Here is a 114,643-nt window from a genome sequence, read left to right on the forward strand (position 1 = left end):
ATGGTTCGTGAGCAGACCCGGCGGTTCGCGGTCGCGTGCCTGGCCGCCGCTGTGGTGGTCCTGGTCGACCAGGCGACGAAGGCGGCCGCACTGGGAGGGTTGAGTCAGGAGGAGCGGATCCCGCTGCTGGGGGATCTGCTCGGGCTGCAGCTCGCGTTCAACCCCGGCGCGATCCTCTCCCTCGGAGCCGGGGTCACCGGGCTGCTCACTCTCCTCGGGGTCGGTGCCGTGGTGCTGCTGGTCGTCGCCGCCGCGCGGGCGCGGACCGGATGGTGGGCGATGGGGATCGGCCTGATCCTCGGGGGCGCGATCGGGAACCTGATCGACCGGCTGTTCTCCCCCCCTGGGTTCGGGGTCGGGCACGTCACCGACTTCCTCGCCTACGGGAACCTGTTCATCGGCAACCTCGCCGACGTCGCCCTCGGTGCCGGCGTCATCGTCCTCGGCCTGAGCCTGTGGACCCGACACCGCCGCTCCCGCGTCAGCGCGGACAGCGCGGCGCCTGCGACGGGCTCCGTGGTGAGCGGGTCATGATGGCGAAGCAGCGGACCCCGTCCGTATACCAGCGCAACGCGTTCGCGCCGGGGCTGCTCGCGGCGGCGGTGTTGTTCCTCGCGCCGGTACTGATGGGCGGGGACTGGTTCACCGTTGTGCTGTTCGTCGCCGCGATCTTCGCGGTCATCGTGGGGTGGTTCGCGATCCAGGCGCGGCAGTGGTGGTGGTTGCCTGTGTTCGTCGTGATCGCCGTGATTTGGAACCCGGTGTTCCCGTTCCCGTTCACCGGCCCGGTGTGGACTGCGGCGCAGCCGGTCGCCGCGGTCGTGTTCCTGGTCGCCGGCGCCCTGATCAAGGTCAAGCGCGCATGATCCGCCGCCCCGTCCTTGCCGCCATGACGCTGGTCGCGGCGCTGCTGCTGGCCGGGTGCACGTCCAGCGACTCGCTCGCGCAGCAGTACCGGGACGGAAGCGAGAAGGGCTACATCGCCGGTGACTTCCAGATCGTCGAGATCCCGGATGCCGACCGCGGGGAGCCGGTGGTGTTCGAGGGCGTCACCGAGACCGGGGAGACGGTGTCCAGTGACGACTACCGCGGCGGGGTGCTGGTGGTGAACTTCTGGTACGCCGCGTGCGGGCCGTGCATCGTCGAAGCCCCGATGCTCGAGGAGGTCTGGCAGGAGTATCAGGACCAGAGCGTCGCGTTCCTCGGGGTGAACACCTACGACCAGCCAGCCACCGCACTGTCGTTCGCCCGTGACAACAACGTCACCTACCCGAGCGTGATCGACGTGAACGACGGACGGGTCAAGCTCGCGTTCGCGCAGGTCACTCCGATCCAGGCCACCCCCACCACCTTGGTCATCGACCAGGAGGGGCGGGTCGCGGCGCGGATCATCGGGCAGTTGGCCAGCGCGTCGATCCTGTCCACCCTGGTCGCCGACACCCTCGCCGAGGACAGCTCATGAATCCGGGAGCGGTGATCGTCGACGGCGCCCTGTGGGTCGCGATCCCGGTCGCGATCCTCGCCGGGCTGGTGTCGTTCGTGTCCCCGTGCGTGCTGCCGCTGGTGCCTGGCTACCTCGGCTACCTCGGCAGCACCACCACGACGACCGCGGCCCCCACGCTGGACGGGGGGCGCACGGTGACGGCGGAGCGCGCGCGGCTGCTGCTGGGCGTGACATTGTTCATCGCCGGGTTCACCGTGGTGTTCGTCGCCGTCACGATCCTCGGCGGCACCTTCGGGTACCTGCTGCTGCAATACGCCAATGTGCTCACTCGCGTCTTCGGGGTCGTCATCATCGCCCTCGGCCTGGTGTTCCTCGGCTTCTTCGGCATCGCCCAGCGCACCCTCCGCCCTCGCGCCCAGGGTAGGACCGGGCTGATCGGGGCGCCGCTTCTCGGGTTCGCGCTCGGCGTCGGCTGGACCCCCTGTATCGGCCCGACGCTCGCAGCGATCATCTCCATGTCGTGGAACCTCGGTGACCCCGCCCGCGCGGGCCTGCTCGGGCTCGCGTACTCGCTGGGCCTGGGCATCCCGTTCCTGATCCTCGCGGCCGGATGGGGGTGGGCGTCCCGATCGGTGACGTTCCTGCGCCGCCACATCCGCGCCCTGAACATCATCGGCGGGGCCATGCTCATCGCCCTCGGCCTGCTGATGGTGACCGGGCTGTGGACGGCACTGATGTCGCAGCTGCAACAGGTGGTGATCAATGTCCCCCTCCCGCTCTGACACCGGCATCGACGTCACCGCCGACCCGCTACGCCCCGGCGACCACGCCGACAGCGAATCCGCGACGGAGATCACCCAGCCGGCGCTGGGCATCACCGGGTGGTTGCGGTGGGCATGGCGGCAGCTGACCAGCATGCGCACCGCATTGGTCCTGCTGCTGTTCCTCGCGATCGCCGCCGTCCCCGGGTCCCTGTTCCCGCAGCGCAGCGCCGACCCCAACGGTGTCATCCAGTGGGAGCGGGACAACCCTGACGTGTTCCCCCTCGCCGATGCGGTCGGCCTGTTCGACGTGTACCTGTCGCCGTGGTTCTCCGCGATCTATCTGCTGCTGTTCACCTCCCTGATCGGCTGCGTGATCCCGCGCGCCAAGCACCACTACAAGGCGCTCCGCTCCCGCCCCCCTCGCACCCCGGCCCGGCTGTCGCGGCTCTCGGAGTACCGGGAACTGACCTTGCCGAGAGAGGAAGGGAGGACCGACCCGGCCGCGCACGCGATCGACGTCGCGGCAGAGCAGCTGCGCAAGGCCGGATACCGGGTGGAGCGATACGACGCCCGCGGAGCCGCGTCGGTGTCGGCCGAGCGCGGCTACCTGCGCGAGACCGGCAACCTGATCTTCCACGTCGCCCTCGTCGGCGTGCTGGTCTCGGTCGCGATCGGCGGGTCGTTCGCGTATACCGGGCAGCGGGTGGTGGTGGAGGGCACCACGTTCGTGAACGCGCTCAGCGACTACTCCTCGTTCAACCCCGGCCGTTTCGTCGACGGCACGGGCCTTGCCCCCTACTCGCTCACCCTCGACGACTTCCAGGTCTCCTACCGGCTGCCCGGCACCCCCGGCGCAGGCCAGGCCGGAGACTTCTCCGCCGACATCACCATCCGCCAACCCGGGCAGGACGATCGGGCGCAGAGCGTGATCGTGAACTACCCGATCACCGTCGACGGCGATCGCATCTACCTGCTCGGCAACGGCTACGCCCCCACCCTCACGATCCGCGACGCCGCCGGCGAGGTGGTGTACAGCGAGTCGCAGCCGTTCCTGCCGCAGGACTCCAACATGACCTCGCTGGGCATCATCAAGATCCCGGACGGGCTGCCCGAACAGGTCGGGCTGGTCGGGTTCTTCTACCCCACCCAGGGGGTGTTGCCCTCCGGCGCGTTCACCTCCGTCTACCCGGACGTGGTCAATCCGGTGCTGACTCTCAACGTGTTCAGCGGGGATCTCGGCATCGACGACGGCACTCCGAGGTCGGTGTACACGCTCGAGGTCGACGGGCTCACCCAGCACACCGGCGGCGACACCGCCGCCGACTCCCTTGAGCTCACCCCCGGCGCCACCGTCGACCTGCCGAACGGGTGGGGCACGATCACCTGGGAGGAGGTCACGGCGGAGGAGCCGGTGAAGCGGTTCGCGTCGCTGCAGATCCAACGCGACCCCAGCAGCGGCTGGGTGCTCGCGTTCTCCGTGCTCGCCACCCTCGGCCTGTTCGCCGGCCTGTTCGTGCCCCGCCGCCGGCTCTGGGTGAAAGCCCGCACCACCCCGGATGGTGTGCACGTCGAGTACGCGGGACTGGCCCGCGGCGAAGACCCCGCTTTGGCGCGCGCCGTCGACGAGTTCGCGACCCGCCACGCGCACGCCCTCGGCGTAGACCAGCCTGCGAAGGACACACCGTGACGACCGTGTGGATCCCGGACGCCCCGCCGACCCTCGGCGGGTTCCTCACCCCGGCCCCGCTTCCGGCTCCGGTGCTACCGCTCCTCGCGGGACTCCTCGCGGTCGCCTACCTGGCCGGTGCGATCCGGATGTGGGTCCGCGGCCGCGGCTGGCCGGTGTGGCGGACGGTCAGCTTCCTGCTCGGCTGCGTCGCCCTCGCCGCGGTCACCGGCCTGGCGGTGGAGAACTTCGGGTACGCCCTGTTCTCGGTGTTCATGTTCCAGCAGCTCACCCTGATGATGGCGATCCCGCCGCTGCTGGTCCTCGGCTCTCCCGGCACCCTGCTGCTGCGCGCCACCCCGCACCACGGCCCAGGTCTCCTGGTGCTCCGCGCCGCGCACGCCGGGCTACGCAGTCGCACCGCACGGTGGCTGCTCAGCCCGTGGCTGGCGGTGCCGCTATACCTGGCCGCGTTTTACGGTCTGTACCTGGCGAACTTCGCCGATCCGATCCTGTCCACCGTCACCGGCCATACCCTCCTCGAGGTCGGGTTCCTGGTCGCCGGGATGCTGTTCACCATCCCGATCCTGTCGTCGGACCCGCTGCCGGTGCGGATGAGCCACGGCGGCCGCGCCCTGGACGTGTTCGCCGAGGCCGCCGTGCACGCCTTCTTCGGCGTCTTCCTGATGATGGCCACCACTACCCTCATCGACGGGTTCGCCGGCCCGACGAGCGCGCTGGGCATCGACCCGATCGAAGACCAGCGCCTCGCCGGCGGGCTGGCCTGGTCCTACGGCGAGGCCCCCACCTTGCTGATGCTCATCTACGTCATGCACCGCTGGTTCCGCAACGACACCGCCCAAGCGGTCGCCGCCGACCGTCGCGCCGACGCACACGGCGACCCTGAGCTCGACGCGTACAACGACTACCTCACCCGACTCCACCAGAAAGACACCTGACCGATGCGCACGCCTTTGCCGACACCCGCCCCGGCCGCCGCACCGGAGCAGGAGACGCCGCGCCGCACCGTGGCGGCATGGTCGCTGCCGGTGTGGGCGGCGGTGCTGGCATCCGCGGCCGCCGGCCTGCTGCTGGATCTCGCCTCCGCACCGGTGGGGTGGTGGCCGTTGACGTTCGTGAGTGTCACGGTCGCCCTGGTGGCCCTGATCGGCCGCAGCATCGGCGGGGCGCTGCTGGTCGGCACTGTGTTCGGCGCCGTGTTCTACACGACCCATCTGGTGTGGGTGGGGGAGTTCCTCGGCCCGGTGCCGTGGCTTGCCCTCGCCGGGCTGGAAGCGGTCCTGTTCGGCGCGGGCGCGGTGCCGATCGCGCTCGCCTACCGGTGGACCGCCCGCTATCCGGCCCGCGGCCTCGTGCAGCTGCTCGCGGTACCGCCGCTGATCGGGGTTCTGTGGACGGCCCGTGAGGTGGTGATGGGTGCGTGGCCGTACTCCGGGTTCCCGTGGGCGCGCCTCGGGATGACCCAGGTGGGCGGCCCGCTCGCGGAGGCTGTGTCGTGGACGAGCGTGACCGGCCTGTCCCTGCTGATCGTCATTCTGTGCGCCTCTGTGGTGCAGTGGATCCGCGCCGGCGGCATCCGCTTCATGCTCGGGTTGCACCCTGCTGTGAGCGTCGCCGCTCTCCTGGTGATAGCGCCGCAGTTCCCCACCGCGCCGGCCGGGGAGTTCCGCGTGGGATGGGTGCAGGGCAACGGCCCCACCGGGTACTTCGACGACAAGGTGCCCGGCGACGTCCTGGCCGCGCAGACCGCCGCCACGGTGCCGCTGTACGGGCAGCCGATGGATCTGCTGGCCTGGCCGGAGGGCGGCGTCGACGCCGACCCGCTCAGTGATCCCGCCGCCGCCGAGGCGTTGGACCGGGTCGTGCGCTCGGCCGGGGCGCCGTTGCTGATGAACGCCGCCACCACCCGCGGCGACGATGTCTTCAACACGTCCCTGCTGTGGACCGCGGATCCCACGGGCCGGCAGTGGCACGACAAGGTCAACCCGGTCCCGTTCGGCGAGTACGTGCCGGACCGGTGGTTCTACGAGCTGATCGTCCCCGACCTGGTGGGCTTGATCCAACGCGAATACACCCCCGGCAGCAACCCGCCGCTCGTGCAGGTCGGCGACGTCGGGGTGGGGTTGGCGATCTGCTTCGACGTGATCTACGACGCCGTGATCTGGGACGGTGCCCGCGCCGGCGCAGAGGTGTTCGTGTTCCAGACCAACAACGCCGACTTCCGCGGCACCGACGAGAACCTGCAGCAGCTCGCGTTCGCCCGGATGCGCGCCATCGAAACCGGCCGCGCGGTCGTCAACGTCTCCACGGTGGGCACCAGCCAGGTCATCACCCCGGACGGCACCACCGTCGACAGCATCGGCGTCGACACCGTTGACGCGTCGATCACCACCGTCCCGCTGCGCACCGGACTCACCCCGGCGGTGATCCTCGGTCCCTGGCTCACCGCTCTCATCGTCCTCGCTGCCGCCGGCGCTCTCACCGCGGCGGGGTTCTCCCACCGTGCCCGCACGCGTGCGGCCGCCGCAGATCGTTCGACTGATCCGGGGAGGCACCCATGAACACGCCACGGATGAGGCCTGCCGGAGGTCGACTGGCCTGGTCGCTGCGAACGCTGGCGACGGGCAGCGATCTCACCCTTCCTGGTGACCTGACGGCGGAGGAGTGTGGGTGCGCGCCCACGCCCGCGGAGAGCCGCGCATTCCGGGCCGGGGTGAGCCGGCGCACTCTGCTGACGGCGGGAACATTGAGCGCGGCCGTGGACTCGCTGGCCTGGCTGGAAGCGAACGCGGGCTGACCGATGTGCACGGATCTACCGCGCCACCCCGCTCGCGGGCACCCCCTGACCGCAACGACGAAGAGGACGACCCTGCCATGACCGGAACCGACGCGCTCTCCCTCGACGGCATCTCACTGCTGCTGGTGTGGACGGCGATCGCCACCTACCTGCTCGCGTTCATCGCGTACACCATCGACCTGGCCGGGCGCTCCGTCCCCGCCAGCGTCCCGCAGCGGGAGCCGGTCCTGGCCGGCGCTACCGCACGGGCGGGCCAGCAGACGGACAACGCCCAGAGTGGGTCGGTGGACAGTGTTCGCACGCCGCCCGCGCAGCGTCAACGGCTGCTGTGGGCGCGGATCGGGACGTCGCTGACGGTCCTCGCGTTCCTGTTCCACCTGGCCGGCACCATCCTGCGCGGCATCGCCGCGGAGCGGGTGCCGTGGGCGAACATGTACGAGTTCGCGCTGACCGGCACGGTCTTGATCGTGGCCGTCTACCTGCTGGTGCTGCGCCGCTACGACCTCCGCTTCCTCGGTGCGTTCCTGATCGGCATGGTGGTGCTGCTGCTGGGTGGCGCGACGGTCTCGTTCTACGTCGAGGTCGTTCCGCTGATGGATCCGCTCAAGAGCGTGTGGCTGGTCATCCACGTCTTCGTCGCGTCCCTGGCCACCGCCCTGTTCGCGATCGCCTGCGGCATCTCCATCACCCAGCTCCTGCAGGCCCGCCGGGAGCGCCGCACCCGAGCATCCTCGGACACTGCCCGCGCCGACGGTCTTGGGTTTCTGCGCACTCTGCCCGCCGCCGACGTGCTCGAGTCCCTCGCGTACCGGTTCGCGATCGTGGGGTTCGTGTTCTGGACGTTCACCCTGATCGCCGGCGCGATCTGGGCCAACGACTCCTGGGGTCGCTACTGGGGCTTCGATGTCAAGGAGGTGTGGACGTTCGTGATCTGGGTGCTCTACGCCGGCTACATCCACGCCCGCGCGACCCGCGGCTGGCGCGGCACCCGCTCCGCCTGGCTGTCCATCATCGGGTTCGTCGCGGTGCTGTTCAACTTCACGATCGTGAACATGTTCTTCCAGGGCCTCCACTCCTACTCCGGGCTCACATGACCCCGCACCCCTGCCCCGCCCTCTTGCCCGAGCCGAAAGCACGCACATGACCCCGATACTCTCGATTCCCGCCACCACGGGTGCGGATGCCACTGAACGCGGACAGCGGTCACTCCGACCGCGACAGGAATGACTCCTCGCGTCTTGCGGGTCGCAGGGCCTGCGATCCTCGGCGGGGTCGCACTCATCGCCTTGGTCGGGGCGTTGTGGTTCGGTGGGGGTGCTGCGCAGATCCCACTCGGCGACGCCGGCCCTGTTGTGCGCTGGGGGCTTCCGGTCACGAAACTGGTCGTGAATCTCGCCGCCGCGGGCATGGTCGGTGTGCTCGTGACCGCCTTGTTCACGCTGCGGGCCGGTGAGCGCGAGTTCGACGTCGCCCTCGATACCGCGTCGATCTCTGCAGCCCTGTTCACCGTGGCCGCGGGCGCGACCGGGTTCCTCACGCTTCTCAGCGTGTTCAACCCGGCCATCGACGCAGGCCCCCAGTTCGGTGCCCAGCTCGGCCGGTTCCTCGTCGAGCTCGAGGTCGGCAGGACATGGCTGATCACGACGGTCGCCGGCGCCGCCCTCACCGTCCTGACATTCGCCGTGCGGTCCTGGGTCGGGACGCTTCTGGTCGCCCTGGTGGCGGTGGCCTCGCTCGTGCCGATGGGCACGCAGGGGCACTCCGGCGATGACGCCTTCCACCACGAGGCGATGATGGCGCTCATCCTGCACATCATCGGCGCCGCGGTGTGGCTCGGCGGGCTCCTGCTGCTCATCGCCGTCCGTCCAGCCCTCGACCGTCGCCGCATCCCCGATCTCGTCGCCCGCTACTCGAGCATCGCTCTGGCCGCGTTCGTGCTCGTCGCCGTGTCCGGCACGGTGCGCGCCGCCATCGGCCTGCAGGAGTGGTCCGATCTGCTCTCGCCCTATGGCGCGATCTTGGGCATCAAGGTCGTCGCGCTCGTCGGCCTCGGCCTCTTCGGGGCGTGGTACCGCACCCGCCTGATCGGCAGGATGCGCAGCTCCGACGCGGCATCCCGCCCTTTCTGGATGCTCATCGCGTTCGAGCTGGCACTGATGGGTGTGGCCAGCGGCGCCGCCGCAGCGCTGGCCCGCACTCCGCCACCGAACCCGGCCCCGCTTCCCGAGATCCCCTCGCCGGCAGAACGCCTCACCGGTGCCCCGCTGCCCCCGGAGCTCACGATCGAACGGTGGGTCACCGCGTGGAACGTGGACATGTTGTGGGCGGTGCTCGCCGGGTTCGCGATCTTCTTCTATCTCGCCGGGGTGTGGCGGCTGCGCCGGCGCGGCGACGCGTGGCCTGTGTATCGCACGATCATGTGGGTCGCCGGCATGGTGCTGCTGGTCTGGGTCACCGGCGGCGTCGTCAACGTCTACCAGGACTACCTGTTCAGCATGCACATGGTGGGGCACATGCTGCTCACGATGGCGATCCCGGTGCTGCTGGTCGCCGGCGCCCCGGTGACCCTCGCCGCCCGGGCGATCCGCAAACGCGACGACGGCACCCGCGGCGGGCGGGAGTGGATCCTGTGGGCGGTGCATTCGCCCGTCGCCCGCATCCTGACGAACCCGTTCGTCGCGGCCGCCCTGTTCATCGGCTCACTGTGGGTGTTCTATTACACCGACCTGTTCCGCTGGTCGCTGTACGACCACCTCGGCCACCAGTGGATGATCGCGCACTTCCTCATCACCGGCTACCTGTTCGCGCTCTCCCTGATCGGCATCGACCCGGTGCCGTGGCGGCTTCCCTACGCCGGCAGGCTGCTGCTGCTCATCGGTGTGATGGCGATGCACGCGTTCTTCGGCATCGCCATCATGATGCAGTCGGGGCTGATGGTCGCCGACTGGTTCGGGTCGATGGGTCGCACCTGGGGTGTCACACCGCTCGAGGATCAGTACACCGGCGGCGGTATCGCGTGGTCGATCGGTGAGATCCCCACCCTGATCCTCGCGATCACGGTCGCGATTCAGTGGAGTCGCAGCGACGACCGCGAGACCAAGCGGCGAGACCGGCACGCCGACCGCACCGGCGAAGCCGAGCTCGAGGCCTACAACGCACGCCTCACCGAGCTCGCCGACCGCGATGCTCGCAGCCGCAGATAGGGCGCACTACGTGACGACGAAAGAGGAGCTCGCCGACCGCTACGGTCGGGGACCGCGGCCCATCCGCCGCCGCGTGTTCTGGGTCACCGTCGCGACGGCGGCAATCCTGTCTGTCGCCGGGCTTTCGTGGCTGACTGTCTCGAACTCGCTCGACGACGTCGGATTCGACGAGACCGGATACGAGCTGGTCGATGCGCGCACCGTGACCGTATCCTTCCAAGCCACGCCACCCGCTGGGACGTCGTTCGCATGCGCGGTGCAGGCATTGGATGAGGACTTCGGCATCGTCGGTTGGCGGGTCATCGAGTACCCCGCGTCCGAGGAGATCACACGAGCACTCGTGGAGACCATCCCGACCGTCGCGCAGGCAACGACCGGCACCGTGCAATCCTGCTGGGCCACATAGCCGCGCAAGGGAGGCCGTCGCCTGCGCCGGCTGAGTCTCTCAAGCGGTGGGCCTGTCTTCGTGGTCGATGCCGTGGTGCTCTTTGCCGCGCTCGAAGTTGAGCAGGCGGAGTGCGTTGCCGACGACGATCAGGGTGGAGCCTTCGTGGATGAGTACGACCGCGCCGATGTTCAGGCCGAGGAAGGTGGCGAGGATGAGGAACGCGACGATCGCGAGGCTGGCGATGAGGTTCTGCCGGATGATGCGGCTGGTGGCGCGGCTGAGCCGCACGGCGAACGGGACGCGGCCGAGGTCGTCGCTCATCAGCGCGATGTCGCTGGTTTCCAACGCGACGGTGGAGCCGGCGGCGCCCATCGCGATGCCGACGTCGGCGCGGGCCATCGCGGGGGCGTCGTTGACGCCGTCGCCGACCATCGCGATCGGTCGGTGGGTTTCGGCGAGGCGGGTGATCTGAGCGACTTTGTCCTCGGGGAGCAGTTCGCCGATCGCGGTGTCGACGCCGACTTCCCGGCCGACCGCGTCGGCGACGCGCTGGTTGTCGCCGGAGATCATCACGAGCTGCCCCACGTTCGCGCCCCGGAGCGCGCTGAGCACCTGGGCGGACTCCGCGCGGGACGCATCCATCACGCCGACGATGCCGAGGAACCGGTCGCCACGGCGGATGATCATCAGCGTCTGCCCGGAGTCCCGCGCCTGCGTGTACGCGTCGGCGAGCGTGCCGGTCAGCGCGAGTTGCTGCTCGTCGAACATGCGCAGGTTGCCGACGTCGACCCGCTCGCCGTCGATCGTCGCCGTGACGCCACGCCCGACGACCGCGTTCAGGTCTGTCGCGGTGAGGCGCTCGGCCTGGGGGACGCGGGGCTCGAGGTCGCGGACGATCGCCTCGGCCAGCGGGTGATCGCTGAGCGCTTCGACAGCGACCAGAGTGCGGATCAGCTCGGACTCGGGCACGTCGGCGGCGGGGGTGACGGACGTCACCCGGGGGGCACCCCAGGTCAGGGTGCCGGTCTTGTCGAACGCCATCGCCTTGACCCGCCCGAGCGTCTCGAGCGGGGCGCCGCCCTTGACGAGCACCCCGGCACGCGCAGCACGGGCGACCCCTGCCAGCACCGCGGCCGGGGTTGCGATCGCGAGCGCGCAGGGGCTGGCGGCGACGAGCACGGTCATGGCGAGGTAGAACGCGTCGGGGAACGGTTGCGCGAACGCGAGCCAGGAGATCAGGAGGGTGACGGCGACCCCGAGGATCACGGCGGGCACGTACCAACGCTGGAACCGGTCGATGAACTGCTGTGTGGGGGAGGCGGCCTGGTCGGCGGAGCGGACGAGCTCGACGACCTTGCTGAGCGTCGAGTCCGCGGAGGTCGCGGTGACCTCGACCTCGAGCACGCCGGACCCGTTCACGGTGCCGGCGAACACACGGTTGGCGGCGGGCAGGGTGTCGACGGTGCGCATCGCCCGCTCCGGGTCGGCCACCGGCTCCTTCTCCACCGGAATCGACTCCCCGGTGACCGCGGACTGATCCACCGCGGACACCCCGGAGATCACGAACCCGTCTGAGGGAATGCGGGAGTTCGGGCGGATGACGACGATGTCCCCGACGACGATCTCCTCCACCGGCACCTCCACCGGCTCGTCCCCGCCGCGGCGCACCAGGGCGCTGCGGGGAGCGAGCTCGGCCAGGGACTCGATGGACTTGCTGGCACGGCTGAGGGCGTATTCCTCGAGCGCGTGGCCGAGGCTGAACAGGAACAGCAGCACCGCCCCTTCCGCCCACCGGCCGATGAGGGCGGCGCCGATCGCGGCCACCAGCATGAGGAAGTCGACCTCGAACTTCCCTCGCATCGTCGAGGCGATCGCGGTGCGGAACGTGAAGAACCCACCGAAGAAGTAGGTGGCGAGGAAGAACACCAACGGCCACCCGACCATCGGCAGCCCCAACGCGAACTCGGCGATCATCCCGCCGGCGTAGGTCACGCCCGCGGCGATCGCGAACCACAGCTCCCACCGGGCCGAACCGTGGGAATGGTCGTGCGTCTCCGCAGCGGGCGCGGTAGTCGTCGGGGAAGAAGCAGTCATGCGACCAGGATACATCACAAGATCATGATATATTGTAGTTGTGAATGATTATCGTGATCGGAGGGCACAATGGTGAGCATGGCCGGTACTGAGACGCGTCGGGAAGCAGGCACCCTGTCCGTAGCGGATGCTGAGCGTCTCGCCGAGATCATGCAGGCACTGGCGTCACCTGTGCGGCTGCGCATTCTGAGCGCGCTGAGTGTTCAGCCGAGCACCGTGACCGACCTCAGCGAACAGCTGCACATCGGACAGACGACCACATCGAACCATTTGCGGCTGCTGCGGCATCTGAGCCTGGTCCTTGGCACGCGCGACGGCCGGCACATCCACTACTCGCTCTTCGACGACCACGTCTCCGAACTGCTCGAGGAGGCCATCGGGCACCTCGAGCATCTGCCCGGCGGAGGATGACGCCTGCCGGAGCTCCCCGATTGACGAGAGTATTCCCGTTCACGTCGGGGGGCGCTGCTGCGGCCGGGGAGAGCGCGTCGCTGCCGGTTCGGACACGCTGCATGGTGTGTAGCCGATCGCCGCGACAGCCATGAGCTCTTGTAAGAATCCGCCACTACTCGCGGAATCCTGAACCCGAAACCCCAGCCAACTACCGTGGAATCGCGGCATTCCTCGCCATCTCGAGCGGGAACCTACAGGTAGGTGGGTGTAGGGATTTTCTTGACCTGCCATCTCTCGGATGAGATGTCCACGCGGCGTCTCTAGTGCGCACATGAGCATCGCAGGTGATCGAACTTGCGGAGGAGCGGCTTGTCGCCGCATGGATGCCCGCTGTTTTCTCTCGTCTGGGAACCACCCACCCGGCGATCTACAGTGATTGCAGGTTCCGCGCCGAAATGACATGTTTCCTCCCGGCTAGAGCGCCCGCGTATGCGTCACAGCACCCGCAGCTCGAGCGAACCACTGGGTAGTGTTGCGGGCATGTACTCTCGTTGCGCCACATTCGCGCTCGTCGGTGCGCTCGCTGTCGGCTTGGTCGGGTGTGCCCCGGAAGCCGAGCCGGACTGGGCGGCGGCGGAGGCCGCTGCGCAGGAATTCGAGGGCGTCGCCTCGAGTCAAGAGGGCTTCCTCGGCTCCGGCAGCTTCCGGGTGGAAGGTGATGAATCACAGGCATCAGGCGAGAGCGGTGTCGTGTTGTCCTACCCTGACGATGCGCGCGTCGACGGTGCCACTACCGCCTGCTTCGGCGACGGAACGGCGCGGGTCGGTTTCACCGTGCGGGTGGGATCGTCATGGATCGGCGTGACGTCCGTCGAGATCGAGTGTGATGGTGCGGAGCAGGTGATCCGCTTCGACGAGACCTTCGACGCGGTCAATGCCGTGACGATCGACGGTGCTCGGACCCAGGGCGCCGGCGGAGTACTCGTAGCCGTCGTGTCGGGGATGGGATCGCCGGGGACGGTCACCCCGTAGGTCATCGACGTGACTCGTGGTGGCCCGTGAACGATATGGTGCGCGTCGATGCGTGAGTTCTTCGGTGGCGTCGGGATGCTGGGGCGCGGGTTCGCGTATTGGCGCCGCCGCCCGAGCCTCATGCTGCTCGGTCTGGTCCCGGCCGTCATCGTCGCGCTCGTGCTGCTCGGCGGACTGATCGCCCTCGCGAGCGTTCTCCCTCGCCTCACCGAGGTGCTGACTCCGTTCGCCGACGGCTGGCCCACACTCTGGGCGACCGTCATCCGCATCACCGTCGGCACGGCGACAGTCGGCGCCGCTCTCGTGCTCGTCGCGATCTCGTTCACCGCGCTCACCCTGTTCGTCGGTGAGCCGTTCTACGCGCGGATCTGGCGCGCTGTCGAATCCGATGGTGGAACCGGCGCCATCAACGCGCCCTACGGATTCTGGCGCTCACTGGGCGACGCCGTCTCCCTCATCGCGCGCGGCGCGGTCATCGCCCTGCTCGCGCTCGTCCTGGGCTTCCTTCCCCTCGTCGGGGGCCTCGTCAGCACCGTCGTCGGCGTCACGCTCACCGGCTGGATCGTCGCCGACGAACTCACCTCGCGCGCTTTCACGGCGCGTGGACTCACCGGACCCGAACGCCGCGCACTCCGTCGCGCTCACCGCGCGCGTGTGCTCGGCTTCGGCATCGCCACCCAGCTGTGCTTCCTCGTTCCGCTCGGCGCCGTCGTCGCCATGCCCGCGGCCGTCGCGGGCTCAACCCTCCTCGCCCGCTCCCTCCTCGACGACGCGCCGCAGCCGACGGGCCTGACGACGGCACCACACGCTCAGAACGCGGCGGGGTCGGTGGAATCGTAGGGCGTCGCGAGCAGTCGCGCCCAGGGCCGCGCGGTGCGGGCCTCATCCACGGGCGGGGCGTTGTTCCGGTATCTTCGCCGCGTCGGCGAGATGAACTCGAGCACTCCGGCCCCGAGCTGCACCACCTGCCACGGCGAAGCATGCTTCAGGCGGTGATGCCTCTTGCACAGGATCGCGAGGTTCCCGGCGCACGTCGGCCCGCCCTCGGAGAACGGGATCGTGTGATCGGCCTCGCTCCGGCGCGCGAGCCGCCGGCATCCCGGCCAACGGCACTGCCGATCCCGCGCATCGAGCAGTCGCCGCAGCTTCTTGCTGGGGCGATACGTATCCAGCCGCAGCGGCTCCTCCGTGACCGGATGCACCATCACGCGCTCCCAGCAGGGCGCGGATGCCGCGAGCGTGCGCGCCGTGTCCGCGTCGATCGGTCCGCAGCCGGCGAGGATCGCGGGCTGGTCATCGATTCCGGCGAGCGTGAGGATCGGGATCGTGACCTGCACGGTCGCCCGGATCGCACCGAGCGCCCCCTCCTCGCCGTGCGCGGCGGGGGCTCCGCACAGCAGCATGTCGAGCATGATGTCGGCGCGCCGCTGATCGAGCGTGCGCTCATCTGCCGGCTCGCCATCGCCATCCGCATCCGCGTCGGCATCAGCGCTCACCGCATCCTCGGCGCCGTCCTCGACATCGTCCGCGTCGACGGCGACGGGGCCCTCCCCGTCGAGCGCGCGCGCCATGTCGGTCAGCCGCTCGAACGCCGCCTGGATGAGCGCATCCGGACCGTCGAGCAGCAGGCGGGACAGTCCGTCCTCGAGCCCGTAGGTCTTCACCTGCCGCTGCGCGAGAGCGGCGCGCTGACGCTCTTCGACCATCTCCGGCTGCAGCCGCGCGGCGATGACTCGCGCCGACTCGCGCAGCTCGGGCGCCGTCGCCGTCTCGGCCAGCGGCAGCACCAGCTCTTCGTACTGTCCGCGGTGCGCGTCATCCAGCGGCATGCCGCCGTCGATGATCGCGGACGCATGCCGCTCATCGATCCGCCCTTCCCGCAGCGCCTCCAGCGTCGCCGGATACGTGCGGACGAGCGCGTCACCGTCGCCGAGCCACGAGGCGATCGTGCGCTCGCCGACGCGCAGGGCGCACGCGAGCTCCGCGATGACCTCGCGCAGCGGGATCGAGTCGCCGAACTCCCGGTTGCCCTTCGCCGCCCGGCGCTGCGCGACGCGCAGCGCGACCAGCTGCAACGCCTCGGCGAAGAGCTCCGCGCGCTGGGCCTGCAGACGCGCCATGTCGATGCGGTTCTGCTCAGCGCGGCTCACGAGGGCCGACAGCTCCGCCCAGTGGGGATCGATGCAGTGGGGATCGATGCCGCGCGGATCCATCCCGCCCGACGCGGACGCGTCGCGGAACTCGACGGGTCCCGAGGGGTCGGGCTGCGGTTCCATGGGGTACTCCAGACGTCGTTCGACAACGTCCGGAGGCTTTGGCCGGCTCACCCACAGCAGCCGCATGAATGGCGCAACTGCCACTTTCAGAATAGAAGACAGTGACGAAAAAGGCAAGCCTAGATAAAAAGGTTCTTAAGAAATCTCAGCGATGCGCAGTACGAGCTTTCCGGTGTTCTCACCGCGGAACAGGCGCAGGAAAGTCGCGCCGAAATCGGCGACCGAGCCGTCGACGACCGTCTCTCGCGAGACCAGCGACCCCTCGGCCGCCATCGCCGCCAGAGAGGCGATCGCCGCGGCATCCTTCTCGGGATAGTCGAACACCAGGAATCCCTGCATCCGCGCGCGGTTGACCAGCAGACTCATGTAGCGGCGCGGCCCGGGAGGAGGCGTCGTGGCGTTGTACGACGCGATCGCGCCGCACAGGATCACCCGCGCACCGCGGCGCAGGTTCGCCAGCGCCGCGTCGAGGATCTCGCCTCCGACATTGTCGAAGTAGATGTCGATGCCGTCGGGCGCGACCTCGCGCAACCGCCGGAGCACGTCCTCGCTCTTGTAGTCGATCGCCGCGTCGAATCCGATCTCGCGCAGCCATGCGCACTTCTCCGGGCCACCCGCGATGCCGATCACCGTGGCGCCCGCCGCGTGCGCGATCTGTCCCGCCACGCTTCCCACCGCGCCGGCCGCCGCGGAGATGACGACGGTGTCTCCCGCGGCCAGCTCGCCGACCTCGTGCAGTCCGTGGAACGCGGTCAGTCCGGTCATGCCGAGGGCGCCGAGCCAGGTCGCCGGGCCCGCGATCGACGTGTCGATGACGCGGACGCCGGTGCCGTCGCTGACGGCGCGCTCGGTGACACCGAACGTCCCGGTGACGGCGGCACCCACGGGAAAGTCCGGATGCCGCGACTGAGACACCGTGCCCGTGCCCTGCGCGCGCATCACGGCACCCAGTCGCACGGGAGGCAGATAGGACGGCACATCGTCGAGCCAGCCCCGCATCGCGGGGTCGAGCGAGATGTGGTCGATCTCGACCAGGAACTCACCCTCGCCCGGCTCGGGGAGCTCGTCTGTCGTCACCTCCCACGTGTCGTCGTCGGGAAGTCCTGTCGGACGCTGGACGAGACGCACCTGCCGGGTCGTGACCATGTCGCCAATCTACGGCGGGCGGCAGGGCTCCTCAGCGGACGCGGTGCGGAGTAGGGTCGCCGCCATGCGCAAGGTCACGTACTCGATGAGCATGTCCGTCGATGGCTACATCGCGGGGCCGGATGGCGACTTCGACTGGCCGGGCTTCACCGACGACGTCTTCCGCATCTCGCTCGATGAGATCCGGACGATCGGTGTCCATCTCATGGGCCGGCGTCTCTACGAGACGATGCGTTACTGGGAGACCGAGGACCCCGCCGGCTTCAACGACCTCGAGCGGGAGTGGGCGGCGCTGTGGAATCCGCTGCCGAAGGTCGTGTTCTCGCGCACGCTCACCGCGGTCGAAGGCAACGCGCGCCTGGCGACCGGCACCGTGGCCGACGAGATCGCGCGCTTGCGTGCCGAGCCGGGCGAGGGCGACATCGCCATCGGCGGGGCGACGCTGGCACAGGATGCCGCGGCCGCCGGCCTCATCGACGAGTACCTCATCCGCGTCTTCCCCGTGCTGGTGGGCGGCGGCATCCCCTTCTTCGCCCGCGATGATCAGCGGGTCGACCTCGAGCTCCTAGGCGAGCGCCGGTTCGACGGCGGCGTCGTGTTCCTGCACTACCGCGCGCGGCGCTGAGCCGCACCGGCCCCGCGGAACAGCCAGCTGCCGAAGCTCCACAACCCGCGCAGGATCGCCGTACGCGATGCCGGTCGCGAGGGCGTAGCGTGGCCACGGCAGCAACGAGAAGGAGGGACACCACGATGCGTGGAGTCATCATGCACGCCCCCGGCGACGTCCGCGTCGAAGACCGCGAGCACCCGCAGATCATCGAGCCGACGGATGCCGTCATCCGCCTCGCCGCGACGTGCATCTGCGGGTCGGATCTGTGGCCGTACCGCGGCGCCGACGACGTGCACGACGCCCCGATGGGGCACGAGTACGTCGGAACGGTCACCGAGGTGGGTGCGGCCGTGCAGAACGTCAAGGTCGGCGACTTCGTCGTCGGCTCGTTCTTCACGTCCGACAACACGTGCGAGATCTGCCGCGCCGGCTATCAATCCTTCTGCGTCCATCGCACCCCCGCGGGCCGCGAGGGCACGCAGGCCGAGTACGCGCGGATCCCGAACGCCGACGGCACCCTCGTCGCCACGCCCGGCCAGCCCGACCCCGACCTGATCCCCTCACTGCTCGCCGCCTCCGACGTGCTCGGGACGGGCTGGTTCGCCGCGGTGGCAGCCGAGGCGGGTCCCGGCAAGACCGTTGCCGTCGTGGGTGACGGAGCGGTGGGTCTCCTCGGCATCCTCGCCGCGAAGCAGCTCGGCGCCGAGCGCATCATCGCCATGTCACGGCACGCCGACCGCCAGACCCTGGCCCGTCGCTTCGGCGCCACCGACATCGTGGAGGAGCGCGGCTCGGCGGGCGTCGCCCGGATCCGCGAGCTCACCGACGGCCTCGGCGCGCACTCGACGATCGAAGCCGTCGGCACGCAGGAGTCGATGACGCAGGCGATCCGCTCGACCCGTGCCGGCGGGCATGTCGGCTATGTCGGCGTCTCGCACGACGTGACGCTCGACGGCCAGCGGCTGTTCCACTCCGGCGTGCACCTGCACGGCGGCCCGGCACCGGTGCGCCGGTTCCTACCCGAGCTCATCCAGCTCATCTGGGACCGCGAGATCGACCCCGGCGTCGTCTTCGACCTGACGCTCCCGCTCGAGGAGGCCGCCGATGGCTACAAAGCCATGGACGAGCGTCGCGCGATCAAGGTGCTGCTGACCGTCTGAGCGACACCCCTGTCGCCGGTCAGCACGCGTCAAGCAGAGCGCGCAGCGGCGGCGGCATCCGCGTCAGCTCGACGGCGTCGGCCATGAGGCGGGCGTAGCGCAGCTTGTTGCCGCTGCGCCCCGCGCGGGGCACCGAGCGCACGCACCGGCATCCTCATCGTGGCCGCCGTGATCGCGACCCGTCGCTACAACCGGCGGCTGCGCTGAGACCGCCGCCGAGGGCTTCTACGGTGGAGGGATGACGTCCCTCCCGACGACGCGGGCGCTGGCCCGCCGCACACCGGAAGCCCTTGGCATTCCCACCGCCGCCCTCGCGGCACTCGCCGACCGCCTGCAGGACGAAGGGCTCGACCCGCACGCCCTGCTCATCGCGCGGCACGGCGAGGTCGCCTTCGAGACGGCCTGGGCGCCGTACCGACTCGACCGGCCTGCGCTGGTGTACTCGGCATCCAAGACCTACACGTCGCTCGCGATCGGCTTCCTCGCCGACGAGGGGCGGCTGGGGCTCGACGACTCCGCCGGAGCGCTCCTCGGCGTGCCGAACCCGCACGAGATCACGGTGCGTCACCTCCTGACGATGAACACCGGCCACTCCGCCGAGCAGATCGAGCGGGTCGGCGACGACCCGCGGATGCTGCTGGCGATCGATCCCGCACACGCGCCCGGCAGCCACTTCGCCTACAACTCCCCCGCAACCCACGCCCTGTCGGCGATCGTCACGGCGGTGACCGGTGAGGCGCTGACCGCCTACCTGCGCCCCCGGCTGCTGGATCCGCTCGGGATCGGGGAGCGGTGGATGAGCTCGCGCGGCGGCATCCAGCACGGCGCGAGCGGGTACCACCTCACCGTCGACGACCTCGCGCGCACTGGCGTCATGCTCGGCGCGGGCGGCGTGTTCGCCGGGGCGCAGGTCGCGCCGGCCTGGTACGTCGAGGAGATGAGCCGGGCCTGGTCGGTCACCGCTGCCTTCGACGGGCCGCCGGCGGGACCGAGTGAGGTCAACGATTGGGCGCTCGGCTACGGCTACCAGGTGTGGCGCGGGCGCCACGGCTTCCGGCTGGACGGGGCGGCGGGCCAGTTCGCGCTCGTCCTGCCCGAGCACGATCTCGTCATCGCGTACCAGGGCGCGACGCTCGACACGCAGGCGACGCTGCGCGCGTTCTGGGCGTTCGTCGCGGCCGTCGAGACCGCGGATGCCGTCGGTGAGGCGGCGGGCACGGTCGCCGCCGCCGCGGACGCCGTTCGCCCCCGCGACTCCTGGGACGCCCGCGACCGGCTGACGATCATGGCCGAGGCGCCCTTCGACGCGGCGGGCCCGACCCTGACCGACGCCGCGGCCGGGTGGACGCTGACACTCCCGGGCGTCGGTGCGCTGCCCGTCGGAGCGGGGTGGCACGAGATCGTGTGCGAAAAGCAGGCTGAACCGGCCGCTGGCGCCCCCGAGGGCGCCGCGCAGCGCGATCCAGCCTGCTTTTCGAACGCCGGAGCCGATCGCCTCGCGCTCGCGACCCGCGGCGAGCAGCGGCCCGACGGGTCGGTGCTCGTCCACGTCGTCGACACCACGTCGCCGCACCGCGTCATCGTGCACCGGGATGCCGACGGCCGGATCGCGGCGGGGTGGCACATCCCGCCGCTCGGCGGCGGCTGGGAGGCGCTGCGCGTCCCGGCATCCGTCATCGGCGGCTGACGGCCGCCGCCCGCGCTACTCGCCCGGTGCCTGCGGCGCGGACGGTGCCGGCGCTACTCGCCCGGCGCCTGCGGCGCGGCGTGGCCTTCGGCGAAGCTCAGGTTCTTGCCGAACGCCTTGCCGATGACGAGCGCGATGCCGACGATGACGAGGCCCACCGCGAGACCCGCGATCGCCGACACCAGGGTGTCGCCGAACCACACGACGACCGGCCCCAGCGGCTCTAGCGCGTGCTCGACGGCGTGCAGGAGTTCGATCGGGGCGTGCCAGCCGACCTCGCCGAGGTTGGCGAGCACGAGGTGCCCGCCGACCCATAGCATCGCGACGGTGCCGACGATCGAGATGACGCGGAAGACCGCGGGCATCGACCGCACGATGCGGGTACCCGTGTGACGCACGCGCGCCGAGGAGCTCTTGGCCATCTTCAGGCCGATGTCATCGATCTTCACGAGCAGGGCGACGGCGCCGTAGACCAGCGCCGTCATGGCGAGCGCGATGACCGCGAGCACGGCGAGCCGCAGCCAGAAGTCGAGATCGGGATCGACGTTCGACAGGCCGATCAGCATGATCTCGGTCGACAGGATGAGGTCGGTGCGGATCGCGCCCATCACGAGTCGCTTCTCGTCGCGGCCGCCCTCGTCCTCATGCCCGCCGTGGTGGAACCCGAACCACTCCAGCACCTTCTCGGCACCCTCGAAGCACAGGTAGACACCACCCACGATGAGCAGCCACGGCAGCACCCACGGCGCGAATGCCGTCAGCACCATCGCGATCGGGATGATGATGAGGAACTTGTTCGCAAGCGACCCGAGCGCGATGCGTCCCACGACCGGCAGCTCGCGGGCCGGCGAGAGTCCCTCCACGTACTGTGGCGTGACGGCCGCGTCGTCGATCACGACGCCGGCTGACTTCGCTGACGCCTTGAGCGCGGCGCTGAGGATGTCGTCGACGACGGCGAGCAGACCCACGGACATGCGTCCAACAGTACCGGCCCGGCCTCCGACGCCGCGCCACCGGGGTCTCGACGAGATCGTGCCGGATGCCGCGGACTTGTGCCGCTCCGAATCGATTCGATACACTGGAGTCGCGGCGCTCCGATCCGGGGCGCCCTTCGCTGTTCCCGGGCGTCGTCCCCGGCATCCCCCACTCTCGAAGGCACCTTCATGGCACGTTCGCTCACGACCGGCAGCCCGTGGCGCGTCATCCTCGCGTTCTCGGTGCCGCTCCTCATCGGCAACATCGTGCAGCAGCTGTACCAGGTCGTCGATGCGATCGTCGTCGGGCGTCACCTCGGCGTCGACGCGCTCGCCGCCGTGGGCGCCACCGGCAGCCTGCTGTTCCTGCTGCTCGGCTTCGCCTGGGGTCTCACGAGCGGTTTCGCGATCCCGACGGCGCAGGCCTTCGGCGCGCGCGACTATGCGGCGGTGCGCCGGTCGGTGGCCGCCGGCACGGTCCTCACCGCCATCACGAGCCTCCTGCTCACCGTGTTCGCACCGATGCTGGCCGGCCCGGCGCTCGCACTGCTGCAGACGCCGCACGAGCTCATGGCCGAGGCGACCGTGTTCGCGCAGATCAGCTTCCTCGGCGCGGGCGCGATGATGGCGTTCAACTTCCTCGCCGCGATCATCCGCGCGATCGGCGACTCGCGCACGCCGCTGGTGTTCCTCACGATCGCGTGCGCGCTGAACGTCGGGCTCGTGATCCTCATGGTCGGGCCGCTGGAGTGGGGCGTGGGCGGCGCCGCCATGGCGACCGTCGTCTCGCAGGCGGTGTCGGTGCTCTTGTGCCTGGAGTTCGTGCGCCGCCGGGTGCCGGTGCTGCACGTGCGCCGTTTCGACTGGCGCGTCACGCGGGCCGACCTCGCCCTGCACCTGCGCCTCGGCCTGCCGATGGGATTCCAGGCGTCGATCATCGCGATCGGCACCCTGACGGTGCAGGTCGCCCTCAACACGCTGGGGGCGGATGCCGTCGCCGCCTACACGACCGCCTCGCGCGTGGACGGCCTCGCCGTGGCGCTCCTGCAGTCGCTGGGACTCGCGGCGTCGATGTACGCCGCGCAGAACCTCGGCGCCCGCCGTCCCGACCGCATCCGCCGCGGCGTCGTGCAGGCGATATGGATGGCCGTGGCGGCCGCGGTGGTCCTCGGCATCCTGCTCATCACGTTCGGCACCCCGCTCGTGCGCCTCTTCGTCGGCGACGGGTCGGAGCGCGTGGTGGAGATGGCCACCCTCATGCTGCACATCAACGGGTACACCTACACCGCGCTCGCAGTGCTGTTCATCCTGCGCGGCACGCTGCAGGGGCTCGGCAGCACGATCATCCCCACCGTCACGGGTGTCGTCGAACTCGCGATGCGCGTCGGCGCGGCGGTCGTGCTCGGCCATGCCCTCGGGTTCGTCGGCGTCGTGTGGAGCAATCCGCTCGCGTGGATCGGCGCCGTCGTCATTCTCGTGCCGGCCTACCTGCGCGCCCATCGCGCGCTGGAGCGGATGCCGGTGGATCCCGACGAGCCGACGCTGACGACCCCCATCGCGGTGGTCGGTCCCACGGACGGCTCGATGGTGGTCGATGCCGTCGTGACGCAGCCGATTCCGCTGCCCCAGCATCCCGCGACCGACCTCGTTGCGCCCGGGCGGCGCCGGTGGAAGGGTGTGACCAGGGCGACGCAGAAGCGGCGATGAGGCGGAGGATGCCATGAAGGCTGTGCTGGGCGAGACCACGGTGGCCGAGGCCGACCGCGACGATCTCATCTCCATCGAGGGCAACTGGTACTTCCCGCCGTCGAGCGTGCGGTGGGAGCTGCTGCAGGAGAGCCCGACCCCGTACACGTGCCCGTGGAAGGGCGAGTGCCAGTACTACTCGGTGCGGGACGGCGACGAGGTGCTCGCCGACCGCGCCTGGGCGTACCCGCATCCGTACGAGAGCGGGATCGAGCGCGTCGGGAAGGACTTCTCGGGCTACGTCGCGTTCTGGAAAGAGATCAGCGTCCAGGAGTGACCGCGCCGGCGCCGGGGCGCGCGAGAATCGATGGTGTGACCGGCCTGCGGATTCTCACCGAGATGCCCGACCCGCAGTACCTGATGGTCGGGGACGGCTATCGCATCGCGACGTACTCGTGGGGGGACGACGCCGACCCGACGGTCGTGGTCGTGCACGGATTCGCCTCGAGCACGAAGGACAACTGGGTCGCCACCGGCTGGGTGCGCGACCTGACGGCGGCGGGATTCCGCGTGCTTGCGCTGGATCAGCGGGGACACGGCGCGAGCGACAAGCCCCACGAGGCGGACGCGTTCGACATCCGCCAGCTCGCCGGCGACGTCGAGACGATGCTCGACACCTACCTCGTCGACGAGGCGTTCTACGTCGGGTACTCGCTCGGTGCGCGCGTCGGCTGGGAGGTCGTGCAGGACATCGCGCCGCGGATCCCCCGTGCCGTGCTCGGCGGCGTGCCCGACGGCATCCCGCTCGCGCGACTGGACATCGGCCAGGTGCGCGCGCTGATCGCCGACGGCACCCCGGTGACCGATCCCGTCACCCAGAACTACATCCGCCTCGCCGACCGGGTCTCCGGCAACGACCTGCGGTCGCTGCTCGCGATCGCCGAGGGGATGCGCGCGTCGCGCACCGTGGATCCCGACCCGGCGCACGCGCCGCAGCAGCCGGTGCTGTTCGCGACCGGCTCGCTCGACGCCGTGATCGAGGGGTCGAAGGCGCTCGCCGCCGCCTGCCCGCAGGGGCGATTCCTCGAGATCCCCGCGCGGCACCACTTCAACGCACCGGGCTCGCGCGTGTTCCGCGCCGAGGCGATCGCCTTCCTCCGCGACGGCCTGACTGCCTGAACGCCTGAACCCCCGACGGCCTGACGGCCGCCGTTCTGCGGGTCAGGCCTTCGCGATGGCGTCCTCGAGCGCGACCCAGGCGAGCATGGCGCACTTGACGCGCGCGGAGAACTTCGACACCCCCGACAGGGCGGCGGCATCGCCGTAGACGTCCTCGTCGAGCTCGATCGCGCCGCGAGAGCGGAGCGCCTCGCGGAATCCCTCGATCAGCTGGAGGGCGTCGGCCCGGCTGAGCCCCTCCTCGGCGACGAGGTCGGCGAGCATCGACGCCGAGGCCTGCGAGATCGAGCAGCCGCGGCCCTCCCAGGCCACATCCGCGACGGTCTCGCCGTCGACGCGGGCGCGGAGGGTGATCTCATCACCGCAGACCGGGTTCTTCTGGTACGAGGTGCCGAAGCTGCCGGGCTTGGTCGGCGCGTCGCCCTCGTCGGTGAGACCGAAGTGCTGCGGATGCTTGGAGTGATCGAGGATCAGCTCGCGGTAGAGGGCGTCGAGGTCGCTCATGTCAGTGGTGCCTTCATGCTCCGAAGTAGGGGCGGATGCCGGCGACCGCCTCGACCAGACGGTCGATGTCGTCGGTGGTGTTGTACAGGGCCGCGCTCGCGCGGACGCTCGCCGTCACGCCGTAGCGGGCGTGGAGGGGAGCGGCGCAGTGGTGGCCGACGCGCACCGCGATCCCGAGGGCGTCGAGGTACTGACCCGCGTCGTGCGCGTGGACGCCGTCGACGTCGAACGACCACAGCCCGACGCGCTCGGCACCGACGGCATCGCCGAGCAGGCGGATGCCGGGGATGCCGACGAGGCCGTCGTGCATGCGCGACGCGAGCATGCTCTCGTGGGCATGGATCCGCTCGAGGCCGATGCCGTCCAGGTAGCGGACGGCCGCGGCGAGGCCGATCGCGGGGCCCACTGGCTGGGTTCCCGCCTCGAACCGCTGGGGCGGTGGGAGGTACTCGGCGCGGTCGAGCGTGACGGTCGTGATCATCGATCCGCCGGTGAGGAACGGCGGCAGCGCCTCGAGCACGTCGGAGCGCCCGTAGAGACCGCCGACACCATAGGGGCCGAGCATCTTGTGCCCGCTGAAGACGGCGAGGTCGACGCCGAGCGCCGGCAGGTCGAGCGGCAGGTGCGGCGCGGACTGGCAGGCGTCGAGCACCGTGAGGGCGCCGACGGCGCGGGCGAGCGCAACGAGCTCGGCCACGGGGTTCACGATGCCGAGGACGTTCGAGACGTGCGTCAACGCCACGACGCGGGTGCGCTCGCCGATGAGGGCGGCCGCGGCATCCATGTCGAGCGTGCCGTCGTCCCGCGCCGGAATATGACGCAGGGTCGCGCCCGTGCGGCCGGCGAGCTCCTGCCACGGGATGAGGTTGGCGTGGTGCTCGATCGCCGTCGTGACGATCTCGTCGCCGGGCCGGATGAGGCCCGCATTCCCGAGCGAGTATGCGACGAGGTTGAGCCCCATCGTGGCGCCGCTCGTCCACACCAGCTGCTCCGGCTCGGCGCCCACGAAACCGGCGACCGTCGCTCGCGCGTCTTCGAACAGCTCGGTCGCCTCGGCGGCGAGGGTGTGGGCGCCGCGGTGGACGGCGGCGTTGGCGTGCGTGAGGAAGTCGCGCTCGGCGTCGAGCACGGCGAGCGGCTTCTGGCTGGTCGCGGCCGAGTCGAGGTAGGCGAGGGGGTGCCCGTTCACCTGCTCGGCGAAGATCGGGAAGTCCGCCCGGATCGCCTCGGGGTCGAGCGCCGGCAGCGCCGACGCCGTGGACGCCGCCGCTGCGGCAAGGGTCGGGGACGCGGGCGCTGAAGTCACCCCTCTAGGCTACGCCCCGGGGGTCGGCCGGGCTCCGGAGCCCGGCGTCCGCGCTCGGGGACGAGCGGACGTCGGCGGACACCGGCGGGCGTGGCAGGCTGGCGGCATGGGTTCTGACACCGAGACCGACCTCCGCGACGCCGCGGAAGCCCGTGCCGCGCACCGCCGTCTCGGGACCCAGCTCGACGCCGCGGAGACCGCCGCCGCCGCGCGACGCACCGAGGAGGCGGACCTCGCCGCCCGGCTGCGCGTCGAGGAGGCCGACGTGCGACGTCTGGTGGGCGTCTCGCCGTCGCGGCTGTGGGCGACGCTTCGCGGAGACCTCGACGAGCGGGCCGCGCGGGAGCGGGCGGAGCGGGATGCCGCCGCGCTCGCCGTCGCCGGTGCGACGCACCGTCGCGAGCAGGCGGAGAGCGAGGTCGCGCGACTGCGCGCCGCCCGCGCGGCGCTCGGCGATGTCGAGGCACGCTATGCGGCCGCGCTCGCCGCTCACGAGCGCGCGGTCCGCTCGGCCGGGACCGGCGCCGCGGCCGCCGAACTCGGCCAGATCGCGCAGGGCATCGGAGTCGCGACGGCCGAGCAGCGTGAGATCGACGAGGCTGTCACGGCGCTGCGCGCGGCATCCGCCGCTCTGGAAGAGGCGTTCGGGCACCTCCAGAGCGCGGGCGGCTGGTCGACCTACGACACCTTCTTCGGCGGCGGCATGGTCGCCGACCTGATGAAGCACAGCCGGATCGATGACTCCGCCAAGGCGTTCGGGCGCGTGAACCGGGCGCTCGAGCGGCTGCGGATCGAGCTCGCCGACATCGGCGTGACGGGCGTGCAGGGGGTCGAGATCTCCGAAACGCTCGCCGTCTTCGACGTGCTGTTCGACAACGTGCTCAGCGACTGGATGGTGCGCGATCGCATCGCCCGGGCGCGGGAGGAGGCGCTGGACCTGCGGGTCAGGCTGAGCGAGCTGGATCGCGTACTCGCCGAGCGGCGCCTGGCCGTCGCCGAGCACCTGGCCGCGCTCGCGCGGCGCCGGGAGGAGCTGCTGCTGGCGGGGTGAGCTCAGGGCCCGTCGTCGGTGTGGGCGACGAGTCCGTAGGTCGTGATGCGGCCGGCGCGATCGTCGCCCGGCAGCGGCCGGGACCGGCGGCCGTAGATGAGCTCGGAGGAGTCGAGCAGCCACGGCACGAGGGTGATCTGCACGCCGTGGACGAGCATGAGCTGCTGCGCGATGCGCCGTGCGCGGCGGTTGTGCAGCAGGCTCTCCCACCAGTGGCCGACGATGTACTGCGGCAGGTAGACCGTGACGATCGACGAGCCGTGCTTCTTGCGGTACTCGGTGATGAACTGCGCGAGCGGTGCGGCGTACTGCCGGTACGGCGACTCGATCACGAGCAGCGGCACGGGCATGTGGTGGAACTCCCAGTCGTCCTGCACCTCGCGGGCGTCATCTGCGGTGACGGCGATGTGCACCGCGATCGTCTTGTCGTGCTTTGCGGCGAGGGCGTAGTCGATCGCCTTCGCGACGGGCTTCTGCAGCTTGCCGACGAGGACGATCGCGACGTCCCCGGACGCGCCGAAGTGCACGTCGTCGTCCATCTCGATCTCGTGCTCGACGTCGCGGTAGTACCGGTGCACGCCGATCATGAGGAATGACAGCACGGGGATCGCGAGGAAGACGAGCCAGGCGCCGTGCGTGAACTTCGTGATCGTCACGATCACGAGCACGACGACGGTGAAGGTCGCGCCGAGCGAGTTGATGAACAGGCCCGACCACGCCTCTCGGCGTTCGCCCACCGCCTTGGGTGAGAGCAGTCGCAGCTCGCGCCGCCAGTGCCGCACCATGCCGATCTGGCCCAGGGAGAACGACACGAAGACGCCGATGATGTAGAGCTGGATCAGCACCGTGAGCTTCGCCTGGAAGATCACGAGGACGAGCACGGCGGCAAGACCCAGGATGATCATGCCGTTCGAGTAGACGAGACGGTCGCCGCGCGTGTTGAGCGCCTTCGGGGCGTAGCCGTCGCGGGCGAGGACCGAGCCCAGCAGGGGGAACCCGTTGAACGCCGTGTTCGCCGCGAGGAGCAGCACCGCCGCCGTCGCCGCCTGGATCACGAAGAAGAGGATGCTGCCGTTTCCGAACGTGGCGGCGGCGACCTGGGCCATGAGGCTCGGCTGCACCGCGGCCTTGCAGTCGAAGCCGATCAGGTTGCAGGGATTCTCGGCGTAATGCACACCGGCCACGAGGGCGAGGAGCGTCAGGCCCGCGAACATGATGATCGCGATCGAACCCATGAGCACGAGGGTCGTCTGGGCGTTGCGCACCTTGGGGTGCCGGAACGCCGGCACGCCGTTGGAGACCGCCTCGACGCCGGTCAGCGCCGAGCATCCGCTGGAGAACGCGCGCAGGATGAGGAGGATCACGGCGGCCTGGCTGAGGTCTTCGGCCTGCACGGCGAACTGCGCGCTCTCGGCGATGGGCGCGTCGCCCAGCATCCAGCGCACGAGCCCCGTGGCGATCATGAGGAGCACCGACCCGATGAACAAGTACGTCGGAATGGCGAAGGCGGTCGATGCCTCGCGGACACCACGGAGGTTCACGAGGATGATGAGGATCACGAAGCCGACCGCAAGCTCCACCCGCCACGGGTCGAGGCCGGGCAGCGCCGAGATGATGTTGTCGACGCCGGATGCCACGGACACCGCGACCGTCAGCACGTAGTCCACCAGGAGCGCGGCCGCGACGACGACGCCTGCCTTCTCGCCGAGGTTCGTGCGGGCGACCTCGTAGTCGCCGCCGCCCGAGGGGTACGCCTTGATGAGCTGGCGGTAGCTGAGCACGACGACGATGAGCAGCGCCACGACCGCCGCCGCGACCCACGGGCTGAACGCGAGGAACGCGGTGCCGCCGATGAGGAGGATCATCAGCATCTCCTGCGGCGCGTACGCCACCGACGACAGCGCGTCGGAGGCGAAGATCGGCAGCGCCATCTTCTTCGGGAGCAGTTGCCCCTCGAGCTCTTCGCTCGTCAGCGGCTCGCCGATGAGGATGCGTTTGGCGATCGGCGTCTCTTCCGCCGGGCCCCGACTGTCGTCTGTCACGGCGCGACACTACGCCCGGGCCGTCCGCCGCGCAATGCGACCCGCGGCGCGACATCCTGCGAGCCCGGCGTGCTCTCACGCCAGCGGCTCACCGATGCCCGGGAAGACCCGGCTCACAGGTCGGAGTAGCGGAAGTACAGCACCGCCGTCACGACGGTCCCGTCGGTGTCGGCGAAGACGCTGTACTGCAGCGGTCCTTCCGCGTTCGATCGCGCCTGGTCGAACACGAACCGGATGGCGCCCACCGTGCCGCGGGGGATCTCCTGGTCGGGAGACAGGGCGCGGACCGCATCCACCGTCATGCCGATCTTCAGGCCGTGCTCGGCGACGAGCGAGATGTCGCCGATCTCGTTGCGCGAGAACAGCACGTACGACGGCTGCGCATACTCGGCGCGGGGCGTGCCGCCGGGCGTCTCGACCATGTCGAACAGCATGAAGCCGTCCCACTGGTAGACGGTGTAGTCGGGGTAGTGGCTGCCGTCGCCGGGTTCGACGCGCGTCGTGGGTGCAGCGCCGAACGCGTCGGTGAGGGCGGTCACGGCGGCCGCGGCGTCGCCCGCCCACGTGTAGGTGAAGACCTCCTCGCCCGCCTCGTCCACCAGGGCGAAGCCCGTGCCGCTCAGCTGCAGGGCGACCGGTTCGGTCGCGGGGTCATCGGTGGGCGTCGGCGAGGGCGCGGCGGTTGTCGGCGCGGAGGTCGCGGGCGGCGTCGTCGGGGTCGGGGTCGCCGCGGGAGACCGTGTCAGCGCGATCGCGAGGGTCACCACGACCGCGACGAACAGCACCGCCGCGATGATCCCCAGCACGAGCGGCACGCGCGAGCGCGGCTCACGCTCGGGCCGCGGCTCGCGCTCGGGCTCGGGTTCGGACGGCGACGGCTGCAGCAGGCCGAACGGGTCGTCGCCGCTCACGCGAGGAACTCCCGGGCCGCGACGACCAGGGCATCCACGCCGCGCTCGATCGTGGGGTGCAGGATCGGCGCGAAGAACGGGGAGTGGTTGGTCGGGATGTCCTCGTTGACGGTGCCGCGCGCGGCGGCATCCGCCCACTGCTGCGGGTCGAGCCCGCCCCAGAACCAGAACACGAGCGGAACGCCCGCCTCGCGGGCGAACCACGAGACGTCCTCGCTGCCGGTGAACATGCCGGGGTCGATGACCGTGCCCTCGCCGAACGCGCGGTCGAACGCGGCAGTCAGCCGCGCGGTCGCGTCGGGGTCGTTGATCGTCGGCGGCAGCGAGTGGTCGACGGCGATGACGGGCTCCTGCTCGGCGCCGGATGCCGCGGCCTCCGCCCGCACGATCCGCTCCACGCGTGCCATGACGTCGGCGCGCGCGTCGTCGTCGGGGTAGCGCAGGCTCAGCTCCAGGCGCGCCTCGGCGGGGATGATGTTGTTCTTCAGGCCCGCGTGGATCGATCCGACCGTGACGACGGCCATCTCGCGCGGGTCGACCTCGCGGGAGACGATCGTCTGCAGCCGCATGACGGTCGCCGCGGCCATGACGACGGGGTCGATCGTGGCGTGGGGGCGCGACCCGTGTCCGCCGCGGCCGAGGAGGGTCACCGTCAGGCCGTCCGAGGCGGCCATCTGCGTGCCCGGACGCACCCCGATCGTGCCGGCCGGCAGGGGAGTGAGGTGCTGGCCGAGGACGATGTCGGGCTTCGGGAACTTTTCGAGCACGCCGTCGGCGATCATCGCCTGAGACCCGGCGCCGTACTCCTCGGCGGGCTGGAAGACCGCGACGACGGTGCCGGACCACTCGTCGCGGGTCTGGGCGAGCTTCTCCAGGGCGCCGAGCAGGGCGGTCACGTGCATGTCGTGCCCGCACGCGTGCATCACCGGGACATCGGTGCCAGCAGGGTCGGTGCCGCGGGCGGTCGACGCGTACGCGAGGCCGGTCTGCTCGGCGACGGGCAGGCCGTCCATGTCGGCGCGCAGCCAGACGACGGGGCCTTCGCCCGCGCCGCCGGTGATGCGCGTCGCGACGCCGGTCTTGCCGAGCCCCTCCACGTACTCCAGCCCCAGCGCGGCCAGTTCCCGGGTGATGACGCCCGCCGTGCGGGTCTCCTGGAACGACAGTTCGGGATGCCGGTGCAGGTCGATGTACAGCGCTTCGAGATCGATGGCCATGCCAAGGAGCCTACGCGGGCCCGCAACCCGCCTACGCGGGCGGGCCCGCCGTCGAGCCGCGGACGACGAGCTCGAAGGGGAGGGATGCCGCCGCGAGCCCCGCCTCGGCCGGGGTCGGCGCCTCGAGCGCGGCGAGGATCGCCTCGCCGGCCCGCTCGCCCTGGGCGTGGGGGAACTGGTCGATCGTCGTGAGGTCGAACAGCCCCGCGAGGTCGTGCCCGTCGACGCCGATCACCGACAGGTCCCCGGGCACCGACAGGCCGAGTTCGCGCGCCGCGGTCAGCACGCCGTACGCCATCTCGTCCGAGGCGGCGAAGATCGCCGTCGGCGGCTGCGCCGACCGCAGCAGCGCGTGCGCGGCGCGCCGCCCGCCGTCGATCGTGAAGTCGGCCTCGGCGAAGCGGGGTGTGCGGATGCCGGCATCCGCCATCGCCGCCTCGTAACCGCGCCGGCGGCGCGAGGGGATGTCGAACTCCGGGTCGGCGGGCGATGTCGCCGGAAGGCTCTCGCTGATGTGCGCGATGTCGCGGTGGCCCCGCTGCAGGAGGTGCTCGGTCGCGGTCCGGCCGACCGCCGTGTCGTCCACGCGCAGTGACGGGAAGTCTCCGCGCGGGACGCCCAGCCCCACGACGGGCAGGCCGAGCCCCGCGACGTGGGCGACCTCGTCGTCGGTCAGCAGGCCCGACAGCACGATGAGCCCGTCGACCCGGCGACGACGCAGCGACGTCTCGAACAGTCCGCGCCGCTGCGCGGGGTCGTCCGTCAGCGCGTACAGCGTGAGGTCGTACCCGCGCCGGGCGAGCTGCGCGGCGATGCCGTCGAGCACCGTCGCGAAGAACCAGCGGTCCAGGAGCGGCACGACGACCCCGACGTTCTGTGCCCGCCCGGAGGCGAGCGTCGCCGCCGCGGCGGTGACGACGTAGCCGAGCCGCTCCGCGGTCTGCCGCACGCGCTCACGCGTCGCCTCCGAGACGCGCCCCCGGCCGCTCAGGGCGCGCGAGACGGTCGTCGTCGACACACCGGCGGCACGTGCCACCTCGTCGATCCCGATCATCTCGCGCTCGCCCTCGGTCGGTGGCGGCTCAGTCCGCGGCGATCCAGACCGCCACGTCGACGGGCAGATCCGTGCCGTCGAACGGAGCACTGGCCACCAGCACCGTACCGGCAGGAAGCGGCGCCGGCGTGCTGCCGGCGTTCGCGAGCACCGTCACCGAGCCGGCCGCGCCGGTCGAGACGCGGAACGCCAGGACGTCCTCGCCGTAGCCGTCCAGCCACTCCAGCTCACCGGCGCCGAGGTTCTCGGCCCGGCGGGTGGCCAGCAGCGTCCGGTACAGCCACAGCGTCGACTCCGGGTCGTCCTCCTGCACGTCCCGTGCGAGCTGTGCCCACTCCGCCGGCTGCGGCAGCCACGCCTCGCCGGTCGGGCTGAACCCGTACCCCGGCGCGTCGGCCGACCACGGGATCGGGACCCGGCATCCGTCGCGGCCGTAGCGCTCGCCGTCGGTGCGGAACCACGTCGGGTCCTGGCGCGACTCGGGCGGCAGGGCAATGACCTCGGGAAGGCCCAGCTCTTCGCCCTGGTAGAGGTAGGCGGAGCCGGGGAGGGCGAGCATGACGGTCGTCGCCGCGCGGGCCCGGCGCAGGCCCACCTCCGGGATCGGCTGGCCGGGGCTGTCGGGACCGATGCCGTGACCCTGCGGGTTCTCCGCGGTCAGGGCGAGCCGCGACGCGTGGCGCACGACGTCGTGGTTGGAGAGCACCCACGTCGCCGGGGCGCCGACGGCGGGGAACGCGCGCAGCGACTCGGCGATGACCTCGCGGATCGCGGGGGCCTCCCACTCCGTCATGAGGTACGGGAAGTTGAACGCCTGGTGCATCTCTTCGGGGCGCACCCATTCCGCGGTGCGGTCCACCGTCGGCAGCCACGCCTCGGCGCACAGCGCGCGGTCGCCGTCGTACTCCGCGAGGACGCGATGCCAGTCCCGGTAGATCTCGTGGACACCCTCCTGGCCCCAGTACGGCACGTTCTCCTCGCCGCCGCCCATGCTGTCGGCATCCACCGCCGGAAGATGGTCGGGCAGGCCGTCGGTCTTCACCAGGCCGTGGGCGACGTCGACGCGGAACCCGTCGACGCCCCGATCGAGCCAGAAGCGCAGGATGCGGCGGAACTCCTCCTGCACGGCGGGGTTCGACCAGTCGAAGTCGGGCTGCGTCGTGTCGAAGAGGTGCAGGTACCACTGGCCGGGCGTGCCGTCGGGGTTCGTCGTGCGGGTCCACGCCGGGCCGCCGAAGACCGACTCCCAGTTGTTGGGCGGCAGGTCGCCGTTCTCGCCCTTGCCGTCGCGGAACATGTACAGCGCGCGCTCGGGGCTGCCCGGCGCCGCCGCGAGCGCCCGCTGGAACCACGGGTGCTGGTCGGAGCTGTGGTTGGGAACGAGGTCGACGATGACCCGGATGCCGCGGGCGTGCGCCGCGGCGAGCATGTCGTCGAAGTCGGCGAGAGTGCCGAACAGCGGGTCGACGTCGCAGTAGTCGGCGACGTCGTAGCCGGCGTCGTGCTGCGGTGAGCGGTAGAAGGGGCTCAGCCACACGGCATCCACACCGAGGGAACGGAGGTCGTCGAGGTGGGCGGTGACGCCCGGCAGGTCGCCGATGCCGTCGCCGGAGGCGTCGGCGAACGATCGCGGGTAGATCTGGTAGATCACCGCGGTGCGCCACCATTCGGCGCCGGGGCGGGTCTCGCCGATCTCGGGCAGGGGGGAAGTCAGCTGCGACGTCATGCGCACCAGCGTAGCGCAAGCGCTTGCGCACAGGAGGGGCTGGCGGGTCGCGCGTGGCTAACTCCCTCGATTCCGCGCGTGAGCCGCGATACTCCGGGGTTTTCGCGCAGTGCGCGCCCGGATCGAAGGAGTTAGCCACGGCACGCGTCGGCGCCCGGCGCGCGCGTACGCTGGACCGGTGACTTCCGAGGCCCTCGCCCGCGCCGAATCGCTCATCGCCACGATCCCCGACTTCCCGTCCCCCGGGGTGCTGTTCCGCGACATCTCGCCGCTGCTGGCCGACGCCGCGGCGCTGCGCACCGTCGTCGACGCCGTCATCGCGCCGTTCGCGGGTGGGTTCGACGTCGTGGCCGGCGTGGAGGCGCGCGGGTTCATGCTCGCCGGCGCCGTCGCGATCGCCGCGGGCGTCGGGATGGCGCCGATCCGCAAGGCGGGCAAGCTGCCGCGACCCGCGGCATCCGTCTCCTATGCGCTGGAGTACGGGACGGCGCAGATCGAGATGAGCAACGACCTCCCGCGCGGCACGCGGGTGCTGCTCGTCGACGACATCCTCGCCACCGGCGGCACGCTGCGCGCCGGGCAGCAGCTGCTCGCTGAGCTGGGTCTGGAGTTGGCGGGCACCGCCGTGCTGATGGAGCTCGCCTCGCTCGGCGGTCAGGAGGTCGCCGGCCCCGTGCACGCCGTCTTCCGGGTGTAGCCGGTTCGGCGGGGCGTGGCGCGGGATGCCGGGAGCGACGCGGCGTCGATGGGATACTCGGAGCGCCGCGCCGCGCCGAACGCACCCGACAGAAGGGCTCCCGTGGGAACCGTCACCTCCGAACCGATCGTGCACCTCACCTCGAACACGCTCGCCCGCATCCATGTGGCCGGTGAGGTCGACGAGGTCTTCGCGTCGACGGAGGAGGGCCTGCGCGGCCGCATCGTCGAGTCGATCCGCCAGCTCGCGGCCTCGGCGGGCGAGCCCGTCACGGCGATCGTCGTCGACGGCGACGTGCGCTGGCCGCTGATCGTCCACCCCGACGGCGCCTTCATCGAGGCCACCGCCCTCGCCGAGCACGCCGACGGCGAGCCGGCGCCCGCGCCCCACCCGGTGCGCACCGGCGAGGTGCCCGTCCTCCCGGAGGCCGCGGCTGCGGCGGTCGCGGGCGCGGTCGCCGAGGTGCCCGCCTCGGTCGAAGAACCCGCCCCCGTCGAGGAGCCCGCCCGCGTCGAGGTGCCTGCCTCGGTCGAGGCACCCGTTACCGCCTCCGTCGCGGAGCCCGTTCCCGCCCCCGTGGCTGCGCAGCCGGAGCCTGCCGCCGCCCCCGCAGGGCACCTCCGCAGCGACCTGTCCCGGAGCGATCTCGCCCGTCGCGAGAGCGCGCACCGCGACCCCGCACAGCGGGCGACGCCGACCGTCGAGGATCTGCTGAACTCCCGCGCCGATCGCACCAAGCCCCGCGCGACCGAGGGCTGGCAGGGCGCCGTGCGCCGTGCGACCGGTGGGGCGATCTCGCCGCGCCCCGGCAAGGCCGAGCAGTCCCGCCTCGATCGCGAGCGCACGGTGCAGCGGCGGCTCGACGCATCCCGCACGATCGTCGTGCTCAACCCGAAGGGCGGCGCGCACAAGACGACGTCGACGCTGCTCCTCGCCGCGACCTTCGGCACGCAGCGCGGCGGCGCGACGCTCGCGTGGGACAACAACGAGACCCGCGGAACGCTCGGCTGGCGCGCGCAGAACGCGCCGCACCACCGCACCGCGGTCGACCTGCTCGAGCACCTCGACCAGTTCACCGAGCCGAGCCAGGCGAGCCTCGCCGCGCTCGACACGTACGTGCGCACGCAGGTCGACGCCCGCTTCGATGTGCTCGCGTCGGATGAGGATGCCGCGGCATCCTCCACGATCGACGCGGCCGCGTTCGACCGCCTCCACGGTGTGCTGTCGCGCTACTACCGCCTCCTGATCGTCGACACGGGCAACAACATGCGCGCGTCGAACTGGGTCGCCGCCGTCGCGGCCGCCGATCAGCTCGTGATCGTCTCGACGGTGCGCGAGGACACCGCCGCGAGCGCCGCGTGGCTGCTCGACGGGCTGCGCGAGAAGGGCTTCGACGCGAAGATCGACGACGCGGTCACGATCCTCGCGGCGCCGTCGGCGCGGCCCGACCGCAAGCTCGCGGAGCGGCTCGAGCACCACTTCTCGCAGGTGACGGGCGACGTCGTGCACGTGCCGTTCGACCCGGCGCTGGTCGATGGCGGCCCGATCGACTTCGACGCGCTGTCGCCCGAGTCGCGCGACGCCTGGCTCACGGCCGCCGCGGCGATCGCCCAGCGGCTCTGACCCGCGACCCCCGTTCATCCGTCCCTCGGGGTCGCTTCCGCGCACGCGTAGCGGTACGACGGGCCGGATGAACGGATGCGGGCCGAGCACCGCCCGCGCCCCGCGGCTCAGACCGCGCGCAATCCGCCGCCGAGGTCGACGGGGGTGCCGTCGATGTTGCCCACGATCCCGCGGATGATGCCAACACCGTCGGCGCCGCGCAGGCTCTCGTACCAGGCCTCGGTGACGTCCACGTCGAACGCGTGCGTCTCGTAGCCGCGCTTGCGCGCCCGCAGCACGAGGTCGCCCGCGCGCTCCGCGCGCATCTGCTCGTACCGCTTCAGGGTGTCTTCGACGCTCACGGTGTTCGTCGCGAACGCGATCCCGAGCGCGAAGGCATCCTCGAGCGCCGAGCACGCGCCCTGCCCGATGTCGGGCGCCGTGTTGTGCGCCGCATCGCCGAGGATCGCGACGCGCCCCTTCGCCCACGTCGAGAACGGCGTGATGTCCCAGATCTCGACGCGATTGAGGGATGCCGCGGGGTCGATCGCGTCGAGCAGCGCCACGACCCCCGGCGCCCACCCGTCGAACGCCGCCCGCAGCGGTGCGACGCCGTCGGCGCGATCGTACTCGAGTCCCGCCGGCTGCGGCACGTCGAACCAGAAGTAGAACCGGTCGCCCGCGACGGGCATGACCGCCGCGCGCTTGCCGTCGGCGACGTAGGTCGTCCACGCGGTGGCGCGGCCGACTGCGGCATCCGTCGGAATCAGCCCGTTGAAGTTGGTGTACCCGGAGTACTCGCGCACGATCTCGGGTGCGCCCTCGGGCTGCACGTAGTCGCGCGTGATCGAGCGAGCGCCGTCGGCGCCGATCAGCAGGTCGCCCGTGTCGGTCGTGCCGTCGGCGAACGTCACCGTGACCTGCGTGCCGTCGTCGGCGATCGCCACGACCTGGCGCCCGAGGTGGATGCGATCCATGCCGACGCGCTCCATCAGCAGCGCCTGCAGGTCGGCGCGCGCGACAGGGTACGGCTTCTGCCCCGACATCGCCGTGACCGGCGCCAGGGAGAAGTCGCACATCGTCTCGCCGGTGTGCCCGTCGAGGTAGACCATGTCGGCCATGTCGCCGCCGAGGGCCGCGACTTCCGCGCCGACGCCCAACCAGTTGAGCACCTTGACGCCGTTGGACCACAGCGACAGCGCCGCGCCGACCGGCTTGTTCTCACGCATCCGGTCGTAGATGACGACCTCGTGTCCGAGTCGTGCGAGCGCGATCCCCGCGCTCGTCCCGCCGATGCCCGCGCCCACGATGATGACCTTCACATCCGCAGGCTACGGAGGCTGTGTCACCGTCAGGTTTCGTCGCGCTACCGGGGCGTTACGCCGTCACGACCCGCGATACGTCGAGTACGCGAACGGGCTCAGCAGCAACGGCACGTGGTAGTGCGGACGGTCTGCGACGGTGAACGCGACCGTCACCGACGGGTAGAAGGTCTCGACTCCCTGCGCCGCGAAGTACGGCCCGGTGTCGAACCTCAGCGAGTAGTCGCCCGGCTCCAGCACGTCCGGACCGAGCGCGAGCCGCCCGTCGGCGTCGGTCTGTCCCGACGCGACGGCGACGCCGTCGGGTCCCGCCAGGGTCACCGCGACGCCCGTCGCCGGCACACCCGCGGTCGCGTCGAGGATGTGGGTCGTCAGGTGGCTCATGTCAGTCCTCCAGGCTTGAGCGCAGGCGCAGCAGCGCGATCTGGCGCAGCTGATCGCGCGCCTCGGCGGCCTCCGCGGCGTCGTCGTTGCCCAGGCGGCGGCGCACTTCGGCGAGCATCTCTTCGGCACTGCGGCCCGCGGCGCGGATGAGGAACACGCGCCCGAACCGGGTCTCGTAGTCGGCGTTGGCCTGCGCCATGGCATCCGTCGTCGACGCGGATGCCGTCGCCATCGCCGCCTGCTCGCGGGTGCTCGCGACGGCTTCCGCCCCCGACCCCGCGGGCTTCTGCCCGATGCGCGGGTGGTGGGCGAGCGCGGCATCCAGGTCGGCGTCGGTCCAGCCGCGGGCGAGCGCGTCGGCGCGCGCGGCGACCTCGCCGACCGAGGCGTACGGCCGCGCCGCGACGACCGCGTCGACCCACGCGGGGACCGCCGCCCACACCGCGACCGTCGCCGCCGCTGTCTCGCGGTCAGCGGTGTTGAACTCCGAGAGCTGCATGCACCGACCGTATCGCCGCGGCGTTTCGGCCCCGTAACGTGCGCTCAGCGGCCCGGGTGGACGATCAGCCACTGCGCGACGATATCTTCGGTGCCGGTGTTGTGCAGCAGGTGCGGCACGGAGCACGGGAGAGGGCACGGGCGAGATGCGCCGGAACGTCACGCCCCCCTCGAGCGGGATCTGCACGGCATGCCCCGCACGCTGCAGCGCGAACCCGTGGTGTTCGTCATCGTCGGCGGAACGATCGTCACCGATTCCCAACACGTCGGCGAGCGGCACATCCAGTGCTTCGGTGATCGCGATCAGACGCGCGATGCTCGGCTGCAGCACGCCGCGCTCGATCTGCGGCAGCGGGCATCCCGACGGTCCTCCTCGCGATCCTGCCGAAGACGTTCGCCGACCTGGGGCTGTTCGACATCTCGTGGATCGGCAACTTCACCTGGTTCATCGGATGCGCTCTCGGCTATGGCCTGTTCATCCTGTTCGAGCGTCTCGACCCGCAGGTCCCGACGTTCGACGGCGAGGACGAGGGCATCTCGGACGGCACGATCGACGGCGCCGCCGCGACCGCGGTGACGCGGCCGTCTGGCTGACGGCCGCCGAGATCCCCGTGCTCGAGCTCGAGGACACCGGGTCGGAGGCCGCGGCATCCATCGCCCGCCTCTGCCACGAAGCGGTGCGCCGCGAGGCCGACGTCATCGTGCTCGGCTGCGCCGGGATGGCGGATCTGTGTCGCATGCTCACCGCGACAGCGGGTGTCCCCGTCGTCGACGGTGTCGCGTCGGGTGTGGGCCTCGCGACCGCGATGGTGCGGATGGGGCTGAAGACGAGCAAGCGCAGCGAGTACGCGAGCCCGCCCCGCCTCGTCGCCGTGTGAGGCGCTGCCCCGCGGCCGGGGCCGGGGCCGGTGTCAGGCGTGATCGCCTGCGCCGTGCACGAGGTCTGAGATCTCGCGCTTGTACGCGTTGAACGCGGGGGTCGTGACATCCCGCGGCTCGGGCAGGTCGATCGGCACGGTGCGCGCGATGTGCCCGGGCACGCCGTGCGAGGCCCCACCGGTCATCACCACGACGCGGTCGGCGAGGAACACGGCCTCTTCGATCGAGTGCGTCACGAAGACGACGGTTGTGCGGGTCTCGAGGTGGATGCGCTTGAGCTCGGCCTGAAGATCCGACCGCGTCAGCGCATCCAGCGCGCCGAACGGCTCATCCATCAGCAGCACGCTCGGCTCGTTCGCGAGGACGCGGGCGATCGCGACCCGCTGCTGCATGCCGCCGGACAGCTCGCCCGGGTAACGGTCGGCGAAGCGGCTGAGCCCGACGGTCTCGGTGAACCGGTCCGCAAGCTCGCGCACACGTGCGCGCGGCAGGCGCCGCCGTTTCGGGCCGTAGGCGATGTTCTCGCGCACCGTGAGCCAGGGGAACAGCCCGTAGTCCTGGAAGACGACCCCGCGGTCCGGACCGGGGGCGGTCACGGGCCGCCCGCCGACGGTGACGCTGCCGCTCGTGGCGGGCTCGAATCCGGCGAGGATGCGCAGCACGGTGCTCTTGCCGCAGCCGGATGCGCCGACGACGGCGATGAACTCGCCCGCCGCGATGTCGATGTCGACGTCGGCGACGGCCTGCACGCCGGCCCATTCCGGACCGTAGCGCTTGCCGAGATCCTGCAGGACGACGTCGGCGGTGGTCAGATCGGTCATGTGCTGTGCTCCCGTCACTTCACCAGGGGGCGCCCGCGCGTGAGCAGGCGGAAGGCTCCGACGAGGATGCGGTCGGAGAGGAAGCCGGCGAGGCCGATCACGATCATGCCGACGACGATCATGTCGGTGCGCACCACGTCGCGGGCGAGGATGATCGCAGAGCCGAGGCCGACGTTGACGCCGATGCTCTCGCCGAGCACGAGCACGACCCAGGCGAGCCCGAGCCCGACGCGCATTCCGTTGATGACGGCTGCCGCCGAGGCGGGCACGACGATCTGGCCGAGGATCTCCCACCGCCTGGCGCCGAGCATCTGCCCGGCCTCGATGAGCCGACCCGGGACCTCTTTGGATCCGCTGATCGCGCCGAGCACGATCGGGAAGAACGAGGACAGGGCGATCAGGAAGATCGTCGCCTGGTCGCCCCAGCCGATGAGGAGGCCGACGAGGGGCACCCACGCCGTCGCCGGAATCGGCCGGAACAGGTTGATGAACGGATCGAACATCGCGTCCATCTTGTAGTAGCGGCCCATCAGGATGCCGAGGGGGATGGCCAGCACCGACGCGATGAGGAAGCCGATGAGCACCCGCAGCGACGACGCCCCGAGGTTGACCCACAGGTCGCCGGAGAAGGCGTCGTCGTGGATGCCCCCGAATGCGTAGTCCCACAGCGACGCGACGACGTCGCCGGGGGCGGGCAGGTACCCCATCCGGATGCCGATGAGGGGAATCTCCCACGCCTGGTCGCGCCCGACCTGCCACAAGACGAGGAAGAGGAACGGGATCGGGATCCCGAGGAGGATCCGCGTGAGGAGTGCGCGCTGATTGGGTCGTTGCGCGGGAGGGCGTCGGCGCACGGGTCGCGCCGTCGTCTGCGTGGCCATGCGGCCGCCCTTCTGGCGTGCGGGGGAGGCCGCAGCCGCCCCCGCACGCGCGATCACGAGGTGAAGGAGGTGTCCACGATGTCGTCGCCCGTGGGCGTCGTGGTGATGAGCCCGATCGAGGCCATCGCCTCGGCGAGGGCGGAGAGCTGTCCGACGTACTCGTCGGACAGATCCGAGCGCAGCCAGAAGTTCGCCAGCGCCGACGTGAACACGTCCTCGTCACCGCCGAACTCCTCGACCATGCCGGGCAGCCACTCCTCGATGTTGTCGGCCATGTAGGCGGTCGTCGCGGCGTGCGTGTCGACGACCTTCTGCACGAGCTCGGGGTTCTCCTCGATGAGCTTGCCGGTGGTGACCAGGCCGATGTTGACCTTGCCGATGGGCGTCGAGTACGGATCGACGACCTCGGTGCCGCCCGCGTTCTTCGCGATCGAGACGCCGATCTCGACGCCCATGAACGCGTCGATGTCGCCCGCGATGAACGCCGACGCCATCTCGGGCACGGGGATCACCGAGAGCTCGAAGTCCTCGGGGGTGAGGCCGGCCTCATCGATCAGCAGGCGGAGGGCGACCTCCTGGGCCGAACCCTGGACGATGCCGATCTTCTTGCCGACGAGCTCGTCGAGGCTCGACTCGCCGTTGCCGATGAAGCCGGATCCGCCGTCGGCGGCGCTCGCGATGATCTTGAGGTCGCGGCCCTGCGCGATGGAGGAGATCGTCGGGGTGACACCCGAGATCGCGAAGTCGATCGACCCCGACACGAGCGCGTCGGACAGGGCGGGCGTCGTGTCGAGCGTGACGACCTCGAACTTCACACCGTCGACGGCGTGGTCGTCGTAGAGGAACGGCTGGTAGAAGTGCGGCTGGCCGCGCAGGGTGCCGATCTTGACGGTGACGGTCTCGGCGGCATCCGACGACGCGGGTGTCGTGTCACCCGAGCTGCAGGCGGACAGGATGAGGACGGATGCCACGGCCAGCGCGGCGGCGATGCGAGGACGGAATCGTGCCATGTGAAGGACTCCCGGGTTCGGTCCGCCGACGACACGGCCGACGGACGGTGCGAGGTGCTGTGTGGCCCCAGTAAAGCGAGCGCGGTCGCGCTCGCCATGAAGGCGGTGTAACGGTTGTGTTAAGTCATGACTGAACACACGCGCAGTCGGTCGCGCATACGATGGGTCGCGCACGAGGACCGGAGGATGCCGTGGAAGAGAGCCCCCTGCCCGCACAGATCGGTGCGCGACTGCGTCGGCTGCGGACGGCCTCGGGCCGCTCCCTCGCGTCGGTCGCACAGCAGCTCGGCATCTCGTCGAGCGCGCTGTCGCAGATCGAGACGGGCACGATGCGTCCCTCGGTCAACCGGCTCGTCGAGCTCGTCGCCGTGCTGGGCGCTCCCGTGTCGGCGATCTTCGATGATCTCGATCTGTTCGCACCCGACCTCGATCACGCCGCAGGTGACGTCGCCGAGCCCGTCCCGGGGGTCCTCGTCACCGGGCCGGGCGAGGCTGCCCCCGCACAGCTGGACCAGGGCGTCGTCTACCGGCGGCTGTCGCCGGCGCCTCTTCCCGGCGTGGACTTCTTCGAGTCGATCTACCCGCCTGGCTCCGCGTCGAGCGCCGACGGTGCGATGCTCGTGCATGACGGCCTCGAGTCGGGTTACGTGCGGTCGGGCGAGCTCACGTTCGAGTTCACGGAAGGCGCCGTGCGGCTCGGCGCAGGCGGGTCGCTCTCGTTCGCCGCGTCGCGGCCGCACCGCGTCGTCAACCAGACGGCGGAGGTCGCCTCGGCGATCTGGCTGACGATCCTCCCGGCGCGCGGCGCGTGAACCCCGCGGCGTTTCACACGCCCGTTACGTGGGGGTAATCGCTCGCGTCACGTTAAGCAATAGCTTTAGAAGCGTGAAGACCGGTGAAGTGCAGGTGGATGCCGCGGAGCTCGTGATCCGTGCGGAGCGCGCGTGGATCGACGGTGCGTTCCGCCCGGCCGAGGTCGTCGTGCGCGGCGGCGTCATCGCCGACGTGGGGGTGCCCCACGGTGCCCCGCGCGGCGCTGTCGAAGTGCCCGAGGATGCGGCCCTCGTCCCCGGTCTCGTCGACTCGCACGTGCACGTCAACGAACCCGGCCGCACCGAATGGGAGGGCTTCCGGTCGGCGACCCTCGCCGCGGCCGCGGGCGGCGTGACGACCCTCGTCGACATGCCGCTCAACTCGATCCCGCCGACGTCGACGACCGAGGCCCTCGAGATCAAGCGGGCGGCGGCCGCGGCATCCGCCTATGTCGACATCGGGTTCTGGGGCGGCGCCGTCCCCGAGAACCTCGGTGCGCTCGGGCCGGTCCACGACGCCGGGGTGTACGGGTTCAAGTGCTTCCTCGCACCGAGCGGCGTTGACGAGTTCGGCCACCTCGATCGCGCCCAGCTCGACCGGGCGATGGCCGAGGTCGCGTCGATCGGCTCGCGCCTGATCGTCCATGCGGAAGACCCCGACCTCCTTTCCGGTGACGGGTCGCTCGGGCGCGGCTACGCCGCCTTCCTCGCGTCGCGCCCGCCGGCGAGCGAGGAGGCCGCGATCGACGCCGTCATCGCCGCCGCGCGGCGTCACGGCGCACGCGCCCACATCCTGCACTTGAGCGACGCCCGTGCTCTGCCCGCGATCGCCGCGGCGAAGGCCGACGGGGTCGACCTCACCGTCGAGACCTGCCCGCACTACCTGACGATCACCGCCGAGGAGATCCCCGACGGCGCGAGCGAGTTCAAGTGCTGCCCGCCGATCCGCGAAGCGGGCAATCAGGACCTGTTGTGGCAGGGCATCCTCGACGGAACGATCGACGCGATCGTGAGCGACCACTCGCCCTCCACCGTCGACCTCAAGCGCTCGGGGAACGGCGACTTCGGTCTCGCGTGGGGCGGCATCGCGGGCCTGCAGGTGGGGCTCTCGGCCGTCTGGACCGAGGCGCGCCGCCGCGGCATCCCGCTCGACACCCTCCTGCCGCTGTTCACGACCGGTCCCGCGCGCGTCGCGGGGCTGACGGGCGTCGGCGAGATCGTCGTCGGCGCGCCGGCGCACCTCGCGGTGTTCGGCCTCGACGACACCCTGCGCATCGAGGCGCGCGCCCTGCAGCACCGCAACCCCATCTCGGCCTACGACGGCAAGGTCCTCACCGGACGCGTGCGCCGCACGTGGCTGCGCGGGCAGAGTGTGTACGACGCGAGCGAAGGCGGCGCCGGCGAGGCGCCGTGGCTGAGGCGCCCACCAGCGGGCCGCCTCCTGTCGAGAGGAACGGCGTGAGCGAGATCCTGCAGCCCGGAGTCGGGCCCATCCCCGGCGACCACTACGTCGCCGCGTCGCCGCAGACGGTGCTGTGGGGGAGGCTTCCGTGCGAGACGGATGCCCCGGTGCTGGCCGTTCCGGCGGGGGCCACCGTCACGTTCGACACCGTCAGTCACGAAGGCATCCTGCCTGATCAGGGTCAGGATCCGCTCGACTACTTCACGGGTCACGGGGTCGCGCCCGAGGCGGTGCTCACCGACGCGATCGAGATCGCCGCATCCGTCCCGCGCGACGCCCTCGCCGACGGGCCGCACGTGATCACCGGGCCGGTGTTCATCGAGGGAGCCGAGCCCGGCGACCTCCTCAAGATCACGGTCGTAGCTCTCGCACCGCGCGTGCCGTACGGCGTCATCTCGAATCGGCACGGCAAGGGCGCTCTCCCCGGCACACTGCCGCGCGGCCCCGAGAACGTCAGCGTCTTCACACCCGTGGTCGGCGGCGCCGGACGTCTGCCGCTCGTCGAGGGTGGCGAGCGCGTCGTGAGCTTTCCGCTCGCGCCGTTCCTCGGCACGATGGGCGTCGCCGTCGCGGGGGAGGAACGCCCGCACTCGGTGCCGCCCGGGGCGCACGGCGGCAACATCGACATCAACCTGCTCGTCGAGGGGACGGTCCTGTACCTGCCCGTGCAGGTGCCGGGCGGCCTCGCCTACGTCGGCGACCCGCACTTCGCACAGGGCGACGGCGAGGTCGCGCTGACGGCGCTCGAGGCATCCCTGCGCGCGACACTGCGCTTCGAGGTCGTGCCGCGCGACGAGGCCCTCGCCGCTTTCGGCGAGGTCACCGGACCCCTCGTGCGGACCGGCGAGTACCTCGTGCCGACGGGGCTCGACCCTGACCTCAACGAGGCGATGCGCAAGGCCGTGCGCGCGGCGCTCGACCTGCTCGCCGCCCGGTACGGCATGGCCGAGCACCTCGCCTACGCGTACCTGTCGGCGGCCACCGACTTCGACATCTCGCAGGTCGTCGACATCGTGTGCGGCGTGCACGCCCGCATCCGCGAGGCCGATTTCGCCGACGTCGCGAGGGCGGGCGACGCGTGAGCGCGGCGCATAACTCAGGCTGTTCGGGGCTCAAGCCGGGGTTTCGACGTCCGCGGGCGGGGTTCTGCCTGAGTTGTGCGCCCGCGTCGGCGGAGAGGGATGACGCATGACCGAGATCCCCGCCGACCTGCGGGCGGCGTTCGATGCCTACGAGGCCGCCATCCTCGCGAACGACCTCGATGCGCTGGATGCCGCGTTCGCGCCCGGCGCCGACACGATGCGCGGCGACGGTGCGGGCCTGCTCGTCGGGCACGACACGATCAGCGCGTTCCGCGGCCTGCGCGGCGGAGTTCCGCCTCGCACGATCGAGCGCATCGAGTACCGCCCACTGGCAGACGACGTCGCGCTGCTCGTATCGGTCTCGCGCTTCCGCGGTGGCGGCACGGGACTGCAGACGCAGGTCTGGGAACGCCCCGACGGGCGCTGGCTCATCACGGCCGCCCACGTCACGCCGCGCGCGCAGGCCCTCGACCGGTCGGTCTGGCGGTCGGTCGGCGACCCGCTGTTCCAGGGCGCGTGGGACGGTCCGCTGGAAGGTCTCACCGTCGCCGTCAAGGACCTCTTCGCCATCAAGGGCTACCGCATCGGCGCGGGCAACCCCACCTACCTCGACTCGGCGCGTGCCGAAACGACGACGGCTCCGGCGGTGGCCGACCTGCTCCGCGGCGGAGCGTCGCTGCGCGGCATCGCCCGCACCGACGAGTTCGCCTACTCGATCGCGGGCGACAACGCCCACTACGGCACCCCGCCGAACGCAGCCCTCCCGGGCGCGCTGCCCGGCGGCTCATCGAGCGGACCGGCGACGGCCGTCGCGACGGGCCAGGCTGACGTCGGCCTCGCGACCGACACCGCCGGCAGCGTGCGTGTGCCCGCGTCGTACCAGGGGCTGTGGGGTCTGCGCACGACGCACGGCCTCGTGCCGCGGCAGGGACTGCTGCCCCTCGCGCAGAGCTTCGACACCGTCGGCTGGCTCACGCGCGACGGCGCGACCCTGCAGCGTGTCGCGGACTGGTGCCTCAGCTACGACGGGTCGGACTCGACCGAGTCGGTCTTCGGTGAGTCCGGCGCCGACCTGCCCTGGCGCTTCGTCATGCCGGCCGAGGCGCTGGATGCCGCGGATGCCGCCACGCGCGCCGCGTTCGAGGCCTTCGTCGCGGCATCCGCTCTGCCCGTCGAGACCGCCTCGATCGGCGACCTCGACGACTACCTCGTGCCGTTCCGCACGGTGCAGGGCGCGGAGGCCTGGCGCAACAACGGCGACTGGCTGCGCGCGCATCCGGGCGCCACGGGCCCGGCCGTCGCCGAGCGCTTCCGTGCGGCCGCCGCCGTCACGGCGGCCGACGAGGCCGCCGCCCGTGCCGCCCTCGCTCCGCTGCGCGCGCGGCTGACCGACCTCGTGACGGATTCCGTCCTGATCCTGCCGACCGCGCCCGGCCCCGCCCCCGCGCGGACGGCCGGCGGCGAGGGCATCGACGCCGTGCGCCAGGCGACGCTGCGGCTCACGACCCCCGCCGCCGTCGCGGGGCTGCCCGCCCTCTCGGTGCCGCTCCTGACGGTCGCCTCGCCCCTCGGGCCGGCCCCCGTCGGCGTCTGCCTCGTCGCGCGCGCCGGAACCGACATCGCCCTCGTGCGGCAGGGCCTCGCCCTGCACGCCCTCACCACCGGAACGGAAGCACCATGACCACCGTCATCCCCGGCCCCATCGACCCGCCTGCGCGCCTGCTCATGGGCCCCGGCCCGATCTCGGCCTACCCGAGCGTGCTGCGCGCGATGTCGGCACCCCTCGTCGGGCAGTACGACCCGTTCATGACGACGGCGATGGCCGAGACGCAGGAGCTCTACCGCGGCGTCTGGAACACCGCGAATGACGCGACCCTGCTCATCGACGGCACGAGCCGCGCGGGCATCGAGGCCGCGATCGTCTCGCTCGTGCGCCCCGGCGACCGCGTGCTGGTCCCCGTCTTCGGCCGGTTCGGGCACCTGCTCGCCGAGATCGCCGAGCGCGCGCAGGCCGAGGTGCACACGATCGAGACCGAATGGGGGCAGGTGTTCCCGGCATCCGTCATCGAAGAGGCGATCATCCGCGTGAAGCCCGCCCTGCTCGCCCTCGTGCAGGGCGACACCTCGACGACGATGAACCAGCCGCTCGAGGACATCGGCGCGATCTGCGCCCGCCACGGAGTCCTGTTCTACTCCGACGCGACCGCGTCCCTCGGCGGCAACGCGTTCGACGCGGATGCGTGGGGACTGGATGCCGCGACCGCCGGCCTGCAGAAGTGCCTCGGTGGGCCGTCGGGCTCGTCGCCGATCACGCTGTCGGAGCGCGCCGTCGACGTCATCCGCTCGCGCGGGCGCGTCGAGGCGGGCATCCGCGAGGCGGGCGATGTCGCGGCATCCGACTTCGTGCTCTCGAACTACTTCGACCTCGGCATGATCCTCGACTACTGGGGGCCGCGGCGGCTCAACCACCACACCGAGGCGACGAGCATGCTGTACGCGGCGCGCGAGTGCGCACGCGTGCTGCTGCTCGAGGGGCGCGGCGAGGTCATCGCCCGGCACGAGCTCGCCGGGCGCGCAATGCTCGCGGGCGTGCGGGGCCTCGGCCTCGGCGTCTTCGGCGACGTCGCGCACAAGATGAACAACGTCGTCGCCGTCGAGATCCCGGAGGGCGTGCCGGGGGATGCCGCGCGTTCGGCCCTGCTCGAGGACTTCGGCATCGAGATCGGCACCTCGTTCGGACCCCTGCACGGCCGCGTCTGGCGCATCGGGACGATGGGCTACAACGCCCGGAAGGACGCCGTGCTCACGACGCTCGCCGCGCTCGAGGCCGTGCTGCGGCGGTTCGGGGCCTCCGTGCCCGCCGGTGGCGGTGTCGAGGCGGCCGCTGACGTCTACGCGGGGGCCGCGTGAGCGCTCCGTCCCGCCTGCTCACCGCGTCGCCGGATGCCGTCGCGGCAGCCGCGCGCCGCGTCATGGCGCGCTGCGACGAGCTCGCCCGCGTCACCGCGACGCCGGGGCGCATCGAGCGCGTCTACCTCTCGCCCGAGCACGCCCGCGTCAACCGCCTCGCCGCCGAATGGATGCGCGAGGTCGGCATGCGCACGTGGCAGGATGCCGCCGGCAACCAGGTCGGGCGGATCGAGGCGGTCCTGGGTCACCCCGCCGGTGTATCGAGACCATCCGACGCCCCCGCCCTGCTGCTGGGGTCCCACCTCGACACGGTCATCGACGCAGGCCGCTTCGACGGCATCGCCGGCGTGCTCATCGCGCTCGAGGTCGTGCGGCTGCTGCGGGTGCCGACCGACACCGGCTGGGCCGTCCCGCTGCCGTTCCCGATCGAGGTCGTCGCCTTCTCGGACGAAGAAGGCACCCGGTTCGGCAAGGCGCTGCTGGGTTCGTCGGCGGTCGCCGGTTCGTGGAACGACGCGTGGTGGACGTTGACGGATGCCGACGGCGTGAGCCTGCGGCAGGCGTTCCTCGAGTTCGGACTCGACCCCGCGCGCATCGGCGAGGCGGCTCGCCGCCCCGATGAGCTCGTCGCCTACCTCGAGGCCCACATCGAGCAGGGCCCCGCGCTCGACCGCGCCGGCGAGCCCCTCGCGGTCGTGTCGTCGATCGCGTCGGCGCGCCGGTTCCAGCTCGTCGTCGAGGGTGAGGCGCGGCACGCCGGCGGCACTCCCTACGACATGCGCCGCGATGCCCTGCTGGGCGCAAGCGAAGCGGCGCTCGCCGTCGAGCGCGTGTGCGCCGCGGAGCACCACATCATCGGCACGGTGGGCCGGTTCGAGGCCTTCCCCGGTGCCGTCAACGTGATCCCCGGCGAAGTGCGGTTCTCGCTCGATCTGCGCGGCGAGTTCGATGGCGAACGCGACCGCGTGTGGGACCTGCTCTCGCGCGACCTCGACGAGATCATGGGTCGCCGCGGCCTGCGCTGGTCGGCGCGTGAGGTGCACAGCGCCCCGGCCGTGTTCTGCGCGCCGTTGCTGCAGGATGTCGTGGCCGCCGGCATCCGCGCGACACTGCCCGTGCGTTCGGATGCGGCGCCGGTCCTCTTCAGCCCGGCCGGCCACGACGGCATGGCGCTCGGTGCGATCACCGACGTGGGGATGCTGTTCCTGCGCAACCCCGACGGCATCAGTCATCACCCCGACGAGTTCGTGTCGGCCGGTGACGTGGCCCACGGCATCCGCGCCCTCGCCGAATCGATCCTGCACCTCGCCGCCGAGCCGCGCTGACCCGCTGCCCGTGCAGCCCGCGGCCCGCGCCCGCCGCGTCAGGGCCGCACGGGAAGCGACAGCGCGCCGGTCATCTCAGCGCCGGGCGATGCCTCGCTCCGCGCCGGCGGCACGTAGTCGCGCAACCGGGCGAGGGCCTCGTCGGCCTCGGTCGCGACGACGAGCATGTCGGTGTAGCGAGGGTGGGTGAAGCCGCGGTCGCGCATGTTCGCGACGAACGCGAGCAGCGGGTCGAAGTAGCCGTCGATGTTGAGCAGGCCGACGGGCTTCTGATGGATGCCCAGCTGCGCCCACGTCCACTGCTCGGTGAGCTCCTCGAGCGTGCCCGGCCCGCCGGGCAGCGCCAGGAACGCGTCGGCCCGGTCGGCCATCATCATCTTGCGCTCGTGCATCGTGTCGACGATGACGAGCTCGGCGATGTTGTGGTTGACGGCCTCGCGCGCCTGCAGCGCTCGCGGGATGACGCCCGTGACGTGTGCACCGGCTGCCACCGCGGCATCCGCCACCGTTCCCATGAGTCCGACATGCCCACCGCCGTAGACGAGATTCATGCCGGCGCGACCGATCGCGGTGCCGACCGCGCGGGCGGCGTCGACGTAGATCGGGTCGAATCCCGGCGAGGATCCGCAGAAGACCGTGACTGTGAACCGTTCCATGGATAGACGCTAGAACTCGCGTGTTTCCGGGGCGTGCCTGCGTGTTTCCAGGCCGTGACAGCGCGGAAACATCGCCCGGATACTTTGACGAGCATGTCTCTCCTCGTCACCCACGCGCGTCTCATCACGATCCCCGCCGGCACCGCCGACCCCGGGTACATCGAAGACGGCTGGATGCTGATCGAAGACGGCCGCATCGCCGCGATCGGTTCGGGAACGCCGGATGCCACGGCCGACGAGACCCTCGATGTCGCGGGCGCCTTCGTCGCGCCCGGCTTCGTCTCGAGCCATTCGCACCTGTTCACGAGCGGCCTGCGCGGCCTCGGCGTCGCCGACACGCTCTACGGCTGGTGCGACGCGATGCTCGGCACGACCGCGCACATGACGCCCGAGCAGCTGTACTGGTCGACGCTGCACGGGTCGCTCGACTTCCTGTCCAACGGCGTCACGACGGCGTACAACTTCACCGACCCGCTGCAGGCGTGGGAGTCGATGGTCGACGGCAAGCGCACGGGCACCGCGGGCATCCGCGGAATCGAGTACCACTACCGGCAGGCCGACGGGACGCTCGATGCGGGCATCCGTTTCGTGGATGCCTCGGGTATGGACGTCACGGTCGGCAGCTCCGACGAGGTCTTCGACCGCTTCGCCGCCGAGGTCGCGCACACCCGAGCGATGGACACCGACTATGCCCTCGGCTCGTCGATCATGGGCCAGGTGCAGTGGTCGCCGCATCCCGAGGCCGCCGAGTTCGAGGTCGAGGCGATGCGCCGGTACGGCGTGACGAACCAGGCGCACTTCCTCGAATCGCCCGAGGCGGTCGAGCACCAGCAGTCCAAGTTCGCGCTGTATCGGGATGCCGGGGCGCTCGGCCTCGGGCTCATGTTCGGCCATTTCATCCAGACGACCCCCGAGATCATCGCCGAGTCGGTTGCCGGTGGCGCCTCGATGTCGTGGCAGCCGGCATCCAACGGTCGCCTCGCGTCGGGCGTCGCGCTCGTGCCCGAGATGCTCGAGATGGGGATGAAGGTGGGTGTCGGGCTCGACGATCAGGCGTGCACCGACGTGAGCGACCCGTGGCAGAACATGCGCATGGGCATCTACATGCAGCGGGCACGCACGAAGGATCCGTTGTCGATGATGCCCGAGCTCATGCTGCGCCTGCACACGCTCGGCGGCGCCGAGATCATGGGCGTCGACGACCGCGTCGGATCGCTCGAGGTGGGCAAGTTCGCCGACTTCGTCGTCGTCGACCCGCGGATGCCGGATGTCGGGCCGCTGTGGCATCCCGTCCGCTCGTACGTGCTCGCGATGAGCCCCCGCAACCTCAAGGCCGTCTACGTCGGCGGCCGCCTCGTGAGCGAGAACGGGGTGTCGACCAACCCGCTGGCCGCCGAGGCGTCGGCGAAGGTGCACGAGCTACCCGGATCCGTCATCCCCCTCCGCGGCCACCCCCACTGAGCGGGCTCAGCGCGCACCGGGGGTCATGCCCATGCGGGTCAGGACGATGTTCTCGACGATCTGCACGAGGTTGTAGAGCAACAGCGTGATGAGCGTGATCAGCGCGATCGACGACCACAGCTGCGCGAACTGCGCCTGCGCGTTGAACTTCAGGATCGACCCACCGATGCCGGCGCCCGTCGACAGCCACTCGGCCAGCAGAGCACCGGTCACCGCCCCCGGCACCGACACGCGCGCGGCCGCGAAGATCGACGGCAGCGCTCCGGGCAGGTTGACCTTGCGCAGCGCCGTGAGGCGTCCCCCGCCGAACACGTGCACGACGTCGAGGCTCTGCCGGCTCGCCCGACTCAGCCCGAACAGCACGTTGGCGAGAGCGGGGAACAGCACGACGATGGTGCCGATGACGGCGACGGATGCCGTGGTGCCGCGCCCCGTCATGAGGATGATCACCGGCGCGATCGACACGAGGGGGATCGTCCGCAGCAGCAGCACGAGCGGCATGACGCCCGCCTCGACCGCCTTCGACAGGCTGAACGCCACCGCCAGCACGATCGCGACGATCATGCCGACGACGAACCCGAGCGACGAGTCCACGAGCGTCTGTCCGACGAGCGGGAACAGCTGTGCGCGGTTCGCCTCGGCGTTCGGCGACGTGAAGAGGAACTCCCACACATCCAGCGGGCCCTTCGCGATGTACGGCGAGATCCCCGTGAGGCTCACGACCGCCTGCCACAGCAGGAGCAGCACGACGATCGTGATCCCGGCGTTGCCGAGCGAGCGCAGCACCGTCTTGCGCAGCGCGCGCCGGCGCTCCGCCCGCAGCCGGGCGACGGCGGAGGCATCCGCTGCTACGGCCAGCTGGACGGTGGCCCCTCCGGCGGTGACCGGATCGAGAGTCGCACGCGAAGCCATCACGAGGCCTTTCCGCCCACACCCGAGACACCCGCGACCCACGGGGTGACGAGCTTGATCACGAGGCCGAACAGGCCGTACGCCGCGAGGGCGAACACGGCGCACAGCAGGAACACCGACCACACGCCCGCCGAGTCGAGCTGGCCCTGCAGGCGGATGAGCGTGGGCCCGACCCCCGCCGTGATCGAGCCGAGGTACTCGCCCAGCACGGCGCCGAGGAATGCGGTCGGCACGGCGATCTGCAGGGCATTGAGGATCGCGGGCAGCGCCGCGATCAGCCGCACCTTGCGCAACTGCGTCCACGCACCGCCGCCGTAGACGCGGACGACATCGAGGGATGCCTTGTCGGCGGAGGTGAAGCCGAGGATCGCCCCGACGACCGTCGTGAACACGCAGACGAGCGCGGCGAGGAAGATCGCCGTCGCCGACGGGTCACCGGGGTTCTTCGCGCCGCCCAGCACGACGACCGAGATGCCGCCGACCGCGACGATCGGCAGGCAGTAGGTGACGACGGCGATCTGGGTGATGACGGTCTCGGTGCGCGGGAACACGAGCACGAACGTCGCGAGCACGAGCGCGATGCCGTTGCCCCACAGATACCCGATCGCGGCGGCCGTGATCGTCGGCTGGAACACGCTCCACGCGCCCGCGATGTTGCCCTGCACGAACAGCCAGTCGAAGACGGCGTACGGCGAGGGGACGGGCGTGAAGGTCGTGCCCTCCTGCTGCTGGAACACGAGCAGCGAGAACAGCCACCACGCGAGGATCAGCGCGACGCCGCCGAGCGTCGCGGCGAGGGGGCCGGGAATGCGAGCCTTGGTCACCTCACGCCTCCGCTTCGGCGTGCCCGTCCGCACCGAACAGCAGCTCGGATGCCCGGTCGACGAGCGCGTGGAACTCGGGCGTGCGCATCATCTCGGGCGTGCGCGGGCGCGGCAGGTCGACCTCGATGATCTCCTTGACCCGCCCGGGACGCGGCGACATGACGGCGACGCGGTCGGCGAGGAAGATGGCCTCGCTGATGCCGTGGGTGACCAGCAGCGTCGTCGCGGGCTTCTCGGTCCAGATGCGCAGCAGCTCGAGGTTGAGGTTCTGGCGGGTCATATCGTCGAGCGCGCCGAACGGCTCGTCGAGCAGCAGCACGGAGGGCTTGAGCACGAGGGCGCGCGCGATCGAGGCGCGCTGGCGCATGCCGCCCGACAGCTGCGCGGGCTTCGCGTTCGCGAAATCACGCAGGCCCACGAGGTCGATGAGCTCGTCGACGTAGGCCTTGTCGACGGGGCGACCGGCGACCTCGAACGGCAGCTCGATGTTCTTGCGGATGCTGCGCCAGGGCAGCAGCGCGTGGTCTTGGAAGGCGATGCCCAGCTCGCTCTTCGCGCGCAGCTGGTCGGGCGTCTCGCCGTCGACGAGCGCCATGCCGTCGGACGGGTGGTCGAGAGCTGCGAGGATGCGCAGGATCGTGGATTTGCCGCACCCGGACGGCCCGAGCAGGGCCAGGAACGACCCCTTCTCGGTGTGCAGATCGGTGTTCTGCAGCGCCTGCAGCGACCGTCCGCCGCGCAGGGCGAACGACTTCGAAACTCCGGAGATCTGGATGCCGGTACCCGAGCGGGCACCGGCATCCAGCGTCTGTGTCATGGTCATCGTGTTACGGGAGGTACGACTTCAGGTCGGGGTTCTCGGCGTAGATCTCGTCGATGATCGTCGTGTCGAACAACTGGTCGGCCGTGAGGTCCCAGCCCGAGGCGGCGAGCGACGCGAGGGTCTGCGTCTTCAGGTCGTCCGAGATCGTGAACAGGCCGTTCGCCTCGGTCTCGTCCGTCGAGATCAGCTTCGCCTGGGCCTCGACGCCGGCCGCGACCTTGTCGGGGTCGAGGTCTCCGAAGGTGAGGTCACCGGCAGAGGCCGACTCGTTGTAGTACTTCGTCACGAGCGCGACGGTGTCGTCGATGGGCTGTGTGAAGGTATCCGTCCAGCCCTTGATCTCGGCGATCAGGAACGCCTTGATGAGGTCCTTGTTGTTCGCGAGGTAGTCGTCGGTCACGGCGTACGACTCGGCCACGTAGGGCAGGCCGTTCTCGGCGTAGGCGAGGTTCGTAACCTCGTAACCGGCCATCTCGACCGTGATGGCCTCATTGGTCAGGTACGCCATGAAGCCGTCGACGTCGCCGTTCATCAGCGGAGTCGGGTCGAAGTCGACCGGGACGATCGTGAGCTGGTCCTCGGTGATGCCGTTGGCGGCGAGCAGGGCCTTGAAGACCGAGGCGTTCGAGTCCTGCACGCCGATCTTCTTGCCGATGAGGTCCTGCGGCGTCGCGATGTTCGCGCCGTCCTTCAGCGACAGGATCGTGAACGGGTTCTTCTGGAACGTCGTCGCGATGATCTTCAGCGGGGCATCCTGCTCGGCGACCGCGGCGCCGACCGAGGCAGCGTCGGTGAGGGCGAACTGGACCGAGCCGGAGAGCAGCTTCGCCACGCCCGTGTCGGGGCCGGCGACGCCGACGACGTTCGAGAAGCCGGCCTCGTCGTAGTAGCCGTTCTCGTAGGCGTAGAACTCGCCGGCGAACTCCTCGTTCTTGATCCAGGAGTACTGGACGCTGACCTCGCCGAAGTCGGCGGCCTCACCCGAGGTCGAGGACGACGCGGACGGGTCAGACGTGGAGGAGCAGGCGGACAGGACGAGCGCGGCGGCGGCCGCCAGCGCGAGGACGATTCCGCCGCGACGGCGGAGGGTGTGAGGTGCAGGCATCGGGTCTCCTTGAGTGCTGTTGGTGCTCTCGTGACCCTAGGTCGCTCACGTTTCGGGCGGCCGTTCGGTGGTGTTTCCGGGATGTGACGAGTGTCCGAGACGCCACACGCGGTCGCGGCTGAAGGGCTGAGTGAAGGGGCGGATGCCGAGGGCGCGCGCGATCGCGTTGCCGATCGCGGGTGCCACGGGGTTGTACGGCGACTCGCTCATCGACTTCGCGCCGAACGGGCCCAGGTCGTCGCTCGTGTCGGCGAAGTACACCTCGGTCTCGGGCACGTCGGCGAACTGCGGCACGCGATACGTGCGGAAGACGGGCGTCGTGACCTTGCCCTCGGGCGAGACCATGACCTCTTCGTACAGCGCGCTGCCGATGCCCTGCGCGACGCCGCCCTCGATCTGGCCGCGGCACTGCGCGGGGTTCATGACGAACCCGGCATCCGCCGACTGGATCGACTGCAGGATGCGCACCGTGCCGGTCGTCGGGTCGACGGCGACGCGCACGGCGTGCACGTTGAACGCGAGCGAGCGCTGCTCGCCGAGCTCGCTGCCGTCGGCGGTGAGCTCACCGTCGGCGCACAGCTCGGCGAAGCCGACGAGCCCGGCGATCGTCTCGACTCCCGTCGAGGTGAGCGAAGCGGATGCCGCGTCGGTGCCGGTCAGCGCCGCCGCGCGCTCGCGCATCCGCCGCGCGAGCGTCAGGCACGCGGCGTGCAGGGCCTTGCCGGCGACCGTGATGCCTGCCGAGGCGAACGCGCCGGTGTCGTGCGCGACGGCATCCGTGTCGGCGTGCCACAGCTCGATGCGGTCGAAGTCGGCGGCGAGATCGGTCGCCCCGATCTGGCGCAGGACCGTCGTCGTACCGTTGCCGAACTCGGCCGTGCCGGCCCGCAGCAGGTACGTGCCGTCGGCGCGCAGCGTCGCGGTGGTGTGCGCGATGTGGCCGAACGGCGCCATCGTCGCGATCATCGCGGCGGCCATGCCCTCGCCGACGAGCCAGCCGTCGGGGGCGAGGGCGCCGTTGCCGCGCGCCAGCGCATCCTGGGCGAGGTCGAGGCACTGGTCGAAGCCGTAGCTGCCCCATACGAGGTCGTCGTGCCCGGGATCGTCGCCGGGCCGGATCGCGTTGATCCGCCGCAGGTCGAAGGGGTCGATGTCGAGCCGCTCGGCGAGCATGTCCATCGCCGATTCGACGCCGAGCACGACCTGCCCGAGCCCGTACCCGCGGAACGCACCGGAGGGGATGTTGTTGGTGTAGACGACCTCGGCATCCACGCGCTTCAGCGGCACCCGGTAGATCGTCGTCGACTCGGCGAGCGAGTGGAACATGACGCCGCGCGAGTGGTTGCCGTAGGCGCCCGTGTCGCTCAGCAGGTCGATCTGCATCGCGGTGAGCGTGCCATCCGCATCCGCCCCGAGCGTGACGGCGACGCGCATCGGGTGCCGCACGGCGGCGCGCAAGAACTCGTCGGTGCGGGTGAACTCGTACGCGACGGGAAGGCCCGTGCGCAGCACCGCGAGGGCGACGAGGTCTTCCGTGAAGATCTCCTGCTTGCCGCCGAAACCGCCGCCGAGCCTGGCCGCGTGCACGCGCACGCGGCCCGGGTCGAGGTCGAACAGGCGCGCGATCTCGTCGCGCGCAAGGAACGGCACCTGCGTCGACGAGCGGATGACCAGGCGCCCCTCGTCGTCGAGCCAGCCGACTGAGCCGTGCGTCTCGAGCTGCGCGTGCGTCACGCGTGAGGTCTGCCACGTGCCCGTGACGGTCACGGCGCTTGCGGCGAGGGCGGATGCCACGTCGGGCCCCGCGTGCACGCTCGCGATGACGTTGCGGTGCGCCTCGTCGACGCGGTCGTCCGGCGTGCGATCGGGGTGGATGAGCGGCGCGCCGGGCATCCGCGCCTCGTCGGGGTCGAAGACGGCCGGGAGCACGTCGTAGGTGATGTCGACGAGGCGGCACGCGGCATCCGCCGCTTCGGCGGTCTCGGCGACGACCGCGACGACGCGCTGGCCGATGTAGCGCACGACGTCGTCGAGCATGCGGGTGTCGTCGGGGTCGTCGGTGCGGTGCTCGTGGCGGCCCGATGAGTAGCGCACCTGCGGGACGTCCTCGTGTGTGAAGACGGCGACGACGCCGGCAACGGCGCGCGCGGCGGTGGTGTCGATCGCGGTGACGCGCGCGTGCGCGTGCGGGCTCGCGACGACGCGCAGCACGAGCGCATCCGTCGCGGGGTGATCCGGCGGCAGATCGAACGTGAACGGCTCGCGGCCCTGCACGATGCGGCGCGCGGCCTCGGGGCGGGCGGAGGTGCCGACGCGCTGCGGGGCCGCCGTGGCCGGTGCCGTCGTCGCGGAATCGGCTCGCGGCCCCGTCTCGCGCACCTCGCCGAGCACCGACGAGCGGATCGCCTCGCGGATGGGGCGGTAGCCCGTGCAGCGGCAGAGGTTGCCCTTCATGCGGCGGTCGAGGTCATCGAGATCATCGCCGCACAGCGTCGAGGCGGTCACGGTCATGCCGGGCGTGCAGAATCCGCACTGGAAGCCGAAGCCGTCGGCGATCGCCTCCTGCACGGGATGCAGCTCATCGGCGGGCGCGAGGCCCGCGGCGGTCGTGACGGCGTGGCCCTCGACGCGCACGGCGGGGATCAGGCATGAGTGCACGGGCACCCCGTCGAGCAGCACAGAGCACGCGCCGCAGTCGCCCGCGTCGCAGCCCTTCTTCACCTCGGTGTGGCCCGTTTCGCGCAGCAGGGTCCGCAGGCACTGGCCCGCGCGCGGGTCGGCCTCGACCGGCTCACCGTCGACGTCGAAGATCATGCGAGCTCCGCCCGGATGCGTGACGCGAGCTCGATGCTGACCGCCCGCCGCCAGTCCGCGGCACCGAGCGGGTCGGTGTAGTAGCCGGGGGCGGATGCCACGGCATCCGCCAGATCCGTCTCGGTCGGCAGCTGCGCGAATCGCAGCACCGTCGGCGTCGCCGTCGCAGCCGTCACGGTGAAGACGCTCGTGCCGTCGGGGTCGACGCGGCCCGTCACGACGGCGCCGGAGCGGCCGTGCTCGGCGAGGGCGATCTTGCGCAGCAGGGCGCGCGAGGCGAGCGCGTGCGCGGGGATCTCGACGGCGCGTAGCACGTCGTCGCGGCCGAGGATCGTGGTGCCGTTGCCCGTCACGAGATCGGCCACCGGCATCCGCCGCTCATCGTCTTTTGTCCAGATGATGGCGACGGCGTCGAGTGCGACGCTGAGCGACACCATCGCTCCGGCGGCGAACGCGCGGCAGATGTTGCCGCCCACGGTCGCGGTGTTCCAGATCTTGAAGGATGCCAGCAGGGCGTTCGCGGCCGCCGGCACGAGCTGCGCGGCGGGCCAGTGCGCGGGAGCTCTCGCGGCCCACGCGACGAGATTCGCGACCGTGCACGTCGCCCCGACGCGCAGGCCCTCGGGGGTCTCCTCGAGGTCGGGCCAGGCGAGCCCGGTGAGATCGACGAGGCCCGTCGTGGCGGGCTGCGGCTCGCTCATGATCCAGGTGCCCCCGGCGAGGAGAGCCTCGCCGGGGGCAAGCCGCAGATCCTCCCGAGAACGGGCGACGCGGTACGCCTGCACCGACGTGATGTCCATGTCGCCCTGCTCTCCGGATCGCGGCCCTAACTCGCTGTCGCGCCCGATCGAGTGAATCAGGCCCCCGTTTCGCGGGTGTTTCATGGCCGCAACACGGCCGCAATCCGGGACGCATACCGTGAATGGCATGCGTGAGATCCTGCCTGTCGCCGCCCGCTGGGCGGGCGCCGAGCAGGCGTTCGCGATCGCGACGGTCGTCGGTGTCGGCGGCAGTGCGCCGCGCGAGATCGGCGCGAGCATGGTCGTCTCGGCGAGCGGCGAGGTGTTCGGCACGGTGTCCGGCGGCTGCGTCGAGGGCGCCGTCTACGAGCGTTGCCTCGAGGTGCTGGGCGGTGCCGCGCCGCGCGTCGACCGGTTCGCGTACAGCGACGCCGACGCGTTCGCCGTCGGGCTGACGTGCGGGGGGACGATCGATGTCCTCGTGCGGGCCGTGCCCCCGGGGAGTGCCGCCGCGGCCGATCTGCAGCTGCTCGCGGCGCGCGAGGCCGCCGCGATCCCGACGGGGTTCGAGCTCGTGACGGCAGGGCCGGAACTCGGCGTCGGGCGAGTCGTGTCGTCGGACGCCGCTGCGCCCGCGGTGGTGCCGGGCGTCGTCTCGCTGCGGGTCGGGGTTCCGGCGCGGTTGATCGTCGTCGGCGCGGTCGAGTTCGCCGTCGCGCTCGCGCGGCTGGGCGCCGCAATGGGGATGCGGGTGACCGTCCTCGATCCGCGCGAGGTGTTCGCGACCGAGGCCCGATTCCCGGGTGCCGAGGTCGTCGTCGACTGGCCCGATCGGTATCTCGCGGGGGAGCGGCTGGATGCCGGAACCGCCGTCTGCGTCTTGACGCACGACCCCAAGATCGATGTCCCCGCGCTGCGCGCGGCGCTCGCGTCGCCGGCCGGATACATCGGGGCGATGGGCAGTCGCCGGACCCACGACGACCGCATGCGGCGCCTCGGTGACGCCGAGGTGCCGCCGGCCGCGCGGATGCGCGTGCGCTCGCCGATCGGACTGGATCTGGGCGGACGCAGCCCCGAGGAGACGGCCCTGTCGATCCTCGCGGAGATCGTCGCCGACCGGCACGGTGGCACGGGAGCCCGGTTGTCGGGGCTGTCCGGGCCTGTGCACGCTGCGGTCGGGCCGGGGGCGGGTTCGGGTTCTGATGCGGCTACCCAGGTGCCTGCCGCGGTGCCTTCGTCGGTGCCCTCGATCGAGTGCGCCTTGCTGCCCGACGTCCCCGCCCGCTCATGAGCGTCGTCGGCATCGTGCTCGCCGCCGGCGCGGGCACCCGGTACGGCCACCCGAAGGCGCTGGCAACGGATGCCGACGGACGAGGGTGGATCGCCCGTGCCGTCGAGACGCTGACGGATGCCGGATGCGCGCCCGTGCTCGTCGTGCTCGGCGCCCGACACGACGAGGCGACCGCGCTCGTCCCCGCCGCCGCGACGATCGTCGTCGCGGCGGACTGGTCCGACGGGTTGTCGGCCTCGGTGCGGGCGGGACTTGCCGTCGCGGCGGAGACCGCCGCGACGGCCGCACTCGTGGTCCCCGTGGATGTGCCCGAGCTGCCGGCACCCGCGTGCATCCGCGTCTCGGCGGAGGCATCCGCCGAGACGCTGCGGCAGGCGGCCTACGGCGGCGAGGTGGGCCACCCCGCGCTCATCGGGCGGGCGCACTGGAGCGCGCTCGCCGCCGAGCTGGCCGGCGACCGCGGCGCGGGCGGATACCTGCGCGCGCACGGTGCCGCCCTCGTCGAGTGCGGCGACCTGTGGCACGGCCGCGACGTCGACGCGCCGCCGCCATCGCCGAGCGCCTGTAGGCCCGCGCCGGCCGGGACCACAGGCGGGTCGCGCGGCCGGGTGCGCGGGTGGGCCGGTCCCTCACTCAGTCTCCTCGCGCCGGATCCGGCTGTCTGAGCCCGCTGGGGCGCCACGAGCACCAGAGCAGACTGAATTGTGCCCGCTCGCTCCCGCGCACCGCGCCCGCGCCGCACCGCGCCCGCGCCGAGCACCGCGCCCGCGCGGGCCTCAGGTGCGGATGACGATGTTCTCCGGCTCCTCGTCGGCGAGCAGGTGCGCGATCTGGCGCTTCACAAGCGCCGCGATGCGCGGGTGCATGGCGCTGGAGGCTCCGCCGACGTGCGGCGCGATGAGCACGCCCGGAAGCCCCCAGAGCGGGTGCCCCTCGGGCAGCGGTTCGGGGTCGGTGACATCGAGCGCCGCGCGGATGCGCCCCGCCCGCACGTGCCGCACGAGCGCGTCGGTGTCCACGAGCGGTCCGCGCCCGACGTTGACGATCAGCGCGCCGTCGGGAAGGGCGGCGAGCTCGGCGTCTCCGATGATGTGCCGCGTCGCATCTCCGCCGGGAAGGGTCAGCACGACGATCTCCGCCGTCGGCAGCAGTTCCGGCAGCTCGTCGATGCCGTGCACGCGGATGCCGTCCTCGTCGCGCGCCCGCGACGCCACCGGCACGAGGTCCACCTCGAAGGGCGCCAGCCGTGCGGCGACCGCCTTGCCGACGCCGCCGTAGCCGAGCAGCAGCACCCGCCGGTCCGCGAGGCTCTGGGCGTAGCGCGGATGCCACAACCCCGCGCGGGTGTCGACGGCGAACGCGTCGAGGTGCCGCTGCGCGGCGAGGGTCAGCCCCACCGCGAGCTCGGCGGTGGAGGTCTCGTGCACAGTCGCGGCGTTGGCGAAGACGATCCCGGGCGGGAGCTTCTCCGCGGTGCCCTCGTAGCCGATGGACTGGCCCTGCACGAGTCGGCTCGTCACCCCCGCCAGCAGCGACAGCCCGTTGCCGCCGGACATGTAGGGCGGTACGACCAGGTCGATGCGGTCGCGCGGGGCTGCGGCATCCATCGCCCATACGATCACCTCGACGCCGTCCGGGAGCGGCTCGAGGTCGCGGGCGAGTTCGGGGCGGGGGACGGAGACGACGAGGCTCATGACCTCGACGCTACCCGCCCGTGCGACGGGCGCGCCCAGTATCCTCGCCCCAGGAGGTGCGCATGATTCCGGAGATCAACTACTGGGCGGTGCTGCTGGCGACGGTGGCCGCCATCGTCATCGGGTCGGTCTGGTACACGCCTCGCGTGTTCGGCGACCGGTGGAAGAAGTGGGGGCAGGTCACCGATCCCGAGACCTCGGCGCAGGCGTGGCTGCCGATCCTGGTGTCGGTCGCGCTGGCGTTCCTGCTGGCCTGGGTGCTCGCCGGCTCCGTCGCGATCGCATGGCACTTCTACGGCGGCGGATACCTCGGCTCCGCGATCGTGACCGGGCTGACGCTGTGGGCCGGCTTCACGGCCGGTCGCTTCATCACGCACGACGTCTTCGCCGGGCGCCCGTCGCAGCTGACGATCCTCAACATCTCCTACGAGCTGGTGCTCGTGCTGGTGATGTCGGTGATCATCGGTGTGTGGCCACCCGCGGGCACCGTCTGACCGGCGGATGCCGCGGCGCGCGGCATCCGTGCGTGTATCGCGCGGCGCGGGTCAGGCCGCGGCGCCCACGACGGCCGCAACCGCCGAGGTGAAGAACGCGAGACCGTCGACGCCGGAGCGCATCGCGGCGACCGTGTTCGGGCCGAAGCCCGGCTCGACGGCGTGCTCGGGGTGCGGCATGAGGCCCACGACGTTGCCCGCCGGGTTGGTGAGCCCAGCGATGTCGTCGAGCGAGCCGTTCGGGTTGACCCCGACGTAGCGGAACGCCACGAGCCCCTCGCCCTCGATGCACGCGAGCGTCTCGGCGGAGCAGATGTACCCGCCGTCGGCATTCTTCAGCGGGATCGTGATCTCCTGCCCGACCTCGAACTGCGACGTCCAGGCCGTCGAGGCGTTCTCGACGCGCAGCCGCTGGTCGCGACGGATGAACTGCTGGTGGGCGTTGCGGATGAGCCCGCCCGGCAGCAGGTGAGCCTCGACGAGCATCTGGAAGCCGTTGCAGATGCCGAGGATCGGCATGCCGGCGGCGGCGGCATCCTTCACCTCGGCCATGATCGGCGCGAGCGCGGCGATCGCGCCGGCGCGCAGGTAGTCGCCGTAGCTGAAGCCGCCGGGGAGGACGAGGGCGTCGACGCCCTCGAGGTCGTGCGAGCCGTGCCACAGGGCGACGGGTTCGGCGCCGGCGAGGCGGATCGCGCGTCGCGCGTCGCCGTCGTCGAGCGATCCGGGAAAGGTGATGACGCCGATGCGGGTGGTCATTCGACGACCTCGATGCCGACGACGTCCTCGATCACGGAGTTCGAGAGCACCTCGTCGGCGAGCTTGCGGGCCACCGCGAGCGTCTCCTCGGAGGCGTCGGCGACGGTCAGCTCGAAGCGCTTGCCGATGCGGACGGCCGAGAAGCCCTCGACGCCCATGCGGTCCAGGGCGCCGGCGACGGCCTTCCCCTGCGGATCCAGCAGCTCGGCCTTGGGCATGACGTCGACGACGATGGTGGGCATTCGAGGCTCCGGGATCTGACGGGAACGGGTCGCCTCCAGTCTACGGGCGCCGCGCTGCCGCGCCGCCGCTGCGGAGCAGGATGCCGGTCCTCGCCGTTACCGAACCGTGACCGCCGTATGGGAGCGCTCCCTTGACGTCCTTGGGAGCGCTCCCGTAACGTCGGGGCTGTCCGGTGAGAGCGCTCCCATCCCGAATCACGCGCTGGGTAACGGGAAAGCGGCCCACGCACCAGTAACACACCCACAAAGGAGTGACACGTGAACACACGCGCACTGCGACGCATCGGTCTCGTTGCCGGCGTCGCGACCACCTCCGCCATCGTCCTCGCCGGCTGCGCCGGGGGCAGCGGCGGCGGCGCCACGGCAGACCCGAACGAGAAGGTCACGCTGACCATCGCGACGTTCAACGACTTCGGCTACAGCGACGAGCTGCTGAAGGAGTACACCGACGCCCACCCGAACGTGACGATCGTCCACAATAAGGCCGCGACCAGCAACGACGCGCGCGCCAACTACTTCCAGAAGCTCGGCAAGACCGGTCTCGCCGACATCGAGGCGATCGAGGTGGACTGGCTGCCCGAGGTCATGAAGTACTCCGACATGCTCGCTCCCGTCCCTGCCGAGCTGAAGGGTCGCTGGCTGGACTGGAAGGAGAAGGCGGCGACGGATGCCGACGACAACCTCATCGGCTACGGCACCGACATCGGCCCGGAGGCCATCTGCTACCGTGCTGACCTCTTCGAGGCGGCAGGCCTTCCCACCGACCCGGCCGAGGTCGCGACGCTCCTCGACGGCGACTGGGCGAAGTACTTCGACGTCGGCGCGCAGTACTCCGCCGCGACCGGCAAGGCGTTCTTCGACTCCGCCGGCGGCACCTACCAGGGCATGATCAACCAGGTCGAGGCCGCCTACGAGAACCCGGACTCCGGCGAGATCGACATCGACCCCGCGGTCGAGGACCTCTACAACCAGGTTCTGGACGCCAGCGCGACGCAGTCGGCCCACCTCGGCCAGTGGTCGGATGACTGGTTCGCCGGTCTGTCCAACGGCGCCTTCGCCACGATGCTGTGCCCGGGCTGGATGCTCGGCGTGATCTCCGGAAACGCGGAGGGTGTCGATGGCTGGCGCATCGCCAACACGTTCCCCGGCGGCGGCGGCAACTGGGGCGGCTCGTACCTGACCGTTCCCGCCAACGGCGAGCACGTCGCGGCCGCTCAGGAGCTCGCGGACTGGCTGACCAGCCCCGAGACCCAGATCAAGGCGTTCGAGAACGCGGGCACCTTCCCCAGCCAGAACGACGCGCTGACCGATGACACGCTGCTGGGAAGCACGAACGCGTTCTTCGGCGACGCGAAGGTCGGCGAGATCTTCTCCGAGCGCGCCAAGGCGGTGACGGTGTCTCCGTTCAAGGGCCAGTACTACTTCCAGATCAACGACGCGATGCAGAAGGCTCTGACCCGCGTCGAGGACGGCACGCAGGACAAGGCCGCCTCCTGGGATCAGTGGAAGTCTGAAGTCGACGCGATCGGCTGATCGGATGCCGTGGGTCCGGGCGCTGTGCTCCGGCACCGCCTCCGGGCCCACGGCTCTTCTCCCGGCGAACGCGCCGGCACCCGGCATCCCCCCATCGCACACCTGGATCGAGGCACGACGTGAGCGCGACGGCGACCAAGCGCATCGGGTTCGGCACCAAGCTGAGCTCGTGGGACCTCAAGGTCTCGCCCTATCTGTACATCTCCCCGTTCTTCCTCCTCTTCGTGATCGTGGGACTCTTCCCGATCGGCTACACCGCCGTCATCTCTTTCATGAACTGGGACCTCGTCCGAGGGTCGGGTGAGTTCATTGGCTTCGACCAGTACGGGTGGATCCTGTCCAACCCGAAGTTCTGGATTGCGCTGCGCAACACCTTCAGCATCTTCCTGCTCTCGAGCGTTCCGCAGCTGATCGTCGCGATCTTCATCGCCGCACTGCTCGACCAGAACATCCGCGCCAAGACCTTCTGGCGCATGGGCGTGCTGCTGCCCTACGTCATGGCGCCGGTGGCCGTGGCTCTGATCTTCTCCAACATGTTCGGCGACCAGTACGGGATCGTGAACACCTGGCTCGGCAACATCGGGATCGAGCCCGTGAAGTGGCACTCGAATGCCTTCGCCAGCCACATCGCCATCGCCACGATGGTCAACTTCCGCTGGACCGGATACAACACCCTCATCCTTCTCGCCGCGATGCAGGCGATCCCGCGCGACTACTACGAGGCCGCGACGGTGGACGGTGCCGGCAAGGCACGTCAGTTCTTCTCGATCACCCTGCCGAGCCTGCGCCCCACCCTCATTTTCGTCATCATCACCTCAACGATCGGCGGACTGCAGATCTTCGATGAGCCCCGCATGTACGACCAGTACGGCACCGGCGGGGCGAACTCGCAGTGGCTGACGATCACGCTCTGGCTCTACAACATCGGCTGGGGCGAGTGGAACTTCGGCCGAGCTGCGGCACTGGCGTGGATCCTGTTCCTCATCATCTTGGTGATCGGCCTGATCAACCTCCTTGTCACGAAGAGTCTCGTCCGCGACGAAGGCAGCAGATCGACCATGACGCGCGCACAACTGCGCGCCGCACAGCGCAGCGCGAAGGCCGATGTCGCACGGCGCCGCACCGCCCACAACGCCGCCACCGAGACCCGTGAGGTGATCCGATGAGCGCCCTCGACGCCCACCCCATCGTCCTGTCCGAGGAAGAGCCGGAGCCGCCCCGCCCGGCACGCCGGCCCCGGCGCGTCAAGGGGTCACGCCCTGGCTGGTTCGTGTACGGATGCCTCGGGGTCGTGCTCCTGGCGAGCATCTTCCCCTTCTACTGGTCGCTGCTGATCGGGTCGGGCACCTCGTACACGATCCGCGACCCCAACATGTCGTGGCTCCCGGGCGGAAACTTCTTCAGCAACGCCGCGAAGGTGATCAACGATCCCGCGGTGAACTTCTGGGTTGCGCTGTGGAACTCGATCGTCAGCTCGGGACTCATCGCCCTGTCGGTCGTGTTCTTCTCCACACTTGCGGGTTGGGCCTTCGCGAAGCTGCGGTTCAAGGGCTCGAGTGTCCTGCTGGTCTTCGTCATCGCGACGATGGCGGTCCCGATGCAGCTGGGTGTCGTGCCGCTGTACATCCTGTTCAGTGAGATCGGCTGGACCGGTAACCTCGGCGCCATCATCATCCCCGCCCTCGTCAGCGCGTTCGGCGTGTTCTGGATGACGCAGTACATCCGCCAGGCCGTCCCCGATGAGCTCATCGAGGCCGCGCGGGTCGACGGGGCGACCGCCTTCCGGACGTTCCTGACGGTCGGCGTGCCCGCCGCGCGTCCTGCCGCAGCGATGCTGGGCCTGTTCACCTTCGTGTCGGCGTGGAACAACTTCTTCTGGCCGTTCATCGTGCTGGACCGGCAAAGCCCCACCCTGCCCGTCGCGCTGTCGCTGCTGCAGTCGAACTACTTCATCGACTACTCGATCGTGCTGGCCGGCGTGCTGCTGTCGACCATCCCGCTCATCATCGTGTTCGTCTTCGCCGGCAAGCAATTGGTCAGCGGCATCATGCAGGGTGCGGTCAAGGGCTGAGCCCGCCGCGCCTGGAGAAAGGGACCACTATGTCTGACACCGCGCGCCCCTTCCCGTCCGGATTCCTGTTCGGCGCGGCGACCGCGGCCTACCAGATCGAGGGCGCGGCCTTCGAGGACGGCCGGACGGCATCCATCTGGGACACGTTCAGCCGGGAACCCGGCGCCGTGATCAACGCTGACAACGGCGACGTCGCGTGCGACCACTACCACCGGTTCCGCGACGACGTCGCGCTCATGAAGGACCTGGGGCTCGACACCTACCGTTTCTCGGTGTCGTGGGCGCGCGTCCGCCCCGACGGCGGAGCGGTCAACCAGAAGGGCCTGGACTTCTACAAGCGGCTCGTCGACGAGCTGCACGGTGCCGGCATCCTGCCCTGGCTGACGCTCTACCACTGGGACCTGCCGCAGGCGCTGCAGGACCGCGGCGGCTGGACGGTGCGCGAGACGAGTGACCTGTTCACCGAGTACGCGCTGAGCGTGCACGACGCCCTCGGCGACCGCGTGCAGAACTGGACGACGCTCAATGAGCCGTGGTGCTCGTCGTTCTTGAGCTACACCGGCGGCATCCACGCCCCCGGGCACTTCTCGATCACCGAGGGCGTCCTCGCGGCGCACCACCTGCTGCTCGGCCACGGTCAGGTCGTGCGCGAGCTGCGGGCACGCGATGCGTCGCTGGATCTCGGGATCACGCTGAACCTCACCGTCGCCGACCCGGTCGACCCGTCCGACGCCGGCGATCTCGACGCGGCGCGGCGCATCGACGGCCAGTTCAACCGCTGGTTCCTCGACCCGATCTTCCGCGGGCAGTACCCCGCCGACATCGTCGCCGACATCCGCGCCGTGGATGCCGGGGCCATCGACGCCCTCGACGCCGCGACCCTGCCGGGCGACCTCGAGACGATCGCCCAGCCGCTGCAGGCGCTGGGCGTCAACTACTACCACGGCGAGTTCGTCGGCGCCGCGCCCGACCCGCATCCGCCGGTCCCGGGCGACGCTCCCACCGACCGGGCGACGGGGTCGCCGTGGCCTGCGGGGGTGGACATCCACTGGCACGAGCGGGGCCTGCCGCGCACCAACATGGGCTGGGAGGTCCAGCCGGAGGGACTCACTCGGCTGCTGCAGCGGGTGTGGACGGAGTACGCCCAGCCGGCGGGCACGGTCCTGTACGTCACCGAGAACGGCGCCGCCTACGACGACGAACTCGTCGTCGAGGACGGCGTCCGGCGGGTGCACGACACGGAGCGGGTCGCGTTCCTGCGGGGCCACCTCGGTGCGATCGCGGATGCCGCGGAGTCGGGCGTCGACGTGCGCGGCTACTTCTACTGGTCGCTGCTGGACAATTTCGAGTGGGCGTGGGGGTACGCCAAGCGGTTCGGCATCGTCCGCGTGGACTACGACACCCAGGAGCGCACGCCGAAGGACAGCGCGCTGGAGTATCGTCGGGTCATCGCCGCCCGCGCGATCGACGTCCCATCCGCACTTCTTGCACCGAGGTAGGCCTCACGTGAGCATCGACACGCCGCGCGCGGTCGCCACGATCGAAGAGGTCGCCGCGGCCGCCGGGGTCTCGCGTTCGACGGTGTCTCGGGTCGTGAACGGATCGACGGCGGTGAGCCCGGCCGCCCTCGAGGCCGTGCAGCGCGCGATCTCCGAGCTCAACTACGTGCCCAACCGCGCCGCCCGCTCGCTCGCCAGCCGCGCCACGATGGCGATCGCGCTCGTCGTGCCCGAGGACACGACGCGGTTCTTCGGCGACCCGTTCTTCGCGTCGATCGTGTCGGGGATCAACGCGCGCCTCAGCCGCTCGGACTACGTGCTGAACCTCATCATCGCCAGCGACGATCCCCGCGACAAGACGACGGCGTACGTGCGCAGCGGCGCCGTCGACGGGGCCATCGTGGTCTCCCACCACACCAGCGACACGTTCATCGACCGCATCGCCGCCGCGGTCCCGGTCGTCTACGGCGGCCGCCCGGTGCGCGATCGGAAGAGCGCATACTACGTCGATGTCGACAACGCCGCTGGCGCCCGCGACGCGACGGCGTACCTGGTGGCCAAGGGCTTCCGCCGCATCGGCACCATCACGGGGCCGCTGACGATGCCGGCCGGCGTCGACCGCCTGAGCGGGTTCCGCGAGGCGCTCGCCGCCGCGGGGCTCGAGCCGGTCGCCGTCGAGGACGGCAACTTCACGGCGGATGGCGGAGCCGCCGCGATGCGCCGGATGATCGACGCCGGCGCCGAGCCCGACGCCCTGTTCGTCGCGAGCGACCTCATGGCGCGCGGTGCCTTCGCGACGCTCGGACGCGCCGGCATCCGCGTGCCCGAAGACGTCGCGATCGTCGGCTTCGACGATTCGCCGGTCGCCACGGCGGTCCAGCCGAACCTCACGACGGTTCGGCAGCCGTCCCACGAGCAGGGCGAGGCGATGGCCGACATCCTGCTGTCGCTGCTGGCCGGCGGACAGCCGCCGCACGTGACAATCCTGCAGACCGAGCTGGTCCTCCGCGCCTCGGCGTGAGGCCGCGGCATGCGGCAGGCATGACCGCCACGGTGGACTCGGTGGACGCGGTGCCGCGCGACCGAGCGGTGGCCGTCAGACGACGGACGCGTGCAGCAGGTTGTTCCACGGGTCGGTGAACGCGACTGTGCGGCCGTCGTCGCGCACTGCGATGCCGTTGTGACGCAGGCGCTCGGTCAGGGCGCCGAGACCGTCGGCATCCGGCAGGGCGAGATCGACGCGACCGAGGCCGAGCGCCGGCATCCGCGGACCCGCGCCGCGGGAGTTCCACACGTTCATGGCCATGTGGTGGTGGTAGCCGCCGGCGCTGACGAACAGGGCCTGAGAGCCGAGCGCCGCGGTCGTGTCGAACCCGAGCGCGTCGACGTAGAACGCGCGCGCCGTCGCGACGTCGCCGACCGAGAGGTGCACATGGCCGATGGCCGCGGCATCCGTCGCCGTCGCACCGTTCGCGGCGGCCTCGGTGAGGTGCTCGGTGAGGAACGCGTTCGGGTCGAGGTACAGCGTGTCCATCTCGACCTGGCCGTGGGTCCACGACCACTCGGTGCGGTCGCGGTCCCAGTACAGCTCGATGCCGTTGCCCTCGGGGTCGGTGAGGTAGAACGCCTGGCTGACGAGGTGGTCGGCGCTTCCGGTGAAGGTGCGCGGCGCGCGCTGGGCGACGGAGTACAGCGCCGCCGCGAGGGCGGGCTGCGTCTCGAAGAGGATCGCGGTGTGGAACAGGCCCGCGGAACCAGCGGGCGCGCGCCGCAGCGCCGGCTCGTGCCGGAGGATCACCAGCGGGCGCCCGGCACGGCCGAGGGTGACGGTGTCGCCGGCGGCATCCTGCACCTCGAGCGTCACGACGTCGCGGTAGAACGCGGTCTGCGCGTCGAGGTCGCCGACGAGGAGGGTGACGGCATCCATCCGCGTGGCCGCGTGAAGGCGGGCGGATGCCGGGGCGAGATCAGTCATGTGTAGCTACAACTAATCCGCGCCCCGGCGCATTCCCGCGGGCTGCGTTACTGCGGGTCGCCGCCGAGCTGGCCGATCGGGACGATGGGGCCGCCGTCGTCGGTGCCGGTGTTGCGCCAGCGGGCGATCGCGTTGCCGCCGTGGTAGATCACGAGGGCCGCGACGGTGCCGAGCACGATCGCCGAGAACGTCAGCGTGCCGAGGTTCATCGTGAAGCCCGCGATCGCGATGACGAAGGCCACCGCGGCGGTGTACTGGTTGACGGGGCGCGAGAAGTCGACCTGGTTGTCGACCCAGATCTTGATGCCGATGACGCCGATGAGGCCGTACAGCGCGGTCGTCGCGCCGCCGATGACGCCCGCGGGGATCGTGTTGATGACCGCGCCGAACGCGGGCGAGAACGACAGCAGGATCGCGAAGGCGCCCGCGACCCAGTACGCCGCCGTCGAATAGACGCGGGTCGCCGCCATGACGCCGATGTTCTCGCCGTAGGTCGTCGTCGCCGAGCCGCCGAACAGGCCCGCGAGCGTGCTCGCGACGCCGTCGGCGGTGAGCGCGCGGCCGGTGTGCCGGTTGATCGTGGGGTCACCGGTCATGGTCGCGACGCCCCGCACGTGGCCGACGTTCTCGGCGATGAGGACGAGGACGACCGGCAGGAAGATCGGCAGCAGGCTCCACGAGACCGGGTCGCCGAACGCGGGGAGGTGGAACTCGGGCAGGCCCACCCAGGCCGCCTGCGACACCGCGTCGAACGACACCTGACCGGTGATCGCCGCGAAGACGTAGCCGACGACGACGCCGAGGAAGATCGAGATGCGTCCGAGGAACCCGCGGAACAGCACGCTGAACAGGATGATCGCGGCGAGGGTGATGGTCGCGACGCCCGGCTGCACGGTGAAGTTGTTCCAGGCCGCGGGGGCGAGGTTGAGGCCGATCAGGGCGACGATGGCGCCCGAGACGACCGGCGGCATGAGCTTCTCGATCCAGCGCGTGCCGATCTTCTGCACGAGCAGGCCCACGAGCGCGAGGATCACACCCGTGACCGCGACGCTGACCATCGCCTGCGTGATCTGCTGCGTCGTCTCGAGGGTCTTGCCGCCGTTGTACGCCTGGATCGGCGCGATGAACGCGAACGAGGAGCCGAGGTAGCTGGGCAGCTTGTTGCGCGTGAGGAGGAGGAAGAGGATCGTGCCGACGCCCGAGAAGAAGAGGGTCGTCGTCACCGGGAAGCCGGTGAGGATCGGCACGAGGAACGTCGCGCCGAACATGGCAATGACGTGCTGCGCGCCGATCGCGATCGTTGCCGGCCAGCCGAGCCGCTCGGTGGGCGTGACGACGGCGCCGGGCTCGACGGTGCGGCCGTCGCCGTGCAGGGTCCAGATGGGCATGCGGGTGCTCCTCGACGTTCGGGTGGTGGATGCCTGGGGTGGCGGATGCCTGGGGTCAGCGTATCTGGGAGATGGCTGTGAGGCCGGCATCCCGCGCCTCCGGCATCCCGCGCCTCCGGCGTCGAGTGCCTCCGGCGTCGAGTGCGCCCGTTCGCGTCGAGAGCGCCCGCTGTTGTGCGCAGCTAACCGGCCCGGTGGGTGACAACGGGCGCAGTCGGTGTGCCGGGAGCGGTGCTCAGACCGCGGTGGTGACGACGAGCTTGCCGCGGGTGTGGCCCTGCTCGAGCGCCGCATACGCGGCAGCCGCCTCGTCGAGGGGGTAGGTCGCGGCGATCTCAACGCGCAGCGCACCGTCGGCGACGAGGTGCGCGAGCTCGGCGAGCTGCGCGGCACCCGGTCGCACCCACACGTAGTGGCCGCCGAACTCGCTGCGGGCGCGCGGATCGGCGATAGAGACGACGGTGCCCGCGGATGCCAGGAGGTGAGGCACCGAGTCGAGCGATGCGCCGCCGGCGTAGTCGACGATCACGTCGAAACCCTCCGGCGCGAGGGCGCGCGCCGCATCGACCACACCGTCGCCGTAGGCGATCGGTTCGGCGCCGAGTGAGCGCAGGTACTCGTGATTCGCCGGCGATGCGGTTCCCACGACGCGTGCGCCGCGCAGCACCGCGAGCTGCACGCCGAACGATCCCACTCCGCCCGCGGCGCCGTGGATGAGCACGGTCTGGCCCGACCGCACACCGGCGCGCTCGAGCGACTGCAGGGCCGTGAGCCCCGTCAGCGGCAGCGCGGCGGCCTGTTCGAACGAGACGCCCTCGGGCTTGTGCGCGGCGGTGCGCACCGGCACGGGCATGTACTCGGCGAGCGAGCCATGCTGCACCACGTCGGCGCGGGCATAGGCCAGCACGGCGTCGCCGACGGCGAACTCCGGGGTGTCGAGCCCTGTCTTCTCCACGATGCCGGCGACGTCCCAGCCCGGCACCGCCGGCAGCAGGGTGTCGATCGCGCCGCGCAGGTATCCCTCGCGCACCTTGTAGTCGACGGGGTTGAGGCCCGCGGCCACGACCCGCACGACAAGCGTGTCGGGGCCGTTGTGGGGCATCTCCCGGTCGACGATCTGGAAGCGGTCGTTGCCGCCGAAGTCGGAGTACACGAGTGCCTTCATGTGAGTGCGAACGATGCCCGCCCGGCATCCATTCCACTGCCCCTCGCCCTCGCCCCGTCGTCTCCACCGCCGACCGGGCCCGTTCGCGTCGGGAGCGCCCGCTGTGGTGCGCGGATAACCGGCCCGGTGGGCGACAACGGGCGCACTCGGCGTCAGAGGCGTGCGCGACGCAGGACGCTGGCGCTACGCGGTGAGCTTCTCGAGGAGTTCGCGGTATTTCGCGGCGGTGCGCTCGACGATCTCGGCGGGGAGCTCGGGCGGGGTGCCGGTCTGGTCCCACGCCGCGGCGAGCCAGTCGCGGACGATCTGCTTGTCGAAGCTCGCCATCCGCTCCGCCGGAGTTGCGCCCGTGGCCCACGCCGCGGCATCCCAGTACCGGGACGAGTCGCTCGTGAGCACCTCGTCGGCGAGGGTCAGCGTGCCTGCGGCATCCACCCCGAACTCGAATTTCGTGTCGGCGAGGATGAGCCCCTTCGCCTCGGCGGTCGCGGCGGCCCGACGGTAGATCGCGAGCGAGGCGTCGCGCAGCTCGGCCGCGCGATCCGGTCCGACGAGCTCCTCGGCGCGTGCGAACGAGATGTTCTCGTCGTGCTCCCCCATCGGCGCCTTGTACGCAGGCGTGAAGATCGGCTCGGGCAGGCGGTCGCCGTCCGCGAGACCCGCCGGCAGCGGGATGCCGCACACCGTCCCCGACACGCGGTACTCCTTCCACCCCGATCCCGTGAGGTAGCCGCGGACGACGCACTCGATCGGGAGCATCTCGAGCTCGCGCACCACCATCGCGCGGCCCGCGACGGCCGCCGGGATGAGGTCCACGACATCGTCGGCGGTGTTCGCCTCGCCGTCGGCCCCGAGGGTCAGCTCGTGCGACGGGGCGAGGTGGTTCGGGATCCGCGGTCCGCCGTCGGCGCCGGCGAGCTGGTCGAACCACCACAGGCTGAGCGTCGTCAGCAGTTCGCCCTTTCCCGGGATGCCGGGGGAGAGCACATGGTCGAACGCGCTCACCCGGTCGCTGGCGACGACGAGCATCCTGTCCTTGGGGATGTCGCCGGCCGGGCGGTACAGGTCCCGCACCTTGCCGGAGTACACGTGGGTCCAGCCGGGCAGGTCGAGAGCAGCATCCGTCACCCGTCCATTATCGCGGGGAGCTCGCGAGCCGTGTCAGCACGGACTCATAGCCGGGCGACAGCGCACGCCTGTGCTGGCGGGTCAGGCTGGGTGCATGATCCCCGAACCCGAGCAGACCCCGGACGGCCCCCGCTATCAGGGCCGCCTCCTCGACCGCCCGGACGACGAGGTCGTCGACCAGGGCGCCGGCTTCGACCTGCGCACGCTCGTCTCGCGCCGCGGCATCCTCGGCATCGCGGGACTGGGTGTCGGCGCGGTCGCGCTCGCGGCCTGCTCGGCGGTGACCGACGCGGTGGCCTCCCCGGCGGCGACGCGCACGCCGACCCCCTCGGCCACCCCGAGCGCGACGTCTGCGCCGACCGCGAGCGACGCCCTCCCGACCGCGGAGATCCCCGACGAGACCGCCGGACCCTACCCGGGCGACGGATCGAACGGCCCCGACGTGCTGGAGCAGTCCGGCATCGTCCGCTCGGACATCCGCAGCTCGATCTCCGGGGGCGGGGTGGCCGACGGAGTCCCGTTGCAGTTCACCCTGCGGATCACCGACATGGCGAACGGCGACGCCCCGTTCGCCGGCGTCGCCGTGTACGCCTGGCACTGCACGGCGCAGGGCGAGTATTCGATGTACTCGGCCGGCATCGAGGACGAGACCTATCTGCGCGGCGTGCAGGTGACGGATGCCGACGGTCAGGTCACCTTCACTTCGATCGTGCCCGGGTGCTACTCGGGTCGCTGGCCGCATATCCACTTCGAGGTCTATCCCTCGGCATCCGCGATCACCGACTCCGCAAATGCCATCGCGACCTCGCAGCTCGCCCTCCCCGAAAGCATGCTCGGCGCGGTATATGCACTGGCGGCCTACGACGGGTCGGCGCGCAACCTGTCGCAGGTCACCCTGGCGTCCGACAACGTCTTTGGCGACGACGGCGGCGTGCTGCAGGTCGCGACGGTCACGGGAGACGTGACCGCCGGGTTCGCGGCGACCCTGGTGTGCCGCGTCGACACGACGACGACGCCGACGGCCGGGAGCGCGCCCGGCGGCGGCGGACCGGGCGGGCGCTGAGCGGGAGCGCGGGGGCGCGGTCGGCCGCACGCGGCGGGTCAGCTACGCGGCGTGATCGAGTCGACGAATGCGTACGCCTCGTCGACGAGGTCGGACCAGGCGGGCGCGTGCGCGGCATCCACGAACGCCCACTCCTTCATGGGGCGACCGCGCATCACGACGCGCCGCGCGGTGCCCTCAGCCTCGAGCTCGTCGATCCGATCGCGGGGGAGTTTCAGCATGAGGTCGGAGTCGTAGCCGACGCAGGCGAACACCTTACCCCGCACGCGCACCCCCTCGACGCCGAACATCGGCCCGAGGTCGACGCCATCGCGCAGCAGAAGCCGTTGCGCAAGGGGGTCGAAGATCTCGTGCGCCTGCTGCTGAGACTCTGCGTCCACGCACCAAACGTACCGCTGGCGCGCGACGCTTTGCACATGAGAGAATTCTCATGACGGAGTATGGTTTGTCCGGTTCGATCGGGGGTTTTTTGGCCGCTGAGTGTCGGTGGCCCTGACCACAATGGAGGGTATGGACCTCCTCACCGCCTCGTTGGATGACCTGCTCGCGCAGGCATCCCAGCTGGTGCGGGATGCCGCCGCGGGACGGGTGTTGGAGCGGGCGACGGAGCATGAACTCGCCCTCCAGGTGTCCGCGATCGGTGACCTGGCCCGGATGACGGAGGCGCTGCTGGTCGACGCGGTGGGGGAGATCACCCGCCGGTCCGAGCACGGCTGCCGGGACGATTTCATGACCTCACATTTGGGATGTCGGAACGTGACCGAACTGGTCGAGAACCTCACCCGCGTCGACCCGCGCACCGCGACCCGATTGCAGCGCGCTGCGAAAGCGGTCCGGCCGGAGGTCTCCGGCACGACCGGGGAGGTTCTCGACGCGGCGTTCCCGCAGCTCCGCTCGGCGATGCTCGACGGGGTGGTCGGGGTGGACGGGGTCCTCGCGATCTGCGACCCGCTGCAGGCGTCATCCCCGCGGATCGCCCCGTCGGCCCGGCGGCACGCCGAGGAGATCGTGGTCGCGGAAGCCCGCGGGGAGGGCCCGCACGGGGCGCCGCCGGCATCGGCGGGGATCCTGCGGGTCCACGCGCAGGCGTGGGCGCTCGCCCTGGACGCGGACGGTGCGGAACCCCGCGAACGTGCCGCGCTGCGCGCCCGCGGGCTCACCCTCGGGACAGCGACCCCCACCGGCGTCCCCATCCGCGGGACCCTGCTGCCCGAGGTCGCCGCGCAGCTGCAGACGATCTTCGACGCGCACCTCGCCCCCAAAGTCACCTTCGATAACCCTGAAGCGGAAGCGGCGTATGAGGACGGGTCGCCGCTCCTCACTGCGGAAGACACCCGCACGAGGGCGCAGAAACAGCACGACGTCCTCGCCGCCGCGCTCAGTGTTGCCGCGTCCAGTGGGCTGCTGCCCACCATCGGCGGGCACGCTCCCACTCTCGTGGTGTCGGTCACCGCGGAAGATCTCGAGTCCGGCCGGGGGTACGCGCACGCGCAGGGGTGTGAGCAGCCGGTGACGGTGTCCCTTGCCCGGCATGTGGCGTGCGCCGGGACGATCCAACGCGTCACCAGCCGTGACGACGGGAGGATCATCCGGATCGATGTCCGCGACCGGGTGTTCAACCGGTATCAGCGGCGCGCGATCGCGCTCCGCGACGGCGGGTGCGTCATCCCCGGATGCGGGGTCCCGGCATCCTGGTGCGAGATCCACCACGTCACCGAACACGCAGGCGGCGGCCCCACCCACACCGACAACGGCGTCCTCCTCTGCTGGTACCACCACCGATTCCTCGACCGCATCGGCTGGCAGATCCGCATGAACCACGGCATCCCCGAAGTCAAAGCCCCCGGCTGGTGGGGAACCGACCACCAGTGGCGACCCGCCACCACCTCACCCACCCGACTCCAACACGCGATCCTCACAACCTGATCTCGGTACGCCCGCTCGTCCCTCGCGGGCACTCGAGCGCGGGGGAAGCGCGACGCGTCACCGCCTCCTCCACCAGACTCCGACGCGACGTCTCAAGACCTGACATGGGTGTATAGTCCATGTGGACTAGTCGAAACGGAGCAATGATGAAGGATGCCGTCGCACGCCTCACCCCGTTAGGGGTCATGGTGCTCGCGTTGCTGCGCGAAGACGACATGCACCCGTACGAGATGATCCGGCTGATGCGCCAGCGGCACGACGACCGCATCGTCTCGCTCACCAACGGCACGATGTACCACACGGTGGGCCGTCTCGAGCGGGGAGGGCTGCTCGCCGAGGTCGGCACCGACCGCGAGGGAAACCGCCCGGAGCGGACGACCTACACCCTCACCGATGCCGGCCGGCAGGTCGTGCTCGACTGGGTGCGCCGCGAGATCCCGCGGATCGACCGACCGGTCGAGTTCCGCGTCGCGCTCGCCGAGGTCCACAACCTCGAGCGCGACGAAGCCGTCAGCCTGTTGCGCGAGCGCGAGACCGCCCTGGCCGCGTCGCTCGAGCTGCACCAGGGCGGACGGGCGAAGGCCCTTGCCAAGGGCGTTCCCGACCAGTACCTCATCGAAGTCGAGCGGGAAGGCATCCTGCTCGAGGCCGAACTGACCTGGCTGCGCGAGCTCATCGCGCGCGTGGCCGACACCGACTATCCGTGGGGCGATGCCGCCGGCATGCCCACCGACCGTTACCTCGCTCAGAGAGAGGCTGCACGCCGATGACCGATCCCTCGACCACCTCCGGAGCGGCTCCGGTGCCCGCGGGCGCCGCCGCCGCATCCGCGCCCGCCGCGCCTGCCGCATCCGCACCCGCCGCAACCGCCGCGCCTGCCGCCGCCGCACCTGCCGCCCCCGCCGCGCCCGCACCCGAGGGCAACGCCAACCCGTGGCCCGCCCTCTGGGCGCTCGTCATCGGGTTCTTCATGATCCTCGTCGACACGACGATCGTCTCGGTCGCGAACCCCGCGATCAAGGCCGCGCTCGACCCGACGACGAACAACCTCGACAACGTCGTGTGGGTCACCTCCGCGTACCTCCTCGCCTACGCGGTGCCGCTCCTGATCACCGGCCGCCTCGGCGACCGGTTCGGACCCAAGCGCATGTACCTGATCGGCCTCGCGATCTTCACCCTCGCCTCGCTCGGCTGCGGACTGTCCGGCTCGCTCGAGATGCTCATCGCGTTCCGTGCCGTTCAGGGCCTCGGCGCCTCGCTCATGACGCCGCAGACGATGGCGGTCATCACGCGCACCTTCCCCGCCCACCGCCGCGGTGCGGCGATGGGCCTGTGGGGGGCGACCTCCGGCGTCGCCATGCTCGTCGGCCCCCTCGCCGGCGGCCTTCTCGTCGACGGCCTCGGCTGGGAGTGGATCTTCTTCGTGAACCTCCCCGTCGGCGTCATCGGATTCGTCCTGGCATGGATGCTGGTGCCGAACCTGACGACGCACGAGCACCGGTTCGACGTCGTCGGCGTCGTTCTCAGCGCCGCGGCGCTCTTCCTCATCGTGTTCGGCCTGCAGGAGGGCGAGCACTACGACTGGGCGCCGTGGGTGTGGACCATGATCGCCGCCGGCGTCGTCGTCATGGCGGTGTTCATCTGGCAGCAGGCGAAGACCAAGAGCGAGCCCCTCGTGCCGCTCGACCTCTTCCGCGACCGCAACTTCTCCGTCGCCAACATCGGCATCGCGACCGTCGGGTTCACGGTGACGGCGATGTCGCTGCCGATGATGTTCTTCTACCAGCTTGCCCGGGGCCTCACCCCGACCGAGTCGGCGCTGCTGCTCATCCCGATGGCGGTGCTCTCGGGTGTGCTCGCGCCGTTCGCCGGACGCCTGCTCGACCGCGTCGACCCCCGGATGCTCCTCGTGCCCGGCCTGCTGCTGACGGTGATCTCGCTCTTCTGGTACGCCGCGCTGATGAACCCCGACACCGAGATCTGGATGTTCCTGCTGCCCTCGGCGCTCATGGGCATCGGCCAGTCCGGCATGTGGGGACCGCTGGCGACCACTGCGACCCGCAACCTGCAGCCCCGGCAGGCCGGCGCCGGTTCGGGCATTTACAACACGACCCGCACGATCGGCTCGGTGCTCGGCTCGGCCGCGATCGCCGCGCTCATGCAGAACCGCCTCGAGGCGAACCTGCCCGGCGCGTCCGACGCCGGCGGCGACTTCACCTCGGGTCAGCTCCCCGCCTTCGTGGTGCCCGGGTTCTCCGATGCCATGGCGCAGTCGATCCTGCTCCCGGCATCCGTCCTGCTCATCGGCGTCATCGCGGTGCTGTTCATGCAGCGCCCCGCGCACCTCGCGAAGCGCTGAGCCCGCGCTTCCCCATCCGCCGGCCCCTCATCCCCACACCGAGCCCTCACGCCTGTGCGCGCCTGGGCGCGAGGGTTCGGTGGGGGAGCGAGGGTTCGGCGCGTGTGGCGGCGGGTGTGGGACCCGAACCCGAAACCCGGACTCAGGCGACGGCGGCGGCGATGTCGCGGCGGAAGTGCGCGCCCTCGAGGGTGATCTCGGCCAGGGCGGCGTAGGCGCGCTCCCGCGCCTGCGCGAAGTCCGCGGCGGTCGCCACGACGTTCAGCACCCGGCCGCCCGTCGCGACGAGCGCGCCCTCGCGATCGCGCGCGGTGGCGGCGTGCGCGAGGTGGACGCCGGGGACGGATGCCGCGGCCTCCGTCCCGTCGATGAGGCGACCCGTGACGGGGCTCTCCGGGTATCCCTCGCTCGCGAGGACGACGGTGATCGCCGCCGTGTCGGCGAAGCTCGGCGCGGGCTCGTCCTCCAGATGGCCGGATGCCGCGGCCATCAGCAGCTGCGACAGCGGACTCGTCAGGCGGGCGAGCACGACCTGGGTCTCCGGGTCGCCGAACCGCGCGTTGAACTCGATGACCTTCACGCCCTGCTCGGTGAGGATCAGGCCCGCGTAGAGCAGACCGATGAAGGGGGTGCCCTCGGCATCGAGCTGCCGGATCACCGGCTCGGCGACCTCGCGCGTGACCTGCTCGACGAACGCCTGCTCGCTGCCGAACCGATCGGCCAGCCACGGCAGCGGGGAGTATGCCCCCATGCCGCCGGTGTTGGGACCGGCGTCGCCGTCGTACGCGCGCTTGAAGTCCTGCGCGGGGCTGAGTGCCCGCACGGTGTCGCCGTCGCTGACGAAGAACAGCGACACCTCCGGGCCGGAGAGGAACTCCTCGACGAGCACGGGGCCGGAGGGAAGGTACGCGTCGGCGTGGGCGAGGGCGGCGGCGCGGTCCTCCGTGACGATGACGCCCTTGCCGGCCGCCAGGCCGTCGGCCTTCACGACATACGGTGCGCCGTACGCGTCGAGTGCGGCTTCGACGTCCGCGCGGGTCGCGGCGCGGGTGGCCTGCCCGGTCGGGACGCCCGCGGCATCCATCACCCGCTTCGCGAACGCCTTGGAGCCCTCGAGGGCGGCGGCGGCGCGTGCCGGCCCGAACACCGGGATGCCGCGCTCGCGCAGCGCATCGGCGACCCCGGCGACGAGCGGCGCCTCGGGGCCGATGATCACGAGGTCGATGTGCTCGTCATTGGCGTAGTCCGTGACGGCGCCCGGGCTGTTCGCATCGAGGCCCTCGGCGATGGCCGCGTCGGCGGCGATCCCGGCGTTGCCGGGCGCCGCGAACAGCTCGTGGCCGGCATCCTCCCCCTTCAGCGCGAGGAGGATGGCGTGCTCGCGGGCACCGGAACCGAGGACGAGAATGCGCACCCGGCCAGCCTACCGACGCGGGCCGCGCACTACCGTGGAGGGATGGCCCGCAAGATCTCCACCGAGGACGGTCGCGCCGCGCTGTCCGCCGTTGCCGGGGCGGCGGATGCCGGCGCCACACCCGCCCGCACCGATCTTGGGACCGCGGTCCGCTACCTCCTGCAGCTGCTCGCGGAGAAGGCGCCGGGCAACACCGTCGAGGTGCGGGTGCCCCCGTTCGGCGCCGTCCAGGTGATCGAGGGCCCGCGGCACACCCGCGGCACCCCGCCGAACGTCGTGGAAACGGATGCCGCGACGTGGATCGCCCTCGCCACGGGCACCGAGGCGTGGGCGGATGCCGCGGCATCCGGTCGCATCCTCGCCTCGGGCACCCGCGCCGATCTCGCCGCCCTGCTGCCGCTGCGCCCCTGACCCGCCCGGCCCCTCCCGCCCGGCCCCTGCCGCCCCGGGCGCCGCCCAGACCCGACCCTCCCGCCCGGGCCCCCGCCGCTGCGCCCCTGACCCGCCCTATCGTGGTCGGGTGATCAGAATCGCGACCATCGGGACCAGTGTCATCACCGAGACTTTCGCCGACGCGGTCGCGGCGGCTGAGGTCGGCGAGGGCATCGCGATCACCGCCGTGACCTCCCGCGATGCCGCCAAGGCCCGCGCCTTCGCCGACCGCATCGGGCTCACGACGGCCACCGCGACCGACGACCTCGACGCGCTCCTGCGCAGCGGCGCCGTCGACGCGGTGTACATCGCCTCGCCGAACGGCGCCCACGCCGCGCAGGCGCGCACCGCCATCGCCGCCGGCGTGCACGTGTTCGTCGAAAAGCCCGCGACGACGGCGTCGGCCGAGTGGGACGAGCTGGTCGCCGCGGCCCGCGCCGCCGGCGTCGTCGTGTTCGAGGGGATGCGAAACGTCTACGACCCCGGCTTCGCCGCCCTCCGCGACGTGCTGCCGGAGCTCGGGACGCTCCGTCGCGCCTCGTTCTCGTACTGCCAGCGCTCCGCCCGCTACGACCGCGTCCTCGCCGGCGAGACTCCCGCGATCTTCGATCCGGCGCTCGGCGGCGGCGCCCTCTGGGACCTGGGCGTCTACCCGATCAGTGCCATGGTCGCGTTGTTCGGCGAGCCGGATGCCGTGGCCGCGGTCTCCGCGCGCATCGCCACCGGCGTCGAGGGTGCGGGCACGGCCCTCCTCGCCTATCCCGGCGCGGCCGGCGACGGCATGATCGGCGAGGTCACGTACTCGAAGATCACCCGGTCGGACGTCCCGAGCGAGATCCAGGGTGAGCTCGGCACGCTCGAGATCGACCACATCGCCCAGCCGCGGCACCTCGTGCTGACGACGATCGACGGCGCGCGGCGCGAGATCCCGATCGACGCCGCGGCGAACAACATGCGGTACGAGGTCGAGCGCTTCGCCGCGCTCGTCGCGGGCGCCGACCCGGCCGCCGATCAGGCGCGCACGGCGGGCGTGCTCCGGGTGATCGAGCGCATCCGCGCCGACGGGATTCTCGTCTGACGGCGCGGACCGTGGCATCCGGGATCGACCTCATCCGCATCCAGCAGATCGTGAACACGGAGGACTGACATGGCAGACACGAAGAGCGGGTTCAGCGCCGACGAGCGCGCCGCGATGAAGCAGCGCGCCGAGGAGCTGCGCGCGACCAAGGGCCTGAAGGGCGCCGCGAAGCTCGCCAAGGAGCTCGAGGCCTGCGTCGAGGCGATCGAGGCCCTCACCGGCGTCGACGGCGATCTCGCCCGCGCCGTGCACCGCATCGTCGGCGACGTCGCGCCGCACCTCAACCCGAAGACGTTCTACGGCTTCCCGGCCTATGCCGCCGACGGCAAGGTCGTGCTGTTCGTCCAGCCCGCGTCGAAGTTCGACACCCGGTATCCGACGCTGAACTTCGACGAGCCCGCGCACCTCGACGACGGACCGATGTGGCCGGTCTCGTTCGCGGTGGTCGAGGTGACGGATGCCGTCGAGAAGCGCATCCGCGACCTCGTCGCCGCGGCGGTGGCCTGAACCCGGCGGGGGCACGGCGGACGGGACGACCTAGACTGGAGGGGTTTGATCCCTTCCCGTCTGGATGAGCCCCACGTGACCGAAGCAGCAGAGCGCGCCTTCGAGGTGCGCCACGTGCAGCTGGGCCGTGCCCTGCTGGCTGCCGTCGCCGCCGTCATGGTCACCTTCTCCCCGGACCATTCGGCCGGCGTGGGACTGGCGATCTTCAGCGGCTGGGCGATCGCGACCGCGCTGATCCTCCTGATCGCGGCCTGGCTGGTCTACCCGCAGGGCCGTCGCGGCGCCCCGATCCTCCTCGGCGCGCTGACGCTCGTCGCGGGCATGATCACGGGTCTTCCCGGCATCCGCTCGGTGACGCTGTTCTTCGTCGTCGTGATCGTCTGGGCGCTCGCGACGGGCGCCGCCGAGCTCGCCGTCGGCATCCGCTCCCGCCGCGCCCAGGGACCCGCCCGCGACGAGGCGCGCGACCGCATCCTCATCGGGGCGTTCACCCTCGCGCTCGGCGTCGGACTGCTGCTGGTGAACCCGGCCTACAGCCTGGATTACTTCATCTCCGACGCGAATCAGACGTTCACCCTCACGGGCATCACGATCGGCGTCGGCTTGTTCGGCGGCTACGCCGCGATCATCGCCGTGTTCCTGGGCATCGCGGGGCTCTCGCCTCGCCGCCCGGCCACGGTGGAGGAGTCCGCATGACAGACCAGCGCCCCACCCGCCGCGACCTGCTCAAGCCCGTGCAGCTGCTGGGCTTCGCGTTCGCAGCCGCGGCCTTCGGCGGCATCATCGCCCTCGTGTCGATGGGCTTCTTCCAGGACCTCACCGGCCCCGAGCGCGAGCACGTCGTGGTCGTCTCGCTCGTGGTGGCGGGCATCTCCTTCATCGCGACGCTGGTGATCATCGCGCTGCTGATGCTCGCCGTCGACCCGGCGCAGATCACGCAGGAAGTCGACCGCGGCGTGCTGATGGACGAGCCGGATGCCGCGGCATCCGCCCCCGGCGACGACGACGCGACGCCGGGCGCCCCGACCGCGCACTGACCGCGGGCGCGCGGCGCGGCGCGGCGCGGCGGGCGCGGCCGACCGAACGGCGCAGGCCGCTCTCGTTCCGAAAGCAGGCTGAATCGGCCGCGGCAGGCGCTCCGGCGTCGTTTGGGGTCGGTTCAGCCTGCTTTTGCGACGCCCGGCGGGTCAGACCTGGTCGACGAGCGCGTCGGCGAGGCCGATGTAGCCGGCCGGCGTCAGCGCCAGCAGGCGCTCCTTCGCCTCGTCGCCGATGTCGAGGCCGCGCACGAACTCCGCCAGCTCGGGGCCGCCGACGCGGCGCCCGCGGGTCAGCTCCTTCAGCAGCGCGTACGGGTCGGTGATCTGCGAGCGCCCGGCGACGATCTCGGCGCGCACGACGGTCTGAATCGCCTCGGCGAGCACCTCCCAGTTCGCGTCGAGGTCGGCCAGCAGCACGTCGCGGCTGAGCGAGATCTCCTTGAGGCCGCGCTGCAGGTTGTCCAGCGCCAGCAGGGAGTGGCCGAAGGCGACGCCGATGTTCCGCTGCGTCGTCGAGTCGGTGAGGTCGCGCTGCATGCGGCTCGTCACGAGCGTCGAGGCGAGCGTCGTGAACAGGCCCGCCGCGATCTCGAGGTTCGCCTCGGCGTTCTCGAACCGGATCGGGTTGATCTTGTGCGGCATGGTCGACGACCCGGTCGCGCCCGCGACGGGGATCTGGGCGAAGAAGCCCATCGCGATGTACGTCCAGATGTCGGTCGCGAGATTGTGCAGGATGCCGCCGGCGTGACGCACCCGGTCATACAGCTCGACCTGCCAGTCGTGCGATTCGATCTGCGTCGTCAGCGGGTTGAACCCGATGCCCAGGCCCTCGATGAACGTGCGCGACAGCTCCGGCCAGTCGATGTCCGGGGCGGCGGCGAGGTGCGCCGACCAGGTGCCGGTCGCGCCGGAGAACTTCGCGAGATACTCGCCGCCCTCGATCTGCGTCGCGACGCGCTCGAGACGCCACGCGAAGACGGCGAGCTCCTTGCCCATCGTCGACGGCGTGGCGGGCTGGCCGTGCGTGCGGGAGAGCATCGCGGCATCGCGGTGCTCGCGCGCGAGCGCCGACAGCGCCTCGATGACGGCGCGCAGCTTCGGCAGCCAGACGTTCTCGACGGCGCGGCGGACGGTGAGGGCGTACGACGCGGAGTTGATGTCCTCGCTCGTGCAGGCGAAGTGGGTGAGCTCGGCGACGGCGTCGAGGCCCAGCGACGCGAGCCGGTCGCGGACGAGGTACTCCACGGCCTTCACGTCGTGGCGGGTGACCGACTCGGTCGAGGCGAGCCAGTCGATCTCGGTCTGCCCGAAGTCGCGGTACAGCGCGCGCAGCTGCTCCTGTTGGGCGGCGGTCAGCGGCGCCGAGCCGAACAGCGACCGGTCGGTCAGCGTGATGATCCACTCGACCTCGACCTCGACGCGGGCACGGTTCAGCCCCGCCTCCGACAGGTAGTCGGACAGTCCCGCGACGGCGCCGCGGTAGCGGCCGTCGAGGGGGCTCAGGGGCTGGTCGGCCAGGGTGGCCGAAGCCTTGGGGGTCGCTGTCGACATGGCACGGGCTCCGATCGCAGGGTGGGGGTCGGCGTGCGCGGGCGCTCACGACGGAGGTCGGATCGCCGGTTCGAGCTGCCGGAAGAGCGCCCGGCTCGCGCTCTCGATCATACCGAGCACCTCGTCGAACATCGGCGGCCCGGCGTAGTAGGGGTCGGGCACGTCGAGGTTGCCGCCCGCGCCGGGGTCGAACGACAGCAGGAGCGCGAGCTTGTCGGCATCCGCCTGCGTGCGCGCCCAGCTGGACAGGATGCGTTCGTGCGAGCGGTCGAGCGCGACGACGAGGTCGTGGCGGTCGAAATCGTCGAGCGCGAACTGCCGCGCACGGTGGCGAGCGCCGTCGTAGCCGCGGCGGGCGAGCGCATCGAGGGTGCGCGCGTCGGCGCGCTCGCCGACGTGCCAGTCGCCGGTGCCGGCGCTGGCCGAGACGACGTGCGTGCCGAGGCCGGTGCGGTCGGCGAAGCCGCGGAAGACGATCTCAGCCATCGGCGACCGGCAGATGTTGCCCGTGCACACGAACAGCACGCGGAAGGGCTCGACACTGCGGGGCACCCGTTCATTCTGGCCGAGGTCGCCCGGTCTGCACAGGCCGGGAGGTCATCGCCTCCTCCCCAGCGGGCGATCCGCGCCGATTGTCCACCGATCGGGGTCGCCCGCGCCCACGGCCGGCGGCGCGCGGGCACGCTGGCAGGCATGCACCCCTCGTCGCCTCCCGCTGCCGATGCCGTCCTCGCCGCGCTCGCCGCCGCCCGCGGCCTCGTCCGCGATGCGCGGGCGGATGCCGCCGACCTGCGGCTGCGCGCGATGGGGATCGCCGGCGGCACGCGGTGGCGCTCGCGCGCGGCCGACGATTACCGGGCCGCCATGGACGAGTTCATCGCGCGCCTCGACCGGCTGGTGTCCGAGCTCGGCGCGTGCGACGGCGACCTCGCCGACATGCAGCGGACCGAGGCCGCCGCCGCGCTGACCGGGGTGAGCCCGTGACCGGCCCCGACGACCTCGAGATCTCCAGCGGCGGCGCGGTCGCGGTCGACACCGAGAGCCTCCGCGGCGCGGCGGCTCAGCTGCGGTTGCTGGCGGACGGGTGCGAGCGCGTGCGCGACGGGCTGGTCCGCGCCGAGAGCGTCATGATGGTGCAGGGCGGGCGGTTCCTGTTCACCCCGACGAGGGAGGCGCGGGACTGCGCGGAGGCCGCCGCGGCCGTCGCCGGCGGCCTGACGATGCTCGCCGACACCTACGAGTACGTGGAGCTGTCGGCCCAGGCCGAGGCGGCCCGCGCCGGCGGCGACGTGCGGCTGGCCGCGATGCTCGAGAAGCGCCGGCGCGAACTGGCGGGGTTCGATCCGGAGCTGCCCGCACGCGCCGAGCAGGTGACCGATGCGTGGCGCCACGGCCGCGACGACGCGCTCACGACCCACCTCGGCCGCTACGCGTTCCTCCTCGGCGGGGGCCTCGGCAGCCTCGTCGTGGGCTCCGCGTACGTCGGCCTCATCGACCGGGTCGGCCGCGGCACGCCCTCGGCACCCCCGACGGGGGAGCCCCGCCGGGTCGAGCTCACCCCCGTGCGCGAGGGCCGGACGACGGCGCCGGCTTCGGTGACGGCGCTCGCCCGCCGCATCCCCTCCGGTGACGGCCGCGTGCGCGTGGAGCGTTACCGGCGGGCCGACGGCTCGCGGGAGTTCACCGTCTACGCCGCCGGAACGCAGCGGATGCTCCCGGGAGCGGAGCCGTTCGATATGGCGTCGAACCTCGAGCTGTACACCGGGGCGCGCTCGACGTCGTACGACGCCATCGCGCAGGCGTTGACGGATGCCGGGGCGCGCCCCGGCGCGACCGTCAACCTCGTCGGGTACTCGCAGGGCGCGATGGCGGTCACGGCGGTCGCCCTCTCGGGGACGTACGAGGTGCCGATGCTCGTCACGTTCGGCAGCCCGGTGCAGGCCGACGTGGGGGAGGGCACGCTCAGCGTCGCCCTCCGCCACGGCGACGACCTGGTGTCGGCGCTCGCCGCCGGCGGGCTCGCGAGCGGTGCGGGGGCGGCGGGGAGCTTCGTCGCCGAGCGGACGGTGGCGAGTCCGCTGACGCAGGACGGGTTGCTGGTGGCGCCGCACATGATGGGCGAGTACCTCGAGACCGCGCGGGCGCTCGACGACTCGACCGATCCGCGCATGGTCGCCGTCCGCGATCGCCTCGCCGGCTGGGGGGACGCGGCGTCCGTCGACGTCACGGTCTACGCCGCGACGGAGTGAGGCGTATCAGCGGCGCTTCAGCTGCGGGCGCAGGATGATGCCGAAGATCCAGTTGATGAGGGAGATGACGAGCGCGGCGACGACGCCCAGCCAGAAGTCCTCGACGCGCAGCCCCCAGCCCCACCAGTGGGTGAGCCACGCCGTCAGCCACAGCAGGAACCCGTTGATGACGAGCGAGATGAGCCCCAGGGTCAGGATGTACAGCGGGAACGCGATGATCTTCACCACGGTCCCGATGATCGTGTTGACGATCGCGAAGATCGCCGCGACCGCGAGCAGGGTGAGCACGAGCTGCAGCGTCTCGCCCGGCGGGAACGGAATGACCGTGACGCGGAGAGCCGCGATCAGAGTGACGACCCAGATCGCGAAGGCGTTGACGATGACGCGGATGAGGAAGCGCATAGTGCCGTCAGTCTGACACGGCGGCGGGGCGCAGGGAATGGGCGATGGCGTCGAGATCGAGCCGGCTCTGCGCGACGCTGAGCACCAGTTCGAACGCGCTGTCGGTGGTCATGTCTATGACGACGCCGTTCAGCTCCAGAAAGGTGAGCGTTGCGACCCAGGCGAAGCGCTTGTTCCCGTCGAAGAAGGGATGGTTCTGCGCCAGTGAGGAGAACAGCGCGGCGGCCTTCACGAAGAGATCGGGGTACGCCTCCACTCCGAACATGGAGCTCTCCGGCCGCGCGACGGCGGACGACAAGAGCCCCACGTCGCGCACGTGAAGGCCCGCGCTCAGAGAATCCGCGCTCCTAGAATCGAGGCGTGACCGACTTCCCCGTCCGCATCCGTCCGGAGATCGCCGCCCTGCCCGCCTACAAGCAGGGCCGGCAGGCCGGGGCCGAGGCGTTCAAGCTCTCCAGCAACGAGAACCCCTTCGACCCGCTGCCGGGGGTGGTCGAGGCGGTCAGCGCCGCTGGCGCGTTCAACCGTTACCCCGACGCGTCGTCGCCGCGGCTGCGCGCGCGGCTCGCGGAGCGATACCGCGTCGCGGACGACGCGGTGCACGTCGCCGCCGGATCGGTGTCGATCCTGTATCAGCTCGCCCAGGCCACGAGCGGCCCCGGCGACGAGATCCTCTTCTCGTGGCGCTCGTTCGAGGCCTATCCCGGACTCGCCACGGTCGCCGGCGCGACGGCGGCCACGGTGCCCAACGATCTCGCGGGCGGTCATGACCTCGATGCGATGGCGGATGCCGTCACCGACCGGACGCGCATGATCATCGTCTGCAGTCCGAACAACCCGACCGGTCCCGTCGTCACGCAGAACGCGTTCGACGCGTTCCTCGCCCGCGTGCCGGGCGATGTGCTCGTGGTCCTCGACGAGGCGTACGCCGAGTTCGTCACGCAACCGGGCGCCGTCGACGGCCGCCGTGTGCTCGCGGCGGGTCACCCGAACGTCGTCGTGCTGCGCACCTTCTCCAAGGCGTACGGCCTCGCGGGACTGCGTGTCGGGTACGCCGTCGGCGACCCCCGCATCCTGTCCGCCGCTCGCACCACCGGCATCCCGCTGTCGGTGACGGCGGCCGCCGAGGAGGCGGCGCTGGCGAGCCTGGATGCCGAGGACGAGCTGCTGGAGCGCGTCGGCGTCATCGCGCAGCGCCGCGACCGCCTGGCCGCGCGGCTGCGCGAGGCCGGCTGGGACGTGCCGGAGGCGCAGGGCAACTTCGTGTGGCTGCCCGCCGGCGACCGCGCGCTCGAGGTGGCCGCCGCGTTCGAGGCGCAGGACCTCATCGTGCGTCCCTTCGCCGGCGACGGCGTGCGCATCACGGTCGGCGAGGAGGAGTCCCTCGATCGGGTCGTCGACGTCGCGGCATCCGTCGCCCCGCGCTGACGCGCTGCGCCTGCGCCGCCCCTGTCGCGCCATGCCGGTTGTCGGCCGGATACGGAGGATTCCGGCATCCGTTGTCTCGCTCATGCAGAGCGACGCATGCGGGCGGGTCTAGCGTGGAACCATGACCCCGCCTGACGACCCGGCACTCGTGCGCGTTCTGGCCTCCGACGGGACGTTCGCTCCCACCCCCGAAGCCGAGCGCTACCTGCCGCTCATCGACGCACTCGCCGACAGCGATCTCGAGACGTTCTACCGCGACATGGTCATGGTGCGCGCCTTCGACCAGCAGGCGACCAACCTGCAGCGGCAGGGCCAGCTCGCGCTGTGGCCGCCGTCGCTCGGGCAGGAGGCCGCGCAGGTCGGCTCGGTGCGCGCCGCTCGCGCGCAGGACCACATCTTTCCCTCGTACCGCGAGCACGTCGTCGCGACGACGCGCGGTGTCGACCCGATCGACATCATCCGCGTCATGCGCGGGCTCACGCACGGCGGCTGGGACCCGACCGATCCGAAAAACGGCAACGTGCACATCTACACGCTCGTGCTCGGGTCTCAGACGCTGCACGCGACCGGCTACGGCATGGGCCTCGTGTTCGACAAGCGCTGCGGCACGGGCGACCCCGAGCGCGACGAGGCCGTCGTCGTCTATTACGGCGACGGCGCGTCGAGCCAGGGCGACGTGCACGAGGCGATGGTGTTCGCCAATACCTACCGCACGCCGCAGGTGTTCTTCCTGCAGAACAACCAGTGGGCCATCTCGGTGCCGGTCGCCACGCAGTCGCGCGGGCCGCTGTACCGCCGCGGCGCCGGATACGGCATGCCGTCGGCCCTTGTCGACGGCAACGACGTGCTCGCCAGCTACGCCGTCAGCAAGCTCGCGCTCGACGAGGCGCGCGCCGGCGGCGGTCCGCAGGCGATCGAGGCGATGACCTACCGCCTGGGCGCCCACACCACGAGCGATGACCCCACGAAGTACCGCACCACCGACGAGGAGCAGTCGTGGGTGCGCCGCGATCCCATCGCCCGCATGCGCGCGTACCTCGAGGGACGGGGAGCCGCGGCGTCTTTCTTCACCGAGGTGGATGCCGAGGCGCAGGCCTACGCCGACGACGTGCGCGTACGCACGAACGCGCTCGGCGGACTCGAGCCCGACGCGATGTTCGCGCACGTGTACAGCGAGGCGCACTCGCTCATCGAGGAGCAGCAGCGCTGGCTCACGGAGTACGAGGCCTCGTTCGAGGGAGGTGCGGCATGACGGAGTCGATGGCGCTCGCGAAGGCGCTCACGGCGGGCATGCGCGCCGCGATGGCCGCCGACGACCACGTCGTGCTGATGGGTGAGGACATCGGCAAGCTCGGCGGCGTCTTCCGCGTGACCGAGGGGCTGCAGGCCGAGTTCGGCGAGCAGCGCGTGATCGACAGCCCGCTCGCCGAGTCGGGCCTCGTCGGCACCGCGATCGGTCTCGCGCTGGCCGGCTTCCGCCCGGTCGTGGAGATCCAGTTCGACGGGTTCGTCTTCCCGGCGTTCGACCAGATCACGACGCAGCTGGCGAAGCTGACGAACCGGCTCGAGGGCGCAGCATCCCTCCCCGTCGTGATCCGCATCCCGTACGGCGGGCACATCGGCGCGATCGAGCACCACCAGGAGAGCCCCGAGGCATACTTCGCGCACACCCCGGGCCTGCGGGTGGTGTCGCCGTCGACCCCGAACGACGCGTACTGGATGATCCAGGACGCTATTCGCTCGCCCGACCCGGTGATCTTCCTCGAGCCGAAGGCGAAGTACTGGCTGAAGGGCGAGGTCGACACCGCCGAGCGTGCGCTGCCGCTGCACGCGTCGCGCGTCGTCCGCCGCGGCACCGACGTGACCCTCGTCGGCCACGGCGCCATGGTCACGACGCTCCTGCAGGCGGCCGCCCTCGCCGAGAGCGAAGGGACCTCGTGCGAGGTCGTCGACGTGCGGTCGCTGTCGCCGATCGACTACGGACCGATCCTCGACTCGGTGCGGCGCACCGGTCGCATGGTCTACGCGCAGGAGGCGCCGGGCAACGTCTCGGTCGGCTCCGAGGTGGCCGCGACCGTCATGGAGCGGGCGTTCTTCGCGCTGGAGGCACCCGTCCTGCGCGTGTCGGGCTTCGACGTGCCGTTCCCGCCCGCCAAGCTCGAGGGCACGTACCTGCCCGATGCCGACCGCATTCTCGAGGCCGTGGACCGCGCCCTCGCCTACTGACCGGGAGTCTCCATGAGCACGCAGACCTTCCACCTGCCCGACGTCGGCGAGGGACTGACCGAGGCCGAGATCGTCCAGTGGCGCGTCGCGCCGGGCGATGCCGTCGCCGTCAACGACGTGCTGGTCGAGATCGAGACCGCCAAGTCGCTCGTCGAACTGCCGTCGCCGTTCGCCGGCACCGTCGGCGAACTGCTCGCGCCGGAGGGTGAAACCGTCACCGTCGGTGCGCCGATCATCACGATCGCCGGTGCCGCCAGTGCACCGGATGCCGCCGCGGGCCGTTCGGAGCACGGGGAGCCGGCCACGGCATCCGCCGAGGGAGAGGGCGCCGTGCTCGTCGGCTACGGCACCGGCGCAGGCGCGACCTCGCGGCGGAAGCGCCCTGCCGAGCGCACCGAGACCGTCCGCGCGTCGGTCGGGGTCGTCGCCAAGCCCCCCGTCCGCAAGCTCGCGCGCGACCTGGGCGTGACGCTCGCCGACGTGTCGCCGTCGGGACCGGCCGGTGAGGTGACCCGCGACGACGTCGTGCGTCACGCCGAGCAGGCGAGTGTCTTCCGCAACATCGCGACGCCCGACGCCCCCGCCGAGCGCGAGCGGACGATCGCGGTGGCGCCGGCATCCGCCCCGACCGCGTCGGCTCCGCCGGCGGTCGCCGGACGCGAGGAGGCGATCCCGGTCAAGGGAGTGCGCAAGGCCACGGCATCCGGCATGGTGCGCTCGGCGTACACCGCGCCGCACGTGTCGGTGTGGACCGATGTCGACGCGACGCGCACGATGGAGCTCGTCAAGCGGCTGAAGGCGTCGCCCGACTTCGCCGACATCAAGGTCTCGCCGCTGCTGATCATGGCGCGCGCCGTCATCTGGGCCGTCCGCCGCACGCCCATGGTCGGCGCGGCGTGGGTCGACAAGGAGGACGGCTCGGCCGAGATCCGCGTGCGCAACTACGTCAACCTCGGCATCGCCGCGGCGACGCCGCGCGGGCTGCTCGTCCCGAACATCAAGGACGCCCAGGACCTGTCGATGCGCGAGCTCGCGCGCGCCCTCGAGAAGCTCACGCTCACGGCGCGCGAAGGCCGCACGACGCCGGCCGACCAGCAGGGCGGCACGATCACGATCACGAACATCGGCGTGTTCGGGATGGATGCCGGGACCCCGATCATCAACCCGGGTGAGTCCGGGATCGTCGCGATGGGCACGATCCGGCAGAAGCCCTGGGTCGTCGACGGCGAGGTGCGCCCGCGCTTCGTCACGACAGTATCGGGCTCGTTCGACCACCGCGTCATCGACGGCGACGGCATGAGCCGATTCATCGCCGACATCGCCTCGATCCTCGAGGAGCCGGCGCTGCTGCTCGACTGATGTGAGACGTCGCCCTCAATGATCTTCTTGGCCGTCCTCACCGTCGTCTGACTATGCCGCGGAGCGGGCGCGTTTGTTCGCGTTGAACCTCCGCACTGCCATTGGAGACCGAAGCGTTCGAGCCGTTGGGCGAGACGCCGACGTCGACGAAGGCACCATTCGTCGGGTTCTCGCTGGATCGACGTGGCCGGACATTCGAACCATCGCATTGCTGGAAAAGGCGATGGACCAGTCGTTGTATCCCATCCGGTGACGTCTTCGGCGGTCTGCCTGCCGCGGATACCTTGCCCTCGTGCGGTCGGAATTGCCAAGCGATTCCGGCCACTTTCACTACTCAAGACGGGGGACCTCGCGCCCAATCATCGGCTCTTGGCCGCGTCGATGCCGTATTGCCTGGGCCCAGGGGGGACGCGATAAGCACCGGGTGAAACGCGTTCGTCGCGAGTGCGGTCTATCGTCATCCGACACACCCAGGCTTTGATAGCGGCTCCGACGACCCCGGTGAAAGCGATAAGAGTTGGGGAGTCGTCGCGGCGCGCCAGCTGAATGTATCCGTCGTGCCGCCCGATGCTAATGGACGGTCCGAGAAGGCCGATGGAAACCGGCTCAGGTTGACTCCCACGTAAGCGAGCGAGCAACGAGTCAGCAGCTGCTCCTCCTAAAGGCAAGGCGGTGCGCGCGCCCATCGGGAGATGCCGGCCGACCGAATCCGGCAGCTTCACAGCATCTCCTGCTCCGAGGATCGTCGAGTGGTCGGCGCAGAAAAGCGTGTCATCAACACAGAGCCGTCCCTCACCGTCCACCGGTAAGCCACTTCGCGAAGCGAGGTCAGGGACCTCAAAGCCTGCCGACCAAATGACCAGGTCGTACTGGAGGCGTACCCCGGCAACGGTGATCACTCCAGCGGCCGTCACCTCGGATACGGCTTCCCCTTCCTTCACATCGACATTCAGTCTCCTCAGCCGTCGTCGGATCGAGCGTCGTGCCGCGGGGCGCATGGCGGGGACGAGTTGAGAACCGGCAATCAGAGTGACTTTCGCTCGGGGGTGGGCTTCTGCGATCTCCGCAGCGGTTTCCACCCCGGCTGGCCCGCCGCCGACTACACAGACGCTTCGGGTGCGCGCTACCGCGAGACGGCGCGCGACCTCAGTTGCACCGTCGATGTCACCGATACTCACCGCGAAGCGGGACGCTCCGCGGACCACCGAGGAGCTGCGGGAGCCGACTGCGTAGATGAGCCAATCGAACTCGAGCGCCACGGGTCCGTCGGAGGTCGTCACACGCACCAGCCGCGCGTGCGGATCGATTCGTTCCGCACGGCCCAACACAACCGCGACTTCCGGATGAATCATCGAGGCGAGCTCAATGCCAGCGTCAGCGTTCCCGGCGGCGTGCTCATGTAGACGGATCCGATGGACGAACCGATCCGTCGGATTGACGATGGCCACATGCGTACGTGCTCGCTCCACGGGAGTCATCGAGGCAAGAAGCCGATTCGCGGCGATTACGCCCGCGTATCCGCCACCGATGATGAGAACTGACACGCGCTCATCAGCAGTCATCGCAGCGATACTCACGACCCTTCCCCCGTCCGGAGGCTGCGCGACGGCTCCACGCCGAGAGGAGGCCGGCGCTGACGGGACGTGATGACCGAGCGCTCGGCAGCTCCGACCCGCACGTCGCCCCGGCGGAGCGCCAAGTAAGCGGGTGCCCGGGTGCGTTCGTCGCGCTCGACGTGAAAGTCGAGCACTTCGACGTAGAAGTTCTCGGCGAGGTCGAGATCGTCGGGGAAGATTTCGATACGTAGTGTGCTCACGGCTGGTCCTTGTCTGATCGGGATGGGTGTCGTCGGGATGCTCCCCTGCCCCCACCCATGCGGCGTCAGAATTGCGCGATGAAGCTACCGATGACGCGGTCGATGGCGGACAAGTCGGCTTCGGTGTTGGCCTGCACGGCTACAGTGATGGTGTAGCTGCCGTCGTTGGCGGTCGCTGCGAGGAACACGTAAGCCGCTCCGACGCCGCCGCACTGCTCGTAGACCTGGTACGTCCCCGTGTGGACCCCGTCGTCGAACGGGGATGACTCCTGTGGCGCACAGTTCGCGGCGAGGAACTCATCCGCACGCCGCAGCAGCTCATCCGGCGTGACCTTTGTGCTGGCATCCTGCGAGGCGGCTACCCACACGCCGGGCGTCTCCCAGCCGTCCGCGAACCCGGCCATATCGGGTGAGGCGATCACGCTGGACCACGTGCCGTCGTCGTTGGTGTAGCCCGCTCCGTCGAGCTGATTCCACGCTGCCGGAACTTCGACCTGGATGTTGCCGGAGTCGTCCGTGATGCTGACGTATTCGCCTTCGGCAACTTCGCTGCTGTCACTCGTTTCGCCAGGCGTGCTCAGCACCTGGACTGCCTCCAAGGCATCTCCGTTGAACTGACCGCGGTAGTAGATCCCGTCGGCGGGTCGGTATAGGTCGACATCTAGTGTTGCGTCCTGACCGTGGGTGCGGAGCACATCGCAGTAGTCGGCGAGCGTTCCGTCCTGCGCCAGGGTGACGCCCTGCAGTTTGGTGAGCAGGTCGCCCGGCTCGACGCCTGCCTTGTCGGCGGGGGAGCCGGATTGCACGGAACTGACCCATACGCCGAGGCCCTGCCCGTTCTCGTCTGCGATGGCCTGTGCGTTGATACCCAGACTGAGGATGTCGTTCCCAGCGATGAGTTCGTCGATTACGGCGGTGACTTCGTCTCGGTGAATCGCGAGGTTGGTGTCGTAGGTGTTGTTGCCGGCGTAGTTGACTCCTACTAACCGTCCTTTCTCGTCGACGAGCGGGCCTCCGGAGTTGCCCCCGCGTATACGCGCATCGTGCTCGATGACGCTGTCCAGTGATGCCCAGGGAGTTTCTCCTGGTGTGGATGCCTTGGAAACGATGCCTCGAGTCATGGTGAAGGTGGGGTCGCCGAGAGGGAACCCGGCCGCGTAGACGTCGGTCGCCGTCTTGATCTCGCCTTTTCGCCATTCGAAGAAAGGGAACGAGTCTCCGGGAAGCTGGATGACCGCGAGGTCCAGGCATTCGGATGAGCCGAGGATCTTCGCGTTGTACCTCTTGTCCGCATCACCCCCGAGCCAGACATCGAGCGTGCCAGCTCCCACCACAACGTGGTTGTTGGTCACGGCGATGCCGTCGGACGAGACGAGGAAACCGGAGCCGCGGCCGGCCGCCTCGTACCCACCCTCTTCGGGAGAGACGAAAGTGCCGACGGCTTCAATCTGGATAGTTGCGGACTGGACATCGTCGAATGTCACTGCGTCGGACGACGAGGCTGGTGGTGTCGCGGGGGCGGCGCACGCGGTCAGCGAGACGAGCGTGAGCGTGAAGGCGCTCAGCGCCAGGGCAGGCCGGCGGGTTCGCCGGATGGATGAGGTGGAAACCATGCTGTGACCGTACGGACGGACGCTTGCGGTGCTCTTTCGCGCGACTCTCGCCGGTCTTGCATCGTCCTTGCACCCCTTCGTCGAGAAGGCGGACGGCCGACCCGTCCTAACCGAGAACGAGGTCAATGAGCGGGTGCAGATGGAGGCTTCCCAGCGCGATGGTCGCCTGTGTGGCGCCCTGGCGGAGGCTCGCCCCGATGTCAGCTCCGCTGAGAGAGGCGTGCAAGAACCCAGCCATGAACGCGTCGCCGGCGCCGTTCGTATCGACGACGACAGTGGGTTCCGCATGCACTTCGTACCGATCACCTGAGGCGTTCAAAGCGATGGCACCCTCCGCTCCGCGGGTGCAGACGGCCAGACGTGGCCCTCGTCGGAGACACGAGCTCATCAATTCCCACGGGTCATTCGTCCTATCGTCATTCATGAAGACGACGTCCGCGGCCGTGACGAAGGGGTCGTGGTAGGCGGAGACGCCATCGTAGTCGTGCAGGTCGACCCACACGTTCGCCCTCCAGTCGGCGCAGTCGCGACGCTCGAGGAGCGTCAAGCCCAGGTCGCTCAGATCGATGACTGCGACGTCGGCGCCGCGGAGCGCCGTCTCAACGGCGTGAAGAGTGCTTTGTCCGGCAGCGGACGGGGTGTCGACGTAGATCGATAGCCGCTCCCCATGGGGAGTCATCAGGTTTGTGTGTCTCTCGGTGCGGCTCGATGGGTGTGCGTGGAGCGTGACGCCAGCGGCGGCAAGGGCATCGCGGACGCGTCGACCATCCTGATCATCGGCGATCAGGGCATGCAGTTCGCTACCCTCTCGAAGCTGCGCAAGGTTCAGTGCTTTTCCGGCCGAGGTCCCCCCAACGGTGTGAACCGACCGATTTGCAAAGACCATGTGCGGCTCGGGTCGGGGCAGCTGGTCCAGTTCGATGAGGTGGTTCCAGGAGGCTGGACCTACGACGACTACGCGAGCCGCTGACGTACCTGATGAGTCGGGCATGGGTTCGTAGTCCGTTCGCGCTCGGTCCTTGAAAGCCTGTGACGAGAATACGGTGTGCGGCGCTGAGGCACGCCGCACACCGTCGGATATCTGAGGCTGGGGTCCTCAGATGGCTTCCCCATGGAGGGGATAGGGGAAGCGGCCTGCAGGGTCGTGCTTGCGACGCACCTCTCGGAGTCGCGCGGCCACGTCCGGCGCCCATGACGTCACCGGAGTCCCCGGGATGGGACGGTTGGCGCGACCGAAGAAGTTGATCTGCGTGGATAGCGATCTCCAGCCGCCCATCGTCGTGAAGACAGTGTCGATGACCTCGGGGATGACCGTGTGGAGAAGTTCCGGCACGGGAGCGCCGACGACGTGGAGACTGTACGCAGCTCCGCGTCCTCCAACAGCGTTGTCTGGGTCGGGGGTGCGAGCGAGCGCACCTCCGAGCAGTCGGACCTCCACGGCGGCGAGTGGGACGTCGGCGTTCGGTCCCGCGACTGCCAGCAACGCGTCTGCAGCGGCCGCCGTGAAACTGTGGAGGAGGATGCCGCCTTCCATGACGGGCATGGGGTCCACCGGGTCGGCATGGATGCGCCCGATCTCCTGATAGGGCATCATTCCCACCGCGTCGATGAGCGGCCGCGCCACCTCGCGCAGGGGCGCCATCAGTGCCTCGGCGTCATCAGCCGCCCCGACGTATCCGATGCGCACGGCGCAGACGAAGCGTCCCCGCAGCGGCTCGGGGAGCTCGGGAAGCGGCGGAAGCCGGAGCATGGCGACTGAGGTGGTCATCTCGTCCGGGAGGTTGTGGGACCATTCGGCGAAGGTGCGGAGGACGGCCGCGGCGTCCTCCGCGGCGTAATACAGCGCCCCGCCGTAGAGGGTCGACAGCGGGAAGAGGTCGATCTCGACCTCGACCACAACGCCGAAGCCCCCCTTGCCGCCGCGCAATGCCCAGAAGAGGTCTTGGTTGAACTCTGCATCGGCACGGACGAGCCCGCCGTCGGCTGTGACGACGTTGATGCACCGGACGTGGTCGGCGGCGAAGCCGAACGTCCGGGCAACGGGCCCGATGCCACCCCCGAGGAGATACCCGACGACGCCCACGTGCGGCGCGGATCCGCAGAGCGCCGCCAGCCCATGCGGAGCAGCCGCATCGAGGACGTCCGTCCACGTTGCGCCTGCACCGACGCGAGCAGTGCGCGCTGCCGAATCCACCTCGACGAACGCCAGCCCGTCGGTCGCGACGGCGATTCCTTCGGTGACGGCCGCCTGGGCTCCATGGCCCTTGCCCAGGACCTGCACAGGCAGACCGTGCCGGTTGGCGAGCGTCACGGTAGCCGTGACGTCGCTGGGCGACTGCGGCACCACGACTAGTTCAGGTGTGTGGGTGATGTCCCGGTTGAATCCCAGCAGCGCTGAGCTGTACTCGGGGTCGCTGGCTGCGTAAGCGTGCGAGACCCCTGCGGCGCGGAGCTCGACGACGAGCGAGACGTCCAGATTGGTCGACATGATTCCTCCAGTGAGATCGACGGATGACTATTTCTCTCTCGGTCACCTGTCGCCGACCTTGCACCGGTCCGCTCGCTACCTTGCGTCGCGTCACACGGAAACGCGTGGTAGCGCGCGGAGATACGCGGCGACCACCGCGTTCACGTCGAGTTGGAGATGCGGGGACGCGGCGTGGACGGTCCGTGAGAACGTCATCGCATCGGCAAGCAGCATGATGTCGCGTCCCTGCTGCGGAGTCGCGAGAAAGCCGAACCGCTTCAGCAGATCGGGAGCAGCGGCGAACGCACCCGCAAGAAGTGGAGACTCAGACGAGAGGATCCCGCTGAGCGGGTCTGCGGCGAGGTAATCCAGCATCAGCGCGTAACGAGCGCGCATGTCGTCCGGGCGCGACACCAACGCCGACACGAAGTCTGTCACCAGCCCTGCCAGCTGTTCGATGCGGCCTTCGGCGTCGTCGGCGGGCTCGGCCGCGGCGAGCGCGGCGAAGTAATCGTTCAGATCTGCGAGGCTGCGTTCGGCGAGTCGGTCCGCCACCATCTGCAGCAGGGCCAGCCGCGTGTTCGCGTAGTAGGACGTCGATCCTTGCGGAAAGCTCGCTTCTCGGTCGACGGCGCGGTGAGTGAGTCCGCGTAAGCCGCTCGTTGCGATGACTCGGATCGCTGCGTCTGCGAGAAGCTGCGGCCGATTCGGTGGCGAAGTCTCATTTCCTTGCACCCGCGACACTCTACAGGTGTATAGTCTGCTCCGAAGAGCCTCTACACCTGTAGTGAAATGGAGAGATCGATGCGTATCGCGATTATCGGAGCTGGAATCGGCGGACTGGCTACCGCAATCGGTCTGCAGCGTGCCGGCGCGGAGGTTGTCGTGTTCGAGCGCGCCGCCGAGCTCACCCCTGTCGGGTCCGGTCTCTCGGTGTTCCCGAACGGAATCGCCGCGTTGGACTCCCTCGGGCTCGGTTCCTCGTTCCGCGCTATCACCAGCGCGAACGCAGCGACACTCGAGGCGGGGCAGCGTCGTCCGGACGGACGCTGGCTGGCGCATCTGCCCCGGGAAGCCGTCAGCGGGCTTCGAGTGGTTCACCGGGCAGAGCTTCACGAGATCCTCGTTGCGGATCTGAGGCCCGGCACCCTGCGCCTCGGCACCGTGGCATCTGCTCCGCGTGACAGCGATTCGACGGACGTCGAGGTGACTGGGGTTGATGGAGAATCACGCATCGAAACGTTCGATCTGGTCGTCGCCGCAGACGGCATCAACAGCGCCGTTCGCCGCTCCTGGCCTGGCGACCCGGGGCTGCGGTACTCCGGGTACTCAAGTTGGCGTGGAGTGACGAGTCGCCCAGTCGACCTGTTGGGCGCCGCGGGCGAGACGTGGGGCCGGGGGCTCCGATTCGGCATGGCGCCGCTCCGAGACGGCCGCGTCTACTGGTTCGGCGTCGCGACGATGCCGGCGGATGCGAAGATCGACGACGAGTACGCACGCGTTCGCGAGCTCTTCGGCGAATGGCACGACCCGATTCCCGCTCTCCTGGATGCCACAGACCCCGCGGTCGTCTTCCGGCTCCCTATCAACGACCTCGCCGAACCGCTGCCCACGTTCCGTCGGGCCAATTGGGTGCTCCTCGGCGACTCCGCCCATGCGATGACACCCGATCTGGGCCAGGGAGCGAACCAGGCGATGGAAGATGCAGCGACCCTCGTCGTTCTCCTCTCCGGAATCGCGAGCCGCCCAGCTCCGGGTCAGGATCTCGATTTGGCGCTGGCCGAGTACGACCACCTTCGCCGGCAGCGCACCCAGCCCATCGCCAAGCGCGCCCGGATGCTCGGCGCCTTCGCCCATGTGCCGTCTCGCGCTGGAGTCCTGCTTCGCAACGCGGTCATGCGGCTGACTCCGGCAGACGCCATGGGCAAGCAGGCCGCCGCCGTGCAGACCTGGGTGCCCCCGACCGCCACCGGACGCGTGGCCCTTGCTGACGTGCGGTGACTGACATGGCAGGCACGGTCGCTGACCCGCTTGCGAAGGTCGAGGCTCCCGCGCTCCGTCTTCTCGGTGACATGCAGGTGAATTCCGCTGCCCTGCCACCAGTGCTCCCGCAACCGGGTCGCGTGGCGTCACTGCTCGCACTCCTTGCCCTGGAGCCAGGAAGAGTGGTGTCCGCGGAGCGCTTGATGGACCAACTATGGGAGGACGCGCCTCCGCAATCAGGAGTGGCAGCGCTGTACGTGTACGTATCGCGCCTGCGGCGACAGTTGGCTCCGCTCGACATATCCGTCACCACCCGCGCTCCCGGCTACGTTCTCGAAGTAGCCCCGGACGCGGTCGATATCGTCCTGTTCTCGAACGCCGTCGCCGCAGCCGAGTTGGCACTTGAGGAGCGGGATCTAGAGGAAGCCGAAACCCGTCTTCGTCACGCGCGCGTACTCTGGCGCGGTGACCCCTTCCAGGGAACATCGGCGTGCAGTGACCTTCTCCTCGAAGCGCAACGTCTACAGCGACTTCGAGACCGAATGTCGGAACTGGATGCGCGACTCCTGCTGGGGACCGGACAAGCCCGAGCCGCCGCTGACCTCGGCCGGACGCTGACGGAGCGCGACCCTCTCAACGAGGCACACTGGGCGTTGCGCATGGAAGCAGAGAGGGACTGCGGGAACATCGCGGTGGCCCTCGCGCTGTTCGAGGAGTTCCGTGAGATTCTCGCGGACTCCCTGGGCATCGACCCGGGTGCCCGGTTGAGACATCTGCATACCGATCTCCTCCAGAACGATCTCCGAACCGACCTTCAGGTGACGTCTGCGAGCGACACTTCGACGCCAGCGGGCCACGCCGGAATTGGCAGAGCGACGTACCTGGACGAGATCCGCTCGGCGGTCTCCGCCGCCGCCAACGGCCACGGGCGCCTGCTTGTGCTGGAAGGTCAACCGGGCGTCGGCAAGACGTACCTTGCTGAGCAGGCGGCGCGAATCGCCGAGGATGTCGGGCTGGTGACGGCATGGGCGCGGACTGTTGAGGGCACTGGAGCGCCGCCCCTGTGGCCCTGGCAGCGAATCCTTGCTGCGCTTCCTGGGGCGAGTGATCCGACAGGAGCCGGTGAGATCGCTCGCCTGCGGTCGCAGATCAGCCCATCCGATGACGCAGATGAAGCTCGCTTTCGCCTATCGGAAGCGCTCGCGGCAAAGGTTCTCACCGAGGTCACCCAACGGCCGGCGCTTCTCGTGTTCGATGACGTGCAATGGGCCGACGACCCTACCCTTCATGCCATCGGCGTGCTTGGCTCCGCCCTGCGATCCTCTGCCTGTGTAGTGATCCTGACTGTGCGCCAACCAGTCGCGCACCGGCCTGCCCTCGCATCGACACTCGCCGGTCTCCAACGGGAGACGACGACGCGACGGCTACCAGTGACTGAGTTCACTCTGGCCGAGATCGCCGAGGAGCTGACTCGCACGACCCAGCTGAGAACTGATGAAGTCACTGCTGCCGCCGAGCGGCTTCGTGAACGCACCGGTGGTAACGCCTTCTTCCTCACGGAACTCATGAAGGCAGCCGACGGCGTCACCCTGCCAGCCAGCATCGCAGACCTCATCCACGAACGCCTCGCTCCGCTGAGTCCTTCGTTGCGCGACCTCGTCGACACCGCCGCTGTCGCCGGCCTTCACATCGACATTCCGCTCCTGGCTGCAGCGCTGGGCGCTGGTCTCCCGGAGATCATGTCGGGAGCGGACGAGCTCTGCGCGGCGGGGTTGTGGAGACAAGAGCCTGATGGATTCATGTTCGCACACAGCCTCGCACGAGACTCGGTCCTCTCCGCGGTGTCTCGAGCGGGTATGTCGAGGGCACATCAACTGCTCGCAGACGCCCTGGAGCGGCGTCACTCTGCCGATCTCGAGCCGGTGCTTGAGGCAGTCGCCTACCATCGACACCGCGCAGCCGCGGGGATGAGCGACGAGAGGGCTTTTCTCGCTTGCACAACAGCGGCCGACCGAGCCGCTCGAAGCCTGGCCTTCGACCAGGCGGCGACCTTCCGAGAGAGAGCTCTGGGCTGCATCCCGACTGACGAGCTAGAGCCCCGAAGGCGGGCTGAGACACTCTTTGCCCTCACCGCGGAACGACGTGCAGCCGGCGATGTCGTGGGCGCCGCTTCTGCGCTTCGCCAAGCCATCAGAGCAGCCCAACAACTTCAGAATCGAGCCTTCACGGCGCAGGTGCTCGCGCTCCTGGGCGAGGCGACACTGTGGAACTGGCGGCAGTACGGCGAGGTCGACGTCGATGCCATCTTGCTCCTCGAAGATCTCCTGTCTGACGCGTCTCTGCCGGATCCTGAACGTTTCGACTTGTCCATCGCCCTGGCTATGGAGCTGTACTACGCCGAGGAACCGGATCGATCCCGCGCGAGGGCACTTACCGATGAGGCCGTTATCAAGGCAGCGCAGATGGGTGACCCTGCGCGCCGTTCGAAGGCATACAGTGCAGCGGTGATCTCCGTGTGGAGACCGGATAGTGAAACCGCGCGCCTGTCGATCCTTGACGAGTGGCTCGCCCCCTCCGCAGGTGGCGGCGCGATCCCCGGCGAGATCGTCGCGCGTCTTCACCGCGCCAGCGTTCATCTCGTTCTGGGCGAGATCGATGCGTGGAGCGAAGACATCGAACGCGCTGGAGAGCTACTCACTCGCGCGGGTCGCGCGGAGTTCAATGCACAGCACGCGGCTCAGATGGCGGGAGCAGCTCTACAAGCGGGAAGGCTCGGGGACGCAACGGAGCTGATGGCTCGAGCTGACGCGATTATGCGACGAACCAGCATGTGGGGAGGCGCGTGGGTCACGTGGACGCAGCGGCTCACCCTCGCACGAATCGAAAGTCGAGTCGCCGACATCGCCGACGACCTCCTCGCCGCAGCCTCGCCGGACGGGCAGCGTGCGCTTCGATGGGGAGCGGTGCTCGCCCTCGCGGAGGCTGGCCGCATCGACGAAGCTCGGGCGATGCAGGGGCGATGGAACCTGCGGACCATGCCGAAGTCCAGCACGTGGACCACAGACTTTGACGTCGCTCAAGCAGCAGAAATTGCTGTTCACTTGGGAACACCGCTGCTCACAGACGCCTATGAGGCGGTAGCGAGGTCATCTTCCCCGTTGTTGATGGCGGGCACGGGCGTTGCCATCCTCGGGCCGCGAGACGAGCTTCTTGCACGCATCGCCACGCGCCTCGGCCGTCGTTCCGCCGCAGCAGCGCATCAAGAACAGGCACGCCGCGTCACCGAGCACGTTCGCGCTGCCCTGGGCGTCGAGCCTGCGTGGCCTTTGAGAAGCGAATGAGCCGGTCGGAGTAACGACGACGCGATGGCCCGTGATGTCGGAACACCACGGGCCATCGTCGTGTCTGAGTGACGTCGAGAGCGTGGCCCTCGATGATTCAACCATCGAGGGCCACTGCGTTACTGCTCCGCTCGACGTCGCCCGAGCAGGAAGACTCCGAGCAGTACGGCGACGAGTCCCACGGCACCTCCGGCGCCAATACCCATCCCGGTTACAGCCAGCGCGGAGGGACCGTTCGCTCCTGCGTTCGGCGACTGTCCAGAACCGCGTCCACCGGGGTCCGTCGGGTCGGTGGGGTCCGTCGGGTCGGTGGGATCTGTGGGGTCCGTCGGATCGGCGGGATCCGTCGGGTCGGTGGGGTCGGTGGGATCCGTCGGGTCCGTGGGATCCGTTGGGTCGGTGGGATCCGTTGGGTCCGTGGGATCAGTCGGGACGGCGGGGGCTGTCCAGCGCAGGTAGTTCAGCTCGCGAATGCCGTCGCTGCCTGTAGCCACCCCGGCCCAGGGCGTGCGGAAGTGGACATCGCCCGGCACGAGAGTGTTCGAGTAGGAGGCGAAGACCACCTCCGATCCGTCCGCTGTCACCGACATGAGAGGCCGTCCGGGCCAGGGCGACATACCGACGTCGCAGCGACCGTTGTCGCATTCGCCGGCGAACACGGTTACCCCCGGATTCCCGTCTCGGTCGACATCGATCCGTTCCAGTTCCTCGGTGGCGACGTTCCAGCGGTACATTCCTGCGCCATCGCTTCCCTCGAAGAAGCCGAACATCACCACCTGCGAGCCGTCGCCGCTCAACAGCGCTTGGACGACCGGCGAGGATGCCGCCGTGTCGCGGGCTGTGTCTCCGCTGACCTCGGTGACCTTGCCGGTCTCGAGATTGACAAGGTACACGTCGTCCTTGAGGTCGGTGTCGCCCGCTTCCTCGCCTAGGTCGCCACGTCCGTGAATCAGCGCGAGCGTTCCATCGTCAGAAAGGTCAAGCAGATCGAACTCGATGGGGAGGATCTGACGTGAGTCGGCCTCGCCCGTCTGCCAGTCGTTCCAGAACAGCATGCCGTCAGCCACGGAGCTCGTACGCACGATTCGGGAGCCATCGCCGCTGACGCGAGGTGCCGACGAACCATTGACTTCGACCACCTGTCCGTCATCACCTTGTAGGTCTCGAACGTGGACCGCTGCGCCATCCTCGGTCGCCGCGACCACCCAGCGCCCATCAGTGCTGACCGTCGCTTGCGTCAGGTCGGCGTAGCCGCTGAGCTGCGAAGTGGCACCGGAGTCCAGGTGCAGCAGGGTCTGTCCGACGGACGCGAGCGGGTGGTCCGGGGACATGCGCACGTCGAAGTAGCGCAGGTCCACGGGTACCTCGTAACGCGTCACATCTCCGGTCGTGGTGTCTTCGATCTCGACCACGCCGACTTGCTGGCCCTGGCCCGGAACATCGAATGCATCTGTGCCGCGGAGCAGGTAGCGACCTCCGTCCGCCGACACTGATGGAGCGAAGCCGATCTCATCCGCGTAGGTCATGAACGGCGAAGCGGCGTGGTCTCGGAGGAAGTCGGTGCCACCGATGTCGCGGTGACCGGCGACCTCCACCTGGAGCTCGCGTTCGATTGCGACATCGAACCGATCCGTGACCCGGACGCGGGCTGTGTAGGTCCCCGGCTCGTCATAGCGGTAGAGGAGGAACTCATTACGTTCACCGGACGACACTGACGGCAACAGTGGACGATCCAGGCGCACGTCCCATTCGCCGTCCCCATCCGCGTCGAGTTCGTAGCGGACAATCGCCTGCTCGGAGTCGAACGCGAACACGTCGAAGCGGGTGTCGTACTCCGCCTCCGGTCGGTTCGGCGTGAGCAACCCATTGATGATGGGAGCGGTGTTGGCAGCGACGCGCACGTTCACTTCCAGCTCTGCGGGTTCATGGAATGCGTCGCCGGGGAAGTGGACCAGCATCTTGTGCACTCCTGGAGCCAGGGTGGTTCCGATGTCGACAGGCAACCCGTACAGGGCTCCGTCGCGGACCACCGCGCTCCTCGCGCCCTGCCACGTCACTTCGATGCCGGAATCATCAACGGCGCCGAGAACACCGGCGGGTCCGCGAAGGACCACGGGTAGCGTCACGAGGGAACCCTGGCCGACAGTCGGGTGCACCTCCACGGTGACGGTGGCACGTGTGACGTACACCGTGACCGTCGCGGGCTCCGAAGTGTGCTTCCCGTCCTCTGCGACGTAGGCGAAGGAGAGCTCTCCAACGAAATCCCGATCCGGGCGCACGAGCACTCGGTCATCCGCGATGGTGACGGCCGCGTCCGTCGGCTGCTCGATCACCCTGTATGTGAGGTCATCTCCGTTGGGGTCTGTGCCTCGCAGCCGCCCGGTCACAGCCGTCGCGTACGGAGTCTGCAGAGTGATGTCGGAGACGCGAGGCACGTCCCCTCCGGGACCGTCCGTTGTGGGCCCGACCCGCGACGCAGTCAGAGCGACGACTCGCGTGTTCCCGACTGCAGCCGTGACCTCGGACCCTGCGTACCCCGTGGCAAGCTCCGCCAGTTCAGCGGTATAGATGCGGTCGCCCGCAGCGTCGTCGCCTGCCGTACCATCGTCACGCAGCGGACTGCGGAATGTCGTCTGCTTCGCGTCCTCCGTCCGCGAAGACAGCGTCGTCGGCGCAGTTGTCGCGTTCGGCAGGACGAGTGCGGCGGTGAGCTCGGCGGGCGCCTCCTCGTCAGGTTGAGCGAGTTCAGCGGTCACCCGGACGGGAAGCCCGTCCACCCACACGGCGAACGACACGGTCCGCGCTTCTGCCGTGTGGAAGGAGATCGTCCAGTTACCAGTCGTCTCGCCGTGGATCTCGCCGCTGCGATCCGAGAGCACGCCGGTCTGTCCGGCGGGAACCTCGAAGGTACTTCCGTTCACATTTGAACGAAGAGTGGCAGTCACCTCGCCGGGCGCGGAGAGCGTCATCCCCACGGCAGAGGCTCCTCGCGGGACAGAGAAGGCCCATGTGCGTCCACCGGCCGGCACATCCATCGTCTGCAGGTCCAGAAGCTGTGGCGCCTGAGGCGGGTCGCCAAGGCCGGAGAGCCAGTCGGAGACTCCGTCTATGAACGAACGCACCGAATTTGCGATCCCATCCACAGGTGACGTCGACGGAACCGTCGTCAGGCGCGGGAGAAGGAAATCGGAGGTGATCTCGTCGTCACCGAGCATCTCTTCTAGACGCACCGCATAGGTGTATGCGTCGCTGTAGCCGCTCAGGACAGAGCTCGTGGTGCTGAAACCGTCGCCAGGCTCGTCGCTGAAGCACGTCGTGTCTTCGGCGTCTCCTGCCACGACAGATACGTATGCTCCGTGCGTACGGGTGACGCGCTCGTTGAACTTCGTCATCACGTCGGTGCGGTACTCCAGGTGGGCCTCGTCGAGGAAGAGGTCAGCGCAGGCCGCTCCGGCGCTCGGGGTTCCGAGGAGAATCAGGCGCTCCACGGTCCGCGCATCCTCGGACATGTACTGGTCGAGGAACAGGCGGGCGGGGATGCCGCCCGTGGAGTGGGCGATGATGTCGACCCTCTCGGCGTTGGTGAGTGCCCTGACCTCGTTCACTGTGGCAGCGATGTGCTCGGCAGCAGCCTCGACGTATCCTTCGGGTCCAGCGACGACGTCGGTTGCGGCAGTCTCGATGTGCCAGTCCTCGCGTTGAACGGCCAATTGTTCGGCGAGGGCGGTGAACCCGTCTGCCGTGCCCCACCCTCCGACGGTGATGACGGGGCGTGGCTCGACGGTTATTTCTCCGGTGAGCGCCTGAACGGGGCCGTCGTCCGCGACCAGTGCAATACGAATACTTGCGGGCGCGCTCGGGGATCCCTCGTTCCAGGAGAGACCGGTCGTGTCCCACTCCCACGTCTCGTCGCGGCGTTCCCCGGGGCGGAGACTGAACGGTTCGCTTTCGTGCCGCAGTTCGCCGTTGATGAAGAACTGAGCCCGGAGCCCCTCGGCGGAATCGCGATCCGAGGCGTCGTTGTTCGCAGCGGTTGCGGTCAGCCGCACTGTGCTGCCGTCGATGGTGCGGTCCACGACCAGCACTCGGTCCTCGGGAGTCGCATCGACGCGTTGCTCGTCCATACGGCCGCCCAATTCGAGGCGTGGCGGCTGCGGTGCCTGACCGTACGGATAGAGCAGAACGTGGGTGTAGTCGTCGAGGTCCAAAGCGCCCAGTGACGCGACGATGACTCGGTCATCGGTGATGCCTGAACTGCTCGTATAGGAACCCCACCCCGAGTCTTCGAGGTCGCCGACGTGATCGAGCAGAGAGTAGACGCCCTCTCGCCACACCCAACCGCGGTCGAGATGCTGAGGACCCACGGCGACATCCCCGACGACGTCGCCTCGGAGGTTCACACCCGAAGGAACGCCATCACCGAGGAGGACGCCTTCGCTCGTGCTCGTCCAGGACCACGCTCGCTTCGTGCCATCAGCCGCTGCGGTCGAACCGACCACACGACCATCCTCGCTAAGAGCGGTCGCGACGACGTCAATGCCGGCGAATGAAATGGGGAGGGTGATCGCGATGGGGTCCCCGGCGGCCGGGTGGAACCAGCTGCGCGCGCCGTTGACGTAAATGAGGTCGCCTCGTGCGTTCACATCAGCCACGAGCCCCGGCGCATCGAACACGAGCGGCTTCTCGCCCGGGCTGGGCCAGACGATGTTCTGAGCGGGGCCGCCTTCTTGCGGCGTCAGGTGACCGAAGACGCGACCACTGTCGTCGACCCCGACGATGTCGATATCCCCGCCCGCAAGCAGGGGCATCGACTCCCAAAGTGTGCCGGTATCGCTCCAGCACCACAAGAGATTCCCGTGATCATCGCGACACGACCCGATGAGAAGGTCATCAGTGACGCCCGAGATGGACTCGGCACCCGTGAGCTCTGTCTGCCGCCCGGTCTGAAGCGAGACTCGATAGGCCTGGCCCTGAACGGTGACGTAGGCATCTTCATTGGTGAGCACTCCTACTCGGGCCCGGCCGATGCCGGGGAGCATGCGCGTCACCCAGTCAGGCATCTGCTCGTTCTCGAGAATCGTGACGGACGCCTCTGCATTGCCCAGAGTCAGTCCGGCGGTTCCGGTGAGACGCACGAGGAAATCGAGGTCGCCACCTTTGAGCTCGTCGTCGAGGATCTCGACTTCAATGAAGTTTTCGGTCTCGCCGGGTTCGAAGGTGACGACACCGTCGCCGGCAACGAAGTCTTGGCCCGCAAGGGCCGTGCCGTTTACCGTCTCCCATCCGACTTCAGCGGGTTCGTTCGGCGCCCCGGTGAGGGTGACGGGGATGCGCACGGAACCGTCGTTCTCGCCGACGACTGCCGTCTTCGGGAGGTCAGCGCACAGCCGCAGCAGCACCTTCACCGCATCGGGGTGGTGCTCGATCTGGGAGCATCCGTCCAGCGGTGCGTACTCGCCGCTGACGGAGCTGGCTCGGACGATGTCGTATTCTCCGGGGACGGCGGCGTCAGTGTCCGTGCGAAGGTCGAGAAGGCCTGCGAGTTCGGCGGTGCCCGTGATGTTCAAGGCGTCCTGGTGGAGCTGGCCGAGGCGGATGCGCAATGAAGCGTCGGCGAACTGTCGGTAGTTTCCGTCGATGGTGAGCGTGTCGTACGCGTCGTTGGTCCCGGGTTCGACGGTCCCTTGGTTTTCAACGGTTCCGAAGACAGCGCCAGAGCCGCTGAGTGCTGCTCCGGCGGCGATGGCGACGACTCCGGAGTTGGCGTCGATTCCGGCGCGCTCGGCGACCTGTGCGCGTCCGGCGAGCAGGTCGATTCGCGAGGCAATGACGTCAGCGCTGTCCCGCACGTCGAGGATGCTGCTGGTGGTCAGCTCTCTCGCCAGCAGTTGGGCATCGTCGTGGAGGATTACGTCGCCCGCGAGCGCGGCTGTCGTTGCCGACGTCCAGCCCGAGAGATCCACTCGGCCTCCGGCGTCGACATCGAATCGGCCGGCTGTCTCGATCTTCGTGTCGGCGCTTGCGTTGAGGACTCCGGCGACGATGATGCGTGTCTCTTCCGCTCCCGAAAGCGCTCCGTTGAGAGTGGAGGCGCCGTCGAGACGGAGAGTGGCACCGTTCGCAATGCTCAGCATCGAGTCTGGTGCGAGCTCGAGTGCGGCATCAACGTCGAGGGTTGCTGCGTCGATGGTCACGATGCTGTCGAGCGCGAGGCGACCGCCGCCCCGAATGGTGACTGTGGCTCCTCCGTCCAGCACGCCGCCGGAAAGGTTGAGGCGTGCGTCGTCGACGAGTGTGATGTCGGGCTGCGTGCCTGCCAGGACGAGGACGTTAGCCGCGTCGAGCACCTTGCCTGCGGCGAGGGTGGAAGAACCACTGTCCAGGCGCAGACGCTGCGTCGCCAGGTTTGTTGCTACTTCACCGCCGCCCCAGGTGAACTGGTCGGTCACGGTCAAGTTTTCTGGACCAGCGATGACTCCGCCGATGAGTTCGGCACGGTCGGCGGTGACGGGGACGTTCAGCGTCATGGTCCCGTCGCTCACGAAATAATCTAGTTCGGCACTGCCCTCCGACTCGATCACGACCTCGCCACCGACGAGAAGTGTGCCGAGGTCGATGTCGCCGAGCATCAGGATGCGCGATCCCTCGAGAGCTTCCAGTTCGCCCTCCCCGGTGAGCGAGCTCGGCTGTCCCCATCCGGTCCGCGTGTTGACGCCGACGTAGTTGTCCACGTCGATGGTCCACTCGCCCCAGAGCGTCGCACCGCCGAAGAGTTCAAGGTGGCTCTTGCTGCCGCCGACGTTCGTCTTCGACTCGGGTTCGGTGATGAGGAAGCTGGTGATGCTCAGCCAGGACGAATGCACCTGGAAGTTCTCCTCGACGACGATGGTGCCGCCGTAGATGGCGGCGTCTGTGGTGTTGGCGGACTCCAAGGCCTGGACGGTGAGGGCGGTCCCCTCGCCGATCCCGAGCCGAGGCGCTGTGCCGTGTCCTGAGCGGTCGGCGAAGTAGAGCTCCTGGATACTCGACTGCTCTCGCACCACCAGGGAGCCTTCGATGACAACGGCGGCGTCTGCAATCAGGCGGCCGACATCCGCTGAGTATCCGGTCGGCACGACGATCTCGCTATCCGTCGCGCACGCGACCTGCGAGCTGGTGGGAACGGCGGATGGGCTCCAGTTCCCAGGGATATCCCATCGCCCGCCCCAACCGCCAACCCACGTCACGTCGCAGAGCGGAGGTTCTTCCTCGGCGAAGGCTTCAGCAGCCGTCGGTGCCGGCTCCGGATGCTGGGCGAGTTCGTCCTGCAGCTCGTTCACCCACTCGGGCGCGGGTGGAGTCTCTGCGGTGCTCTCCGAAAGCGTCTCTGCGGGGTAGGCCGGAGGCGCGGCGAAGCCCCCAACGAGGGCGACGGTGAGGAGCGCGGCGGACGCCGCTCGGAGGGGGAAGGCGCGTCGGATGTTCATTCAGGTCTCGTGTCAGAGGGCTTGTGCGGAGGGGTAGAGAGACGGGAGGAGATGCTCGAAGAGCCCGACCTCCTCGACGTTGTGGCGGATCCAGGCGTGTTCCATCCCGGGTGTGAATACGCGAGAGCGGAGATAGGTGTTGATCGGAAGCGCCCAGGCCGAGCGGGCACCGACATCCATTACCGATGTGTAGTGGGTGGCGGTTTCCGCCCGCGACCACGTGTGCTCGAGCTGGAAGAACACGACGCCCGCGATGCGGAGAACGAGTCGTATTCCGGTACGGTCGAGCTTTTCCACTCGGTCAACCGAGTCGATGTAGAAGCGCTCGTCACGTCCCATCGCCTCGACGATGCGGAAGCGTGCGCCTTCACCGGCGCCGCCTCCCGGCGCCGAGCGCTTCAGCTCCCAGTGAATGTGGTCGAGAGGATGCCACGCACGGTAGCGCGGAACAGCTTCGCCCGCATAGGACATGTGCTCACCAATGTGAGAGAACCATTGGAGGAGCATTTCGGGGGTCACGCCCTGCAGCGGCTCGTGGTCAATGGTGATTCGCAGTCGTCGGTGCGGGAACTCCTGGACCGAGGTGCGCCCTTCCGGAACGGCGCGCAGGGGAAACACCACGGGTAGCGGCTGCGGGAGCGGAAGCCTGTGCATGAGGATGCCCTTCGAATTTGTTCTGGCGCTTTCAATGCCATGTTGCGGAGATGGCCTTGCACGGGTCTTTCGCGACGTTGAACCGACGAAAGACCCGGGTGGGGGCGCCGCCTACGCTGTCCGCGAGCGGCGATACCAGTTCGCGGTGATGCGGACGGACTCCGCGTAGGGTGTCGGGTTCGCTTCGAAGCGCGTGGTGAAGTCGGAGGCGTCGATGACGAACGGCTGCTCGAACTGGTAGATCATCTCGGCACCTTCGCGTGCGAGCGGCCACACCAGGCCGAGCGCCTTGCCGGTTCGGCTAGAGATTCGGGAGAAGCGAACCGGGCGGTCTTTCTCGGGAATGGCGAGCTGAACGAGTTCGCGTGCTGTGGTCGGCGCGGGCGTGGGGATCATCCAGACTCGACCGGTGGAGTCGTCGGCCTCGGCGAGGGCGATCAATCCACGTGCGAAGTCGTCGATGAACATCGGAGTGATGGGGAGATCAGGGTTGCCGATGTAGATCGGTCGCTTACCTCGCGCGGCTGCGCCGATGAAAGATGCGTTCAGGAGTGAACCGACGTGGGGTCCAAAGAGTTCCGGCGCTCGCCCGATTGTGACCTCCGCGTCACCGCGGTGATGCGCGGTCAGCAACATCTCTCCGAGCCATGCGCGAAGCACTCCCTTGTGGCTCACAGGACTTTCTGCAGTCCGCTCAGACATCGGCCCGTCGACCTTGCCATACATCCAGGTGTCGTCGGCGAACACCACGCGTGCGCCCACGGCGCCAGCGGCTTCAATGATCGCTCTTGTGATGCGCGGGAACTGCCCCTGCCAGTTCTCGAACGTCGGCATGACACAGTGGTAGACGACGGATGCGCCTTCGACAGCTTTTCGGAGGCTGGCAGCGTCGAGCGCATCGGCAGCCACCGAGGCCACGCCAGCAGGGAGGTCGGTTTGGACCCGGCGGCTCACCGCTCGCACCTCGGTGCCTCGGGCATTGAGCTCTCGGACGATGACGCGTCCGGTCGCCCCGGTCGCGCCGATGACGGCATGAATGTTGTTCGACATGAAAACCTCTCTCAGAGCGCTGATGGCTGACGGGAGAAAACTCTTCGCCTCTGCGCTTGCAGGAGTCTTTCTCTGCGCTTGCCCAAGCCCAGCGCAGGCAAGGGATACGCTCACGAAGCCCTCGAGTCCTGGGCCGGTAGCGGCAGCTGCGGTGAGCAGCCTCGGGAGTGGGCACGCCAGCGCTCACCCGAGGGATGCGCTGCCAGCAGAGAGGTCGATCCGATACCTACGAAGCGCGGGATGTCCATGGATGGACTGGTCGCTCACATCCTGAAGCACGCCGCCAGCCTGTTCGATGGTGCGGTAGGAGCCGACGTTGTCGTCGTCACACATCACCATCACCTGATCTAGCCCGAGCTCGCATGCGCGCTCGAGCCCGTGACGGAGAGCCAAGGTCGCGAATCCTTGACGGCGACGAGAACGTAGCACGGAGTATCCGATGTGCCCGCCGGCTTCCCTGAGCCAGTCATTCAACCCATGCCTGACCGACAAAAACGCGACAACCTCTCCGTCGAGGGTGAGCCAGAACAGGTCGTTATGTACCGTGTCTCCGGGTAGCTCAGCGGTGACGTCGGCCAAGAGAGCCGCTTTCTTGATGAGGTCGTCGAAGGTGGCTCGGTTCGGAGTCG

The 114,643-nt window shown here is 70.1% G+C and carries 103 protein-coding genes; 55 read left to right on the forward strand and 48 right to left on the reverse strand.

The features are described from left to right. From ACPYN4_RS10330 to ACPYN4_RS10375, 10 genes are all read left to right on the forward strand, one after another. Positions 1-534 carry a signal peptidase II gene (locus ACPYN4_RS10330; protein WP_045246901.1) on the forward strand — a complete coding sequence of 178 codons (534 nt, stop codon included), beginning with the start codon at positions 1-3 and terminating at the stop codon, positions 532-534. Further along, the gene (locus ACPYN4_RS10335) at positions 531-866 is read left to right on the forward strand and encodes a DUF6804 family protein (RefSeq protein WP_054679000.1); all 336 of its coding nucleotides are present in this window, start codon (positions 531-533) and stop codon (positions 864-866) included. The genes ACPYN4_RS10330 and ACPYN4_RS10335 overlap by 4 nt, the downstream gene beginning before the upstream one ends. Then, positions 863-1,462, forward strand: coding sequence for a TlpA family protein disulfide reductase (locus ACPYN4_RS10340; RefSeq protein WP_054679003.1), 600 nt, complete (start codon positions 863-865; stop codon positions 1,460-1,462). Before ACPYN4_RS10335 ends, ACPYN4_RS10340 begins: the two co-directional genes overlap by 4 nt. Continuing rightward, positions 1,459-2,226 carry a cytochrome c biogenesis CcdA family protein gene (locus tag ACPYN4_RS10345; protein WP_045246898.1) on the forward strand — a complete coding sequence of 256 codons (768 nt, stop codon included), beginning with the start codon at positions 1,459-1,461 and terminating at the stop codon, positions 2,224-2,226. Before ACPYN4_RS10340 ends, ACPYN4_RS10345 begins: the two co-directional genes overlap by 4 nt. After that, entirely contained in the window at positions 2,207-3,895 is a 1,689-nt protein-coding gene (gene resB, locus ACPYN4_RS10350; RefSeq protein WP_045246897.1) for a cytochrome c biogenesis protein ResB, read from the forward strand. The genes ACPYN4_RS10345 and resB overlap by 20 nt, the downstream gene beginning before the upstream one ends. After that, complete coding sequence (locus ACPYN4_RS10355) at positions 3,892-4,833, forward strand: cytochrome c oxidase assembly protein (RefSeq protein WP_239279411.1); 942 nt, start codon at positions 3,892-3,894, stop codon at positions 4,831-4,833. Before resB ends, ACPYN4_RS10355 begins: the two co-directional genes overlap by 4 nt. A gap of 3 nt (positions 4,834-4,836) precedes the next feature. Next, positions 4,837-6,456, forward strand: a complete 1,620-nt coding sequence (gene lnt, locus ACPYN4_RS10360; RefSeq protein WP_101305216.1) for an apolipoprotein N-acyltransferase — start codon at positions 4,837-4,839, stop codon at positions 6,454-6,456. A gap of 313 nt (positions 6,457-6,769) precedes the next feature. Continuing rightward, entirely contained in the window at positions 6,770-7,786 is a 1,017-nt protein-coding gene (gene ccsB / locus ACPYN4_RS10365; RefSeq protein ID WP_045246027.1) for a c-type cytochrome biogenesis protein CcsB, read from the forward strand. A 129-nt stretch (positions 7,787-7,915) separates the two neighbouring features. Continuing rightward, a complete protein-coding gene (locus tag ACPYN4_RS10370) occupies positions 7,916-9,895 on the forward strand; it encodes a cytochrome c oxidase assembly protein (RefSeq protein WP_045246025.1) in 1,980 nt (659 codons plus the stop codon). 10 nt (positions 9,896-9,905) lie between these two features. Beyond that, the gene (locus ACPYN4_RS10375) at positions 9,906-10,301 is read left to right on the forward strand and encodes a DUF4307 domain-containing protein (RefSeq protein WP_045246023.1); all 396 of its coding nucleotides are present in this window, start codon (positions 9,906-9,908) and stop codon (positions 10,299-10,301) included. A 39-nt stretch (positions 10,302-10,340) separates the two neighbouring features. Here ACPYN4_RS10375 and ACPYN4_RS10380 read toward each other — a convergent pair whose 3' ends face one another. Then, positions 10,341-12,377 carry a heavy metal translocating P-type ATPase gene (locus ACPYN4_RS10380; protein ID WP_229935214.1) on the reverse strand — a complete coding sequence of 679 codons (2,037 nt, stop codon included), beginning with the start codon at positions 12,375-12,377 and terminating at the stop codon, positions 10,341-10,343. A 78-nt stretch (positions 12,378-12,455) separates the two neighbouring features. Between ACPYN4_RS10380 and ACPYN4_RS10385 the strand changes: the two genes are divergently transcribed. The 3 genes from ACPYN4_RS10385 to ACPYN4_RS10395 all read left to right on the forward strand — a co-directional run bounded on the left by ACPYN4_RS10385 (position 12,456) and on the right by ACPYN4_RS10395 (position 14,642). Continuing rightward, positions 12,456-12,788, forward strand: a complete 333-nt coding sequence (locus ACPYN4_RS10385; RefSeq protein ID WP_045246029.1) for an ArsR/SmtB family transcription factor — start codon at positions 12,456-12,458, stop codon at positions 12,786-12,788. A gap of 471 nt (positions 12,789-13,259) precedes the next feature. Then, positions 13,260-13,802: a hypothetical protein gene (locus ACPYN4_RS10390; protein ID WP_239279412.1), complete on the forward strand. Its 543-nt coding sequence runs from the start codon at positions 13,260-13,262 to the stop codon at positions 13,800-13,802. A gap of 48 nt (positions 13,803-13,850) precedes the next feature. Further along, positions 13,851-14,642: an EI24 domain-containing protein gene (locus ACPYN4_RS10395; RefSeq protein ID WP_239279413.1), complete on the forward strand. Its 792-nt coding sequence runs from the start codon at positions 13,851-13,853 to the stop codon at positions 14,640-14,642. Here ACPYN4_RS10395 and ACPYN4_RS10400 read toward each other — a convergent pair. Both ACPYN4_RS10400 and ACPYN4_RS10405 read right to left on the reverse strand, forming a co-directional pair. Next, positions 14,612-16,078, reverse strand: a complete 1,467-nt coding sequence (locus ACPYN4_RS10400; protein WP_424446301.1) for a DUF222 domain-containing protein — start codon at positions 16,076-16,078, stop codon at positions 14,612-14,614. The two genes, ACPYN4_RS10395 and ACPYN4_RS10400, sit on opposite strands and share 31 nt — an antisense overlap. A 135-nt stretch (positions 16,079-16,213) precedes the next feature. Next, on the reverse strand, positions 16,214-17,224 hold the full coding sequence (locus ACPYN4_RS10405) for an NADP-dependent oxidoreductase (protein WP_424446302.1): 1,011 nt from the start codon (positions 17,222-17,224) through the stop codon (positions 16,214-16,216). 64 nt (positions 17,225-17,288) lie between these two features. Between ACPYN4_RS10405 and ACPYN4_RS10410 the strand changes: the two genes are divergently transcribed. Continuing rightward, complete coding sequence (locus ACPYN4_RS10410; protein ID WP_281652970.1) at positions 17,289-17,849, forward strand: dihydrofolate reductase family protein; 561 nt, start codon at positions 17,289-17,291, stop codon at positions 17,847-17,849. A 125-nt stretch (positions 17,850-17,974) separates the two neighbouring features. After that, positions 17,975-18,994 carry a zinc-dependent alcohol dehydrogenase family protein gene (locus ACPYN4_RS10415; RefSeq protein ID WP_424446303.1) on the forward strand — a complete coding sequence of 340 codons (1,020 nt, stop codon included), beginning with the start codon at positions 17,975-17,977 and terminating at the stop codon, positions 18,992-18,994. Positions 18,995-19,013: 19 nt separating this feature from the next. On the opposite strand, the gene ACPYN4_RS10420 is transcribed toward ACPYN4_RS10415, so the two are convergent. Beyond that, entirely contained in the window at positions 19,014-19,136 is a 123-nt protein-coding gene (locus ACPYN4_RS10420; RefSeq protein ID WP_275444946.1) for a hypothetical protein, read from the reverse strand. 96 nt (positions 19,137-19,232) lie between these two features. On the opposite strand from ACPYN4_RS10420, the gene ACPYN4_RS10425 reads away from it, so the two are divergent. Continuing rightward, on the forward strand, positions 19,233-20,681 hold the full coding sequence (locus ACPYN4_RS10425; protein WP_424446304.1) for a serine hydrolase domain-containing protein: 1,449 nt from the start codon (positions 19,233-19,235) through the stop codon (positions 20,679-20,681). Between the two features lie 53 nt (positions 20,682-20,734). Here the strand turns inward: ACPYN4_RS10425 and ACPYN4_RS10430 are convergent, their stop codons facing one another. Beyond that, a complete protein-coding gene (locus ACPYN4_RS10430; protein ID WP_424446305.1) occupies positions 20,735-21,655 on the reverse strand; it encodes a DUF808 domain-containing protein in 921 nt (306 codons plus the stop codon). A 189-nt stretch (positions 21,656-21,844) separates the two neighbouring features. On the opposite strand from ACPYN4_RS10430, the gene ACPYN4_RS10435 reads away from it, so the two are divergent. The 3 genes from ACPYN4_RS10435 (at position 21,845) to ACPYN4_RS10445 (ending at position 24,520) form a co-directional block, all read left to right on the forward strand. Next, positions 21,845-23,362, forward strand: a complete 1,518-nt coding sequence (locus ACPYN4_RS10435; protein ID WP_424446306.1) for an MATE family efflux transporter — start codon at positions 21,845-21,847, stop codon at positions 23,360-23,362. 13 nt (positions 23,363-23,375) lie between these two features. After that, positions 23,376-23,678 (forward strand): DUF427 domain-containing protein, encoded by a 303-nt coding sequence (locus ACPYN4_RS10440; RefSeq protein ID WP_315551558.1) that lies wholly within the window; start codon positions 23,376-23,378, stop codon positions 23,676-23,678. Between the two features lie 62 nt (positions 23,679-23,740). Beyond that, positions 23,741-24,520, forward strand: a complete 780-nt coding sequence (locus tag ACPYN4_RS10445; RefSeq protein WP_424446370.1) for an alpha/beta fold hydrolase — start codon at positions 23,741-23,743, stop codon at positions 24,518-24,520. Between the two features lie 42 nt (positions 24,521-24,562). Here ACPYN4_RS10445 and sufU read toward each other — a convergent pair whose 3' ends face one another. Both sufU and ACPYN4_RS10455 read right to left on the reverse strand, forming a co-directional pair. Next, a complete protein-coding gene (gene sufU, locus ACPYN4_RS10450; RefSeq protein ID WP_076688328.1) occupies positions 24,563-25,024 on the reverse strand; it encodes a Fe-S cluster assembly sulfur transfer protein SufU in 462 nt (153 codons plus the stop codon). Positions 25,025-25,037: 13 nt separating this feature from the next. Beyond that, positions 25,038-26,330, reverse strand: coding sequence for an aminotransferase class V-fold PLP-dependent enzyme (locus tag ACPYN4_RS10455; protein ID WP_424446307.1), 1,293 nt, complete (start codon positions 26,328-26,330; stop codon positions 25,038-25,040). A 106-nt stretch (positions 26,331-26,436) separates the two neighbouring features. Here ACPYN4_RS10455 and ACPYN4_RS10460 point away from each other — a divergent pair, with 106 nt between their 5' ends. Then, positions 26,437-27,381 carry a hypothetical protein gene (locus tag ACPYN4_RS10460; protein ID WP_424446308.1) on the forward strand — a complete coding sequence of 315 codons (945 nt, stop codon included), beginning with the start codon at positions 26,437-26,439 and terminating at the stop codon, positions 27,379-27,381. A 2-nt stretch (positions 27,382-27,383) separates the two neighbouring features. Here the strand turns inward: ACPYN4_RS10460 and ACPYN4_RS10465 are convergent, their stop codons facing one another. From ACPYN4_RS10465 to ACPYN4_RS10485, 5 genes are all read right to left on the reverse strand, one after another. Next, positions 27,384-29,312, reverse strand: coding sequence for an APC family permease (locus ACPYN4_RS10465; RefSeq protein ID WP_424446371.1), 1,929 nt, complete (start codon positions 29,310-29,312; stop codon positions 27,384-27,386). Between the two features lie 224 nt (positions 29,313-29,536). After that, positions 29,537-30,334: a hypothetical protein gene (locus tag ACPYN4_RS10470; protein ID WP_281652523.1), complete on the reverse strand. Its 798-nt coding sequence runs from the start codon at positions 30,332-30,334 to the stop codon at positions 29,537-29,539. Continuing rightward, positions 30,331-31,551: an amidohydrolase gene (locus ACPYN4_RS10475; protein ID WP_076688339.1), complete on the reverse strand. Its 1,221-nt coding sequence runs from the start codon at positions 31,549-31,551 to the stop codon at positions 30,331-30,333. The genes ACPYN4_RS10470 and ACPYN4_RS10475 overlap by 4 nt, the downstream gene beginning before the upstream one ends. Positions 31,552-31,582: 31 nt before the next feature. Continuing rightward, on the reverse strand, positions 31,583-32,605 hold the full coding sequence (locus ACPYN4_RS10480) for a LacI family DNA-binding transcriptional regulator (protein ID WP_424446309.1): 1,023 nt from the start codon (positions 32,603-32,605) through the stop codon (positions 31,583-31,585). 28 nt (positions 32,606-32,633) lie between these two features. Further along, entirely contained in the window at positions 32,634-34,331 is a 1,698-nt protein-coding gene (locus ACPYN4_RS10485) for a glycoside hydrolase family 13 protein (protein WP_424446310.1), read from the reverse strand. A 178-nt stretch (positions 34,332-34,509) separates the two neighbouring features. Here ACPYN4_RS10485 and ACPYN4_RS10490 point away from each other — a divergent pair, with 178 nt between their 5' ends. Both ACPYN4_RS10490 and ACPYN4_RS10495 read left to right on the forward strand, forming a co-directional pair. Then, the gene (locus tag ACPYN4_RS10490) at positions 34,510-35,028 is read left to right on the forward strand and encodes an adenine phosphoribosyltransferase (RefSeq protein ID WP_239279428.1); all 519 of its coding nucleotides are present in this window, start codon (positions 34,510-34,512) and stop codon (positions 35,026-35,028) included. 102 nt (positions 35,029-35,130) lie between these two features. Continuing rightward, positions 35,131-36,651, forward strand: coding sequence for a MinD/ParA family ATP-binding protein (locus ACPYN4_RS10495; RefSeq protein ID WP_424446311.1), 1,521 nt, complete (start codon positions 35,131-35,133; stop codon positions 36,649-36,651). 107 nt (positions 36,652-36,758) lie between these two features. Here the strand turns inward: ACPYN4_RS10495 and hpxO are convergent, their stop codons facing one another. From hpxO to uraD, 3 genes are all read right to left on the reverse strand, one after another. After that, the gene (gene hpxO / locus ACPYN4_RS10500; protein ID WP_424446312.1) at positions 36,759-37,952 is read right to left on the reverse strand and encodes an FAD-dependent urate hydroxylase HpxO; all 1,194 of its coding nucleotides are present in this window, start codon (positions 37,950-37,952) and stop codon (positions 36,759-36,761) included. 63 nt (positions 37,953-38,015) lie between these two features. Beyond that, the gene (uraH, locus tag ACPYN4_RS10505; protein WP_239279431.1) at positions 38,016-38,336 is read right to left on the reverse strand and encodes a hydroxyisourate hydrolase; all 321 of its coding nucleotides are present in this window, start codon (positions 38,334-38,336) and stop codon (positions 38,016-38,018) included. Between the two features lies 1 nt (position 38,337). Next, on the reverse strand, positions 38,338-38,835 hold the full coding sequence (gene uraD, locus ACPYN4_RS10510; protein ID WP_424446313.1) for a 2-oxo-4-hydroxy-4-carboxy-5-ureidoimidazoline decarboxylase: 498 nt from the start codon (positions 38,833-38,835) through the stop codon (positions 38,338-38,340). Positions 38,836-39,445: 610 nt separating this feature from the next. Here uraD and ACPYN4_RS10515 point away from each other — a divergent pair. Continuing rightward, the gene (locus tag ACPYN4_RS10515) at positions 39,446-39,712 is read left to right on the forward strand and encodes an aspartate/glutamate racemase family protein (protein ID WP_424446314.1); all 267 of its coding nucleotides are present in this window, start codon (positions 39,446-39,448) and stop codon (positions 39,710-39,712) included. 33 nt (positions 39,713-39,745) lie between these two features. Here the strand turns inward: ACPYN4_RS10515 and ACPYN4_RS10520 are convergent, their stop codons facing one another. From ACPYN4_RS10520 to ACPYN4_RS10530, 3 genes are read right to left on the reverse strand one after another with little or no spacing between them, the layout of a single operon-like run. Beyond that, positions 39,746-40,534, reverse strand: a complete 789-nt coding sequence (locus ACPYN4_RS10520; protein WP_076688357.1) for an ABC transporter ATP-binding protein — start codon at positions 40,532-40,534, stop codon at positions 39,746-39,748. Positions 40,535-40,548: 14 nt separating this feature from the next. Beyond that, complete coding sequence (locus ACPYN4_RS10525; RefSeq protein WP_424446315.1) at positions 40,549-41,415, reverse strand: ABC transporter permease; 867 nt, start codon at positions 41,413-41,415, stop codon at positions 40,549-40,551. A gap of 53 nt (positions 41,416-41,468) precedes the next feature. Then, entirely contained in the window at positions 41,469-42,425 is a 957-nt protein-coding gene (locus ACPYN4_RS10530) for an ABC transporter substrate-binding protein (protein WP_028497146.1), read from the reverse strand. Positions 42,426-42,616: 191 nt separating this feature from the next. Between ACPYN4_RS10530 and ACPYN4_RS10535 the strand changes: the two genes are divergently transcribed. The 6 genes from ACPYN4_RS10535 to ACPYN4_RS10560 all read left to right on the forward strand — a co-directional run bounded on the left by ACPYN4_RS10535 (position 42,617) and on the right by ACPYN4_RS10560 (position 50,016). Next, positions 42,617-43,237 (forward strand): helix-turn-helix domain-containing protein, encoded by a 621-nt coding sequence (locus tag ACPYN4_RS10535; protein WP_198159100.1) that lies wholly within the window; start codon positions 42,617-42,619, stop codon positions 43,235-43,237. A gap of 88 nt (positions 43,238-43,325) precedes the next feature. After that, entirely contained in the window at positions 43,326-44,699 is a 1,374-nt protein-coding gene (gene allB / locus ACPYN4_RS10540) for an allantoinase AllB (protein WP_424446372.1), read from the forward strand. Continuing rightward, complete coding sequence (locus tag ACPYN4_RS10545) at positions 44,696-45,781, forward strand: acetamidase/formamidase family protein (protein ID WP_281652513.1); 1,086 nt, start codon at positions 44,696-44,698, stop codon at positions 45,779-45,781. The genes allB and ACPYN4_RS10545 overlap by 4 nt, the downstream gene beginning before the upstream one ends. Before the next feature lie 106 nt (positions 45,782-45,887). Continuing rightward, positions 45,888-47,462: an AtzH-like domain-containing protein gene (locus ACPYN4_RS10550; RefSeq protein ID WP_424446316.1), complete on the forward strand. Its 1,575-nt coding sequence runs from the start codon at positions 45,888-45,890 to the stop codon at positions 47,460-47,462. After that, positions 47,459-48,691, forward strand: a complete 1,233-nt coding sequence (locus ACPYN4_RS10555; protein WP_281651887.1) for a pyridoxal-phosphate-dependent aminotransferase family protein — start codon at positions 47,459-47,461, stop codon at positions 48,689-48,691. The genes ACPYN4_RS10550 and ACPYN4_RS10555 overlap by 4 nt, the downstream gene beginning before the upstream one ends. Further along, positions 48,688-50,016 carry an allantoate amidohydrolase gene (locus ACPYN4_RS10560; protein WP_424446317.1) on the forward strand — a complete coding sequence of 443 codons (1,329 nt, stop codon included), beginning with the start codon at positions 48,688-48,690 and terminating at the stop codon, positions 50,014-50,016. The genes ACPYN4_RS10555 and ACPYN4_RS10560 overlap by 4 nt, the downstream gene beginning before the upstream one ends. Before the next feature lie 38 nt (positions 50,017-50,054). Here the strand turns inward: ACPYN4_RS10560 and ACPYN4_RS10565 are convergent, their stop codons facing one another. Then, a complete protein-coding gene (locus tag ACPYN4_RS10565) occupies positions 50,055-50,672 on the reverse strand; it encodes a TIGR00730 family Rossman fold protein (protein ID WP_287270402.1) in 618 nt (205 codons plus the stop codon). Between the two features lie 93 nt (positions 50,673-50,765). Between ACPYN4_RS10565 and ACPYN4_RS10570 the strand changes: the two genes are divergently transcribed. Continuing rightward, the gene (locus ACPYN4_RS10570; protein ID WP_424446318.1) at positions 50,766-52,133 is read left to right on the forward strand and encodes an amidohydrolase family protein; all 1,368 of its coding nucleotides are present in this window, start codon (positions 50,766-50,768) and stop codon (positions 52,131-52,133) included. Positions 52,134-52,139: 6 nt separating this feature from the next. Here ACPYN4_RS10570 and ACPYN4_RS10575 read toward each other — a convergent pair whose 3' ends face one another. The 6 genes from ACPYN4_RS10575 to ACPYN4_RS10600 are packed head-to-tail and all read right to left on the reverse strand — an operon-like array spanning position 52,140 to position 59,411. Further along, positions 52,140-53,045 (reverse strand): ABC transporter permease, encoded by a 906-nt coding sequence (locus ACPYN4_RS10575; RefSeq protein ID WP_424446319.1) that lies wholly within the window; start codon positions 53,043-53,045, stop codon positions 52,140-52,142. Continuing rightward, positions 53,045-53,869, reverse strand: a complete 825-nt coding sequence (locus ACPYN4_RS10580) for an ABC transporter permease (protein ID WP_287270397.1) — start codon at positions 53,867-53,869, stop codon at positions 53,045-53,047. Before ACPYN4_RS10580 ends, ACPYN4_RS10575 begins: the two co-directional genes overlap by 1 nt. Position 53,870: 1 nt before the next feature. Continuing rightward, on the reverse strand, positions 53,871-54,692 hold the full coding sequence (locus ACPYN4_RS10585; protein WP_281651893.1) for an ABC transporter ATP-binding protein: 822 nt from the start codon (positions 54,690-54,692) through the stop codon (positions 53,871-53,873). 4 nt (positions 54,693-54,696) lie between these two features. Then, complete coding sequence (locus ACPYN4_RS10590; protein ID WP_287270394.1) at positions 54,697-55,797, reverse strand: ABC transporter substrate-binding protein; 1,101 nt, start codon at positions 55,795-55,797, stop codon at positions 54,697-54,699. A 45-nt stretch (positions 55,798-55,842) separates the two neighbouring features. Next, the gene (locus ACPYN4_RS10595; RefSeq protein WP_424446320.1) at positions 55,843-58,611 is read right to left on the reverse strand and encodes a molybdopterin-dependent oxidoreductase; all 2,769 of its coding nucleotides are present in this window, start codon (positions 58,609-58,611) and stop codon (positions 55,843-55,845) included. Further along, positions 58,608-59,411: an FAD binding domain-containing protein gene (locus ACPYN4_RS10600; RefSeq protein ID WP_424446321.1), complete on the reverse strand. Its 804-nt coding sequence runs from the start codon at positions 59,409-59,411 to the stop codon at positions 58,608-58,610. The genes ACPYN4_RS10595 and ACPYN4_RS10600 overlap by 4 nt, the downstream gene beginning before the upstream one ends. 127 nt (positions 59,412-59,538) lie before the next feature. Here ACPYN4_RS10600 and ACPYN4_RS10605 point away from each other — a divergent pair, with 127 nt between their 5' ends. Further along, positions 59,539-60,642: an XdhC family protein gene (locus ACPYN4_RS10605; RefSeq protein ID WP_424446322.1), complete on the forward strand. Its 1,104-nt coding sequence runs from the start codon at positions 59,539-59,541 to the stop codon at positions 60,640-60,642. Then, positions 60,639-61,307, forward strand: a complete 669-nt coding sequence (locus tag ACPYN4_RS10610; RefSeq protein ID WP_424446323.1) for a nucleotidyltransferase family protein — start codon at positions 60,639-60,641, stop codon at positions 61,305-61,307. Before ACPYN4_RS10605 ends, ACPYN4_RS10610 begins: the two co-directional genes overlap by 4 nt. 111 nt (positions 61,308-61,418) lie before the next feature. On the opposite strand, the gene ACPYN4_RS10615 is transcribed toward ACPYN4_RS10610, so the two are convergent. Beyond that, the gene (locus ACPYN4_RS10615) at positions 61,419-62,336 is read right to left on the reverse strand and encodes a 2-hydroxyacid dehydrogenase (RefSeq protein ID WP_424446324.1); all 918 of its coding nucleotides are present in this window, start codon (positions 62,334-62,336) and stop codon (positions 61,419-61,421) included. A gap of 62 nt (positions 62,337-62,398) precedes the next feature. Between ACPYN4_RS10615 and ACPYN4_RS10620 the strand changes: the two genes are divergently transcribed. Continuing rightward, positions 62,399-62,830, forward strand: coding sequence for a DUF1761 domain-containing protein (locus ACPYN4_RS10620; RefSeq protein ID WP_287270382.1), 432 nt, complete (start codon positions 62,399-62,401; stop codon positions 62,828-62,830). A 51-nt stretch (positions 62,831-62,881) separates the two neighbouring features. Here ACPYN4_RS10620 and purQ read toward each other — a convergent pair whose 3' ends face one another. Together purQ and purS are read right to left on the reverse strand one after the other, a co-directional pair. Further along, complete coding sequence (gene purQ, locus ACPYN4_RS10625; RefSeq protein ID WP_424446325.1) at positions 62,882-63,589, reverse strand: phosphoribosylformylglycinamidine synthase subunit PurQ; 708 nt, start codon at positions 63,587-63,589, stop codon at positions 62,882-62,884. Further along, the gene (purS, locus tag ACPYN4_RS10630; RefSeq protein WP_076688389.1) at positions 63,586-63,831 is read right to left on the reverse strand and encodes a phosphoribosylformylglycinamidine synthase subunit PurS; all 246 of its coding nucleotides are present in this window, start codon (positions 63,829-63,831) and stop codon (positions 63,586-63,588) included. The genes purQ and purS overlap by 4 nt, the downstream gene beginning before the upstream one ends. 258 nt (positions 63,832-64,089) lie before the next feature. Here purS and ACPYN4_RS10635 point away from each other — a divergent pair, with 258 nt between their 5' ends. From ACPYN4_RS10635 to ACPYN4_RS10655, 5 genes are all read left to right on the forward strand, one after another. Continuing rightward, complete coding sequence (locus ACPYN4_RS10635) at positions 64,090-65,364, forward strand: extracellular solute-binding protein (protein WP_424446326.1); 1,275 nt, start codon at positions 64,090-64,092, stop codon at positions 65,362-65,364. Positions 65,365-65,483: 119 nt separating this feature from the next. Next, a complete protein-coding gene (locus tag ACPYN4_RS10640) occupies positions 65,484-66,530 on the forward strand; it encodes a carbohydrate ABC transporter permease (protein ID WP_424446327.1) in 1,047 nt (348 codons plus the stop codon). Next, the gene (locus ACPYN4_RS10645) at positions 66,527-67,435 is read left to right on the forward strand and encodes a carbohydrate ABC transporter permease (protein ID WP_424446328.1); all 909 of its coding nucleotides are present in this window, start codon (positions 66,527-66,529) and stop codon (positions 67,433-67,435) included. Before ACPYN4_RS10640 ends, ACPYN4_RS10645 begins: the two co-directional genes overlap by 4 nt. A 29-nt stretch (positions 67,436-67,464) precedes the next feature. Beyond that, on the forward strand, positions 67,465-68,934 hold the full coding sequence (locus ACPYN4_RS10650; RefSeq protein ID WP_424446329.1) for a GH1 family beta-glucosidase: 1,470 nt from the start codon (positions 67,465-67,467) through the stop codon (positions 68,932-68,934). Positions 68,935-68,941: 7 nt separating this feature from the next. Next, the gene (locus tag ACPYN4_RS10655) at positions 68,942-69,955 is read left to right on the forward strand and encodes a LacI family DNA-binding transcriptional regulator (RefSeq protein WP_281651902.1); all 1,014 of its coding nucleotides are present in this window, start codon (positions 68,942-68,944) and stop codon (positions 69,953-69,955) included. 75 nt (positions 69,956-70,030) lie between these two features. On the opposite strand, the gene ACPYN4_RS10660 is transcribed toward ACPYN4_RS10655, so the two are convergent. The 4 genes from ACPYN4_RS10660 to ACPYN4_RS10675 all read right to left on the reverse strand — a co-directional run bounded on the left by ACPYN4_RS10660 (position 70,031) and on the right by ACPYN4_RS10675 (position 74,590). After that, positions 70,031-70,909, reverse strand: a complete 879-nt coding sequence (locus ACPYN4_RS10660) for a VOC family protein (protein ID WP_281651903.1) — start codon at positions 70,907-70,909, stop codon at positions 70,031-70,033. A 47-nt stretch (positions 70,910-70,956) separates the two neighbouring features. Then, a complete protein-coding gene (locus tag ACPYN4_RS10665; protein ID WP_424446330.1) occupies positions 70,957-72,297 on the reverse strand; it encodes a uracil-xanthine permease family protein in 1,341 nt (446 codons plus the stop codon). 235 nt (positions 72,298-72,532) lie between these two features. Beyond that, entirely contained in the window at positions 72,533-73,462 is a 930-nt protein-coding gene (locus ACPYN4_RS10670; RefSeq protein ID WP_424446331.1) for an NADP-dependent oxidoreductase, read from the reverse strand. Between the two features lie 183 nt (positions 73,463-73,645). Continuing rightward, positions 73,646-74,590: a phosphoribosylaminoimidazolesuccinocarboxamide synthase gene (locus tag ACPYN4_RS10675; RefSeq protein WP_076688405.1), complete on the reverse strand. Its 945-nt coding sequence runs from the start codon at positions 74,588-74,590 to the stop codon at positions 73,646-73,648. Between the two features lie 94 nt (positions 74,591-74,684). Between ACPYN4_RS10675 and ACPYN4_RS10680 the strand changes: the two genes are divergently transcribed. After that, positions 74,685-75,653, forward strand: coding sequence for an intradiol ring-cleavage dioxygenase (locus tag ACPYN4_RS10680; protein ID WP_281651906.1), 969 nt, complete (start codon positions 74,685-74,687; stop codon positions 75,651-75,653). Positions 75,654-75,691: 38 nt separating this feature from the next. Here the strand turns inward: ACPYN4_RS10680 and ACPYN4_RS10685 are convergent, their stop codons facing one another. Beyond that, positions 75,692-76,033, reverse strand: a complete 342-nt coding sequence (locus ACPYN4_RS10685) for a hypothetical protein (protein WP_076688407.1) — start codon at positions 76,031-76,033, stop codon at positions 75,692-75,694. 130 nt (positions 76,034-76,163) lie between these two features. Between ACPYN4_RS10685 and ACPYN4_RS10690 the strand changes: the two genes are divergently transcribed. The 3 genes from ACPYN4_RS10690 to ACPYN4_RS10700 all read left to right on the forward strand — a co-directional run bounded on the left by ACPYN4_RS10690 (position 76,164) and on the right by ACPYN4_RS10700 (position 79,938). Then, positions 76,164-77,579 (forward strand): DUF222 domain-containing protein, encoded by a 1,416-nt coding sequence (locus ACPYN4_RS10690; RefSeq protein ID WP_424446332.1) that lies wholly within the window; start codon positions 76,164-76,166, stop codon positions 77,577-77,579. Positions 77,580-77,725: 146 nt separating this feature from the next. Continuing rightward, on the forward strand, positions 77,726-78,349 hold the full coding sequence (locus tag ACPYN4_RS10695) for a PadR family transcriptional regulator (RefSeq protein WP_076692018.1): 624 nt from the start codon (positions 77,726-77,728) through the stop codon (positions 78,347-78,349). Beyond that, entirely contained in the window at positions 78,346-79,938 is a 1,593-nt protein-coding gene (locus ACPYN4_RS10700; RefSeq protein WP_424446333.1) for a DHA2 family efflux MFS transporter permease subunit, read from the forward strand. Before ACPYN4_RS10695 ends, ACPYN4_RS10700 begins: the two co-directional genes overlap by 4 nt. Positions 79,939-80,080: 142 nt before the next feature. Here ACPYN4_RS10700 and purD read toward each other — a convergent pair whose 3' ends face one another. After that, on the reverse strand, positions 80,081-81,352 hold the full coding sequence (purD, locus tag ACPYN4_RS10705; RefSeq protein ID WP_076688411.1) for a phosphoribosylamine--glycine ligase: 1,272 nt from the start codon (positions 81,350-81,352) through the stop codon (positions 80,081-80,083). Between the two features lie 42 nt (positions 81,353-81,394). Between purD and ACPYN4_RS10710 the strand changes: the two genes are divergently transcribed. The 5 genes from ACPYN4_RS10710 to ACPYN4_RS10730 all read left to right on the forward strand — a co-directional run bounded on the left by ACPYN4_RS10710 (position 81,395) and on the right by ACPYN4_RS10730 (position 84,406). Continuing rightward, complete coding sequence (locus ACPYN4_RS10710) at positions 81,395-81,763, forward strand: sterol carrier family protein (protein ID WP_239279469.1); 369 nt, start codon at positions 81,395-81,397, stop codon at positions 81,761-81,763. Positions 81,764-81,872: 109 nt separating this feature from the next. After that, positions 81,873-82,862, forward strand: coding sequence for a Gfo/Idh/MocA family protein (locus ACPYN4_RS10715; RefSeq protein ID WP_424446334.1), 990 nt, complete (start codon positions 81,873-81,875; stop codon positions 82,860-82,862). A 69-nt stretch (positions 82,863-82,931) separates the two neighbouring features. Next, positions 82,932-83,369, forward strand: a complete 438-nt coding sequence (locus ACPYN4_RS10720) for a hypothetical protein (RefSeq protein ID WP_076688415.1) — start codon at positions 82,932-82,934, stop codon at positions 83,367-83,369. A gap of 75 nt (positions 83,370-83,444) precedes the next feature. Continuing rightward, a complete protein-coding gene (locus ACPYN4_RS10725; RefSeq protein WP_424446335.1) occupies positions 83,445-84,065 on the forward strand; it encodes an acyl-CoA synthetase in 621 nt (206 codons plus the stop codon). Next, positions 84,062-84,406, forward strand: coding sequence for an amino acid transporter (locus tag ACPYN4_RS10730; protein WP_239279473.1), 345 nt, complete (start codon positions 84,062-84,064; stop codon positions 84,404-84,406). Before ACPYN4_RS10725 ends, ACPYN4_RS10730 begins: the two co-directional genes overlap by 4 nt. 150 nt (positions 84,407-84,556) lie before the next feature. Here ACPYN4_RS10730 and purB read toward each other — a convergent pair whose 3' ends face one another. Both purB and ACPYN4_RS10740 read right to left on the reverse strand, forming a co-directional pair. Beyond that, complete coding sequence (gene purB, locus ACPYN4_RS10735; protein WP_287270942.1) at positions 84,557-85,960, reverse strand: adenylosuccinate lyase; 1,404 nt, start codon at positions 85,958-85,960, stop codon at positions 84,557-84,559. Between the two features lie 45 nt (positions 85,961-86,005). Beyond that, the gene (locus tag ACPYN4_RS10740; protein WP_424446373.1) at positions 86,006-86,485 is read right to left on the reverse strand and encodes a low molecular weight protein-tyrosine-phosphatase; all 480 of its coding nucleotides are present in this window, start codon (positions 86,483-86,485) and stop codon (positions 86,006-86,008) included. Between the two features lie 168 nt (positions 86,486-86,653). On the opposite strand from ACPYN4_RS10740, the gene ACPYN4_RS10745 reads away from it, so the two are divergent. Together ACPYN4_RS10745 and ACPYN4_RS10750 are read left to right on the forward strand one after the other, a co-directional pair. Further along, entirely contained in the window at positions 86,654-86,944 is a 291-nt protein-coding gene (locus ACPYN4_RS10745) for a hypothetical protein (RefSeq protein WP_239279475.1), read from the forward strand. Continuing rightward, positions 86,941-88,209, forward strand: a complete 1,269-nt coding sequence (locus ACPYN4_RS10750) for a hypothetical protein (RefSeq protein WP_239279476.1) — start codon at positions 86,941-86,943, stop codon at positions 88,207-88,209. The genes ACPYN4_RS10745 and ACPYN4_RS10750 overlap by 4 nt, the downstream gene beginning before the upstream one ends. A gap of 6 nt (positions 88,210-88,215) precedes the next feature. On the opposite strand, the gene ACPYN4_RS10755 is transcribed toward ACPYN4_RS10750, so the two are convergent. Together ACPYN4_RS10755 and ACPYN4_RS10760 are read right to left on the reverse strand one after the other, a co-directional pair. After that, positions 88,216-88,611, reverse strand: coding sequence for a phage holin family protein (locus ACPYN4_RS10755; protein WP_076688427.1), 396 nt, complete (start codon positions 88,609-88,611; stop codon positions 88,216-88,218). Positions 88,612-88,618: 7 nt separating this feature from the next. Continuing rightward, positions 88,619-88,927: a type II toxin-antitoxin system death-on-curing family toxin gene (locus ACPYN4_RS10760; protein ID WP_239279477.1), complete on the reverse strand. Its 309-nt coding sequence runs from the start codon at positions 88,925-88,927 to the stop codon at positions 88,619-88,621. A 44-nt stretch (positions 88,928-88,971) separates the two neighbouring features. Between ACPYN4_RS10760 and ACPYN4_RS10765 the strand changes: the two genes are divergently transcribed. The 4 genes from ACPYN4_RS10765 (at position 88,972) to ACPYN4_RS10780 (ending at position 93,624) form a co-directional block, all read left to right on the forward strand. Continuing rightward, the gene (locus ACPYN4_RS10765) at positions 88,972-90,039 is read left to right on the forward strand and encodes a histidinol-phosphate transaminase (RefSeq protein ID WP_239279478.1); all 1,068 of its coding nucleotides are present in this window, start codon (positions 88,972-88,974) and stop codon (positions 90,037-90,039) included. Positions 90,040-90,160: 121 nt separating this feature from the next. Further along, on the forward strand, positions 90,161-91,291 hold the full coding sequence (locus ACPYN4_RS10770) for a thiamine pyrophosphate-dependent enzyme (protein WP_424446337.1): 1,131 nt from the start codon (positions 90,161-90,163) through the stop codon (positions 91,289-91,291). Continuing rightward, positions 91,288-92,265: an alpha-ketoacid dehydrogenase subunit beta gene (locus ACPYN4_RS10775; RefSeq protein WP_076688435.1), complete on the forward strand. Its 978-nt coding sequence runs from the start codon at positions 91,288-91,290 to the stop codon at positions 92,263-92,265. The genes ACPYN4_RS10770 and ACPYN4_RS10775 overlap by 4 nt, the downstream gene beginning before the upstream one ends. Positions 92,266-92,277: 12 nt before the next feature. Then, a complete protein-coding gene (locus tag ACPYN4_RS10780) occupies positions 92,278-93,624 on the forward strand; it encodes a dihydrolipoamide acetyltransferase family protein (RefSeq protein ID WP_315551734.1) in 1,347 nt (448 codons plus the stop codon). Between the two features lie 359 nt (positions 93,625-93,983). Here the strand turns inward: ACPYN4_RS10780 and ACPYN4_RS10785 are convergent, their stop codons facing one another. From ACPYN4_RS10785 to ACPYN4_RS10810, 6 genes are all read right to left on the reverse strand, one after another. Then, the gene (locus ACPYN4_RS10785) at positions 93,984-95,186 is read right to left on the reverse strand and encodes an NAD(P)/FAD-dependent oxidoreductase (protein ID WP_424446338.1); all 1,203 of its coding nucleotides are present in this window, start codon (positions 95,184-95,186) and stop codon (positions 93,984-93,986) included. 11 nt (positions 95,187-95,197) lie between these two features. Next, positions 95,198-95,440 (reverse strand): VOC family protein, encoded by a 243-nt coding sequence (locus ACPYN4_RS10790; protein WP_424446339.1) that lies wholly within the window; start codon positions 95,438-95,440, stop codon positions 95,198-95,200. A 65-nt stretch (positions 95,441-95,505) separates the two neighbouring features. Continuing rightward, the gene (locus tag ACPYN4_RS10795) at positions 95,506-97,053 is read right to left on the reverse strand and encodes a S1C family serine protease (RefSeq protein WP_424446340.1); all 1,548 of its coding nucleotides are present in this window, start codon (positions 97,051-97,053) and stop codon (positions 95,506-95,508) included. Positions 97,054-97,159: 106 nt separating this feature from the next. After that, positions 97,160-98,044 carry a carbohydrate kinase family protein gene (locus ACPYN4_RS10800; RefSeq protein WP_424446341.1) on the reverse strand — a complete coding sequence of 295 codons (885 nt, stop codon included), beginning with the start codon at positions 98,042-98,044 and terminating at the stop codon, positions 97,160-97,162. Between the two features lie 105 nt (positions 98,045-98,149). After that, the gene (locus ACPYN4_RS10805) at positions 98,150-99,541 is read right to left on the reverse strand and encodes an FAD-binding oxidoreductase (RefSeq protein ID WP_424446342.1); all 1,392 of its coding nucleotides are present in this window, start codon (positions 99,539-99,541) and stop codon (positions 98,150-98,152) included. Between the two features lie 90 nt (positions 99,542-99,631). Next, positions 99,632-100,255 (reverse strand): TetR/AcrR family transcriptional regulator, encoded by a 624-nt coding sequence (locus tag ACPYN4_RS10810; RefSeq protein WP_424446343.1) that lies wholly within the window; start codon positions 100,253-100,255, stop codon positions 99,632-99,634. 69 nt (positions 100,256-100,324) lie between these two features. On the opposite strand from ACPYN4_RS10810, the gene ACPYN4_RS10815 reads away from it, so the two are divergent. Then, positions 100,325-101,521, forward strand: a complete 1,197-nt coding sequence (locus ACPYN4_RS10815) for an FAD-dependent monooxygenase (RefSeq protein WP_424446344.1) — start codon at positions 100,325-100,327, stop codon at positions 101,519-101,521. A 5-nt stretch (positions 101,522-101,526) separates the two neighbouring features. Next, the gene (locus tag ACPYN4_RS10820; RefSeq protein ID WP_424446345.1) at positions 101,527-104,844 is read left to right on the forward strand and encodes a BTAD domain-containing putative transcriptional regulator; all 3,318 of its coding nucleotides are present in this window, start codon (positions 101,527-101,529) and stop codon (positions 104,842-104,844) included. A 119-nt stretch (positions 104,845-104,963) separates the two neighbouring features. Here ACPYN4_RS10820 and ACPYN4_RS10825 read toward each other — a convergent pair whose 3' ends face one another. From ACPYN4_RS10825 to ACPYN4_RS10840, 4 genes are all read right to left on the reverse strand, one after another. After that, on the reverse strand, positions 104,964-112,163 hold the full coding sequence (locus tag ACPYN4_RS10825) for a Calx-beta domain-containing protein (protein ID WP_424446346.1): 7,200 nt from the start codon (positions 112,161-112,163) through the stop codon (positions 104,964-104,966). Between the two features lie 159 nt (positions 112,164-112,322). Then, positions 112,323-112,931, reverse strand: a complete 609-nt coding sequence (locus ACPYN4_RS10830; RefSeq protein WP_424446347.1) for a hypothetical protein — start codon at positions 112,929-112,931, stop codon at positions 112,323-112,325. 144 nt (positions 112,932-113,075) lie between these two features. After that, positions 113,076-114,014: an NAD-dependent epimerase/dehydratase family protein gene (locus tag ACPYN4_RS10835; protein WP_424446348.1), complete on the reverse strand. Its 939-nt coding sequence runs from the start codon at positions 114,012-114,014 to the stop codon at positions 113,076-113,078. 183 nt (positions 114,015-114,197) lie between these two features. Then, positions 114,198-114,593 (reverse strand): GNAT family N-acetyltransferase, encoded by a 396-nt coding sequence (locus ACPYN4_RS10840; RefSeq protein WP_424446349.1) that lies wholly within the window; start codon positions 114,591-114,593, stop codon positions 114,198-114,200. Between the last annotated feature and the right edge of the window lie 50 nt (positions 114,594-114,643).

It is taken from the genome of Microbacterium sp. CH-015, assembly GCF_049707015.1.
GTDB lineage: Bacteria > Actinomycetota > Actinomycetes > Actinomycetales > Microbacteriaceae > Microbacterium > Microbacterium aurum.

Coding starts and splice junctions, on each gene's coding strand:
- ACPYN4_RS10620 (WP_287270382.1), top strand. CDS start 62,399: ATGATTCCGGAGATCAACTACTGGGCGGTGCTGCTGGCGACGGTGGCC.
- ACPYN4_RS10815 (WP_424446344.1), top strand. CDS start 100,325: ATGCGTATCGCGATTATCGGAGCTGGAATCGGCGGACTGGCTACCGCA.
- ACPYN4_RS10585 (WP_281651893.1), bottom strand. CDS start 54,692: ATGACCATGACACAGACGCTGGATGCCGGTGCCCGCTCGGGTACCGGC.
- ACPYN4_RS10520 (WP_076688357.1), bottom strand. CDS start 40,534: ATGACCGATCTGACCACCGCCGACGTCGTCCTGCAGGATCTCGGCAAG.
- ACPYN4_RS10695 (WP_076692018.1), top strand. CDS start 77,726: ATGAAGGATGCCGTCGCACGCCTCACCCCGTTAGGGGTCATGGTGCTC.
- ACPYN4_RS10565 (WP_287270402.1), bottom strand. CDS start 50,672: ATGGAACGGTTCACAGTCACGGTCTTCTGCGGATCCTCGCCGGGATTC.
- ACPYN4_RS10385 (WP_045246029.1), top strand. CDS start 12,456: ATGGCCGGTACTGAGACGCGTCGGGAAGCAGGCACCCTGTCCGTAGCG.
- ACPYN4_RS10775 (WP_076688435.1), top strand. CDS start 91,288: ATGACGGAGTCGATGGCGCTCGCGAAGGCGCTCACGGCGGGCATGCGC.
- ACPYN4_RS10745 (WP_239279475.1), top strand. CDS start 86,654: ATGCACCCCTCGTCGCCTCCCGCTGCCGATGCCGTCCTCGCCGCGCTC.
- purB (WP_287270942.1), bottom strand. CDS start 85,960: ATGTCGACAGCGACCCCCAAGGCTTCGGCCACCCTGGCCGACCAGCCC.
- ACPYN4_RS10710 (WP_239279469.1), top strand. CDS start 81,395: ATGGCCCGCAAGATCTCCACCGAGGACGGTCGCGCCGCGCTGTCCGCC.
- ACPYN4_RS10415 (WP_424446303.1), top strand. CDS start 17,975: ATGCGTGGAGTCATCATGCACGCCCCCGGCGACGTCCGCGTCGAAGAC.
- ACPYN4_RS10530 (WP_028497146.1), bottom strand. CDS start 42,425: ATGGCACGATTCCGTCCTCGCATCGCCGCCGCGCTGGCCGTGGCATCC.
- ACPYN4_RS10645 (WP_424446328.1), top strand. CDS start 66,527: ATGAGCGCCCTCGACGCCCACCCCATCGTCCTGTCCGAGGAAGAGCCG.
- ACPYN4_RS10475 (WP_076688339.1), bottom strand. CDS start 31,551: ATGGCCATCGATCTCGAAGCGCTGTACATCGACCTGCACCGGCATCCC.
- ACPYN4_RS10445 (WP_424446370.1), top strand. CDS start 23,741: ATGCCCGACCCGCAGTACCTGATGGTCGGGGACGGCTATCGCATCGCG.
- ACPYN4_RS10610 (WP_424446323.1), top strand. CDS start 60,639: ATGAGCGTCGTCGGCATCGTGCTCGCCGCCGGCGCGGGCACCCGGTAC.
- ACPYN4_RS10465 (WP_424446371.1), bottom strand. CDS start 29,312: ATGGCGCTGCCGATCTTCGCCTCCGACGCGCTGTCGTCGGTGGCGTAC.
- ACPYN4_RS10770 (WP_424446337.1), top strand. CDS start 90,161: ATGACCCCGCCTGACGACCCGGCACTCGTGCGCGTTCTGGCCTCCGAC.
- ACPYN4_RS10605 (WP_424446322.1), top strand. CDS start 59,539: ATGCGTGAGATCCTGCCTGTCGCCGCCCGCTGGGCGGGCGCCGAGCAG.
- uraH (WP_239279431.1), bottom strand. CDS start 38,336: ATGAGCCACCTGACGACCCACATCCTCGACGCGACCGCGGGTGTGCCG.
- ACPYN4_RS10800 (WP_424446341.1), bottom strand. CDS start 98,044: ATGCCCGACTCATCAGGTACGTCAGCGGCTCGCGTAGTCGTCGTAGGT.
- ACPYN4_RS10665 (WP_424446330.1), bottom strand. CDS start 72,297: ATGCCCATCTGGACCCTGCACGGCGACGGCCGCACCGTCGAGCCCGGC.
- ACPYN4_RS10390 (WP_239279412.1), top strand. CDS start 13,260: ATGCGTCACAGCACCCGCAGCTCGAGCGAACCACTGGGTAGTGTTGCG.
- ACPYN4_RS10555 (WP_281651887.1), top strand. CDS start 47,459: ATGACCACCGTCATCCCCGGCCCCATCGACCCGCCTGCGCGCCTGCTC.
- ACPYN4_RS10400 (WP_424446301.1), bottom strand. CDS start 16,078: ATGGAACCGCAGCCCGACCCCTCGGGACCCGTCGAGTTCCGCGACGCG.
- ACPYN4_RS10785 (WP_424446338.1), bottom strand. CDS start 95,186: ATGACTGCTGATGAGCGCGTGTCAGTTCTCATCATCGGTGGCGGATAC.
- ACPYN4_RS10410 (WP_281652970.1), top strand. CDS start 17,289: ATGCGCAAGGTCACGTACTCGATGAGCATGTCCGTCGATGGCTACATC.
- ACPYN4_RS10435 (WP_424446306.1), top strand. CDS start 21,845: ATGGCACGTTCGCTCACGACCGGCAGCCCGTGGCGCGTCATCCTCGCG.
- ACPYN4_RS10795 (WP_424446340.1), bottom strand. CDS start 97,053: ATGGTTTCCACCTCATCCATCCGGCGAACCCGCCGGCCTGCCCTGGCG.
- ACPYN4_RS10425 (WP_424446304.1), top strand. CDS start 19,233: ATGACGTCCCTCCCGACGACGCGGGCGCTGGCCCGCCGCACACCGGAA.
- sufU (WP_076688328.1), bottom strand. CDS start 25,024: ATGAGCGACCTCGACGCCCTCTACCGCGAGCTGATCCTCGATCACTCC.
- ACPYN4_RS10480 (WP_424446309.1), bottom strand. CDS start 32,605: ATGATCGGGATCGACGAGGTGGCACGTGCCGCCGGTGTGTCGACGACG.
- ACPYN4_RS10335 (WP_054679000.1), top strand. CDS start 531: ATGATGGCGAAGCAGCGGACCCCGTCCGTATACCAGCGCAACGCGTTC.
- ACPYN4_RS10460 (WP_424446308.1), top strand. CDS start 26,437: ATGGGTTCTGACACCGAGACCGACCTCCGCGACGCCGCGGAAGCCCGT.
- ACPYN4_RS10440 (WP_315551558.1), top strand. CDS start 23,376: ATGAAGGCTGTGCTGGGCGAGACCACGGTGGCCGAGGCCGACCGCGAC.
- ACPYN4_RS10660 (WP_281651903.1), bottom strand. CDS start 70,909: ATGACTGATCTCGCCCCGGCATCCGCCCGCCTTCACGCGGCCACGCGG.
- ACPYN4_RS10550 (WP_424446316.1), top strand. CDS start 45,888: ATGACCGAGATCCCCGCCGACCTGCGGGCGGCGTTCGATGCCTACGAG.
- resB (WP_045246897.1), top strand. CDS start 2,207: ATGTCCCCCTCCCGCTCTGACACCGGCATCGACGTCACCGCCGACCCG.
- ACPYN4_RS10730 (WP_239279473.1), top strand. CDS start 84,062: ATGACAGACCAGCGCCCCACCCGCCGCGACCTGCTCAAGCCCGTGCAG.
- purQ (WP_424446325.1), bottom strand. CDS start 63,589: ATGACCACCCGCATCGGCGTCATCACCTTTCCCGGATCGCTCGACGAC.
- ACPYN4_RS10670 (WP_424446331.1), bottom strand. CDS start 73,462: ATGAAGGCACTCGTGTACTCCGACTTCGGCGGCAACGACCGCTTCCAG.
- ACPYN4_RS10340 (WP_054679003.1), top strand. CDS start 863: ATGATCCGCCGCCCCGTCCTTGCCGCCATGACGCTGGTCGCGGCGCTG.
- ccsB (WP_045246027.1), top strand. CDS start 6,770: ATGACCGGAACCGACGCGCTCTCCCTCGACGGCATCTCACTGCTGCTG.
- ACPYN4_RS10690 (WP_424446332.1), top strand. CDS start 76,164: ATGGACCTCCTCACCGCCTCGTTGGATGACCTGCTCGCGCAGGCATCC.
- ACPYN4_RS10370 (WP_045246025.1), top strand. CDS start 7,916: ATGACTCCTCGCGTCTTGCGGGTCGCAGGGCCTGCGATCCTCGGCGGG.
- ACPYN4_RS10405 (WP_424446302.1), bottom strand. CDS start 17,224: ATGGTCACGACCCGGCAGGTGCGTCTCGTCCAGCGTCCGACAGGACTT.
- ACPYN4_RS10570 (WP_424446318.1), top strand. CDS start 50,766: ATGTCTCTCCTCGTCACCCACGCGCGTCTCATCACGATCCCCGCCGGC.
- ACPYN4_RS10835 (WP_424446348.1), bottom strand. CDS start 114,014: ATGTCGAACAACATTCATGCCGTCATCGGCGCGACCGGGGCGACCGGA.
- ACPYN4_RS10780 (WP_315551734.1), top strand. CDS start 92,278: ATGAGCACGCAGACCTTCCACCTGCCCGACGTCGGCGAGGGACTGACC.
- purS (WP_076688389.1), bottom strand. CDS start 63,831: ATGCCCACCATCGTCGTCGACGTCATGCCCAAGGCCGAGCTGCTGGAT.
- ACPYN4_RS10380 (WP_229935214.1), bottom strand. CDS start 12,377: ATGACTGCTTCTTCCCCGACGACTACCGCGCCCGCTGCGGAGACGCAC.
- ACPYN4_RS10485 (WP_424446310.1), bottom strand. CDS start 34,331: ATGACGTCGCAGCTGACTTCCCCCCTGCCCGAGATCGGCGAGACCCGC.
- ACPYN4_RS10430 (WP_424446305.1), bottom strand. CDS start 21,655: ATGTCCGTGGGTCTGCTCGCCGTCGTCGACGACATCCTCAGCGCCGCG.
- ACPYN4_RS10820 (WP_424446345.1), top strand. CDS start 101,527: ATGGCAGGCACGGTCGCTGACCCGCTTGCGAAGGTCGAGGCTCCCGCG.
- ACPYN4_RS10650 (WP_424446329.1), top strand. CDS start 67,465: ATGTCTGACACCGCGCGCCCCTTCCCGTCCGGATTCCTGTTCGGCGCG.
- uraD (WP_424446313.1), bottom strand. CDS start 38,835: ATGCAGCTCTCGGAGTTCAACACCGCTGACCGCGAGACAGCGGCGGCG.
- ACPYN4_RS10525 (WP_424446315.1), bottom strand. CDS start 41,415: ATGGCCACGCAGACGACGGCGCGACCCGTGCGCCGACGCCCTCCCGCG.
- ACPYN4_RS10805 (WP_424446342.1), bottom strand. CDS start 99,541: ATGTCGACCAATCTGGACGTCTCGCTCGTCGTCGAGCTCCGCGCCGCA.
- ACPYN4_RS10600 (WP_424446321.1), bottom strand. CDS start 59,411: ATGGACATCACGTCGGTGCAGGCGTACCGCGTCGCCCGTTCTCGGGAG.
- ACPYN4_RS10700 (WP_424446333.1), top strand. CDS start 78,346: ATGACCGATCCCTCGACCACCTCCGGAGCGGCTCCGGTGCCCGCGGGC.
- ACPYN4_RS10575 (WP_424446319.1), bottom strand. CDS start 53,045: ATGGCTTCGCGTGCGACTCTCGATCCGGTCACCGCCGGAGGGGCCACC.
- ACPYN4_RS10755 (WP_076688427.1), bottom strand. CDS start 88,611: ATGCGCTTCCTCATCCGCGTCATCGTCAACGCCTTCGCGATCTGGGTC.
- ACPYN4_RS10330 (WP_045246901.1), top strand. CDS start 1: ATGGTTCGTGAGCAGACCCGGCGGTTCGCGGTCGCGTGCCTGGCCGCC.
- ACPYN4_RS10720 (WP_076688415.1), top strand. CDS start 82,932: ATGGCAGACACGAAGAGCGGGTTCAGCGCCGACGAGCGCGCCGCGATG.
- ACPYN4_RS10395 (WP_239279413.1), top strand. CDS start 13,851: ATGCGTGAGTTCTTCGGTGGCGTCGGGATGCTGGGGCGCGGGTTCGCG.
- lnt (WP_101305216.1), top strand. CDS start 4,837: ATGCGCACGCCTTTGCCGACACCCGCCCCGGCCGCCGCACCGGAGCAG.
- ACPYN4_RS10590 (WP_287270394.1), bottom strand. CDS start 55,797: ATGCCTGCACCTCACACCCTCCGCCGTCGCGGCGGAATCGTCCTCGCG.
- ACPYN4_RS10345 (WP_045246898.1), top strand. CDS start 1,459: ATGAATCCGGGAGCGGTGATCGTCGACGGCGCCCTGTGGGTCGCGATC.
- ACPYN4_RS10595 (WP_424446320.1), bottom strand. CDS start 58,611: ATGATCTTCGACGTCGACGGTGAGCCGGTCGAGGCCGACCCGCGCGCG.
- ACPYN4_RS10680 (WP_281651906.1), top strand. CDS start 74,685: ATGATCCCCGAACCCGAGCAGACCCCGGACGGCCCCCGCTATCAGGGC.
- ACPYN4_RS10615 (WP_424446324.1), bottom strand. CDS start 62,336: ATGAGCCTCGTCGTCTCCGTCCCCCGCCCCGAACTCGCCCGCGACCTC.